General features: G+C 65.3%; 111 protein-coding genes, 1 tRNA gene and 2 pseudogenes (1 of these 114 only partly in view). 86 read left to right on the top strand and 28 right to left on the bottom strand.

Translation table 11 applies throughout. The annotated features are described in order from the left end of the window. The coding region (locus BM272_RS13700; protein WP_159432957.1) for a hypothetical protein at positions 1-763 on the bottom strand (763 nt) is incomplete at its 3' end. A gap of 583 nt (positions 764-1346) precedes the next feature. On the opposite strand from BM272_RS13700, the gene mobI reads away from it, so the two are divergent. From mobI to BM272_RS13425, 17 genes are all read left to right on the top strand, one after another. Then, positions 1347-1853, top strand: coding sequence for a conjugative transfer protein MobI(A/C) (gene mobI, locus BM272_RS00170; protein WP_093426739.1), 507 nt, complete (start codon positions 1347-1349; stop codon positions 1851-1853). A gap of 382 nt (positions 1854-2235) precedes the next feature. After that, the gene (locus tag BM272_RS13705) at positions 2236-2715 is read left to right on the top strand and encodes a PH domain-containing protein (RefSeq protein ID WP_159432958.1); all 480 of its coding nucleotides are present in this window, start codon (positions 2236-2238) and stop codon (positions 2713-2715) included. Further along, the gene (locus tag BM272_RS00180) at positions 2715-4451 is read left to right on the top strand and encodes an ATP-dependent helicase (protein WP_093426741.1); all 1737 of its coding nucleotides are present in this window, start codon (positions 2715-2717) and stop codon (positions 4449-4451) included. Before BM272_RS13705 ends, BM272_RS00180 begins: the two co-directional genes overlap by 1 nt. Positions 4452-4495: 44 nt before the next feature. Further along, entirely contained in the window at positions 4496-5182 is a 687-nt protein-coding gene (locus BM272_RS00185; protein ID WP_093426742.1) for a hypothetical protein, read from the top strand. Between the two features lie 198 nt (positions 5183-5380). Beyond that, positions 5381-6100, top strand: coding sequence for an EAL domain-containing protein (locus BM272_RS00190; protein WP_093426743.1), 720 nt, complete (start codon positions 5381-5383; stop codon positions 6098-6100). Between the two features lie 7 nt (positions 6101-6107). Continuing rightward, positions 6108-7034: a DsbC family protein gene (locus BM272_RS00195; RefSeq protein ID WP_093426744.1), complete on the top strand. Its 927-nt coding sequence runs from the start codon at positions 6108-6110 to the stop codon at positions 7032-7034. Between the two features lie 51 nt (positions 7035-7085). After that, the gene (locus BM272_RS00200; RefSeq protein ID WP_093426745.1) at positions 7086-7622 is read left to right on the top strand and encodes a hypothetical protein; all 537 of its coding nucleotides are present in this window, start codon (positions 7086-7088) and stop codon (positions 7620-7622) included. Then, positions 7622-8194, top strand: coding sequence for a hypothetical protein (locus tag BM272_RS00205; RefSeq protein WP_093426746.1), 573 nt, complete (start codon positions 7622-7624; stop codon positions 8192-8194). Before BM272_RS00200 ends, BM272_RS00205 begins: the two co-directional genes overlap by 1 nt. 92 nt (positions 8195-8286) lie before the next feature. Beyond that, positions 8287-8904, top strand: a complete 618-nt coding sequence (locus tag BM272_RS00210) for a hypothetical protein (protein WP_093426747.1) — start codon at positions 8287-8289, stop codon at positions 8902-8904. Positions 8905-8952: 48 nt separating this feature from the next. Further along, entirely contained in the window at positions 8953-9093 is a 141-nt protein-coding gene (locus tag BM272_RS13710; protein WP_159432959.1) for a hypothetical protein, read from the top strand. Then, positions 9093-9404, top strand: a complete 312-nt coding sequence (locus BM272_RS00215) for a hypothetical protein (RefSeq protein ID WP_093426748.1) — start codon at positions 9093-9095, stop codon at positions 9402-9404. Before BM272_RS13710 ends, BM272_RS00215 begins: the two co-directional genes overlap by 1 nt. Next, on the top strand, positions 9397-10053 hold the full coding sequence (locus BM272_RS00220) for a uracil-DNA glycosylase (RefSeq protein ID WP_093426749.1): 657 nt from the start codon (positions 9397-9399) through the stop codon (positions 10051-10053). The genes BM272_RS00215 and BM272_RS00220 overlap by 8 nt, the downstream gene beginning before the upstream one ends. A gap of 240 nt (positions 10054-10293) precedes the next feature. After that, positions 10294-10746: a hypothetical protein gene (locus tag BM272_RS00225; protein WP_093426750.1), complete on the top strand. Its 453-nt coding sequence runs from the start codon at positions 10294-10296 to the stop codon at positions 10744-10746. A 20-nt stretch (positions 10747-10766) separates the two neighbouring features. Then, positions 10767-11585 carry a Dam family site-specific DNA-(adenine-N6)-methyltransferase gene (locus BM272_RS00230; protein ID WP_240307960.1) on the top strand — a complete coding sequence of 273 codons (819 nt, stop codon included), beginning with the start codon at positions 10767-10769 and terminating at the stop codon, positions 11583-11585. 9 nt (positions 11586-11594) lie between these two features. Next, complete coding sequence (locus tag BM272_RS00235) at positions 11595-12029, top strand: hypothetical protein (RefSeq protein ID WP_093426752.1); 435 nt, start codon at positions 11595-11597, stop codon at positions 12027-12029. A gap of 588 nt (positions 12030-12617) precedes the next feature. Next, positions 12618-13214: a DUF1643 domain-containing protein gene (locus BM272_RS00240; protein ID WP_093426753.1), complete on the top strand. Its 597-nt coding sequence runs from the start codon at positions 12618-12620 to the stop codon at positions 13212-13214. A gap of 242 nt (positions 13215-13456) precedes the next feature. Then, the gene (locus BM272_RS13425; protein WP_143613060.1) at positions 13457-14050 is read left to right on the top strand and encodes a hypothetical protein; all 594 of its coding nucleotides are present in this window, start codon (positions 13457-13459) and stop codon (positions 14048-14050) included. A gap of 167 nt (positions 14051-14217) precedes the next feature. On the opposite strand, the gene BM272_RS00245 is transcribed toward BM272_RS13425, so the two are convergent. Continuing rightward, positions 14218-14871 carry an HNH endonuclease gene (locus BM272_RS00245; RefSeq protein WP_159432960.1) on the bottom strand — a complete coding sequence of 218 codons (654 nt, stop codon included), beginning with the start codon at positions 14869-14871 and terminating at the stop codon, positions 14218-14220. A 350-nt stretch (positions 14872-15221) separates the two neighbouring features. On the opposite strand from BM272_RS00245, the pseudogene BM272_RS14300 reads away from it, so the two are divergent. The 5 genes and pseudogenes from BM272_RS14300 to istB all read left to right on the top strand — a co-directional run. Then, positions 15222-15377: pseudogene (locus BM272_RS14300) on the top strand (IS481 family transposase); the annotation flags it as partial. Positions 15378-15463: 86 nt separating this feature from the next. Then, complete coding sequence (locus BM272_RS13430; protein WP_143613062.1) at positions 15464-16033, top strand: hypothetical protein; 570 nt, start codon at positions 15464-15466, stop codon at positions 16031-16033. Between the two features lie 545 nt (positions 16034-16578). Then, on the top strand, positions 16579-17259 hold the full coding sequence (locus tag BM272_RS00255; protein ID WP_093426756.1) for an SOS response-associated peptidase: 681 nt from the start codon (positions 16579-16581) through the stop codon (positions 17257-17259). 205 nt (positions 17260-17464) lie between these two features. Beyond that, a complete protein-coding gene (gene istA / locus BM272_RS00260; RefSeq protein ID WP_093426757.1) occupies positions 17465-18967 on the top strand; it encodes an IS21 family transposase in 1503 nt (500 codons plus the stop codon). Then, a complete protein-coding gene (gene istB, locus BM272_RS00265) occupies positions 18960-19718 on the top strand; it encodes an IS21-like element helper ATPase IstB (protein WP_093426758.1) in 759 nt (252 codons plus the stop codon). Before istA ends, istB begins: the two co-directional genes overlap by 8 nt. 7 nt (positions 19719-19725) lie before the next feature. Here istB and BM272_RS00270 read toward each other — a convergent pair whose 3' ends face one another. The 4 genes from BM272_RS00270 to BM272_RS00285 all read right to left on the bottom strand — a co-directional run bounded on the left by BM272_RS00270 (position 19726) and on the right by BM272_RS00285 (position 22028). Continuing rightward, positions 19726-20541: a hypothetical protein gene (locus tag BM272_RS00270; RefSeq protein WP_093426759.1), complete on the bottom strand. Its 816-nt coding sequence runs from the start codon at positions 20539-20541 to the stop codon at positions 19726-19728. A 53-nt stretch (positions 20542-20594) separates the two neighbouring features. Continuing rightward, positions 20595-20939 carry an H-NS histone family protein gene (locus BM272_RS00275; RefSeq protein WP_093426760.1) on the bottom strand — a complete coding sequence of 115 codons (345 nt, stop codon included), beginning with the start codon at positions 20937-20939 and terminating at the stop codon, positions 20595-20597. 167 nt (positions 20940-21106) lie between these two features. Further along, complete coding sequence (gene csrA, locus BM272_RS00280) at positions 21107-21271, bottom strand: carbon storage regulator CsrA (RefSeq protein ID WP_093426761.1); 165 nt, start codon at positions 21269-21271, stop codon at positions 21107-21109. Positions 21272-21347: 76 nt separating this feature from the next. Beyond that, positions 21348-22028, bottom strand: a complete 681-nt coding sequence (locus BM272_RS00285; protein WP_093426762.1) for a hypothetical protein — start codon at positions 22026-22028, stop codon at positions 21348-21350. A gap of 299 nt (positions 22029-22327) precedes the next feature. Between BM272_RS00285 and mobH the strand changes: the two genes are divergently transcribed. The 4 genes from mobH to BM272_RS00305 are packed head-to-tail and all read left to right on the top strand — an operon-like array spanning position 22328 to position 27737. Continuing rightward, complete coding sequence (gene mobH, locus BM272_RS00290) at positions 22328-24709, top strand: MobH family relaxase (RefSeq protein ID WP_159432961.1); 2382 nt, start codon at positions 22328-22330, stop codon at positions 24707-24709. A gap of 29 nt (positions 24710-24738) precedes the next feature. Then, entirely contained in the window at positions 24739-26616 is a 1878-nt protein-coding gene (gene traD, locus BM272_RS00295) for a conjugative transfer system coupling protein TraD (protein WP_143613066.1), read from the top strand. Next, the gene (locus BM272_RS00300) at positions 26598-27077 is read left to right on the top strand and encodes a hypothetical protein (protein WP_093426765.1); all 480 of its coding nucleotides are present in this window, start codon (positions 26598-26600) and stop codon (positions 27075-27077) included. Before traD ends, BM272_RS00300 begins: the two co-directional genes overlap by 19 nt. 3 nt (positions 27078-27080) lie before the next feature. Next, positions 27081-27737 (top strand): IncC plasmid conjugative DNA transfer DtrJ family protein, encoded by a 657-nt coding sequence (locus BM272_RS00305; protein ID WP_093426766.1) that lies wholly within the window; start codon positions 27081-27083, stop codon positions 27735-27737. A gap of 876 nt (positions 27738-28613) precedes the next feature. On the opposite strand, the gene BM272_RS13435 is transcribed toward BM272_RS00305, so the two are convergent. Further along, entirely contained in the window at positions 28614-28907 is a 294-nt protein-coding gene (locus tag BM272_RS13435; RefSeq protein ID WP_143613068.1) for a hypothetical protein, read from the bottom strand. Positions 28908-29199: 292 nt separating this feature from the next. Here BM272_RS13435 and BM272_RS00310 point away from each other — a divergent pair, with 292 nt between their 5' ends. From BM272_RS00310 to BM272_RS13715, 15 genes are all read left to right on the top strand, one after another. Further along, positions 29200-29490: a hypothetical protein gene (locus BM272_RS00310; RefSeq protein ID WP_093426767.1), complete on the top strand. Its 291-nt coding sequence runs from the start codon at positions 29200-29202 to the stop codon at positions 29488-29490. 125 nt (positions 29491-29615) lie between these two features. Beyond that, entirely contained in the window at positions 29616-30623 is a 1008-nt protein-coding gene (locus tag BM272_RS00315; protein WP_240307993.1) for a GGDEF domain-containing protein, read from the top strand. Between the two features lie 104 nt (positions 30624-30727). Beyond that, entirely contained in the window at positions 30728-31015 is a 288-nt protein-coding gene (locus BM272_RS00320) for a type IV conjugative transfer system protein TraL (RefSeq protein WP_143613070.1), read from the top strand. A gap of 10 nt (positions 31016-31025) precedes the next feature. After that, the gene (locus tag BM272_RS00325; RefSeq protein WP_093426770.1) at positions 31026-31613 is read left to right on the top strand and encodes a TraE/TraK family type IV conjugative transfer system protein; all 588 of its coding nucleotides are present in this window, start codon (positions 31026-31028) and stop codon (positions 31611-31613) included. Next, on the top strand, positions 31610-32656 hold the full coding sequence (locus BM272_RS00330) for a TraK domain-containing protein (RefSeq protein ID WP_093426771.1): 1047 nt from the start codon (positions 31610-31612) through the stop codon (positions 32654-32656). The genes BM272_RS00325 and BM272_RS00330 overlap by 4 nt, the downstream gene beginning before the upstream one ends. Next, complete coding sequence (locus tag BM272_RS00335; protein ID WP_093426772.1) at positions 32649-33977, top strand: TraB/TrbI/VirB10 family type IV secretion system protein; 1329 nt, start codon at positions 32649-32651, stop codon at positions 33975-33977. Before BM272_RS00330 ends, BM272_RS00335 begins: the two co-directional genes overlap by 8 nt. A 12-nt stretch (positions 33978-33989) precedes the next feature. Next, positions 33990-34574, top strand: coding sequence for a TraV family lipoprotein (locus tag BM272_RS00340; protein ID WP_093426773.1), 585 nt, complete (start codon positions 33990-33992; stop codon positions 34572-34574). A 73-nt stretch (positions 34575-34647) separates the two neighbouring features. Continuing rightward, a complete protein-coding gene (gene traA / locus BM272_RS00345; protein ID WP_205407712.1) occupies positions 34648-35022 on the top strand; it encodes a TraA family conjugative transfer protein in 375 nt (124 codons plus the stop codon). A gap of 18 nt (positions 35023-35040) precedes the next feature. Next, positions 35041-37509: a type IV secretion system protein TraC gene (gene traC / locus BM272_RS00350; RefSeq protein WP_093426774.1), complete on the top strand. Its 2469-nt coding sequence runs from the start codon at positions 35041-35043 to the stop codon at positions 37507-37509. After that, the gene (locus BM272_RS00355) at positions 37506-37832 is read left to right on the top strand and encodes a hypothetical protein (protein WP_093426775.1); all 327 of its coding nucleotides are present in this window, start codon (positions 37506-37508) and stop codon (positions 37830-37832) included. The genes traC and BM272_RS00355 overlap by 4 nt, the downstream gene beginning before the upstream one ends. Continuing rightward, the gene (locus BM272_RS00360) at positions 37832-38377 is read left to right on the top strand and encodes a S26 family signal peptidase (RefSeq protein ID WP_093426776.1); all 546 of its coding nucleotides are present in this window, start codon (positions 37832-37834) and stop codon (positions 38375-38377) included. Before BM272_RS00355 ends, BM272_RS00360 begins: the two co-directional genes overlap by 1 nt. Positions 38378-38397: 20 nt before the next feature. Then, positions 38398-38829 carry a hypothetical protein gene (locus BM272_RS00365; RefSeq protein ID WP_093426777.1) on the top strand — a complete coding sequence of 144 codons (432 nt, stop codon included), beginning with the start codon at positions 38398-38400 and terminating at the stop codon, positions 38827-38829. Positions 38830-39003: 174 nt separating this feature from the next. After that, positions 39004-41349: a TrbC family F-type conjugative pilus assembly protein gene (locus BM272_RS00370; protein ID WP_159432963.1), complete on the top strand. Its 2346-nt coding sequence runs from the start codon at positions 39004-39006 to the stop codon at positions 41347-41349. A 2-nt stretch (positions 41350-41351) separates the two neighbouring features. Beyond that, positions 41352-45857, top strand: coding sequence for a conjugal transfer protein TraN (gene traN / locus BM272_RS00375; protein ID WP_159432964.1), 4506 nt, complete (start codon positions 41352-41354; stop codon positions 45855-45857). A gap of 7 nt (positions 45858-45864) precedes the next feature. Further along, a complete protein-coding gene (locus BM272_RS13715; protein WP_275886917.1) occupies positions 45865-46302 on the top strand; it encodes a thioredoxin family protein in 438 nt (145 codons plus the stop codon). 6 nt (positions 46303-46308) lie between these two features. Here BM272_RS13715 and BM272_RS00385 read toward each other — a convergent pair whose 3' ends face one another. Together BM272_RS00385 and BM272_RS00390 are read right to left on the bottom strand one after the other, a co-directional pair. Beyond that, entirely contained in the window at positions 46309-47157 is an 849-nt protein-coding gene (locus tag BM272_RS00385) for a tyrosine-type recombinase/integrase (protein ID WP_205407713.1), read from the bottom strand. 566 nt (positions 47158-47723) lie between these two features. Next, positions 47724-48419 (bottom strand): hypothetical protein, encoded by a 696-nt coding sequence (locus tag BM272_RS00390; RefSeq protein ID WP_093426782.1) that lies wholly within the window; start codon positions 48417-48419, stop codon positions 47724-47726. Between the two features lie 730 nt (positions 48420-49149). On the opposite strand from BM272_RS00390, the gene BM272_RS13440 reads away from it, so the two are divergent. The 5 genes from BM272_RS13440 (at position 49150) to BM272_RS00405 (ending at position 55191) form a co-directional block, all read left to right on the top strand. After that, on the top strand, positions 49150-50901 hold the full coding sequence (locus tag BM272_RS13440; RefSeq protein ID WP_143613071.1) for a hypothetical protein: 1752 nt from the start codon (positions 49150-49152) through the stop codon (positions 50899-50901). Positions 50902-51150: 249 nt separating this feature from the next. Then, positions 51151-51429: a hypothetical protein gene (locus BM272_RS13445; protein ID WP_143613072.1), complete on the top strand. Its 279-nt coding sequence runs from the start codon at positions 51151-51153 to the stop codon at positions 51427-51429. 319 nt (positions 51430-51748) lie between these two features. Next, positions 51749-53398, top strand: coding sequence for an Eco57I restriction-modification methylase domain-containing protein (locus BM272_RS00395; protein WP_275886924.1), 1650 nt, complete (start codon positions 51749-51751; stop codon positions 53396-53398). Beyond that, positions 53388-54113 carry a PaeR7I family type II restriction endonuclease gene (locus BM272_RS00400; RefSeq protein WP_093426784.1) on the top strand — a complete coding sequence of 242 codons (726 nt, stop codon included), beginning with the start codon at positions 53388-53390 and terminating at the stop codon, positions 54111-54113. The genes BM272_RS00395 and BM272_RS00400 overlap by 11 nt, the downstream gene beginning before the upstream one ends. A 94-nt stretch (positions 54114-54207) precedes the next feature. Beyond that, positions 54208-55191, top strand: a complete 984-nt coding sequence (locus BM272_RS00405; RefSeq protein WP_093426785.1) for a restriction endonuclease — start codon at positions 54208-54210, stop codon at positions 55189-55191. Between the two features lie 34 nt (positions 55192-55225). Here the strand turns inward: BM272_RS00405 and BM272_RS00410 are convergent, their stop codons facing one another. From BM272_RS00410 to BM272_RS00425, 4 genes are all read right to left on the bottom strand, one after another. After that, positions 55226-57187, bottom strand: coding sequence for a helicase-related protein (locus tag BM272_RS00410; RefSeq protein WP_093426786.1), 1962 nt, complete (start codon positions 57185-57187; stop codon positions 55226-55228). Then, complete coding sequence (locus tag BM272_RS00415) at positions 57184-57696, bottom strand: metal-dependent hydrolase (RefSeq protein ID WP_093426787.1); 513 nt, start codon at positions 57694-57696, stop codon at positions 57184-57186. The genes BM272_RS00410 and BM272_RS00415 overlap by 4 nt, the downstream gene beginning before the upstream one ends. Continuing rightward, positions 57693-57974 carry a hypothetical protein gene (locus BM272_RS00420; RefSeq protein WP_093426788.1) on the bottom strand — a complete coding sequence of 94 codons (282 nt, stop codon included), beginning with the start codon at positions 57972-57974 and terminating at the stop codon, positions 57693-57695. Before BM272_RS00420 ends, BM272_RS00415 begins: the two co-directional genes overlap by 4 nt. Positions 57975-58127: 153 nt before the next feature. Continuing rightward, positions 58128-58790: an AcaB family transcriptional regulator gene (locus BM272_RS00425; protein WP_093426789.1), complete on the bottom strand. Its 663-nt coding sequence runs from the start codon at positions 58788-58790 to the stop codon at positions 58128-58130. Between the two features lie 361 nt (positions 58791-59151). Here BM272_RS00425 and ssb point away from each other — a divergent pair, with 361 nt between their 5' ends. The 14 genes and pseudogenes from ssb (at position 59152) to BM272_RS00490 (ending at position 69434) form a co-directional block, all read left to right on the top strand. Then, entirely contained in the window at positions 59152-59655 is a 504-nt protein-coding gene (gene ssb / locus BM272_RS00430) for a single-stranded DNA-binding protein (RefSeq protein WP_093427413.1), read from the top strand. A 192-nt stretch (positions 59656-59847) separates the two neighbouring features. Next, positions 59848-60036, top strand: coding sequence for a hypothetical protein (locus BM272_RS00435; protein WP_093426790.1), 189 nt, complete (start codon positions 59848-59850; stop codon positions 60034-60036). A 266-nt stretch (positions 60037-60302) separates the two neighbouring features. Continuing rightward, positions 60303-60524, top strand: a complete 222-nt coding sequence (locus tag BM272_RS00440) for a hypothetical protein (protein ID WP_093426791.1) — start codon at positions 60303-60305, stop codon at positions 60522-60524. Between the two features lie 110 nt (positions 60525-60634). After that, positions 60635-60946 (top strand): hypothetical protein, encoded by a 312-nt coding sequence (locus BM272_RS00445; protein ID WP_093426792.1) that lies wholly within the window; start codon positions 60635-60637, stop codon positions 60944-60946. A 60-nt stretch (positions 60947-61006) separates the two neighbouring features. Further along, positions 61007-61981, top strand: a complete 975-nt coding sequence (locus BM272_RS00450; protein WP_093426793.1) for a recombinase RecT — start codon at positions 61007-61009, stop codon at positions 61979-61981. Between the two features lie 98 nt (positions 61982-62079). Continuing rightward, positions 62080-62673 carry a hypothetical protein gene (locus BM272_RS00455; RefSeq protein WP_093426794.1) on the top strand — a complete coding sequence of 198 codons (594 nt, stop codon included), beginning with the start codon at positions 62080-62082 and terminating at the stop codon, positions 62671-62673. A gap of 17 nt (positions 62674-62690) precedes the next feature. Beyond that, positions 62691-63794 (top strand): lambda-exonuclease family protein, encoded by a 1104-nt coding sequence (locus BM272_RS00460; RefSeq protein WP_275886925.1) that lies wholly within the window; start codon positions 62691-62693, stop codon positions 63792-63794. Positions 63795-63868: 74 nt separating this feature from the next. Beyond that, entirely contained in the window at positions 63869-64039 is a 171-nt protein-coding gene (locus BM272_RS13720; protein ID WP_159432966.1) for a peptidase associated/transthyretin-like domain-containing protein, read from the top strand. Between the two features lie 625 nt (positions 64040-64664). After that, positions 64665-65087, top strand: coding sequence for a hypothetical protein (locus tag BM272_RS00465; RefSeq protein WP_093426796.1), 423 nt, complete (start codon positions 64665-64667; stop codon positions 65085-65087). A gap of 243 nt (positions 65088-65330) precedes the next feature. Further along, positions 65331-65675, top strand: a complete 345-nt coding sequence (locus tag BM272_RS00470) for a hypothetical protein (RefSeq protein ID WP_093426797.1) — start codon at positions 65331-65333, stop codon at positions 65673-65675. A gap of 11 nt (positions 65676-65686) precedes the next feature. Then, positions 65687-65872, top strand: coding sequence for a hypothetical protein (locus BM272_RS00475; RefSeq protein WP_093426798.1), 186 nt, complete (start codon positions 65687-65689; stop codon positions 65870-65872). 34 nt (positions 65873-65906) lie between these two features. Next, positions 65907-66098 carry a hypothetical protein gene (locus BM272_RS00480; protein ID WP_093426799.1) on the top strand — a complete coding sequence of 64 codons (192 nt, stop codon included), beginning with the start codon at positions 65907-65909 and terminating at the stop codon, positions 66096-66098. Positions 66099-66321: 223 nt separating this feature from the next. Further along, a pseudogene (locus tag BM272_RS00485) lies at positions 66322-67149 on the top strand (ribonucleoside-diphosphate reductase, adenosylcobalamin-dependent); the annotation flags it as partial. 269 nt (positions 67150-67418) lie between these two features. Continuing rightward, the gene (locus BM272_RS00490; protein ID WP_093426801.1) at positions 67419-69434 is read left to right on the top strand and encodes a hypothetical protein; all 2016 of its coding nucleotides are present in this window, start codon (positions 67419-67421) and stop codon (positions 69432-69434) included. A gap of 143 nt (positions 69435-69577) precedes the next feature. Here BM272_RS00490 and BM272_RS13450 read toward each other — a convergent pair whose 3' ends face one another. The 6 genes from BM272_RS13450 to BM272_RS13470 all read right to left on the bottom strand — a co-directional run bounded on the left by BM272_RS13450 (position 69578) and on the right by BM272_RS13470 (position 73668). Next, a complete protein-coding gene (locus tag BM272_RS13450; RefSeq protein ID WP_143613073.1) occupies positions 69578-69952 on the bottom strand; it encodes a plasmid fertility inhibition factor family protein in 375 nt (124 codons plus the stop codon). 49 nt (positions 69953-70001) lie between these two features. Further along, positions 70002-70634: a hypothetical protein gene (locus BM272_RS13455; protein WP_143613074.1), complete on the bottom strand. Its 633-nt coding sequence runs from the start codon at positions 70632-70634 to the stop codon at positions 70002-70004. Between the two features lie 19 nt (positions 70635-70653). Beyond that, entirely contained in the window at positions 70654-71166 is a 513-nt protein-coding gene (locus tag BM272_RS13460; RefSeq protein ID WP_143613075.1) for a hypothetical protein, read from the bottom strand. 63 nt (positions 71167-71229) lie between these two features. Beyond that, positions 71230-72255 carry an IS30 family transposase gene (locus BM272_RS00495; protein WP_093426802.1) on the bottom strand — a complete coding sequence of 342 codons (1026 nt, stop codon included), beginning with the start codon at positions 72253-72255 and terminating at the stop codon, positions 71230-71232. Between the two features lie 226 nt (positions 72256-72481). Next, positions 72482-72892, bottom strand: coding sequence for a hypothetical protein (locus tag BM272_RS13465; protein ID WP_143613076.1), 411 nt, complete (start codon positions 72890-72892; stop codon positions 72482-72484). A 32-nt stretch (positions 72893-72924) separates the two neighbouring features. After that, positions 72925-73668 carry a potassium channel family protein gene (locus BM272_RS13470; protein WP_143613077.1) on the bottom strand — a complete coding sequence of 248 codons (744 nt, stop codon included), beginning with the start codon at positions 73666-73668 and terminating at the stop codon, positions 72925-72927. 1330 nt (positions 73669-74998) lie between these two features. Here BM272_RS13470 and BM272_RS00505 point away from each other — a divergent pair. The 6 genes from BM272_RS00505 to BM272_RS00530 all read left to right on the top strand — a co-directional run bounded on the left by BM272_RS00505 (position 74999) and on the right by BM272_RS00530 (position 81008). Further along, positions 74999-75943, top strand: coding sequence for an AAA family ATPase (locus tag BM272_RS00505; protein WP_093426804.1), 945 nt, complete (start codon positions 74999-75001; stop codon positions 75941-75943). Between the two features lie 86 nt (positions 75944-76029). Beyond that, positions 76030-77073, top strand: a complete 1044-nt coding sequence (locus tag BM272_RS00510; RefSeq protein WP_093426805.1) for a DUF3150 domain-containing protein — start codon at positions 76030-76032, stop codon at positions 77071-77073. Between the two features lie 76 nt (positions 77074-77149). Next, a complete protein-coding gene (locus tag BM272_RS00515; protein ID WP_093426806.1) occupies positions 77150-79027 on the top strand; it encodes a vWA domain-containing protein in 1878 nt (625 codons plus the stop codon). A 78-nt stretch (positions 79028-79105) separates the two neighbouring features. Continuing rightward, positions 79106-79444, top strand: a complete 339-nt coding sequence (locus BM272_RS00520; protein ID WP_093426807.1) for a hypothetical protein — start codon at positions 79106-79108, stop codon at positions 79442-79444. A gap of 146 nt (positions 79445-79590) precedes the next feature. After that, the gene (locus BM272_RS00525) at positions 79591-80736 is read left to right on the top strand and encodes a DUF7146 domain-containing protein (protein ID WP_093426808.1); all 1146 of its coding nucleotides are present in this window, start codon (positions 79591-79593) and stop codon (positions 80734-80736) included. A gap of 11 nt (positions 80737-80747) precedes the next feature. Further along, positions 80748-81008: a hypothetical protein gene (locus BM272_RS00530; RefSeq protein ID WP_093426809.1), complete on the top strand. Its 261-nt coding sequence runs from the start codon at positions 80748-80750 to the stop codon at positions 81006-81008. A gap of 154 nt (positions 81009-81162) precedes the next feature. Here BM272_RS00530 and BM272_RS00535 read toward each other — a convergent pair whose 3' ends face one another. Then, the gene (locus tag BM272_RS00535; protein ID WP_093426810.1) at positions 81163-81987 is read right to left on the bottom strand and encodes a YceK/YidQ family lipoprotein; all 825 of its coding nucleotides are present in this window, start codon (positions 81985-81987) and stop codon (positions 81163-81165) included. A 456-nt stretch (positions 81988-82443) separates the two neighbouring features. Between BM272_RS00535 and BM272_RS00540 the strand changes: the two genes are divergently transcribed. Then, complete coding sequence (locus tag BM272_RS00540; protein WP_093426811.1) at positions 82444-82785, top strand: hypothetical protein; 342 nt, start codon at positions 82444-82446, stop codon at positions 82783-82785. Positions 82786-83115: 330 nt separating this feature from the next. Here the strand turns inward: BM272_RS00540 and dsbD are convergent, their stop codons facing one another. Genes dsbD through BM272_RS00555 form a run of 3 tightly spaced genes read right to left on the bottom strand, consistent with a single transcriptional unit; the run spans position 83116 to position 86129 of the window. Continuing rightward, the gene (dsbD, locus tag BM272_RS00545; RefSeq protein WP_093426812.1) at positions 83116-85152 is read right to left on the bottom strand and encodes a protein-disulfide reductase DsbD; all 2037 of its coding nucleotides are present in this window, start codon (positions 85150-85152) and stop codon (positions 83116-83118) included. Beyond that, positions 85043-85654, bottom strand: coding sequence for a thiol:disulfide interchange protein DsbG (gene dsbG / locus BM272_RS00550; RefSeq protein WP_159432968.1), 612 nt, complete (start codon positions 85652-85654; stop codon positions 85043-85045). The genes dsbD and dsbG overlap by 110 nt, the downstream gene beginning before the upstream one ends. Next, positions 85641-86129, bottom strand: a complete 489-nt coding sequence (locus BM272_RS00555; RefSeq protein ID WP_093426814.1) for a DsrE family protein — start codon at positions 86127-86129, stop codon at positions 85641-85643. The genes dsbG and BM272_RS00555 overlap by 14 nt, the downstream gene beginning before the upstream one ends. Positions 86130-86270: 141 nt before the next feature. On the opposite strand from BM272_RS00555, the gene BM272_RS00560 reads away from it, so the two are divergent. From BM272_RS00560 to hemN, 5 genes are all read left to right on the top strand, one after another. Next, positions 86271-86930 carry a response regulator gene (locus tag BM272_RS00560; protein ID WP_093426815.1) on the top strand — a complete coding sequence of 220 codons (660 nt, stop codon included), beginning with the start codon at positions 86271-86273 and terminating at the stop codon, positions 86928-86930. Between the two features lie 22 nt (positions 86931-86952). Next, positions 86953-88305: a sensor histidine kinase gene (locus BM272_RS00565; protein WP_275886919.1), complete on the top strand. Its 1353-nt coding sequence runs from the start codon at positions 86953-86955 to the stop codon at positions 88303-88305. 151 nt (positions 88306-88456) lie between these two features. Next, positions 88457-88897: a phosphate-starvation-inducible protein PsiE gene (locus tag BM272_RS00570; protein WP_093426817.1), complete on the top strand. Its 441-nt coding sequence runs from the start codon at positions 88457-88459 to the stop codon at positions 88895-88897. Further along, the gene (gene prmB / locus BM272_RS00575; protein WP_093426818.1) at positions 88884-89789 is read left to right on the top strand and encodes a 50S ribosomal protein L3 N(5)-glutamine methyltransferase; all 906 of its coding nucleotides are present in this window, start codon (positions 88884-88886) and stop codon (positions 89787-89789) included. Before BM272_RS00570 ends, prmB begins: the two co-directional genes overlap by 14 nt. A gap of 77 nt (positions 89790-89866) precedes the next feature. Then, the gene (gene hemN / locus BM272_RS00580; RefSeq protein WP_093426819.1) at positions 89867-91243 is read left to right on the top strand and encodes an oxygen-independent coproporphyrinogen III oxidase; all 1377 of its coding nucleotides are present in this window, start codon (positions 89867-89869) and stop codon (positions 91241-91243) included. A 3-nt stretch (positions 91244-91246) separates the two neighbouring features. On the opposite strand, the gene BM272_RS00585 is transcribed toward hemN, so the two are convergent. Then, positions 91247-92740 carry a phosphohexomutase domain-containing protein gene (locus BM272_RS00585; protein ID WP_093426820.1) on the bottom strand — a complete coding sequence of 498 codons (1494 nt, stop codon included), beginning with the start codon at positions 92738-92740 and terminating at the stop codon, positions 91247-91249. Positions 92741-92773: 33 nt separating this feature from the next. Continuing rightward, entirely contained in the window at positions 92774-93658 is an 885-nt protein-coding gene (gene galU, locus BM272_RS00590; protein ID WP_093426821.1) for a UTP--glucose-1-phosphate uridylyltransferase GalU, read from the bottom strand. Between the two features lie 281 nt (positions 93659-93939). On the opposite strand from galU, the gene BM272_RS00595 reads away from it, so the two are divergent. From BM272_RS00595 to BM272_RS00640, 10 genes are all read left to right on the top strand, one after another. Then, positions 93940-94263: a high-potential iron-sulfur protein gene (locus BM272_RS00595; protein WP_093426822.1), complete on the top strand. Its 324-nt coding sequence runs from the start codon at positions 93940-93942 to the stop codon at positions 94261-94263. A 170-nt stretch (positions 94264-94433) separates the two neighbouring features. Then, complete coding sequence (locus tag BM272_RS00600; RefSeq protein ID WP_093426823.1) at positions 94434-95093, top strand: cytochrome b/b6 domain-containing protein; 660 nt, start codon at positions 94434-94436, stop codon at positions 95091-95093. Continuing rightward, positions 95090-95437 carry a PepSY domain-containing protein gene (locus BM272_RS00605; protein ID WP_205407714.1) on the top strand — a complete coding sequence of 116 codons (348 nt, stop codon included), beginning with the start codon at positions 95090-95092 and terminating at the stop codon, positions 95435-95437. Before BM272_RS00600 ends, BM272_RS00605 begins: the two co-directional genes overlap by 4 nt. Continuing rightward, positions 95437-96099 (top strand): response regulator transcription factor, encoded by a 663-nt coding sequence (locus BM272_RS00610; RefSeq protein ID WP_093426824.1) that lies wholly within the window; start codon positions 95437-95439, stop codon positions 96097-96099. The genes BM272_RS00605 and BM272_RS00610 overlap by 1 nt, the downstream gene beginning before the upstream one ends. Beyond that, on the top strand, positions 96099-97457 hold the full coding sequence (locus BM272_RS00615; RefSeq protein WP_093426825.1) for a sensor histidine kinase: 1359 nt from the start codon (positions 96099-96101) through the stop codon (positions 97455-97457). Before BM272_RS00610 ends, BM272_RS00615 begins: the two co-directional genes overlap by 1 nt. 89 nt (positions 97458-97546) lie before the next feature. Then, complete coding sequence (locus BM272_RS00620; protein WP_159432970.1) at positions 97547-98866, top strand: TolC family protein; 1320 nt, start codon at positions 97547-97549, stop codon at positions 98864-98866. Beyond that, positions 98839-99939: an efflux RND transporter periplasmic adaptor subunit gene (locus BM272_RS00625; RefSeq protein ID WP_093426827.1), complete on the top strand. Its 1101-nt coding sequence runs from the start codon at positions 98839-98841 to the stop codon at positions 99937-99939. The genes BM272_RS00620 and BM272_RS00625 overlap by 28 nt, the downstream gene beginning before the upstream one ends. Continuing rightward, complete coding sequence (locus BM272_RS00630; RefSeq protein WP_093426828.1) at positions 99939-103025, top strand: efflux RND transporter permease subunit; 3087 nt, start codon at positions 99939-99941, stop codon at positions 103023-103025. Before BM272_RS00625 ends, BM272_RS00630 begins: the two co-directional genes overlap by 1 nt. Further along, entirely contained in the window at positions 103015-103317 is a 303-nt protein-coding gene (locus BM272_RS00635; RefSeq protein ID WP_159432971.1) for a DUF3240 family protein, read from the top strand. The genes BM272_RS00630 and BM272_RS00635 overlap by 11 nt, the downstream gene beginning before the upstream one ends. Positions 103318-103375: 58 nt before the next feature. Then, a complete protein-coding gene (locus BM272_RS00640; protein ID WP_093426830.1) occupies positions 103376-103867 on the top strand; it encodes a hypothetical protein in 492 nt (163 codons plus the stop codon). A gap of 141 nt (positions 103868-104008) precedes the next feature. Here the strand turns inward: BM272_RS00640 and BM272_RS00645 are convergent. From BM272_RS00645 to queF, 3 genes are all read right to left on the bottom strand, one after another. After that, positions 104009-104084: transfer RNA gene (locus tag BM272_RS00645), tRNA-Asn, on the bottom strand. A 43-nt stretch (positions 104085-104127) separates the two neighbouring features. After that, on the bottom strand, positions 104128-105396 hold the full coding sequence (locus BM272_RS00650) for an FGGY-family carbohydrate kinase (protein WP_093426831.1): 1269 nt from the start codon (positions 105394-105396) through the stop codon (positions 104128-104130). 2 nt (positions 105397-105398) lie between these two features. Continuing rightward, positions 105399-105797 (bottom strand): preQ(1) synthase, encoded by a 399-nt coding sequence (queF, locus tag BM272_RS00655; RefSeq protein WP_093426832.1) that lies wholly within the window; start codon positions 105795-105797, stop codon positions 105399-105401. Positions 105798-105903: 106 nt separating this feature from the next. On the opposite strand from queF, the gene smc reads away from it, so the two are divergent. The 4 genes from smc to BM272_RS00675 form a co-directional block, all read left to right on the top strand. After that, a complete protein-coding gene (gene smc, locus BM272_RS00660; RefSeq protein ID WP_093426833.1) occupies positions 105904-109410 on the top strand; it encodes a chromosome segregation protein SMC in 3507 nt (1168 codons plus the stop codon). 6 nt (positions 109411-109416) lie between these two features. Continuing rightward, positions 109417-110547, top strand: a complete 1131-nt coding sequence (zipA, locus tag BM272_RS00665) for a cell division protein ZipA (protein ID WP_093426834.1) — start codon at positions 109417-109419, stop codon at positions 110545-110547. Positions 110548-110619: 72 nt separating this feature from the next. Beyond that, positions 110620-112659 (top strand): NAD-dependent DNA ligase LigA, encoded by a 2040-nt coding sequence (gene ligA / locus BM272_RS00670; RefSeq protein WP_093426835.1) that lies wholly within the window; start codon positions 110620-110622, stop codon positions 112657-112659. A gap of 176 nt (positions 112660-112835) precedes the next feature. Beyond that, positions 112836-113139, top strand: the 5' end (the start) of a protein-coding gene (locus BM272_RS00675) for a type IV pilus twitching motility protein PilT (protein WP_093426836.1). 731 nt of this gene lie beyond the right edge of the window; the window shows 304 of its 1035 coding nt (coding positions 1-304); it begins with the start codon at positions 112836-112838; its stop codon lies off the right edge, out of view.

The raw sequence follows: 113139 nt of genomic DNA on the forward strand, positions 1-113139 counted from the left end.
GTTCCGCCGCCGGCTGTTCCATCGGCTCGGTGGGGTGTTCCATCTGTTCCGTCGCCGGCTGTTCCATCGGCTCGGCGGGGTGTTCCATCTGTTCCGCCGGCGGCTGTTCCATCGGCGTGGCGGGGTGTTCCATCCGTTCCGTCGGCGACTGTTCCATGGAACGCGCCCGCTGTTCCATGACCCGATCCCGGTGCCTGGATAGCCAGGTGATCCCGAGGATGGCCCCGATATGGAACAGGACCACCGCGACCACCTGGACGATGAGCAGCGCGGCCGTAAGCCAGAGGGTGTCGGCCTCATCCCGACGGCTCTGAAGATCGCGCAGCACCACCCGGTTTTCGGCGATCTCCTGCTGGGTGTCCCGGATGATGGGTAGCCAGCCGGTGCGCTCCTCGCTGTTCTGGCGGAACGTGGTCAGATCGTCCTCCAGCCGCTCGATGTCTCCCTTCAGTGCCTCGATCTGGGCCTGCCGGCTGTCCTCGTCGGACTGTGCATACTCCAGCGTCTCCAGGAGATCCGCGGAGATGGTGTAGACCGGCCCGGCCAGGAGAATCGTGGTTCCGATAACGCCGACCAGTTGATACCCCAGGCGGCGCTGGAACCAGAGCCAGAGGACGAGCATTTCAAGGCCGATGGCCCAGAGCCACCCGGTAATGTAGGCGGCGTGCTCGGACCAGAAGGTGATGGCGTGGAACTGCACGATGACCACGCAGATGAGCACGATGAGGGCCGTGTACAGCGCCCCCGGCGTCCAGAATCGCATCCCGAAGCCCTCCTTCGGCAACCTGCTTCATTGTCCGCTATCCCGGATCCCCAATCAGCACGGAAAAGTGACGTTTAAAGGTCGTCTTTGCGTGTTTACCCGGGTAGTTGGGCTGCTCTGTAATGAGTCTCTGCCTTCACCGAAGGGAAGCGTGATGTTTTTCCCTTCCCTAGGGGGTTGTCGCAATCGAACACCCACTTTCCTCACCGCGCTGAGGAAGCCGAGTCTCTGCGGATTGGGTCAGGGTATGACTACCAAGAATCAGTTGGTTACCCGTTCATGGAATCCGGTTTCCTCAGCGCGGTGGGGAAACCAGGTCCGCATGGTTTGGGTGGGTGTCGGGTTCAAAGAATCAGTAAGTTATGGCTTACGGCCATGCGGTTTCCTCACCGCGCTGGGGAGGGTTGCGGTAGTTTTATAACCGATTGATATATATGGGATGAGTTGGGTTTTAACCTGAGGCGGGAACCTGCCGATCCCGCCCGCTTCTGGTTAGGGGAAGGGGAGTCGTTTCCCTATTAGTTAGAAAGATAGGGAAAGCCCTGAATTACGGACATGCGTTGCTGAGTTCTTGGAGATGGAGATGGATGGAAGAGCGGAAGACTGGGTGGAGGCGGAGCTGGAGCGGGCGTACCGCGTGGCGCACCAGATCGCGCTGGATTACTACGAGGTGCTGGAGGGGGCGAACGACCGAGCGAAGGAGACGGGTGGGACCCTGAACAAGACCACCGTCCGCGTGCGACGGCGGCACAACTCCCTCTACATCGAGTGGGTGCGGATCTACTTCTACCGGAAGAGTGACGGGGGGCTGGGCCGGAGCTCGAAAACCATACGTAAGGGGCGGGGCACGCAGGAGTACGCCTTGGCGACGCTCTTGAAGTCCACGCCGGACCCCGAGGTGCAGCGGGCGATAGGCGAGGCGGAGGAGCAGTTCGCGGTGCTGCGGAGGCAGGCGCGCACGCTGGTGGAGACCCGGAAGTGGTTGCGGCGGGCGGAGGAGGCCCGGTCGGCCATCGCGGACCTGGCAGCGAGGCATGCCGTGGACCAGGAGGATAACGCGCTGGAGCTGGAGGACGAGGGCCATGGCTAACGACCAGGATTACCGTGGGGCCGACAGCGACACCGGGCCGAGGACCGGCGCCTACGCCGGCTGGGGGTCCGAGAGCGACGTTGTGACCACCAACGAGCCCGTGGTCGGAGAGGATGACGATCCGGCTGTCCGGATGCCGGGGGAGTGGCGCCAGGCCGCCGCGGAGGCTGGGTTCTTGCCGGCGTCGGGGGCTGACGAAGATGCGCCCGCTCCCGGGCACAGGGATGCGCCCGCCCCTGCGGCGACTGCGTCTCGTGCTGACGATGCGCTGACGGCCCAGGAGCCAGACAGCCGAGCGGAGGAGAGGGAGCCTCGTGACGGGCACTGGCTCCCCCATAGCCGGTATGTAAACCGGGACGGGATCCCCGCGGAGCGGCTGCGGGTGGCCTACCGGGCCTTCCTGGCGCTTTGGGCCGGCTTCGTGGTGGGGGCGTTGTGTGCCTTCTGGCCGACCTGGCCGTTCACCATGGACGCTTTGCTCGGCTACGGGGTTCTGGCGTCGCTGAGCGACGAGCATGCCGCTCTGCTGACCATGGCCGTGTTCGGGCTCGGGGGTATCGCCATGGCCTACGCGCTGACGGTCATCGGGTACCGCCGGCTGGCGAGCCGGTTCTACCTCATGCCGCAGGCCATTTCCGAGGAGCGCGGCCTCATTGCCCGCCGGGTCTCCCGGGTGGAGCTCGCCCACATCCGCACGGTCGATGTTCGGCAGTCCGTCCTCGACCGTGTACTGGGGATCGGGTCGATCCACTTCGCCTCCGCCGGCACCGGCGCGGACGACGTGACCTGGGATTCCGTGCTCGATCCGGTAGCGACTCAGCGTGCGGTCCTGCAGCGTCTTCGTCAGACGGAGGGCGACTGATGTCCGACGACGACATTGGGGCCCTGATGGCCGATTACGGCCTGACCGAGGAGCAGGCCGGGGCCGTGGCGGAGCAGGAGGATACCCTGCTGCTGGCCTGTCCTGGCTCGGGCAAGACCCGGACGCTGGTGGCGCGCGCGGTGGAGCGGGTCCGGGCTGAGCGCCGGGTGGTCCTGGTCACCTTCACCCGGGCGGCGGCCGGGGAGATGCAGGAACGGATCTGGCCTCAGCTCGACCGCGAGCAGCGGCGCTCGATTGCCGTGGGCACCTTCGATGGTCTGGTCGCACGGCAGGCGCGGCGCCACCTCCAGCCGGCCCGGCCGCCGAGCGTCATGGAGCGCAACCACCTCATCAACCAGACGCTGGCGGCCGAGGTGGCGAACGGGCTGACCTTCCGGGATGCCGAGAGCCTCATCGAGGAGGCCAACCGGCGACGGTTCCCGGCTCAAGCCGGGGACCAGGCGTCGCAGCTGTGGCAGGTGTACGCCGATCTCATGCGGGCCGAGGGCCTGATGGACTTCGCCGACACCGCCCGAGCCGTGCTCGATGCCATGTCCGAGGGGGCCATCCGGCCCTTCGGGGCTGACGAGCTACTGGTGGACGAGTTCCAGGACGCCGACACCCTCCAGCTGGATTGGGTGCGGGCGCACGCCCTCAACGGCACGACCGTCATGGCGGTGGGGGACGATGACCAGTCCATCTACGGCTGGCGCGCGGCGATGGGCGCCCCGGGCATGAAGGCCCTGGAGGACGACCTGGGGGCGCGGCGTCTGTGCCTGACCCAGTGCTATCGCTGTCCACCGGAGGTCCTGGAGCCGGCGGTGACCCTCGTGGACCGCAATCGGGACCGCTTGGACAAGGCCGTGGTGTCGCGCATGGACCCCGGCCGCGGGGAGGTGGCGGTGCGGTACGCCGGCAGCACCGAAGATGAGCTCTCGGTCCTCTCGGACGAGCTTCCACGACTGGTGGGTCCCGACGAGACGGTGGGGGTGCTTGCCCGCACCAACCGCATTGCCGACGACGCGGAGATGGCGCTGTCGGCCATGGGCTGGAAGCTCCGTCGGCTGGGTGGGCGGTCCATCTGGGAGACCGAGGGTGCGGGGCTGGTCACGGCCCTGGTGGAGGCCATCACCGGGGCGGAGGAGGTCGGGCTTCGCGGGCTCGGGACCGTGGGCCGCTGGCTCAACCTGCCGGGCAGTTCCATTGAGGCAGCGCGCCGGCGCCTGGCCGCGCCGGAGCGGGCCGGGGATGATCCGGCCAATGACCTCGAAGACCTCGTGGATGCCATCCGGGGGCGATGGCGACTCCAGGCTGCCGAGGAGCCCGACCGGGTCCTGCATGGACTCCGGGAGTGGCTGCAGCTGCAGTCCACCGGCTCCAAGGGCCCTTCCTACACCGTGGTTACCGCCCAGGGGCTGTTAGATGCCCTGCTGGGCAAGGAGGGCACGCTGCGGGCTCGATTCGACCGGGCCCAGCGCGCCGGCGCTCGGTCCGATCCGGACACCGACGAGGAGGGCGAGACGCGGCTGACGGTGGCCACCCTCCACAGCGCGAAGGGGCTGGAGTTCGACGTGGTCTGGATCTTCGCCGTCGATGCCGAGCGGGTCCCCCACAAGGACGCCGCGGACATCGAGGAGGAGCGCCGGCTGCTCTATGTCGGCATGACCCGGGCCCAGAGGGTTCTGCGTCTGTCTACCTCCGCCCCGTCGCCCTTCCTGCGCGAGACCGGCCTATAACGGCCGCCGGCGACCCTCTGCTCACCCGTAACCGGGAGTCGAACATGGACACCGACGACCACCGACCCACCTTGATGACGCGCCCCGGACCCGCGGCGTGGACCCTGGGCACGGCCGCTGCAGTGCTGTCCCTCTCTGCGTCCGCGGCGGACCTGGAGGGCGCCTACGACTGGATGGCGCGTACCGGCGAAAGCCCGACGGGCTACTGGGCCCCCGAGCTCACTATCACGGCGTCCCAACGCGACGACGAGCGCGGCGGCCAGGTGCGCCTGGAGCAGCTCAGCTCGCGCGCCTCACTGGAGACCACCGTGAGTCTGGCCAACGTCCCCTTGGCTGGGGGCAGTTGGCGGCACGGGCGAATGGGTGCGGCCCTGGGATTCGCGCCGACCTTCCGGCTCCACTGGCGGCCGGTGGCCGCGGGTGTGGTGGTCGAAAGCCGGGACCGGCCGCAGGCCATCGAGGTCGAGGGCGAGGCGATGACGCTGGAGGAGACCGGCAACGGGCTCTGGCTCGGCACCGAGGTCCGTTTCCGGGTCAATCAGCGACTCCGGGTGGATGGAGCTGTCCACCAGGTGGAGCTGGGTGCGCGTAGCGGGCTGATGGCCGAGACCGGAGTGTCGTTCGCCCTGTACCGGAACCGGGTGGCGCTCTGGGGCAGCCAGGTCCTGGCGGATGACGAGCTGGGACCGCTGGATGACACTACGCGCTTCGGCGTTCGCCTGCGCTTCTGAGCCCCACCACAGGGGAGCTGCCCCAGCACGAAAGCCGCCCGCCGCATTGCCAGGCATCAAGCGCGGCCCTGCCCGTGCCGATGCTGCCCGCTGGTGATCTTTGTCGGCAATACCCCGGAACGGACCCCTATTGCTGACAAACACGCGATAGGGGCGCTGGCACCGTAGGGGGCAGTTCACGACCCCCCGAGGTGCCAAGTGAGTGAGCACAGAGATGGTGGGCAGGGTCTCCTGTACCAGGTGGAGCCTATCCAGGGGCTCGGGGATCTGGAGGCGGCTACGTCCACTCCGGACCCCCAGGACCTGCGGCTCGGGCAGGAGCTCCTCTACCGCGGCCAGGGCCGCTACCCCGATGAGGCGCTCATCAAGGCGCTGGGCCAGGCCCATCTGCGTCTGGACGGGACGCTGCATATCAACCTGGATGCCGCCCGGGCCATGGCCATCAGCGACGAGCTCATCCAGCGCGCGGCCGAGCGCCATTCGCTGGTCGTCGAGTGGGTGGCGGCTGAGCAGTCCACCTCCTCCCGCATGACCAGCCTCATCGGCAGCCGCATGGATGCGTGGCGGCGATTCGGGGTCCGGATCGCTATCGACGACTGGGATGATTCGGCCGAGGGGGATGCCCGCTACCACGCCGTGGATAACGCCCCGGACATCGTGAAGGTTGATGGTCCGCTCTTCCGGCAGGCGCTGGAGGGGGACCGAGAGAAGCGACGGCGGCTCATCACCTTCCTGGACCGGGTGCGGCAGGAAGGCGAAGAGATCCTGCGGGTGGCCGAGTGGGTCGAGCAGGCGACGGAGCTGGAGGTGGCGCTGGCGATGGGGGCCAATGCGGCCCAGGGGTATGCCTTTCGCAGCGCCCGGATCTGGATTCCGGAGAACCGTAACCAAGAGAGCCGCAACGGCTCTGAGGAGTAGCTAGTCGATGAACAAGAAGCTCGTGCAAGGCGTGAGTCTGGGGCTGGTCGCCGGGGCCGTTGCAGGCGTGCTGGTGGCCAAGAATGCCGGGCCCATGGGGCAGTGGGTGCCCGCCTCCGGGGCGGGGACCGCGGACAGTGCGGCCTCGTCCCCAGCTCCCCAGGACGGCGCGGCCCCGACCAACCCCGGTGCGCTGCCTGCGGTCTTTGAGGGCGTCGATATCGGCAAGGACCAGGTCATCGCCGAGTTCGAGACTGCGGTCCCCCAGCTTCGCGGCTATATCCTCCAACGCGCCGAGAACCGGGTTCCCATGGCGGTCTACGTGACGCCGGATCGCAAGCACATGATCGCCGGCGCGATGATCGACGAAAACGGGGACTCGATGACCGCCCAGCATTATCAGCGGCACTCCGGGTACACGAAGGACGAGCTGGCCGCCCTGGCGAACAACCAAGGGTCGTCGGACAAGGGCGGCAGCCCGGCCGGGAGTACCGAGGAGGTGCTGGCCGGCCTGAAGGACGCCACGCTCGTCACCCAGGGGTCCGGCGGGGCCGAGATGTACGTCCTCATGGATGTCGATTGCCCCTACTGCAAACGGCTCTACCACACCGTGTCGTCGCTCCGGGACGAGGTGACCGTGAACTGGGTCATGGTGGGCTACCGCGGCCCGCGCGCGCAGCAGACGGCCGCGAAGATCCTCGGCCATGACGACCCGGCATCTGCCCTGGACCAGGTCATGGCGGATCGCCAGGCGCTGGCCGACTACGAGGGCGCGACGGCAATGGAGGCGGTCGAGGAGAACACGGAGGCCGCGCAAAAGCTGGGGCTTCGTGGGACGCCGCACGGTGTGGTGCTTCCTGCCGACGGTGGTGAGGCCCAGCGCCTGCGTGGCGCGGCGCCGGAATCCCGGCTGCGCCAGATGATGGGGCTGTAAGCCACAACCAGAGGGAGGCCTGGGTGCCCGGCGCCCGGGCGGGAGAACATCATGCTGTCGTCCCTTCCTGACACCCTCACCGCACCGGCGGCCGAGCTGCTTCGGTCGCCGGTTACTTATGCCGTGCTGGGTATGGCGTGGCTGACCCGGCGCCTGCGGCGAGGAACATTGAGCGCCTGGTTCTTCGGGCTGCCCGGCGTGGTCGCCCACGAGAGTGCGCATTGGCTCATGGCCTGGGCCACCGGGGCACGGCCGGCGTCCTTTCGACCCTGGCCGCACCGGCTGGATAAGGGGCGATGGGCCCTGGGTAGCGTGCAGGTCGCGCAGCTGTCCGCCTTCAACGCGGTACCGGTGGGACTGGCCCCGCTGCTCCTCCTGGTCGGGGGGGCGTGGGGCTGGTGGACCCTGGTCCAGCGCGACGTGGGCCCGCTGGAGCCGGTGTTCTGGTGGGGGAGTTACCTGGTGGCGCTGGCGGCGGCAGATGCCTGGCCATCGGGGGCCGACTGGCGGCTGGCGGCGAGCAGTGTGCCGGGCCTGCTGCTCTGGTCGGTCCTGGTGGTCGGGGCGGTTTACGGGGGATTGATGTGATGACGAACGAGCTGGAGGCGGTCTGGTTCCTTGGCGGCGAGGACGCAGAAGCCCTGCGTCCGGACGCGACCGTGGGGTATCTGGCACTCACCGATCCGGGGGATCGGCCGAGGGTACCCAGCCAGGGGTGGGGCGCCTTCGAGACGGTGAGCTTCGCCGACGGCGACTACGACGAGGAGGTCATCCGCCTTATGGGGGCGGAGGAGTTCGAGCGGTCCTTCCAGGACTACTTCGACGGGGCGCGGGCGCGGCAGATCCGGTCGTTCATTGAGGGCGTGGCGTCCCGGGCCGACGTGGAGGAGCTCTACATCCAGAGCCCGCATGGGCGCTCCCGGGCGCCGGCGGTGGCGCTATGGGCCGCGCGGACCTTCGCGGCGGCCCTGCGTCCCGATCTGACGGACATCCCGAACGAGCTCGTCCTGGCGCTTTTGGTGGATCCGGAGAAGTTCGAGGCCCGGCTGCGGGTCGCCAAGCGCCGGGCCCGGGAAAACTTCGTCCACCCCGAGGCGCCGGAGGCGACGCTCATGGGGTGGGCGCAGACCCGTGCCGAGGAATGGATCGTCGGTCGCTAGTTACTCTACAGGCGCCGCATGGAGCGGGCTTGCGCGATCAGAGAAATCCATACAATAGGGACTCGAAACCCACACGGAGCAGGAGGGAGCACATGCAGTACCAGCTCAAGGCCACCATCGCCGGGATGATGATGGCGGGGTTCGCGGCGGGGCCGGCGATGGCCGACTCGCCGGCGACCGTGAAGCCCAACGAGATCCAGTTGGGCATGGTCAGCCAGGACAGCGAGAGCGGCTATCGGGCCGAGGTATCCGTGGGCCGGAACGACACCTGGGAAGCGGGTAGTCCCACCAAGCACGGGCAGCTCCTGGAGCGGGACTGGGGTCCTAGTGGCGGCTCCTACAGCCGCATCCAGATCGGCGCGGGGTGGGGGTACGAGCCGGACGCGCAGACCCACTGGGAGCTGCTGGAGGTTGGCCTTCGGATTGATCGCTTCGCCCAGACCGTCGAGCACAACGGCTACGAGAGTCTGGATCAGGACGCCGACGCGAACTACTACGTCGCCAGTGACTACGAGACCTGGTGGGGCGATCTCGGCCTCCGTGGCCGGGTCCAGTATGCCGACGTGCACGATTCCGCCGGGATCGACCTGCGCGCGGAGGGGTTGTACCGGATCACCAACGGCTGGCAGCTCACCGCTTCCTACGAGATGGCCGACGCGGGCCTGCCGGAGGAGGACATCCTCGCCGCCGGGGTGCGCTTCGGCTGGTGACCACCCATCGGCGCGGCCTGCGGGCCGCGCCCCTACTGGAGAGTGCGGATGCTCAAGTTCTTGCTGGGAGTCGCCGTCGGCGGGGTGCTGGCCGTCACGGTCAGCCAGGCGGCGGACACGTTCGTGCAGCTCGCCGACTACCTCCCGGAGGAGGTCCGCTCGGCGCTGCTGGAGCTGGAGGAGGGGTGATGGCGAGTGCGAATACTGCGTCCACCTGGGACGAATGGCTGCGCAAGCAGCTCCCCCCTGGCGTGGGGTATTCGTGGGCTAACGACAACCTGGTCCTGGAGCTGGAGGACGAGTTCGGGCTGCTCATGGTCACCCTCTACTGGCGCGCGCGGTATCTGGAAATGGGCGCCAGTGGGGGTTCGGGGCCGGGACGCCGAGCCTGGATGCCACCCGGTATGGTCGGCCGCGGTTGGCGGGAGCGCCTACTGCAGGCGGCTGTAGACCGCCTGCGGGAGGCGAAGGCCGAGCTGGAGGAGGGACTCGATGCCTGACGCCAGCGATCCTCAGACCTGCCGGCGCTGCCGCCTGGCTGAAGGTCGGAGCCGGGTGGTCCTTCCGGACGGGGCCCGTGGTGGCGTGATGGCCGTCGGTGAGGCCCCGGGCGCGGAGGAAGATCAGCACGGCGTGGGCTTCTTCGGCCTGGCTGGCCGCAACCTGGACGCGGCCTTCGCCGAGGCGGGGGTGGCCCGCACCGGCTACGCCCGCGCCAATGTCGTGCGCTGCCGGCCACCGGAGAATCGATCACCCCGGGCCGACGAGGTCGCCGCTTGTTCGGAGTGGCTGCTGGAGGCCATCGAAGCCTTTGAACCCCGAGTGCTGCTGGCCGTGGGGCGCACGGCCGCCGACCACCTCCTGGGAATCGGGCGAGGCAAGTACCTGTGGGCCGTGGAGGACTCGGTGAGCCGGGTCGAGCGCGAGATCATGGGGGAGGGGGTCGGTGAGGTGGACCTGCACGGCCCTACCGGCCTGCCCGTGGTGATGATGCCGCACACCTCGCCGCTGGCCTGGAACCGGGCCTATGCCGACCGGCAGGGGCGCTGCCCGCGTATCCGGTCCCTGGGAGAGCGGGCGGTGCGGGCGGCGGTAGAGTTGGCCCACGAGTGCCGCGGTTACGAACGGCGGGAGGTTGAAAACGACTGATGGGAGCCGCGCGCGGTCAGGATGCCGATTCGGGTGAGCTGAGTGAGCCGCCGTCGAAATGCCTGCAGTGCGGCGCCCCGGCGACCGGGGTGACCAGGTTGCTGACCGGCGAATCGGTGTCCGTGTGCGACGACATTGTCTGTCGCCGGCAGCATGAGTACCTCGTCTTGGCGGACGAGCAACGGTTCGAGAAGATCGGCCTGACAGGGACCGTCGAGACCAATAAGGAGGAGGAACGACATGGAACATGTGACGCGAACCTGGACGGAGAGTGGGGAGGCGATCGACTGGTGGGTGGTCGAGGAAGCGGACGATGAGCCTTTGCTGAACCTGGGGCGTCGGGCCAAGGGATTCGGCTTTCAGCAAGCCGGTCAGGCGGGGGAGGGTTTTTGGATCGGGATCAACGGGGCACCGGTGATCAATCCCGATCTCATCGCCTTCTTGAACCGGAACTGTCGTTCCGGAACTTTCAGTGAGGCCGCCATTCCCCAGCTCCCGCCGGATGCCCCCTGCCCCGATGGCGCGGTACAGGGCCGGGTGGTGGGGGAGCTTACCCGGGGGGTTGAACGCGGCTCCGAGGAGAATCGGCGGCGCAAGGCGTGGCTCATTGCCCGGGTGACCGGTGGTGGTGAGCCGTCGGAAGGCCAGATCGAAGGCATGCTTACTGCCTTCCGGGCGGCAGCGACGCGGTGACCGGTTATCCGCGGCCCTTCTTGAAGTGGGCGGGCAACAAGCACCGCCTCCTGGACCGCATCCTGCCGCGGCTGCCGGCCGGCCATCGGCTTATCGAGCCCTTCGCCGGGGCGGCGGCGGTGACCCTGGCCGCCGACTACCCCGCCTACCGGCTGGTGGACAGCAACCCCGACCTCATCGGCCTGTTCCGGGCGGTACGCGACGGCGGCGAGGCCTTCATCGAGCAGGTCCGGGCCCTGTTTGCCGACGGCAACGACGCCGCCACCTACTACGCCCGGCGGGAGGCCTTCAACGCCGAGACCGACCCCGAGGCGCGGGCGGCGCTGTTCCTCTATCTCAACCGCCACGGCTACAACGGCCTCTGCCGCTACAACCGCGGCGGCGGCTTCAACGTCCCCTTCGGACGGTATGCCCGCCCCTACTTCCCCGAGACCGAGCTCCGGGGCTTCCTGCGTCTCGCCTGGACCCGGGGCATCGAGCTCGCGGTGAGTGATTTCGAGGCCGAGCTCGACGGCGCCCAGCCAGGGGATGTCGTCTACTGCGACCCGCCCTATGCACCCGCGGGCGAGGGGACGGGGTTCACCGACTACGGCCCCGACGGCTTCTGGCCGGCCGATCAGGTTCGCCTGGTCGCCGCGGCCCGGCGGGCGGCGGCGCGGGGTGTGCCGGTCCTGCTGTCCAACCACGACACCGAGCCTGTGCGGGCGAGCTGCGCCGGCGCGGCCATCGAGTCGTTCCCGGTGGCCCGGACCATCAGCCGGCAGGGCACCGGGCGCCGGCCGGTGGACGAGGTCCTGGTGCGGTTCGAGCCCGCTTCCCTGGCCAGGGCCGGGGTGTAAGGAGGCGGCATGGGCGTGAAGTCCGAGAGCGCGTTCTGGCAGGCCGTTGAGAAGTCCTCTGCTGCTTGTGCCCGGTGGCGCCGGCGCGACGCCTGGCAGAGCCTGCCGGCGCTGGAGACGGTGCTGCCGCACCCGGGGATACCCCATCCGGAAGGCGGGCTGCTGGATGCCGGCTCCCTCCATATGCGCTGCACCCGCTGCGGCGTGGGTGTCGAGGGCGTGGAAGCACGCGGCCTCGTCCGGGAGCGACCCGAAGGCCCGATGCTCGTCGTCATCTGGGGCTGCGGGTGCGGGAGGCTGAACGCCAACGGCTTCACGGAGGAGGGCGGCGACCTGGTCAGACACCTGATCCAGGCGAATCCCCCGGGTCTGGATCTCTCCCGCCGGGCGGCCGTTCGAGCAGTGAAAGGGGTGTTGTGGTTGCGCTATCTGCGGCCTGGATAGGCTGCAGCCCCCGCATGGCGCGGGCTTGCCCCAACTCAGAAATCCGTACAATGGACTCAGACGCGGCGGAAGGCCGCACCCGGATTCACCCGCCTCTGGGGGCATATACAGGGGGGCGTATAGCCAGGAGTGGCCGATAACCCTGGCAGCCAGTCACGGAGTTTTCCAGGGGCGACCCAACGCCCCGCACCTCCCTTCGGGGGCTGGCCGGTGGCACCGCCGAGAACGGGCAGAGGGAGAGCCCCGGGCCATTGGTCCGGGGCTTTTCTTTGGGCAGCAGAGGTAAAGGGCAAGAACGAAGGGCGCAACCCTGAGACCCGGCTGTTCGAGAGACTGAAGGCCGACTGACTGTTGGGCATGATGCCGTTGGAGGTCTCGGGTGGGGCCTGTGGGATTGGCTGGAGGCTGCCTCTGGTGTCTTTGGCCGTACAGTAAGTGGTTGATCTCCCTTCTTAGTGGGTAGGCGAGAGGGGCAGGGAGTCGGGAGATCCCAAAAGTGGCCCTTCGTGGGCGTGGTTTGCCGCAACAAATCATTGAGGGCTTGCGTACCGCTACGCCCTCAATGTCCCACGAACCCAAGAGGTCACCATGTCCAAGAAAACCGCATCCCCCTTCGCCCACGCCCGCAAGTTCGTGCTTCCAGCGTGCGTACATACGGCTGGCGCCGTGTGGAGTCCGGACGGAAGCCATCGCTACGCTCTCTGGCGGGTGTGGGGGAACCCGCACAGGGGCTCACTCCTTTGCGTCATCGCGATGAACCCAAGTAGCGCTGATGAGTGGTACGACGATGCCACGGTCCAGAGAGCGACCGGTATGGCGATGAGGAAAGGGTACGACGGCATACTCGTTCTCAACGTGTGGTCAATCCGGGGCAGCCGGCCGGCCGAGGCCTTGTACGGCCCTTGGGAGCCTAATGGCCCTGACAATGATGCGTGGCTCCGCTTCTTCGCCGAACGGGGTCTCCTCTTGCTGCCCGATGGACTGGAAGCCTTCATTGGCTGCTTTGTTCTGGCATGCGGAAACCGCGGTTCGAAGGATGGGCGGGCCGTTTACGTAGCCAACATGCTGGCCGAACACAGGGACGTTTACTGCTTCGGCACGACAAAGCGTGGTCTTCCGCGCCATCCAGGGCGGTTGGCGTATGCCACTCCCCTGATCCTCTACCAACCCGCCACGATCCTCTAAGGGGCTGCCCATGGCCGCTTGGCCCTGCTGAAGCGGCCATGGGTACTACGGCCATCCCCGCGGGAAGCTCAGAGCTGCTGCAATGCTTCATGTTGGGGATGTCCCCGAGCCGTTTCTTGCAGGGCACGAAGGTTCCCTGCGTTGGTGCACGCACCCGAAACACTGACGGATACGGAGGGTTTTATGCCATACGTATTTCTGGTAGAAACTTACTGAGGCAGTAAAAAGCAATGGGGCAGTAAATGAAAAGGACTAAAAAACAGCGTGTTGAGGCAAAATGCCTAAATTTGGTCGATGACAAGCTATGGGAGTGGTATGCCTTAGACAAAGTTTCATGGGGGAAGGTTAAGGAACTGGTGCGTTCTGCTCATCCCTGGATTCCGTATATCGACTTGCACGGTCTTAGGGAAGTCTCAGTTGTAGAGTATGACCGCAATGAAGAGGGGCGCTGGGTGGTTCTTAAGTTTTCTGAGGGCGATACCGTTCCCTTGTACCTTGAAAATGGCGATGAGCAGGCTTCTCTCCAGGCCGTCGCGACTCGCATGTCAAATGCAGGTGTTAGCCTTTCTTCCGAAGAGCGCGAGTCTCGGGATATAGTGCCGAGAGAATTGCGTGACAGTGCGAGAAGGAAATACGACGAAGGGCGACGTTTGTTGGAGGGGTGGCTGAGAAAAGGTTTGCTAGGTGTGGCTTTAGGGTCTCTAGGAGCTGCTTTTTATTTCGGCGTCCCAGACCTTGTTCAGTTTTTCTTGTTCGCTGGAGCGGTGTTGCTGTGGCTTGGATGTGGGAAGAAAATTTTTGATCCCGTTGGACGGTTGGTGTACCCGGATCCATAGACCGGTGATGCAACTTCTCCTTCTTGGTTGCTAAAAAATGGGGCTCTTCGTAGCCCCTTTTTTCTGCCGGTCACAAGGCGATCTTTTTTGGACGGATCCGTTCAGCCGGAAAGCCGTAATAGGTCCATCCATCTGTAGACTTTTACAGTATCGAACCCTAGGCCAGGTTACCGGCAGTCTGCGGCCTTGATGAACCGGCGCTCCTGGCGGTCCATATCCAGCTCCCATTCCTCCTTCACCTCGATCCACCGCGCCAGGTAGACGCATTCCCCGGTGTCCGGCATCCACTCGGCCGGCCCGCGGCTGCCCTTGGACATGTTCGCGCCGGCTTCCACGGCCAGGAGGTTGTCGGGGTCGTTGGCAAATTGGCGCTTCTTCTCTTCCGGCCAAGCGGCGGCGCCGGAGACATGGGCCTCTTTCAGTGGGACGACGTGGTCAATGTGCAGATTGCTGGGGTCCCGGAAGGTCCCGCCGGTGTAAGGCCCCTCCCAGCGTCCCGATACGACTTCACACCCTCGCGGACCTAGCTCCACGTCCTCGCCCTGGGCCAGCAGCACCTCGTCGCGAGTGTCTTGGCAGTCGCCGTCGAGGTCAGCCCAGTCGCCGTAGGCGTCGCGGTTGTACTCAGAGCGGGCGGAGCCGGGGGCGCTGGTCCCGCTGTTCTCGCCTTCAAGGGCAGCTGTGGCCGCCCCCTTGGAGGGGAAGATCTGTCCATCTAGCGGACCACGATGGCAGTGGTACTCGCCGGTTGCGGATTCGTTGTGGCAGCCACGGTCGTCTAGGCCGCCGCCGTGGGCGAGGGCGCCTGGGGATGCGGCCAAGGTCATTACAAGGAGGGATAGGGTGCGGAGAATGGGTCCTCGCATGCGGAACTCCTGTCGAGACTGGAAAGGTGGGCAGGATAGCGTGGGAGTGTCGTACATGGCTTGCTCCTTGAGTTGCGAGGATTTTGTATGGTCTTCAATGGAGAAGACCGGGCCGACGAAAGGTCCGAAGCAATTGGCCATGACAACAGCCGCAGGGAGGCAAAAAGTTTATGGCCCATAACAAAGGCTCCCCTGACCGCTGCCGCACTTCCAGAACGCTGGCGAACGGAGGTTCTGCGAGATGCCCACAAGGTATGAGTTGACGGGGTCCCCTGGCCTTGAACGACTATATGGAGTATATCCGTGAGGCTCGGATCTACTACAAACGGCTCTGCAATCACCACATCCCGCAGCGGGCCCTCGATCACCTCCCCCCGGTCAGGAACCTCAAGGACTGGCAGACCGAGCACCCAGAGTTGTTTCGGAAAAAGGTCTACGATCAGTCAGATCTGGACAGTTAAGGTTTGTCGATATGGCTTGATAGTGAAGCGATACGGGGGAGGGCAATAGAAGTTTGAGAATGGTGGAGGGGCATTGGGGGTGAGATATGGGCCAAAGGAAGAGACAAAGTAAGCCGAAAGAAATTCATACTTTCTTGGGGTTAAAGGTAAAAGATTACAAGCTCCAGGTCGTTTCATCCATAAACCATGCTCTTCGGGATCCCAAAGCCGGTTTTTATTCGATGGAAGAATCGGTTTACCAATTTGGCACTGAGCTGGAGATCCGAGGGGAGGCTATATATCCTGAGGAGCGGGAAGGGGAGGAGTATTCCGCTTGGGTCCGGGGAAACGAAATTAACCCGGGGGAATTCTCTCTTACCCTAAAGGATGTCCAGGCCAAGAACGGATATGGCGCCCCCAAATACCGGACCTACCATGGTAGGGAGATTCCCGTTTTCGAACACGCCTTCTCTCTAGGGTTTATTGAAAAGCCGACCAAAAGGAGGCCAACGGGTAGCATAAACGCTTGGGTGGCGCCCCAAGTGGCTTCCGACTATCTGACCCTCCTCAGCAGCTTTTCGGGACCTTTGTACCTGGATGTTCATGAGCTCAAGGTTGAACGGAGGCGACGGATTCTCAGTATTGGTCTCCAGACCAGTGATCCAGCGGAGGAGTAGGTAACCTTCCCGGTATCTGGAGCCGGAGGTTGGTGAACCTTTAGGGAACACTGACTTATTCGTCTCCAAGGCCGGCTTCTGCTTCCAGCCGTACGCGGGCCATGCGTTCTTGGGCGACATCGTGAGGATGCCTGCCTTAGAGCGCTGATGCAGATCAGATTTGCGGACCTGGAGTACGACCGAAAGAAGAAGGTGAACCGCCGGGACCGGTTGTTGACGGACACCTAGACTGTTCCACTACTGGCCACCAGAAGTGAACGACCTCCGACTGCCCTTTTCGCCGGAATCCGCTTTGCCCGTCCGGGCGGGGGTCCGCAGGCGTCCGGGCGTTTCTTGGAAGTTCCACAGGGCTCGGACAGGACGGATCTTGGTTGATGGATACTGCGAAGACCTTTCAAGGTCTTCTCCCTCCTCCTGTTCGTCAATTCGGTCGTGAAATGGCAATTGCGACGGTTGGGCTACTCGGCCCCTGTTTGGGACAGGTAATGGCTCGTAAGGTCGGCGGAATGCTACAAGAAGGCGTTGCTAGCCTGGAGGCGACGATCATGTGCGGACGCTATAGCCGTTCTCGGCCCCTGAAGGTCATCGCCCAGCTCTGGCTGCCCGAGGCCCTGCGGACGGTGCCTGCCAAGGATCCGGGCCCGCATTACAACATCCCCCCAGGCGTGGACATCCCCGTGTTCCGGTCGGACGAAGAAGGCCGGGCCGAGCTGGCGATGCCTAGGTGGGGATTCCGGCCACGGTGGGCCGATGAGTCCGCCCCCAAGCCCATCAATGCCCGCTCCGAGAAGGTGGCCACGTCCCCCTGGTTTCAGGAGGCGTTCGCCCACCGCCGCTGCCTGGTGCCGGCGGACGGCTGGTTCGAGTGGCGGGAGGGGCCAAGCAGCAAACAGCCGTACTACATCACGCTGGCCGAGGAGGATCCGGATCCCGGGATGCTCTTTGCGGGGATCTGGGAGCCCACGCCGGACGGCGAGCGGGCGGTATGTGCCATCCTCACCCAGCCTGCGCGGGGACCACTGACCCAGATCCATCCTCGCCAGCCGGTGGTACTAGACCCGGAGTCCCGCCGGGACTGGCTGGACCCGGAGCGAGTGGATCGGGAGGCAGTGCGAGAAGCGGCCCGGCCGCTGGATGTGGAACGCTTGCGCTCCTGGCCGGTCTCGACCCGGGTAAATCGGCCGGCACACGATGAGCCGGCCGTGAGGGAGGCGGTAGAGGTGTGACCGGGCTTCACGCTGTCGGAGAAAAGGTCCCCCGCAGCGCAGCCAGCACGCCGTGGCCATCCAGCCCGGGCTGGCCGGCCTGGATCCGGCGCAGGAGCAGCAGCGCCTATCCAGCGACAATTATTCTGGCCGGTCGACGACAACTATTTTGGCCGGTTGCCCGTAGACTCGATCCCATCTACCAGGACCCTCGCAGGAGGGCGAGATGGCGATCACTCGACAACAGGCCAGAATCTACATGGACGAGCGCAACAACGAGCAGAGCCAGAAGGTTGCCGCGGCGAAGGCCGGGATTTCCGAGCGCACCGCTCGCCGTCTTGAGCAGGAGGGCAAGAAGCAGCGTTCGCCCCGGCACTGGCGCACCCGTACGGACCCCTTCGAGGGGGTCTGGGACGAGGTTGTGGCCCGTCTGGGCAGTGAGCCCGACCTCCAGGCCCTGACCCTGCTGGAGTGGCTTCAGGAGCGATATCCCGGTGAATACCCTGACAAACTGCTGCGCACCCTGCAGCGACGGGTGAAGGCGTGGCGCCTGGAGCATGGGCCGGACAAGGAGGTGATGTTCCCCCAGCGCCATGCCGCCGGGGAGCTCGCCCTGTCCGACTTCACGCTCCTCAAGCAGACCACCATCACCATCGCCGGCGAGCCGCTGGCGCATCGGCTCTACCATTTCCGGCTGGCCTACAGCGGCTGGTGTCATGCGCGGGTGGTCCTCGGCGGGGAGAGCTACACGGCGCTGGCCGAGGGGCTGACCGAGGCGCTGGAGCGCCTCGGGGGCGTCCCCGCCGAGCACCGCACGGACAGCCTGTCGGCGGCCTACCGCAATCTCGATACTGCCGCCCAGAGCGATATCACGGCCCGGTATCAGGCGCTGTGCGCCCACTACGGGCTGCAGGCCAGCCGCAACAATCCCGGCCGAGGGCATGAGAACGGGGCCATCGAGTCGCCCCATGGCCATCTCAAGCGCCGTCTGCGCGAGCGCCTGAAGCTGCGGGGTAGCCATGATTTTGCCGATCTGACCGCCTACCGCGATTTCATCGACGAGGTGGTCGCGGGGATCAATCGCCGCAACGCCAAGGCCATTGCTGCCGAGCATCCGAGTCTGCGCCCGCTGCCGTGCCGGCGCGGCCAGGACTACACCGAGGCGGTGGTCCGGGTGACCAGCTCCAGCACCTTTGCCTACGCCAAGGTCCTCTACTCGGTCCCGGCCCGGCTCATCGGGGAACGGCTGCGCCTGCGGGCCTATGACGACCGACTGGTGCTGTTTCATGGCGGCCGGGAGCTTTTGACGCTCCAGCGACTGCACAGCGGCCCCGGCGACGCCCGCCGCCGGAACATCGATTACCGCCATGTCATCGACTGGCTCGCTCGCAAGCCCCGGGCGCTGGCCCGCCTGGCTTTCCGGGATGACCTGCTGCCCGACGACCACTGGCGGGCCATTTACCAGCGACTCAGCGGGACGGAGAGCCTGGAAGCGGCCTGCAAACGAGTGGTCGGGGCCCTGAAGCTGGCCGCGGCCGAAGACCGGGCCGCGGCCATCGGCCAGGACTGGCTCGCGGCGCTGGAGCGGGGCGAGAGCCCCTCGCTGACCGATTTGCAGGCCCGCTATGGACCCCCAGCAGGGCGGACGGCCGTGCCGCCCGTCCGTGGTCTCCAGCACACGCTGGCCGACTACGACCAACTGCTGCAGGCGGAGGTGTCCCATGGCTGACGCGGCGACCCTCCCGCTGCTGCTGCGGCAACTGCGGCTGGCCTCCATGGCCCGGCACGTCGACGACGTGCGGGAGCAAGCTACCCAGCAGGGCTGGGGGCTGGAGCAGACGCTGGCGACCCTCTGCGAGCATGAGCTCGCCGAACGCGAGCGTCGGCGGCTCGAGCGCCACCTCAAGGAGGCACGCCTGCCGCCGGGCAAGACCCTCGCGAGTTTCGATTGCGAGGTGCTGGACAAAGCTGTCCGCTCCCGGCTGACGGCCCTGGCCACCGACACCACCTGGGTGACGCAGGCCCACAACCTGCTGCTCTTTGGCCCCTCCGGCGTCGGGAAGAGCCACATGGCCGCTGCCATCGGCCACGCCCTCATCGAGCAGGGCCTGCGGGTGCGCCTTTATGCCGCCTCGACCCTGGTCCAGGAGCTGCAGAGTGCCAAACAGGAGCTACGGCTGAGCGAGGCCCTCGGCAAGCTGGACAAGTACGACCTGCTCGTCATCGACGACATCGGCTACGTCAAACGCTCCGAGGCCGAGACCTCCGTCCTCTTTGAACTCATCGCCCATCGGTACGAGGCGGGCAGCCTCCTCATCACGGCCAACCAGCCCTTTAGTGCCTGGGACACCATCTTCCCGGACGACATGATGGCCGTGGCTGCCATCGACCGGCTGGTTCATCACGCCCAGGTCATCGAACTAGGCGGCGAGAGCTACCGGAAACGACACCACACCCAGACCTACCAGGAGGGCTCCTGACCAATCGCTACCACCCCGCTGACCGGCCAAAGTAATTGACGCCGACCGGCCAGAGTAGTTGACGTCGGATAAGCGCCACCTGAAAGGCGTCCGTGGCGGACATGGGGACGGCCCGGATGGAGTTGCCGCCCTGGAAGACCCGCACGAAGAACCCCTGGTCCTGGCGCTCCACCGAGAAGCCCTTGTTGGCCTGCGGCCCGTGGCTGGCGAACTCCACCTTGTCGCTGTAGCCAAGCAGGACGGCGGCCACCGCCGGCAGCTCCCCGGTGGTCAGCTGCACGCGGATCTTGTTCCCCCAGTCGTACTGGCGCGGGGCCGTGGCCAGCGCGGCGTCCAGGGCGACCGTCGGCTCCTTGCGCCGGGTCACATCGGCCTCCCAGGTCAGGGCCGCCTTGCCGCCGAAGACCTTGTGCTGGTTCCGCGAGCGGTCCTCGCCGCTCTCCCGGCCAGGGGAAGCCGCCTGATCCAGCGGGAGGCTCTCCTGTGTCCCGGAAGGACGCTCGGGCTCGCGCGCCGACTGGGCCGCCGGCTCCTCCGTCGGCTCGGGGGCCGCGGAGGGAGAGGAGGCGGCGGCCCCGGTATTCGGGTCCGGGGAGGACGATGGCGTCGCGGCCGACGGGATTTCGGTGGGGCGGACCCCGGCCTTCTGCAGGACACGCTCGACCCAGCCGCGGGCGGCCTGATCGCTGTGCGCCCGGGCTGCGGCCCGCACGAAGGTGTCCTTGTCCACCAGTGCCCCGATCCGGCTGGCCGCCTCGGGGTCCAGGCGGACCCCGAAGCCGGCTCGCTGGAGGTGGAGCTGTACCTGGGCCAGTGATGCCACGATGCTTCCTCCCCTGAGCACCCCCGGGCGGGGGTGATGGTCCGTTACGCGCCCTAGATGCGCAGCTCCTCAATGTCCCGGCCGGAATCCATCCATTCCTGGACCCACTTCGGCTTGCGGCCACGGCCGGTCCAGGTCTTGCCGGTGTCGGGGTGGCGATACTTCGGCGGGACCTTGCCGCTACTACGGCCCTGACCGGAGCGACTGCCGCCACCCGTCAGCTCTTCGAGGGACATGCCGTACTTGGCCGCGGTCGCCTTGAGCTCTTCCTGGGCCTGCTTCTTGGCCTCCTTTTCCTTAGAGCGCATCACCTTTTCCAGCTCGCCGATGGCCTGCCGAATTTCGGTATAGGACATGTCCTCGGCGAGTTTCACGATTTCGTCGGTATGGTCGGTCATTATCGGTTTCTCCCTGCGTTGGATTCGGGAGTGATTATAGGGGTTGATTTAATTCATGCAAACCGGGAATCTCTTTTTCTTTATCGGGAAGGGAAGTCAAAAAAAGACCGCCCCACGACTGTGAGGCGGTCAAGGGCGGGTACAGCCCGCGGGAGTAAGGGGTCTCGCTACTCGGTGTCGGCGCCTTCTACCAACTCCTCGCGCATGATGGTTACGTCATCCGGGGCATCAATTCCGATCTTCACGGCGTTGCCGGATACCTCGGTGACGGTGACGCGGATATCGTCTCCAATATAGAGCATTTCGCCTTCCCGGCGCGTCAGGATCAGCATGTCGACTCCCTGAGAGGTTGGTTTTCGTGTGGAATACGATGAAACCGTATCACGGAATGCGGGGGATGCAACGGGATTATCGCCACGCTTTATCGGAGCAACCTCGCAGTTTCGACCGCAGCGGGTCCTCGATTCCGGGCCCGGGATCCTTGACCCAATCGGGGATCCCGTCGAAGCGACTGATGATGTCCCAGTCCTCGGCGGTCATGCCCTTGGGGTGGTCACAATAGGTCTCCCAGGCTCGGAGTTGGCGAGCGGTGATCTCGGCCGGAACGCCTTTGGCTGCTGGGGCCTCTCGGGTGGGTGATCCGCCGGCCCCCTCGTCGGATTCCCGCGGCTCCTCGAACTCCGCGTCCACGTTGGATGCGGCTTTCTCGCTCCCGATGTCCCGCGCCGCTGGGACAGCTGCCCCGTCCTCCGAGCCCTTGGGTGCTACGTCCGGGGTGGGCGCGCTGCCCGGCGTGGCTGCATTGCGACCGGCCTTCTCCTCGGCGGCCTCCGGCAGGTTCGCTTCCGTGAGGTCCTGGATGGGGTTTTCCTCGTCGGGCGCTGCGATCCCGTGGGCGCTGGTTCCATCGACGACCAGGAAGGTGCGTTGCGCCGGCACGGCCACGGTGTCGTTGGAGGCCAGGTGATACCCCTCGCGCACCGTGGCGTTGGCGTAGGGGGAGGGCTCCGGCGGCGGGGGCGGCGGATCACTGGCGCAGCCGGTGAGGGCGAGTAGATAGACGGCGGCGCCGGTGTAGCGATGGTGCATTCTCTCAGCTCCCTCTTAATGACCTGCCTGGCAGGGTACGCAGGCCGGCGACGGCTGTTTGTCAGCAATGGGCGGCAAATGACGCCCATTGCAAGCAAAGATTGCTCGCCCACACCGGCAGAATGACTCCCACGATTTGGTGAAACAGGAGAGCCGGCATGGGCGTGAGCGCCGCCATCCGACGGTTGTTCCAGGGAGGGAGGGGCAAGAGCGGCGACCCGATTCCGAACAAGCCCGGCGGGCTGTCACCGGAAGGCTCTGTCCCGCGTTACCCGCCCCTTGTGGAGGGCACTCCCGCGGTGGGCGTAGACGAGATCCTCGAAAGCCAGCACCGGCTCATAATCCGGGTGAAGGAGGAGGTCGGCCTGCCCCCGGCCAAGGGGGAAGCGTATGTCGATCCGGTGATCCGCACCTATGCCAACTACGTCCACCTCCTGCCGGCATCGGCGACCCACCACCATCGCGGTCCGGGCGGGCTTTTCCGTCATGGCCTGGAGACGGCCATGTGGGGGACGCAGGCCCTGCAGGGCAGGCTGATCGTGATGGGCCGGGACCTTTCCCCGGAGCAGCGATACCACGAGGAGCCGAAGTGGCGGTATGCCTGCCTCATCGCCTGCCTGTGCCACGACATCGGCAAGATCGTCACCGACATGCGGGTGGTGACCGAGGACCGCGAGATGACCTGGTCGCCGTACAAGGCACCTCTGGCGGAATGGCTGAAGCAGTCCCGGGTGAAACGCTACTGGGTGAACTGGGAGGAGGACCGGCACAAGGTCCACGAGGCCGTGGGGGTGGGGTTCATCGAGCGGCTGGTGCCCGAGTCCGCCTATGACTGGCTCCACGGGGAAAAGGGGCAATTCATCGCCCTGCTGCACCGGTATCTCTCCGGCTCCGAGCCGCGCGAGCGGGATCGCAACTTCTACGAGTGCATCCAGTGGGGGGATCGCACGAGCGTAAAGCGGGACCTGGAAGGACAGATGCTGGTCGCCGGCGACGAGCGTCAGGAGGTGCCGGTGGCGCAGTACGTCATGGACGCCATGCGTCGGCTGCTGGTGGACCGGCGCTGGACCATCAACGAGCCCGGTGCCCGGGTGTGGGTGGGGGAAGGGGGAGAAGACGAGGCGTACCTGCTCTGGCCCGAGGCCATCAACGAGGCGGTGGCGTTGCTGCGCCAGGACGAGATCCCGGGGATACCGGGGGACCCGCAGGTTGTCGCCAAGCTCCTCTGGGATCGGTTTGCCCTGGGGGATCTGGGTGAGGAGGACGAGGAGCTGCAACGGGGAATGGAAGAAGAGGCCCCGAAGAAGGCCTCCATCGCCCCGGAGATCCTGCGCCGGGACGATGGGGAGCTGACCTGGCTCTCGGTGGTGCAGCTCAACCCCTACGCGATTGGTGTTCCGGAGGACACGCCGGGCGTGCAGCTCCATCACCCGGCCAAGCCAGCTGCGTCCGGAACGGACGATGCGGAAGGGGGCCGCGAGGGTGTTCCGGGCGATCCGGGGGGCCTGGAACAGGCCATGGAACAGCCGATGGAACGCCCCGCCGAGCCGATGGAACACGGGGGTGTTCCATCCGGGGATCCCGGGGGCGGAACAGCCGAAAAAGCCGAGGGTAATCAGTCTGTTCCAATGGAACATCCGGATGGAACAGAGGCTGGGGGTGTTCCGGTTCCCGGTCGGGTGGAACACCAGGCCGACAACTCGGCGGATGCAGCATCCACGGCTGGCGATGGAACGGGTGGAACGCCGGCGGATGGAACGCCCGTCGGGTCTGGAACACCCCATGGAACAGCCGATGGAACAGGCCATGGAATAGCCCCCGATCTCTCTGACCTCGATGAGGTCAGCCGCACGCTGGTGGAGACCGCGGCCCGCACCGGATGGTCGGCCGGGCGCCGGGAGTGGGCCGTGCCCCTGGAGGCGTTGGCGTCCGAGCCGGACGAGAAGCCCCTGAAGATTGTCCAGCCCTACCAGGCGCTCCTGGAGCCCGATCCGGAGCGGCCGATGTCGGTGATCCGACGGGACGCCGAGTCCGGGAAGTACGTGGTGCTCCAGCGCCGGCTCGGCAAGCGCGCGGAGGAGCTGGCCGCGGCCTCGGTCTCCGGCGTGCCGGACGGGGTTTCCGCCCGGGAGGCCGGAGAGTCCACCGAGGAGCTCGGCCAACACGAGGCCCCTGCGTCTGCCGCGGACCCGGAGCTCGACCCGTCTGCCGAGGCCGTCTCAGAGGTCCATGAGACGGCGGCGCCAATGGACGCCGCCGAGGGTCCCGGGCCCGTGGAGGAAGGCCGTGGGTCCGGGCCCGATGAAGGCCGGGGGACTGAAGACCTCTCTTCCCCTGGCCGGGAGGTGGCGCGGGGTGATTCCGAGGAGGCGGCGCTCATTGAGGAGCTGGCAGAAGCCTTCCAGCAGTGGATCGAGGAACAGGCGTTTCTGGACTCGGATGAGAAGCCTTCGTGGGTCGTACCGGGGGCGCATGCGCACTGGGTGGACATCAACGAGGCGGGAGTCGCCTTTCATAAGGCCGAGTGGGAGTGGGTCTCCAAGCGGATCCGGTCTGCGCGCAAGATGATCCTGTTGCTGGAGAGGGCGCCGGTCGTGGAGGCCCCGGCTGCGATTCCTCCCGAGGTGAAGGCGAAGTTCAGTCGGCGGGATCGGATCCGGATGGTGCAGCGGAGGCATTGATGGCGAAGGGCCAGGACCGAGATGCGCGTATGGGGGCCGCGCAAGAGATGTACGAGATGCCCTTCCGCCCGGCCATCGAGCTCAAGACGGCCGGGATCTGGGGGCTGGGGGCCGTCTCGGCGGGTGTGATGAGTGCGTGGTCGGCGATGCCGACGGCGCCGTTCTACTGGATGGGCGCGGCGGCGGTGGCCATGGGCCTTCAGCAGGCCGCGCAGGGCTGGCAGCAGTACCGCAAGAATGCCGGCCTTTCGGGACGCAGCCTCTGGTTCTTCAAGCCGGAGGAGCTTCGCCAGCGCCTCCAGGAGGTGGACCGTCGGTACCAGCAGGAGCGGCTGTGGCTGGGCCGCGGCTTCGAGTGGGGCCAGAAGGAGGCGCAGCGGGTCTACGAGATCCGCAAGCGCGGCATCGACCAGGTCCTGCCGGACACCGGAGAGCCGGGATCCCCCTGGCTGCACGGCGTCAGTGAGTCCGAGGCGGACATCTCCATCGCCAAGGGCGAGGAGGCCGGGCACACCATCATCTACGGGACCACGGGGGCGGGGAAGACGCGGACCTTCGATCTGCTCATCAAGCAGAAGGTCCGGCGTGGGGAGTGCGTGTTCATCGTGGACCCCAAGGGGGACCAGGACCTGCGTGCTTCGGCGCAGAGCGCGTGCATCGAGGCCGGGGTCCCGGAGCGGTTCAAATACTTCCACCCGGCGCATGCCGACCGCTCGGTGCGCCTGGATGTCATGGCGAACTTCTCCCGGGTGACGGAGCTGGCGAGCCGCGTGGCCTCCCTCATGCCCTCCGAGGGCGGTGGGGACAGCTTCCAGGCGTTCTGCTGGATGGCGCTGAATCACGTCTGCCAGGCCCAGGTGGAGGCCGGCATGCGGGTGAGCCTCAAGACCCTGCGCCGGTACATCGAGGGTGGCCCGGACGAGCTGGTGGAGCAGGCGGTGGAGGTCCACCTGGACCGCCTGTCGAAGAGCTGGCGTCAGCGTCATGCGCACCGCCTGGAGAAGGCCAAGGACCGGGATAAGCGGATCAATGTACTTATCGGCCTCTACGAATCCCTGCCCGAGGGCCGGCGCTCAACGGCCGTGGACGGGATCATCTCCATGCACCGTCACGAGCGGACCCACTTCCAGAAGATGGTGGTGGGGCTGCTCCCGGTGCTGAACATGCTCACCTCCGAGCCTCTGGGGTCGCTGCTTTCGCCGGGCTACCAGGATGCCGGGGACATCCATGGGCGGCCGATCCTCAACTCCGCGAAGGCCGTGGAGCAGGGATATGTCGTCTACATCGGACTCGACAGCCTCACCGACGGGACCGTGGGATCGGCGATTGGCTCGATGATCCTCTCCGATCTCACCGCGGTGGCAGGGACCATCTACAACTACCAGAAGGGGGAAAACCCGCGGGTCAGCGTCTTCGTGGACGAGGCCGCCGAGGTCATCAACCGGCCCATGATCCAGCTGCTCAACAAGGGCCGCGGGGCCGGCTTCAAGCTGTACGTGGCCACCCAGACCTTCCCGGATCTCATCGAGCGCATGGGCTCCAAGGAGGCCGCCGCCCAGGTGGCGGGCAACTGCAACAACGTCATCGCCCTGCGGCTGGTGGACCAGGAGACCCAGCAGCTCATCTCCGACAAGCTGGGCAAGACCGTGATCCGCCAGATCATGCACACCCAGGGCACGACGGCCATGGGGTCCGACCGGGACGTGACGAACTGGTCGGGGAACTACGGGGAGCGGCTCATTGAGGCCGAGGCGGAGCTCTTCCCGCCGGAGCTCTTCGGCAAGCTGCCGAATCTCCAGTTCATTATGAACACCGCCGGCGGGCGAATGTACAAGGGCCGTGTGCCCATCATCACCAGCGATGTGCAACCGAAGATTGAGGACGTGACATGGCGAAGAATCCCCTGACCTTGGTGACCGCGCGGCGCGTGCCGGCCGATCAGCTGGTCAAACAGGCCATCGGGAGTGCCCGGGCGGGGCAGACGGTCCATCGGGTCGAGCGCATGTACCCGCGGATCCAGGCGCCCCTGGAGGGGGTGGCGGACGCCCTGCTGGATCACCTGGAGGTGGAGGAGGCCCGGGCCGTGCTGGGGGAAGGGCTCACCGGCCTACGCAACTACTGGGATGCCGACATGGGCGCCTGGCGGTCGGGGGAGCTCGATGCCATGGGGCTTCTGCGTCAGATCCTGACTCGGCTGTTCCAGCCGGCGGTCCAGCAACTGGGGGAGGCGACCCCGGAGGTCCTGCGCTTTCAGGCCGCACCCTCCGGGGAGCGGCTGGAGGGCAATCGCGTCTGGGCCGATCTGCGACTACGCCAGCTCGGTTTGTCCGGTGTGGACGACCAGGACGGGGACTGCGTGGAGGAGTAGGCCATGGCGAGCGGCGAAGGGGCCGGGCTGCCGAAATCGCGGCTGGTCTGGTTCGTGGTGTTCCTGCTGGTGCAGATGCTGGTAGTGGGGGTCCTGGTGCCCTCGGACTTCCTGGTTCGGCAGGTGCAGCTCGAACGAGAGCAGACCGCGCAGTGGTTCGGCGAGACCATGGCCGAGGAGTTGGTCGAGGCCACCAATGACCGCTTCAATCGGTGGTTCGTGGAGACCGGTATCGTCGAGGCGGTACGCTATCACCTGGTCCCCACCCAGGAGGAGCGGGCGGCCGAGCCCGAGATGGACGGGATCGCCGAGACCATCTTCCCCTTCGTCGAGACGCGACTGGAGGTCTTCTGGACGGTGCTCTACCAGTCCCTGCAGCGAGCGCAGCTCATCGCGATCTGGGCGCCCTACATGCTGCCCATCTGGTTGCCGGCCATCTGGCACGGCTTCGCGGTGCGCCGGGTGAAGCAGCTCAGCTACGGCTATGCCGCACCCAATCGGTTCCATGCCGCGGCTCTGGTGCTGGCCTTCCTGCTCACTCTGGTACCGGCGTATCTCATGGCGCCGCTGGCGATTCCGCCGAGTGTGGTGCCGCTGTGGGGGTTTGCTGTGGCCTGGGCGGGGGTGGTGATCGTGGCTAATCTGCAGAAGCAGCTGTAGGTGGGGCGATCAAAAAGGGGCAGTCGTTAGACTGCCCCTTTTGCTAAAACTGCAGACGGCTAAAAAAATCAGCCTTGATTACTGGCGAACAAAAAAGTTCGCAGACCCTATAAGTAGGCAAAGTTCAAAATCTATAGATGATAAAGGGAAAATATAAATAAAAAAGATAAGAAGAGATGGTATAAGTACACGCCTAAGACGTGGCTTATGGTTGTTCTCTTCTTGTTCCATGGTGCTTTCTTTTAAAGTCAACTCCCGGTAAGGGAGGGTGCTCAGCTATAAGAGAGCCATCTGCTTCGATGGCAAGACTGCTCGGTAGATACATAGGCATCTCCTAGTCACGGAATTGATATCCTTCCTTGGTGTAGAAGTCCTAGGACGAACAACTTCAAGGAGGTTGAACGCTTCCAAGAACGAGGTAAACATATCCCTCTGCCCCCTATAGTATAGCATCTCATGTTTTTGGGTCGAGGTCAATATGAGGAATCCTCTAGCGCCTCCAATGTGTATTCTAGGCTACTGAGTGATAGCTCTTGATATAGGGGTATTTATGAATACTTTAAGAAAAAGACGCTGGTAGGTAATCGCAGAGTTACAGGTGGAGTGACGATAAGTAGTTTCAAGAAAAAAAGCAGCGGTTATAGAAGCGGAGCAAGTTCCTTCAAAAGCCTCTTGGGGCCGGGACGCCAGCATCTTCCCGGTAGCCCTATTAGGGTTTTAGAGGAATGAGTTATGCCATTGAGCTTAGCCTGGGATTTTAGTCATTCAACTATATTGGCACCTTGTGAAGTCGGCGCTAACTTTCTGGTTAAGTCTGTGTTGTAATTTGAGACGATATACCCAGATTGAGAAAGATAATTTTACTTGTGTGAGATGCTATTTAGAAAGTGCTGACAGAATTATGGCTTCTCGGAATGGAGAAATTGTTTCTCCGGAGTGATTGGCTTCAAGATAAATTCTAAGTGTTTCTGTTGTGACGTTTTGGGCTACACAGGCAGGATTTTCCTGAATTTCCTCAACAATGTCGTTGATATACTGGATTGGAAAGCTTGCACCTTCTAGTTGGTCTTTGACCTCATTCAAGACGTTCTCCTGATAAGGTCCTTGCTCTGCAAGTTCTTTTGCGGCACCTATGATGGCTTCGGCTAGGTCCTCTTGTTGTCGAAGCATGGGTTTTGCTCCCTTGGTTTTTTGTATTGGTGTATGGAGGGAAGTGTAAGAACGATGTCGGTATATGAAAGGGTTGAAGGCTGGAGTGTATTCGGCGCTTAATGGTGTTTTATTTGAATTGGAGATTGGGTGATGTGATTCTTGCGGCAGCGTGGCGCGTAGTTGTTTGCGTGTACGCAACCCCCCTGTTTCGACCCCCCATTGCTGACAAAGAAGCGCCATCGGGGCCGGTACGCTGGGCCTGTGTCCTCCTGGAGGTCCCAGGTCTGACAACCCCAGCCGGAGAAACCCGATGCGCCTCGACCTACCTCGAACGCTGTCCAGCCAGGGCCTCCCCCGCGTCCTGATTGCCATCTCGCTCCTGATAACCACCTCCACGGCCACCGCTGAGGCTTCAACGCCCAAGTCCAACCCGGACGATGACCGCGGCCTCGCCTCCGTTATAGAAACCATCGTGGGCGGGGCGGCTTCCGGCGTCGAGGCCGCCCGGGAGTATGCGGCGCTGTTACTCGTCGGGGCCGCGCGGGACGGGCGCTTCGGTGAAGGCCGAGTCGGGGATCCGGAGGGGCCGGCAGACCGATGAAATACCTGCGTCGGACGTTCGTGGGGGCGGTCGGGCAAGCCTGGCGCGGACTGGCCGCCGAGCTGGCGCCGGCGGACCCGGTGTCGGGGTTCTCTCAATGGCGGGCCGGGCAGCTGTTGCGACGAGTGCGGCTACTGGCCGTGCTGCTGGCGGGTGTCGTCGCCGGTGGTGTGGTGCTGGATTGGCTGTTGCTGCCATCGGGCATCGCCGGCTGGACCGCCGTCCTTCGAGTCGGGACCGCCGGCCTGCTGCTGGCAATTGCCCGAGCGGCCTACCGCCACGAGGGGCTGCATACCGCACACGGCTTACTGGGCGCTGCCATCGGGGTGCCGCTGGTCGTGCACGTGATCGGGGTGGCCCTGGCTCTCGGGGTGGCGCCGACGGCCACCGTGCAACTCATCTACCTGCTCCCGCCCCTGGCGGTGCTCGCGGTCATCAGTCCGTTCCCGGTAACGCTCCGGGAGGGCCTGGCGCTCCAGGCCCCGATCCATCTCGCGCTCTGGATCGGGGCCGGCCTGGCCGCACCTGCGCTCGTGGTGCCGGTGTCGCTGGCGGGTCTGCTGGTCGGGGCTGCGGCGCTGTGGTCCCAGCACGTGCAGCTGCGCACCCTCCTTCACTACACGCGGGCCTTGTCCGTGGATCCGCTGACCCAGCTGGCGAATCGACGCCAGATCGACCGGCAGCTCCAGCAGACCCAACGGCCGCTGTCGGTACTTCTTATCGACATCGACTACTTCAAGTCCATCAACGACACCCACGGGCACGCGGTGGGGGACGAGGTTCTCCAGCACGTCGCGGACGTGCTGCGCACCGTGGTCCGGCATACCGATGCCGTGCACCCCTACTCGGCAGGAGGGTGCCCGCATGAGGTCGGGCGCTGGGGCGGGGAGGAGTTCATCGTCATTGCCGCCGATACCTCCCTGCCGGGGGCTTGCGCCATGGCCGAGCGTCTCCGCGAGACCGTGGAGCGGACCCTGGTCGCCAGCGAGGCCATCACGGTGTCCGTGACGGTCTCCATCGGGGTCGCCGAATGTGCTCCGGACGAGGAGGCACAGGCGACGATCTGCCGGGCGGATGCGGCCCTGTATCAGGCCAAGGACAGCGGGCGGAACCGAGTCGAGGCCGCGGCCTGAATCTTTGTCCGGAAACCCCCGGTTTCGACCCCCTATTACGGACAAACAGGCGTCAGGCCGCTGCGTAGCATGGCCTCCAGACCTGGTAATAGGGAGGCAGCACCGTGTCGCAAGACGCATTGCGGGTCCCGCGGGAAGTGGATGATCCCCCGGTGATGATGATGTGGAGCGGAGAGGAGCTGGGCCTGTTCAGCGTCTTCTTCGTGATCGGGTTCATGCTGGAGCAGCTGCTCATCCTCTGCCTCATCGGCGCGCTCGCGGTGAAGTACCTCCGCCGCTACCGGAACACCCGGCAGGAGGGCGCCATGATCCATCAGCTCTGGTGGCTCGGCTTCTGGCCCACCAAGGCGCGCTCGGTGGGCAACCCCTTCGAGCGGGACCACGTGGGCTGAGGGCGGCGGCATGGATCTGAAGGCACTCCTCAAGACCTGGGCCGGCACGCGGGCCGAGAACCAACTGGCCCGCTGGACGCTACCGGGGCTGTCGGTGGCGACGGCGCTGCTGGCCGGTCACGCCCTGACCCACGAGCCGACCGTGGTACTGGAGCCCCCGACGCCGCTGGAAGAGCGCACGGCCGTGTCCCGGACCGACGCGGGCGAGCCGTACATGCTGTCCTGGGGGCTCTACTTCGCGCAGCTGCTCGGCAATATCCACCGCGGCAACGCCGACACCCTGATGTCCTTCCTGGACCTCTACATCACCGCCCAGAGCGCGCCCGTCGTGCGCGACTCCATCGCCGATCAGATCGCCCGGATCCGGGATGAGGAGGCCACCGTCTCCTTCAGCCCGGAGAACCTGACCTATTTCGAGGACGAGGGCGTGGTGGCGGTGACCGGCACCCAGACGCTCACGCCCAAGCGCGGTGAGGTGAAGCGCATGGACTGGACCTACGAGTTCGAGATCGGGATCGAGCGGTACAAGCCGCAGCTGCTCGACCTGGATTCCTACCAGGGGCCGATCAAGGAGCGGAATCAGGAGCGAGATCAATGATGCGATGGCGACACTGCGCCGCGGCGGTGGCCGCGGTCATGGCCGCCCCCGGGGCACTGGCACAGGCCACCGGGGACCAGGGCGCGAGCAACGGGATCCCCGGCGTGCCGGTGTCCGTGACCGACCCTCGCAGCGGCTCGGCGGTTGCAGCCGACGCCGAGGGCGATACCGGTTCCGCGGCTCCCGCCGCCGAATCCGGTGGCCCGGAGGCCGATGGGGCTCCACCGCCGGCCGAGCAGGACCAGGCGGTGCAGGCAGCCCGGGCGTCCGGCCCGGACACGGAGGCCAGCGCCGCCAAGGACCGCCGGGAGCTCACGGTGGAGCCCGGGGCGAACCAGCTCATGGTGATCTCCCAGGGCCACCCCAACCGGATCATCGCCCCCTGGCCGGACCCCGAGGTCCGCAGCGCCCACGAGGCCGAGATCGAAGTGGTGGGGCGCGTCATCTACGTGACCACCGCGCAGTCGGCGCCCATCACCCTCTACGTGACCGATGGCCACAACGAGCAGCGGGCGCTGTCGCTCACGCTCGTTCCCCGTCGGGTCCCGCCGCGCGAGTACAGCGTCAGCATTGCGGGGATGGAGTCCATGGCGTCCATGGTGCAGCCGGACAAGGCCGGCACCTGGGAGCGGAGCAACCCGCTGCGCGCGAGCGTGACGAAGGCCCTCTCGCAGGCGGCCAAGGGCGAGCTGCCGGCCGGCTACGGGATGCAGGACGGGGTGTCCCCGGATGCCATGCCCATCCATTGCGACTGGGACGGCAGCGAGGACATCCAGATGGGGACGGGACAGCGCCTGGAGGGCCGCAACCTCATCGTCTGGGTGGCGCCGCTGCACAACGGATCCGACGAACCCATCGAGGTGCGGGGGCCGGAGTGCTACCACCGCGGGATCCTGGCCGTCTCCTCCTACCCCCGGGCGGCGCTGAAGCCTGGCGAGGAGACCGAGCTCTACCTCGTTGAGCGTCGAGCCGGGACTCCGAGCGGCAACGAGCGTCCGAGCGTGCTGGGCCGCGGCGCCCCGGAGGAGGGCGAGGATGATTGAGGCGGCCAAGCAGCGATTCCGCGCCCTCGATCCGAAGCTGCAGTGGCGGCTGGCCCTGGGCAGCCTGGCCGTGGTGGGGCTGGGGATCCTCTGGATCTTCGTCGCCAACGAGCCGACCGACCGCGGGCAGGAGGTCCGGGAGGAGCGCGAATCCGTCCAGCTGACCAGCGATGACTTCAGCGGCCTGGAGCTGGATGCCCTCGACAGCCGCGTGGATGGCCTGGAGGAAAACTCCCAGTCCATTGAGCAGCGCCTGGAAGAGTTGAGCCAGCAGCTGGAGCAGCAGCGCCGGGAGGAATCCCAGGCCGAAGATCCGCAGCCGGATCCGGAGGTCATGGAGCGGCTGAACAACCTGGAGGAGGCCACGCGCGCCATCGGCGAAATGGCGGCGGAAGGCCGGGATCCGGGCGGCAACCAGGCGGCCCCGGCGCCCCGGGAATCGCATGCGGGCGAGACGCAGGGCTCGGCTTCGGGGGGTTCCGAGCGGCCCGAGCCCGGCCAGGAAGTGGAGGTGGACGAGGGCCGGGTGTGGCAGGACCTGCCCGAGCCGGTGCGCCAGACGACGGGGGAGGGCGACGGGACGGCCGATGGCGAGGACGGCCAGTCGGTCCAGGTCGGTGCGCTGCAGACCTACGGCGGGACCTCCGCGTCCGAGCAGGACGAAGAAGAGGCGGCGTTCGCCCATCTGCCGGCGGGCTCCATCCTCTCCGGCGAGCTACTGGCCGGCCTGGATGCACCGACCAGCCAGGCGGCCCAGAGCGAACCCTTCCCGGCACTCATCCGGGTCAACAAGGACGCCATCCTGCCGAACCGGTACCGGGCGGACGTGCGTGAGTGCTTCATCATCGCCGAAGCCTACGGCGATCTCTCCTCCGAGCGGGCCTACATGCGCGGTAACACCATCAGCTGCGTGCGCCACGACAAGTCCGTGGTGGAGAAGCGGATGCCCCTGTACGTCGTCGGCGAGGACGGCAAGGCGGGCATGCGGGGTCGGCTGGTCTCCAAGCAGGGCCAGGTCCTGACCCGCGCCATGATGGCCGGCTTCCTGGAGGGCGTGGCCGGGGCCTTCAACGTCGAGCGCGTCCCCAGTCTCAACCTCGAAGGCGGCCAGGACAGCGCCGAGTGGGAGGACATGATGGGCAAGGAGGCCGCGCAGAGTGGCGTGGCCACCGGTGCCAGCCGGGCCATGGACCGCCTCGCCCAGTTCTACATCGACATGGCGCAGAGCATGTTCCCGGTCATCGAGATTGCCGCCGGCCGTCAGGTGGACCTGATCGTCACACGGGGCCAGACCCTGGAGCCGAGCGGCCAGGGCGAGTAGAGGAGACCACGAATGCAAGCACGACACGGAATCCGAGCCGGCCTCCCGGCGCTGGCGCTGCTGACCAGTGCGGCCGGGCTGAGTGGTTGCGGAACGATGGGCGCTTCCGAGTACAGCTGCGACGGCTTCCCCGAGGGCCAGACCTGCCAGTCGGTCCGCGAGGTGTACGAAGGCGACAACCAGGTGACCGAGGAGCATACCGAGGCCGTCGAGCAGGCCCAGGCCGCCCGGGATGAAGCCTGGAGCGGCCAGGTGCCGGCGGAGGTGCCGCGCCCCATCCGGACGCCGGCCCAGGTCATGCGGATCTGGCACGCCCCGATGGAGGACAGCCGCGGCGTTCTCAACATGGCGACCTACAGCTTCGTGGAGGTCGAGACCCGACGCTGGAGCGTCGGGGAGGCGTACCAGGAGGGCAGCGAAGGCCGTCGAATGATGCGCATGAGCCCGGGCCAGGCCCCGCAGACCGACGATCCGGTCGGTGTCTCCGGTGCTCAGGGCAGTGGGGAACAAGGGGAGGCAGCCAGCCGAGGAAGCGGGGGAAGCGGCGAAGTGGCCGAGACTCGCGAACGGCTGACGGACGATTTGCAGGGCCGCTAGGGCCCCGGACCGATTTCGCGGGCCGTTCCGGCGGCTCCGAAGGCACCAACCAAGCAACCAAGAGGGAAGCAGCATGCAGCTGAGCAAGTATCTTCGTGCATCGACTCCGGTTCTGGCCGTGACCGCGGTGGTCGGTCTGGCCCTGGCGCCGGATGCCGCATTCGCCGGCTCGGCCGGGTCCGGGGACTTCGACTCCATCTGGGAGACCCTGGTGGACTGGTCGCAGGGCACGCTGGGCCGGGTCATCGCCCTGGCCTTCATCCTGGTCGGGCTCATCCGCGGGATCGCCTCTCAGTCCATCATGGCCTTCGCCATCGGCGTCGGTGCCGGTCTTGGCCTCTACAACGCCGAGACCATCGTGGACAGCCTCTTCGGCGCGAGCGTGGAAGTGATGCACGGCATGGCGTCCCACCTGCCCGCCGGGGCCGGTATCGGTATCGGCCTGTAAGCCGGGAGGGGACGGGCGATGCTGGAGAAGTTGCTGAAGCCGTCGTCGAGCCGTTACCGGGAGGAAGCCCCTGCCGGTAGCCGGCCGGCTGCGGAGCTATTCCCGGAGCTGGCCTACAGCCCCCGGGACCGGCTCTTCTTCCTGGAGGATGGCCACCTGGCGTTCTCGTATCTCTGTGCGCCGCGCACCGGGGTGTCCGAGTCGGACGCGGAGAGCCTGCAGGGCCTGCTCAACCAGGACTGGCCGGCCGGCGGGATGATGCAGATCGTCCACTGGGCGTCGCCGGACATCGAGCCGCACCTTCAGGCCGCCCTGTCCCTGCGGGACGAAGCCACCGGCGTGCTTCGCGAGGTCATCGAACGCCGGGCCGATTTCCTGCGCGGCGGGTTGCACGAGGCCCTCGGGGACCCTTCGGCATCCAAGCTGCGCAACCACTACATCCTCGTCACGGGCAAGGTGCCCTGCGAGGCCGAGCCCTCGGATCCGGAGATCGACAACGTCGTCCGGCTGCGCCGGTCCGTGGGGCAGGCCCTGGCCAGTATCGACATGCACCCGATCCCCATGGACGCCGGCATGCACATCCGGCTGATGGGCTCGATCCTCAACTGGCAGGACGGGGCGCGCTGGAAGGAGAGCACCCCGTCCCAGCTCTATGACCGGAACGAGTGGATCCGGGATCAGCTGGTGGACATCGGCAACCGGATCACCGCCGACAAGGAGGGGCTGCGCCTGGGGGACCCGGAGAAGCCGGACGCGCACGTGCGCATGCTCAGCCCCAAGCAGTACCCCGAGCGCGTCGTGATGGGTCTGGCCGGCCTCTTCGTGGGCAAGACGGCCTACGGCACCCGGGGGCTGCACGAGCACTTCATGCTGACCATGAACCTCTACTTCCCCGACGCCGAGAACCACCGGGGGCAGATGGAGAAGCTGCGCAACTGGAACCTCCGGCAGGCCCAGGGGAAGATGATCAACTTCCTGCCGACCCTGGCCCGGCGCAAGTACGACTTCGACGCCCTGTTCGAGGCCCTGGATGACGGCGACCGGCCGGTGCGCATGACGATGTCGCTGGCGCTGTTCGACGAATCCGAAGAGCGCGTGGAGGCCGCGGTCTCCAACGCCCGCACCTACTACCGCGAGCTGGGCTTTCAGCTGATGGAGGACCGCTGGTTCCTGCGGCCCCTCTTTCTCAACGCCCTGCCGCTCGGGATGGATGGCGACGCCATCCAGATGCTGGGTCGCTACAAGACGATGGGCACCCGCCACGTCGTGCGGATGCTGCCCATCATCTCCGACTGGCGGGGCAGCGGCACCCAGACCATGCAGTTCGTCTCCCGGGGCGGGCAGCTGATGAATCTCTGCCTGTACGACTCGGACACCAACTACAACGCCTGCGTGGCTGCCCAGTCCGGCGCCGGCAAGAGCTTCTTCACCAACGAAGTGCTCTGCTCTTACCTCTCGCAGGGCGACCGGGCGTGGGTTATCGACGTGGGGCGCTCCTACGAGAAGACCGCGGACGTGCTCGGCGGGCAGTTCATGGTCTTCTCCGACGAGGCCGACATCCAGCTCAACCCCTTCCCGCTGGTCCAGGACTACAAGGACGAGGAGGACGCGCTGGTGGGCCTGCTCACGGCCATGGCCTCGGACCAGGAGATGCTCAGCGACATCCAGACCTCGGGGCTCAAGCGGGTCCTCGGGGGCGCCTGGAAGCAGCACGGTCAGGACCTGACGGTGGACCGGCTGGTGGAGCTGTTGCTGGCCGACGACGACACCCGGGTCCAGGACGTGGGCAAGCGGATGTTCGCGTTCACCTCGGACGGTGGCTACGGCCACTACTTCAACCGGGGCAACAACATCGACCTCTCCAACCCCTTCATGGTCCTGGAGCTGGAAGAGCTCAAGGGGCGCAAGCACCTCCAGCGGGTGGTGCTGCTCCAGCTCATCTACCAGATCCAGCAGGAGATGTACCTCTCCGAGAACCCGCAGCAGAAGAAGATCCTCATCATCGACGAGGCGTGGGACCTGCTCGCCGAGCCCTCGGTGGCCCGGTTCATCGAGGGCGGTTACCGGCGGTTCCGCAAGTACAACGGCGCCGCCATGGTCATCACGCAGTCCATCAACGACCTCTACAACTCGCCGACCGGCGTGGCCATCGCCGAGAACAGCGCCAACATGTTCCTGCTCAACCAGAAGGGGTCGAGCATCGACGCCATCAAGCGCGAGGGGCGGCTGCCGCTGTCGGACGCCGGCTACGACATCCTGAAGACCGTGCACACCCAGAAGGGGAAGTATTCGGAAATCTTCTTCCTCACCGAGACCAAGGGGGCCGGCATCGGGCGGCTCATCGGTAGCCGGTTCATCCAGCTCATGTACTCCACCGCGCCCGACGACAAGGCCGCCATCAGGAAGTACCAGAGCCGGGGCTACCGCTTCGAGGAGGCCATCAACTGCGTCATCGCGGAGGAAGAGCGGCAGAAGGAGGCGATATGAAGGCGCTGCTGAAGGATCCCTTTACCTGGGTAATGGCGGCGATGGTCGCCGGTGCCGTGGCCTGGATGGTCGCCGGTATGCCCGGCTGGCCCGGCCAGGAGGAGGCGAAGGGCGAGGCCCACGGGGAGATCGTCATCCTGGACCCCTCCCGGGTGATGGAGAAGATGCGCGAGGAGGCCGACGACCCCGACGCAGTGACCGCTGAGGCCGTGGCTCGGCGGCTGAAGGCCATCTCCGGGCAGCTCACCGAGAAGGGCTACATCGTCCTTGATGCCGGTGTCGTCTTCGATGCCCCGGAGGATGCCTTCGTGGAGATCGAGTAGTGGCCACGTCGGTGTCGATGCCGGACGCAGTCCCTCGTGAGGAGAGGAGGCGCCGGCGAGAGCCCTGGGGGCGGTTCGCCCTCAAGGCCGGCCTCACCCTGGCCGGGATCGTCGGCTTCTGGGCGTGGTTCATGGCGCACTTCACCGTCCACATCGACCCGCAGGAGACCCCCTCCATGGGGCACCGGCTCTGGCTGGTGGTCCACGAGGCCGACTACCGGCCGCAGCGAGGGGAGGTGGCGGCGTTCCGGTCCCGCGGGGCCAGCCCCTACTTCGAGGACGGGGTGGTGATGGGCAAGCGTGTGGTGGCCACCCCGGGCGACTGGGTCGGCCGGCTCGGTGACGTGGTGGTCCATGCCCGGCCCGGTGAGTCGGGCGACATCCTCGGGGTGCTCCACCACGCCAGCCGGGTAGAGCCCGGCGTCCGCCGACTACCGGACGGACACTGGTGGGTCATGGGGGAGTCCCCGTCCAGCTGGGACTCCCGGTACTGGGGCGCGGTCCAGGCCGATCAGTGGATCGGGCCGGCCCATCCGATTTTTTGAAGCGACGAGAGGAGTGACGCATGAGCGAAGTGACGATGAGCGACCACGAGCGGCTGACTCGGCTGGGCTGGGCTCAGCAGGCCATCAACAAGTACGACTGGCACTGCCTGGTGGTGAACGCCCTGGCGCTGCTGGTCACCGGCGGGGCCTTCCTGCTGCCGATGCTGGGGCACACGCCGGACAGCCTGGCCGGTGAGAGTGCGGAGACGGCCTCCACGCTGGGGGCGGTGGTGATCCTCTTCATCCTCTGGATCATCTCCGGCTACTACCAGCACCTCAAGAACCTCTACGTGGAGCGGTACAACGCCCTGGAGTCCGGCCACGCCAATGACGTGACGATGAAGGTGAAGCCGTCGGTGGCCACCGCCATCGGCTCGGCCATCTGGCAGCCGCCGGTGAGCTGGCTGTTCTACGGCATGATCCTCGGGGTGGCGCTGCGCACCTTCTTCTAGGCCCTGACCAGCCCCTCCCGCCTCATCGCCCCGGCCCAGACCGGGGCAATTTGCTTCTAATCCCCCTCATACGACCTTAGTTAGCGGCAAAAGCGCGCTCATGGCTTTCGTATCCTCGGGGAAGGCTATGGGCAGGGGAGTGCAACAATGCCGGTTGTCCGCGTAGGACTGCGAGTGCTGACCGCGGCGATGCTCGGGGGGCTGGCCGGGGGCGCATTTGCTGCCCCTGGCGGGGCCCAGGGTGGCACCTGTGGTGGAGAGGCGCTGGCAACGGGGGAATGCGAAGCGGCCAACCTGATTTCTCAGGAGGATTTCGACCGTGTCCACGCGATCCTGGAGCAGACCGATGCCGAGGGCGGCAATGTGCAGGAGCGTATTCGAGCCGAGCGGGAGGAAGCAGGGTCGCTCGCTGAATCGGCGCGAGGGGGCCTGGAAGAGCTCCGCATCAAGGACCTGCCTGGACGTATCGCCGAGTTCGCGGATCAGGGCGATCTAGAAGGGGGGAATTTGCCGTTTTCGCCGGTTGCGGAGGACGGAAAAGCCGGTGTGACGCACACGCTCCTGCTATCGGAGAGCATCCCTGCCAGTCAGCGCAAGACGCTGCTGAAAGAAGCGGCAAAGGCGCAGGAAGCGCGCCCCGACAGCGAGGTGGCGGTCTATTTCCAGGGCCCGCTGGTCGATAAGGACATCGACGAGACCGTTCGGCAGTTCTCGCGCTGGCTGAAGGAGGCCGACCTGGAGCACTCGGAAGTCGCGCTCGGGATCAACAACAAGGTATTCGACCGGCACGGCGTGGAGGCTGTCCCGACTTGGGTGTCCGAGCGCGGCGGCGAGCTGGTGGCGAAGGCGTCCGGTCTCGGGGATCTCGATTACGTTCTGGAGCAGGCCGAGGAGGCCGATGAGCCCGACATAGGCCGGAGAGGCAATGTTTGGTCGGTCGCCGAGCCCCATTTCGTTGAGGAGTACGTGAAGACCCGGATCCAGGACTGGATTGAGGAGCAGGGCGGAAAGGAAGCGATCATTGAACGGGGCCGCCAGGCTTTCTGGGAGCATCAGGAGTTCCACGAGTTCGAGTTGGAGCCGGCCGAGGCTCGCAACAGCTACGTCGTGGACCCGTCCGTCACGGTCACCGAGGACATCACGGTCCCCGGGAAGGACCGGTTAATCGCTCGCAAGGGGCAGCGCGTAAACCCCCTTTCTGCCGTCCCCTGGACAAGGCCCCTACTGATCTTCGATGGAAGCCGCCCCCAGGAAGTCGAATGGGCATCCGACTGGCTTGAAGAAAATCGCTCACAAAACCCGATACTGGTCACATCCCGGATCGATACAGTAGGCGATGGATGGGCCAATTACCGAGACCTAACGAACACCCTTGGCCACCACGTTTATCTTTTACCGAAAAACCTACGGACCCGCCTTGGCATTCAGAAAACGCCGAGCGTGATTCGCGGCACGGGTGATCGAAAACTTCGTGTTACTGAGTTTCCCGTAGAAAAGTCTCTCGGTGGATTTTTATTACCTGATTCTGTAACCGGATGGATGGGGCGCCTGTACGCCTCCTTTCCTTCTTTTATTTCCCCGGCAAATGCGCAAGTTTCGGATGCAGCTTGTCCGAATGGGAGCGTATTTTCGCGGATGTTTTCCGATGTTTGCTGGGACTGTCATATTCCCTTTTCGGTGGCGGGGCAGGATTTAGGTGGAGATGCGCCGAATGGGTTTAATCGGTCGCCGGTTTGTATGTGCGAACCGCCTTTCCCGGGCGTAACCATGGGCGCGTGGTTGCCATCAAGGTTGGTCGAGTTGGTCCGCACTCCGGGATGCTCGCCGACGATGTTTGGAAGCAGCCTGACTTTCGGGGGGCCGGGGATGGGAATGCAAGGGGGCAGCAGAGAGCGAGCATCCGACGGTAATTCGGGTGCCAAGACATTTTACCACTACCACTATTGGGCATTCCCGGCCGGAGAGATCCTGGGAACATTAACCGGATGCGTTTCTAAGACGAGTTTGGACATGATGTACGTATCCGAGATGGATCCTACCTGGAATGAAGATCAGATTTCTGTTCTTACGACCCCAGAAGCCGCCCTTTTTGCGAACCCGATTGCACAGTCCGCATGCGTGGGTGAGGCCATGGCAGTCGGAGCTGGCGTTGAGCCTATTGAAACATTGTATTGGTGTGCAGGCGCTTGGGGTTCCATGTATCCATTTACGGGTAACCTGGCTTACCAATCCAGCCCTATTTCCGACACCTCCCTGCTGGCAGTCCGGAGCCTGGCTGCGCTTCATAGGCGTGGATTGGCGCGGGACTTCAAGGGAAATCCCTGTGACGGGGTTTTTGAGCCCATGATCCCGAAAAACTCCTACCGGTGGTCTCAATACTACCCGGTTCCGGAAAGCAACAATACGCATTGGACCGGCCAGGCACCTGTGTATTGGGGGCCGCACCGAACAATTCCCGGTCGGGGTGAGGATTATATTCACATGCTCTGGCGATGGACGGACTGCTGCCTGGAGAGTTAAATATGAAGCGGTGGGGTGCTTTGGTTTTTCTCGTGGGGATGGTTGGCAGCGTGCTTGCGGCCGATTATCAGCAATTCAAGGATGAAGGCGAAGCCCTTAATGAGGACCTTCCGTTCAGTGTTTCAGAGGATGGGGTCTCGGTCGATAACATGGAGGGCTCCCTTGAAAGTGATTCCTTCGAGGACGCCGGGGGTGAGAACGACCAAGAGGCAAAAGAGCAGTTTGAGGAGGCCCATTCGGCGTTCGGCGACGATGATGCGCTTTTGAATTATGGTGACAATCAGGCTCAGATGATGCTCGAAGCCGAGGAAGGCGAGTCAGCGCAGTCGGATGCGTTTAAGACGATTTATAACACGACGGCCAAGCCCGGCGGGCAAATGGAGGTGGAGACGCTGGGGTGCGAGGTGGAGCGGAAACCCGAAGACCTGGAGCTGGAAACGTATTGCTTCACAAATGATACGATTGGTCACGTTCGATGGATCAATTCGCACTGGTGGTTCTATTGCACCGGTGGTGCAGATGGAACCGAAGTCCGCATTGAAGGCGGAGACGCGAACGGTCCCGGAACCGGCCCCAATGCTACTGGAAGAAAGGACTATCCCCAGGCACTCAATCGTGACCGTACCTTCCACTATAGCGAAGGGATGAAGCAGGCAGATAATCCGATTTTCGAGCAGGACTGCAACGGGGACAAGTGCACCGTAACCTGGACGAACCCTCCAAGCTCAGCTAAGAAGACCTCGTTTTCCTATTCGCCGCGTTATCGGATCGACCCGGATTCGGATGTCATCTATCGGGATGAGGAGTGCGAGGATGGGTTTGAGGGACCTCTGGGGTCTACATGCGAGGTGGATGACTCGACGTGGGAATGCGTGGATGCGGGCGCGAAGGAGATCAGCAGCGCCGGCGTGAGCGGCACCATCAATGCCGACCCGAGCATCGTGCAACGGGACCTCGACCCGCTCTATCCCGGCGATCCCCAGAACCCGGTGTGCTGGAAGGCGAATGCCGTAGCCGTTTGCCAGTTGGACGTGAATAACTGTGTCGAGGTCGAACAGAGTGCGGAGATGACCTATCAGTGCCCGGATGGCATGGAGGCTGATCCGGCGACAGAGAGCTGTAGGGAGCCGGCGAATGCAGATCGCTCGTGCCGGATGGGGTACGAGCTACATCAAGGGAGCTGCCGGAAGCAGGCGTACTACAAGCCGCAGTGCCCCGAGACCGCAGGGTATTCCGAGGACCTTGGGAATGCGGCCTTTGTCGCTGAGCGAGATGGGTACTGCCTCGCCGATACCGAGCAGTGGCCGGACCATGACGCCCTCTGCCCGGCGGGTGGCACCTACCAGGGGGAGTACGACGGCGCCGGTCAGTGCCATATCGAGCCGGACTGGCCCTCTGCGTGTCCCGACGGGACGAGCGAGAATGGCGCGGGGGAGTGCACCGGTGGTCTCCTGGAGGGGCAGGGCGATGTAAACGGCTTCGAGGCCCACTGCCCGGTGGGCGAGTACGACGGGAATGGCACCTGCCGGACGACGCCCGGCGCCAGCGCGCGCCTGACCCCCGAGGACGGCCTGGTGCACCTGGCCAGCCGGACCATCCCGGCGGCCGGGATCCAGCTCGCCCAGGCCAATGTGGACTACGAGTGTCCCGAGGGGACGCTGGAGGGGGACCAGTGTGTGCAGCCGGCGGGATCATCGACAGAGCAGGAGGAGATGCAAGGGGGCGTCCCAAGCCGCGTCGATTTTTGTGGACATGACCCGGATGGCGCGTGTGAGGGTGCTGGCTACGATAAAAGTATTGCCTGTGATGATTGGTATAACCCCTATACTGGCATTACCCAAATCGAACTGACTTGCGAGAAAACGACGTATTCCTGCCCCTCCGGCTGGAGCCTTTCCGGCACGCAGTGTGTGACCGATGCCGAGGAGGTTCAGCTCTGTCCCGATGGCACCTCGCCGGACGGGGATGGGGGCTGCGTCACGGATGTCGATGGCTACTCCCCCCTGTGTCCTGATGGGACGGAGTATGAGGGTGGCGGCGATCCCTATGCCGCTGATCCGGGCCACTGCGTTGCCACTCTGGATACCTCGAAGCTGTGCGAAGCGCCTGCGGCCTGGGATGCCGAGCAGCGAGCCTGCGTGTACGACGCCGACGAGGAGGCGCTGTGCCCGGACCAGACGAGCTATGACCCGGAGCGCGACGAGTGCACCGCTGAAGCGGACTTCGAGCCGCAGTGCCCGGAGGATGCCTCCTTCTTGAACGGCCACTGCCATATCGATCCGGCGGTCGAGTATAGCTGCGATCAGGGCAGCCTTGAGGGTGAGGACTGCACTGTGCCGGCCGAGGAGGACGCCTCGTGCCCGGCCGGCATGACCTACGACGGCCAGGGTGGATGCGGTTATCCGACCGGCGATTGCTCTCCCTCGGTCGATACCAGCATGACTGAGGAGGAGCTGCAGGAGCAGTTTGGGAATTGCAGTACGGTTCAGAAGGAAGAGGAGATTCGGCAAGAAGAGGTTGAGCCCTCAACCCAAGCCTGTATCAAGGACCAGCATCCCACCTGGCCGGGCTGCAGCATGCAGCGCAACGTCGAGATCGTAAGCGCGGTGGAAGACGGAAAGATCCTCGATGTCAGCCCCCACGATAACCACGGCACGATCATCGGGGATGTCCGTATCGACCAGGAGAGCGGGGTGAACTTCGGCGGGCCGGAGAGTTTCGTGGAGGCACCCGCCAATCCAGGGGGGGTCGAGGACTTCAGCGAGACGGGGATCACCGTGTCCACTTGGGTGAAGTGGGGCGGCCTGTCCGGCAACGTCTCGGGGATATGGGGTGGAACCGGGCCTAACAGTGCCAACAACCACTTCGAGTTTAACCGGCTTCAGCCTGGCGACCTGCGGGTTCGCTTCAACAAGTTCGGGGGCAAGAGCAGCGACAACTACTTCCTGGAGCCGGGCATCATGGAGGAGGGTGAGTGGGTACACGTAGCGGCGACCTACGACCCGGAAACCTGCACGGGAACACTCTACAAGAACGGCAAGGAGGTGAAATCTCGCCAGGAGTGCTCGGGTCCAATCGAGACGAGTAGCTGGCACCGGATTGGAAACTCGTCGGGGTCGGTTTCGGCGGACCGCGGATGGGATGGTCACCTGCATGATTTTACGCTGTGGAAGGATGATTTGAGCGAATCGGAGATTCAGGATGTCATGGACGGCGACATTGACAATTCGGATGATCGGTTAGTGGGTTTCTGGCTCTTTAATGACAAAAAGGTCATCGAAGATTCCTGGGATAATCCCGAGTGCATGCGCTACTTTGAGGAGCTGGAAGCCTACCCGCAGGGATGCAATATGGACTACGAGACGGATTACAGTGGTTCCGGGTGCGCCGTCATTGATGGCACTGAGGTTTGTCCTGGAGATGGCCTGTATTACCAGCTTCAACCGTTGCCAGGTGTCGGCCAGAGGCTGGCGACCAGCGCCTCTTTTGATGAAATGGTTTGCGATTATCAGGGGGAGTGCTCCACGGTTGAAGGGGAAGCGGTTTGCATGGGGGGGACAAACAACGATTGCGAGAAGTTTGAGGAAGACCCTTCGTGTGAGATCGTAAAAGAGCAGTGTAATTCTGAGGAGAGCCACGACCGGCTCCCGTCTTGGTGCTCATCCAAGGAAGTTGAATACGCCTGCGATAGCAACGAGGACTCGGAACCGGAGACCCGGACAACGGAAGTTCTGGAGTGTGAGGGGCAGGAGTATCAGTGCGCTGATGGGACCTGCTTCTCTCACGACGAGGAGAAGAACGAGGGCTTCGGTGAATGGGTGGCACACTCATCCGCGATGAAGGCTATGGAAGGCGATATGCAGTGCGAAGATGAGAATGACCCGTCCTCCTGCACGGTCTTTGAGGGCGAGGAGCGGACTTGCCGTCGAGCGGCCGGCGAAGCCTCTTCGCTTTGGGATTGCTGTGAGACCCCCAAGAAGGACAAGATTGATGCCGATAGTTTCTACGAAGGTCTGGTACAGGGAACTAAAGAGACAGTGCGCTCGATCATGGAGCAGGGTATCTTAGGGTATATCTCCTCAATAGAGAATATCATCAAGCTCGTTGCGCGCTGCAATGAAGACGAGAACATGCTTGCCATTGAGCGCCCGATGGATCAAACCCACAAGATCGGGCGCGAATGCGGTAAGCGCATTTCTGTGGTTTTTGGGAAAATGTGTGTCCGTCGGGATCATACCTACTGCTCGTTCAATAGCCCTGTATCTCGCATCATGCAGGAAGAGGCACGAAAGCAATTAGGGATTGGCTGGGGAAGTACCAGCAATCCGAATTGTCGCGGACTGACTATGGAAGAAATCCAAGAGGTTGATTGGTCGGAGATTGATACCTCGGAGTGGGAGAAGCTCATTAAGGAAAACAACGCGATGCCTACTGCGGATTCGGTGGATGTGCCTTCGGAGGAGTCGCTTAATCCGTCCGCGCCCAGTAGAACCGAAAACCGGGAGTAACGAGAGCATGGGGTTCCGGGTTTTATTGGTTCTGGTGGCGAGCCTTTTTTGGGCGGAGCTGAGTCATTCGAGCGCGCTGGAAGATGCGACTTACCTTGAACCGGAAGAAGACGCCAATGGTGAACTGACGTTGTACACCTTCTGGTCGGTCACCTGCCCCATCTGCCACCAGATGAAGAAGGACATGGCCGAGGTGGAGGGAATCGACTGGCGGATGATCCCGGTGGGGTTCTCGGACGAGGGGTGGCAGTGGGCGGTAGAGGCCGTCGGCCTTGATGCGGCGGGGGACAACCTGCGTCTGGCCCGGGAGCTTGAGATCCGCGGGACGCCCACATCGTTCATCCAGGACGGTGACACCCTCTACCGGATCCGGGGCGGCCGGCCGGCGTCCTTCTGGGAGGAGCTGCCGGATCGCTTCGAGCAGATGCAGTCGGGGGCCCAGTAGCCCCGTCTATCGAGCGCCCGGGTAGGGGGTGTGCCGCATCCCCGAGGCCCGCTTCTTTGCCCGCTCGCCCCGCCGGTCGTAGCCGGAGGTCGTGTCCGGCTTCGCGTGGCCCATGAGCTTCTGGACGGTGGCCAGGTCCGCGCCGGCGTCGAGGAGGTCCCCGCCGTAGGTGCGCCGCAGATCGTGCGGAGTGAAGGGTGGCGTGCCGGCTTCCTGCTGGCGCCGGCGGAGGATCTGGTAGATAGCCTGGTCCGTCAGGTGGCGACCGTGGACCAGGTTGCCGCTCTTGCGCACGGCCACCAGAAGCGGGCCCGAATCCCCACCGCGGATCGCGAGCCAGTCCTCGATGGCGGCGGCGGTGCCGTCGTCGGCGTACACCGTGCGCTCCTTGTTCCCCTTCCCGCGGACGATGATCCGCATCTCTTCCTGTTCCCAGTCCTCCACGGATAACCCGGCGATCTCCGCCCGGCGCAGCCCCAGCCCGTAGGCCAGGCCGAAGCAGGCGGCATCCCGGGCGCCGGCCGGCGAGGCGTCTTGGGCGCAGACCTCGAAGATCGCCCGGGCCTCGCCCACCGAGAGGGCCCGCCCCTTGGTGGCCCGGCTGCCGCGCACGGGCTCCAGGTCCACGGCGCGGTGGTAGGTCTCGCTGTCCACCAGGCCCAGCCGCCACGCCTCCTGCAGTACACCGCGGACGGCAGAGAGGTAGCGGTTGGCGGTCGCCGGACTGTAAAGCTCGGCGAAGTGCGTGCGTAGCGCCTGGGTATGCTCGTAGCGCAGTCGCTCCCAGGGCAGTGTCGCAGCGTCCACCTCGGACCCGGCCAGGAAGACGGCGGCGCGCTCCAGGGCCTGCTTCATCGAGCGCCGACTTCCGGGGGCGAGCCGGGCCAGGTAGACGGCGGCGGGATTCGACCCGGAGGCGGAGCCCGAATGGTGACTGATTCCCTTGTGGTTCGCGCGGGAATGGTGGGCCGGGGTCAAAGACCCTCCTCTCTGGGTGGGATTAGGTTCCGACTCCTCGATCATGGTGATGCCTCGATATTGCTTTTGGGAACGGCCATTCTCATAAGTAATTAAATAACACACCTATGGAGTGGTTATTCGTCCTTCTGCTTAGGGATTTGAAGTGGTGGCGCCCAATGCCTCCTGGAGATCGGAGGAGCTGGGAAGGTTGGTAGAAGCGGTGGACCTGGTACGAGTAAGTGCCCCACCGATGATGGCGGCAATCAGCAACGGCCTGCCACTCCAAGTCCGTCTTGCAGCACGAGAGGGCCCGGCGCAGCAGGTCCAGGTCTTCTGACCAGCCCTCTACCTCCTCCTGCTTGTCCAGCTCCGCATCAATCTTCTCTTTCCGACTGGCCATGCTTATCGACTCCGTGATCGGGGAGGGGCGCAGTCGGCCCCTCAATGGTTGAGTGGTCGTCTTAGCGTGCCGGCCGCGAGCCGATGTTCTCGTCATCATCGGCCGGCAGGGCTTCCTCGTAGTCCCCCATTTCCTTCGGCATCGGGGGCTCCTCCTGGCCGGATGACGGTTCCTGGTCGCCCTGGGACTGCCGGCGCTCTTCGAGCATCTGCATGGCCTCCTCGTGGGCCTGCTCGTCGAGGGCTGCCTCGACGTTGTCGTCCTCGATGGCGCTCTGGAGCATTTCGTCGAAGATCGCCTCATCGGCGCGCATGCGGTAGTAGGCGACGTACTGGCCGTCGCCGTCCTTGTAGAGCGCGGAGCGGTCGGGGCGAACGCCGTAGACTCGTTCGTCTACGAAGGTCTCGAAGGCGGCCCGGGCGGTCTCGGTGGCATCAGACCCCATGTCCGTGACACTCTCCTCCAGAAGACCGGCGGCCTCGGTAGCGATATAGCCAGCGATGGCACGGCGACCCTCGGCCTGGGCCGATTCGACGGCCAGCCGGCGGCTGTCGCTCTCGGCCATGCCGTAGCCGTAGAGGGCGCCCTCGCTGGCGTCCGCCGTCTTGGTGGCGTTGTACCAATCGGGCATCTTCACGGCGAACATGCCCTCCGGCGGCTCCTCAGCCTGGCCCTGCGCTGTCGGCTCCGACGAGGTGCCGCAGCCGGTGAGGAGGAGGGCGGTGACGGTAAGGGAGAATGCGATCTTGGAGTGCATTGGTCCTCTCCTGTTGGATGACTTCAATCAAAGCCTCTCACGGATCCGAGATGGCGCAAGCGACCAGGCTGCGGAGTCACCGAGAGGTCTGAGGGACAAAGAATTTGGAAAGAGCCGTCTGTGAAAGCACTTTTTAATAACCTCGGTGTGATCGCGGTAATGTTTTTGCCGTTAGTCAATATAGCTCTGTGCTCAATCATGTTGGCAGCAACGTTTTGGATAATACCCATATATTCGGTCCTTGTGGGCGATGAGGATGACGGGAGCCGGTCTAATTCACTGTTGCTGATGCCCGTTCATTTTTTGGCGATGTTGTCTGGACCTTTTTATGGCCTCGCAATCATGTCTAGGGATTGCATCGGAAAAATGACCAAGGAGCTTCAAATACTATCGCGGGACTTCCAGTAAGGTGTTCACGGTACCTGCGTGGGACACTGGCCTAACATGCATGGGGGTAACACACGCTAGCCGGCGTGCAACCTACGCAATTGCGACGGCGGGCCGGGTGTGTTCACTTTAGACCATGCCGTAGCAACAAATGGCGTACTCATTAGCCGTCGGACACCCTGACGACTGAGAGCGTAAGTAACTTACTAGGTGTCGATCTGGAGGCACCGAGGGGGCGGTTAGCCTGAATCAAATCGCAAAAAGGCGCAATTGATGGTATATCGAGAATGACCGACCTCTTTATTGCTGACCGCTTTATTGTCGGACCATACCCGGAACTGAAATGAACGAGTTTTTTGAATTTTCTAAATCGGATCTTACCCATCCGCGTTTTGCCTTGATAGGATGGCCCCCGATAATCGGATCTCTGACCGTCTGGTTAGAGCCGTACAGTAGTGCCCTTTTTTTTGTATCTTTTTACGGTTGGTGGCGTTTGTCTCAAGAGTATCCGCATGAAAAGAAATGGATAGAAAAAGCTCGCTCCCGTTATCATGCAATGGATTATTATTCAGCTGTAGGTGTCCTAAGAGCAAAGCCGAGATTAATGGGGTATAAGGCCCAATTTGATTCACAATCTTTGAATGTAAGGGCGCTTCTTCGTGCCGGCGAACATTTGAACGCACGCGAGGAAATTAATGCCATCAAGGAAGATGGCTTATTGAGAGACGAGAAAGATCATCTGACGGTTTTGCGAGCTGAATATTATCTGACAGTTGGCGATTTTGTATTGTTTAATAAAGAGGTTGAGCAGTGGCCGGAAAGGGAAATCACGCAAAGCACTGAAAAGACTATTTTGAAAGGAGTCTCTTTGCGAGAAAGTGAAAAACTTTCTGAAGCCCGGGAGATACTTGAGCAACGAATAAGCCGGGAAAGTTCTCCTGCTTTCCTGTCCAAGCTCTACAATGATCTGTCAAATACAGAGGGGTTGGCTGGCCGCCCGGGGAACCAGAAGTATCATTTGCAAGCAGCTTGGATATTTTGGTGCAGAGACCCTGACCTGGCACTGATTCCTGTCTTGCCGCATAACTATGCAATTTCTCTTGTTAAAAACGGCGATCTAGAAAAAGCAGAGACTTTGGTAAATGAAGTCTGGAAAGTGATAAATAAGGGAGAGAAGGCGCAAGTGCTTGCATGGCACAACTTCGCAGTCGAAGTAGGACGTGAGGCTGGCCGTAAAACATGGATTCAAAGTGCGTACAACGAGTTTGAGGAAGCATCTAAGGAGCTAACATTCAGCAAGTCGGAGAAAGTAACGCTTCGCGTAACGACCTTGCGGATGGAGTTTAATGATGACATTTTGGAAGATTTTAATGAGTACCCAGAAAGGGTTCGGGCGATTGCGCATGAAATAAAGGTATTGAGTGGTCCTGAGCAAGTCTCGGCACTGATTGAAGTCACGCAAGTTCTTCAGCAAATTCTTGGGCAACGGTGTGCCAACACGCGTGTCGAGCGTGAGTTAATCGAGCTTCTTGCTTGCTGCGAGAAATTGCTTCTGGAGCGAGAGAGTATAGTGGACTCTCAACTAACCAATCTACCGCCAGAATTAGTAAACAAGAAGCAAAAATGGCTTAGCTATCGCCATGAAATCGAGAAAATCCGCATAGACAAGAGCACGGAGTTTCCGGAGCTTTCATTTAAAAGGTTATTTCAAGGGCAGCGCGAGCGAGCCGAGCTTTACTATGAGAAAGGAAGTCATCGAGAAGCGTTGGACGCCTGGGTCATTATATGTGATGAATATGTCTCATACAAAATGCAAGTTCCGGAGCAATGGGGAAAGCGGCTCACGGAGCAGCACGAAGAACTGGCGCTGTACGCATTAGAACGTGCGGAGGAAATTCTGCATAAAAAGACTGTTATGGCGGGGGTCGAAGAAAAAATAATCGGCCTTGCCGAGTTTCAAATTAAACTGCGGGGTGATTATCAAGCCGCAGAAGAATGGCTTGGCCGATTCGATGCCACCGAGCACTCCCTTAATCACTCAGCTAAATGGTTGCGCGAAAAGTATAAAAAAATAAGCGCGCAGGTCACTGGGTGAGCCTGGCCAGCAAGTGGAAGGTTGTTATCGACGCTGAGTGATCATAACGGTCCTACGGAAATATTAATTTGTTTGGCCGCCACCCCGGTTTCTGCCTTCAAAAGGATCCGGCCTTGGAATGATGGCTCTCAATCGACCACCGGCCGGCCATCCGAGATGGAATCGGCCTTTTGTGAATTCGGAACTGGTTTGTTCAGCGGTTCCCTAAGTGATATAAAATGAAGACAGGTGACCGATAGGAGCCCACAGATGGAAATAGAAACTAGCGGTATGACTGCAAATGCTAATTCGGAGATGTACAGCTCTCTCGCAGTAGGGACCCCATTTATAGAGTGGACGGCAGAGCCGACTCAGGATGATTTAAAAGAAGTGATGATAAAGACTGACATCTACAGCGAGGAGGATAAGGCGTACTACGCCGTGCGGCTGAGGGACGGAAGCATATTTGTCCCTGATTTAGAAAGAGACAAGGTAGACCTATCTGTACGTCGAATTGTTTGCCATCTAGTGGTTACAGGAGTCGAGTAGCATTAAAGGTAAGGAAAGACAGATTTATTCGCCCCGGAGGCCGGCTTATGCTTCCAGCCGGATTCGGGCCATGCGATCATGGAAGGCATCGTGTGGCAGTCGACTTCTGCCGTAAGTTTCTGCCGCAAAGAAAGGAGACGCGCACGCGGTGTTCCCTATTCCTGGTGCCTCTCGGGAATTATTCGGAATTATGACCGCAGGTTTATGTTATATTGGGGAATCGTTCTTGGACTCATACTGCTAGAGAGAGCAAACCGTGAAACTCACGAATTCACCGGACAACTTTCCAGCCGACGCAGACCACGAGTCTGCGAGCGACGTGGATGTCTCCACACCGGGGAAGTCAATCCGCGAGTTACCAAGCTCCAATGGTCAGTCATCTGAGGAGCCGATGGGCGGATTCTTTACCCGCCGTTGGATTGTTGAATGGATGCTTGACCTCATCGGTTACACGCAAGATCAACCTCTCAATGACCGCGTTCTCCTTGAACCATGTTGCGGTGGCGGGGCTTTCTTGCTCCCCGCCCTGGAGCGGTTACTTGCGGCCTGCCGAAGATCACATTATCCGGTTGTCGACTGCGAGCATGCCTTCTGTGCCATGGATCTCCACGAGCCATCGGTGGAACTCACTCGTTTGTCCGTGATTAATAGGCTCCAAGAAGAGGGTCTCGACGAGAGGGAGGCTCAGCGCCTTGCAGCCAGCTGGATCGAGGTCGGCGACTTCTTGCTCGACGAGAGGTCCGCGTTTGCTGACTATGTCATCGGGAATCCACCGTATGTCCGGTTGGAAAATGTTCCCGAAGATTTGCAGAAGACGTATCGCGCGAAATTGAGAACAATGCGCGGACGTGCTGACCTTTACGTAGGATTTTACGAGCGCGCTTTAGAAGCGCTCAAACCCGAGGCTGACCTCGGATTTATTTGCGCGGACCGTTGGATGCGAAATAGTTATGGAGCGCAACTGAGGCGCATGATAACGGAAGGTCCGTACGCCGTTGATACAATCGTGAAGTTGCACGGCGTGGACTGTTTTGAGGTGGACGTATCGGCATATCCAGCGATTACCGTGATGCGGCACGGGGTGCAAGAGGGTGTTGCGGTTCTTGATGCGGAAGAAGGCTTCGGCGAACGTGATGTACCTAAAGCCATGCAGAGTCTCAAAACAGGAGTCGCATCGGGAAATTTCCGCTACGGTCATGTGGAACGATGGTTTGGGGATGATGTATGGCCGGAAGGGACTCCGGAGGAACTAGAGAGGATTCAGTTATACGAACAAAAGCACGAGCCTTTACAGGATGAAAGGGGCCGCACACGCGTCGGAATTGGTGTGGCAACAGGGGCTGACGGCATATTAGTGACCGACGATCCGAAGCTAGTTGAAGAGGAACGACTACTTCCATTGGTAATGCCGAGCCATATCGCCGATGGGACACTGCGCTGGGAGCCCAAAAAATATCTTGTGAATCCTTGGAATGACGACGGGTTGGTCGATCTGGATGAGTTCCCACGGTTCCGCCAATACGTGGAGGAGCACAAAAGACAGCTGGCGTCTCGACATATAGCAAAAAAAGCGCCGGACCGCTGGTATAAAACAATTGATCGAGTCCATCCATGGTTAGCGGCTACGCCTAAAATTCTTCTTGCCGACATGAAGGCGAAAGTGACGCCTGTCGTTGACCCTGGTGGGCTTTACCCTCATCACAACCTTTATTGGATAATTTCACAACAATGGGATCTCGACGCATTAGCCGGTTTGCTCCTCTCTGAGCAGGCAGAGTTATTCATTAGGTCCTATTGCGTCAAGATGAGAGGCGGAACTCTTCGGATGCAGGCGCAGTATCTAAGGCGTATTCGTGTACCGTCGAAAGAAAAACTTGGTCAGGAGGAAATAGAAGCCCTCCGAATGGCCTACCACACGTACGACAGAGAAGAAGCAACCAAAATTGCGAGGGAGCTTTATGAACAGTGAAATACCCAATTACGAGCCGCTAATGCAAGAGGCAGTGGAGGCTACTTGGGGGCTAAGGGACGAGCAAGCCGCGGCACAAGAGATTCGAGGTGTGAGCGATGCGGGTACCCGCGGGGCAGTGACTGGGGGAAAGCATCTTGGGCCCCTTGAAGCACTGGTTACGCGCGTTCTCATAGATGCCGGCCTTGACGAGTCTTGTATCTACACCAACAACAACAAAACGAAGCTCCCGGGATATTTCCGTGAGCTCAAGAACTGGGATGTGGTTGCCCTGAAAGGAGATACACTTGTTGCGGTTATCGAGCTAAAGTCGCAAAGTGGTTCGTTTGGGAATAATCTTAATAACCGGATCGAGGAAGCAGTCGGTCAGACCGTCGATTTCTGGCAGTCATTCGAGAAAGAAATAATATCGGGTCTTCGTCCTTGGTTCGGGTATCTGATGGTAGTTGAGGCAAGTAATGAGTCAACAAAACCAATCGGTACACCAAATTCAGTACTGAAGGCACCGGATAAATCGTTTCTAGGGAAGTCTTATATTGAGAGATACGCAATGGCGTTCGATCGTATGCATCGCGAAAGGCTGCTGGACTCCGTTTGTTTTACGGCGTCCGCGAAGGGGGGTGGTTCAATAGAGTATCCGATTCCTGCATTCTCATTTCAGCTATTTGCGGTAGCGCTCTTTAATAGGGTGCGACAAATTGAAGCGCTTTCCTAAATGTTAGGTCGTGGGCCATTTCATGGATTCCTGTGGATGGCGGGCTCGTTGCGGTGGCCAAGGAAAGAATAGGAGAACGATGAGTACCCGGAGAATGTGGATGGTGCGCGCGGGACAGGGCGGACGGCAGGCTGATGAGTTCGTAGAGAAAGGTCATGTCGGTATTGGCTGGGAAGAGGTCGGTGAGCTTGGGGCTTTCCCGGACAAGGCGGCTTTGGTGGAGCGTTATCGCCGGGCTTATCCTGACTGGTCGGAAGGTCGATTGAACACCGCCGCTAGTCAGTTGATTCGGTTCCGTGACGAGATGGGACCGGGGGATCGGGTGCTGACGTACGATTCGAGCCGTCGCATCTATCATATCGGCACCATTTCTGGCGAGTACCGTCACGACGCCGATTTGCTACCTCCTTCCGAGCATGTGCGTGCGGTGGATTGGCAGGATGAGCTGGATCGTGATCGTCTATCGCTGGATGCCCGAAACACCCTGGGTTCAGTCCTGACGTTGTTTCGGCTTTCCGAGCCAGTCAGAGCCGAAATCGAGGCCCTGTTGAGTGGCGAGAGTACGTCGCCCGCAGCTCCAGATGAAGCTGAAGAAGATGAAGAGGCTTTGCTGAAACGCTACCGCGAGGAGGCGGTAGAGATCATCAAGGACCGGGTAAGTCGTCTGGATGCCTGGGAAATGCAAAGTTTGGTTGCGGGCTTGCTTCGGGCCATGGGTTACAAGACGCGGGAGTCTTCCCCCGGACCGGACCGCGGGATAGATGTTATTGCATCACCCGATGGCTTCGGCTTCGAGTCACCACGCATCGTAGTGGAGGTGAAACATCGCCCGCATACCGCGATGGGCGCGCAGGAAGTGCGTAGTTTCCTCGGTGGTCGCCATGGCGAAGATAAGGGACTGTATGTGAGCACTGGGGGTTTTACTAAGGAGGCGCGCTACGAGGCTGATCGCGCCAAGATCCCGGTAATGCTTATGGATCTCAATGGGCTAGTGGCCGCGTTGACGGAGCATTACGACAACGCGGACTCGGAGACCCGGGCGCTGGTGCCGCTGACCCGGCTCTACTGGCCGGCCTGAAATTGGGCTTTATGCAGCGCTGTATGGGTCGGTATCAGCTTTCCGACGAGAGGGCTGGCGTTCGATAAGAGGTGAGTTCTGGCATGAACAACCACTCTGCCGCCGCCTCCGCACCCTCGGGTTCCACGGAGCGCCCCGGGAATGGCGACTCGATGGCCCCGGACTGGGCCTCCCCGGCCAGCGCGCCGAAGCCCCGCAGCCGGGTGTCCTCCCAGGCCACACGGGCGCCGTCCTGGTGCTCGACCAGGACGTTGAGTCGGGCCATGACATCCTCGTTGTCCGTCTTGGACGTGATGAGGCTCATGCGGCCCTCGCCGCCGCGGCGGGCGGCCCGGCCGCGGAGCTGATGTAGCTGGGCCAGGCCCAGGCGCTCGGCCTCCACCACCACGATGTGCTGCAGGGCGGGGAGGTCCACGCCGACCTCGATGACCGTGGTGGCTACCAGGACCTGGCTCTTGCCGTCCCGCATGGACGCCAGGGCGGCGGCCTTCTCGTCGGCCGGGGTCTTGCCGTGGACGAGCTCCACCTGGCCGGGCAGACGCTTCTGCCATGCCTCGGCCATCTCCACCGCGGAGGACCGCCCGCCGCTATCGGCATCCTCCTCCCGGCGGGGGTAGATGATGGCCGTCTGCCGGCCGGCCTGCGCGTCCGCGAGGATGCTCTCGAACAGGCTTCGGCGGGCCTCGGCGTCGTCCCGGGGCACGACGGTCGTGGCGATGTGCTTCTCCGTCCACGGCTTGAGGTGGGAGACCTCCATCCCGCCCAGGGCGAGCAGGGCCGCCGAGCGGGGCAGGGGCGTGGCGGAGACCTCCAGGAGGTTCGTTTCGTCGCCGATGAGCTGCTCGCGCTGCGCGCGGCTGAATCGCTGCTGCTCGTCCACCACGAACAGGGTGAAGGGCGTCTCCCACGCCCGGTGGAGCAGGGCGCTGGTCCCGAGCACGATGGGCGCCTCGATGTCGCCCTCCACGCCGTCCGCGGTGACGGTGGCCACCGACAACTCCGGCCACCAGGACCGGAACTCCTCGGCCACCTGGCGCACCAGGACCTCGCCGGGGAGCAGGACCGCCGACCGGCCGCCGGCCATGGCCACGCCGGCGGCGGCCATGCCGTAGACGAGGGTCTTGCCCGAGCCCACGTCGCCGGCGAGGAGCCGGCGCATGGGGTGGGGCGCGCAGAGGTCCTCATGGATGGCCCGCAGGGCGGCGCGCTGGCTCTCGGTGGGCTCCATGTTCGTACCGGACAACAGGGTGCGCCAGCACCCGCCGGAGACCTGCAGGCGGGCGGCCTCCGACGCCGGCGGCAGCAGGGCCCGCATCTGCGCGATGCGCAGGCGGGCGGCCACCCGGTCCAGCGCCCGGCAGGCGGCTTCGCCCTCGGCCACCGACCGCGGCTGGTGGGCGCGGAAGAACAGGGCGTCGATGTTGGACCCCAGCTCGCTGTGGCCCTCGGCCGCCAGGGTGACCAGGGCGGCCTCGTCCCAGTCCTCTCCGGCCTCCCGGAACCACGACCGTAGCCACTCGCCGGCGTTGGTGGCCAGCGCCGCGAGGCGCTCGCTGATGAGGTCCCGAACCCGCTCGCCGCCGAGCACGCCCTTCTTGGAGGGGTAGACCGGCATGATGCAGTTCACCCAGTCCGCCGGCGCCAGGGTGGCGTTGCCGAGCTGGTACTGCTCGCGCCAGACCTTCAGCGTGCCCTGGGCGACGTAGGTGGCCCCGGATTCGCGCCACGCCTCCTGGAGGGGGCGGACGTTGCCGAAGGCGACCAGGGTGACGGGGGTGCCCTCGGCATCGAGGCCGGGGGCGGTGATCCGTTTCGGCGGCCCGTCGTGGATGGTGGCCGGGCCGGCCACGGTCACCGAGAGCACCGCGTTGGTGTTGCCTTCCTCCCACGCCGACGCCGGCTGGGCGGTGAGATCGAGATACTTGCGCGGCAGCAGTAGGGCGGCCAGGTCGGCATGGGGCACGCCCATGTGGGTGATCCGCTGTTCGGTCTTCATAGAGAGCCCTCCTGCAGGAAGGTGGCGACCTCCCCGAAACCCCAGAAGCCGGAGATGGGTGCGGTCACCGCCAAGAACCCCAGCAGCAGCACGACCTCCCCGAGCCCGCCGACGGATACCGCCGGCGGCAGCCGGACCCGGTTACCTAGCGGCCAGAACAACGGGATCCCCGACTCGGTCACCGCATCGCCGAGCAGGTGGGCGAGGTAGCCCACGGCGAAGGCCATGACGAGCCCGGCGCCGAGCTGGGGCCACCAGACGATGGCGCTCACCGCCGCCGCCACGGCCAGCAGGGAGTGGGTGATCCCCCGGTGGCCGACGAGCCCGGCCAGGGGCCAGCTGATGAACGGCAGCCGCCGGCCGAGCCAGGAGCGGGGGTGGTCGATGTCCGGGGCGAGGCTGCCGAGAAAGGCCGCCCCCATGGTGGCCGGATCCATGGGCTGGCCGGTGGCGGTGGCCACGGTGCCCCACGAGGCGATGCCCATGAGCATGTGGGAGAAGGCCATCATGCCGGCGGTCCCTCCGGCTCAACCTGGCACTCCCTTAGCCCGGCCTCAATGGCCAGCGTCTGATGGGCCAGGCGCTGGGTACTGGGCAGGTTGGCCGGGTCCGGGAACTCCCGGAGCAGGGCGCGCAGGGCGTCCCGGGAGACGCTGACTTCCTCCACCGACCAGCGGGGCCCGAGCGGGTCCACTTGGTCGTCATCGTGGAGGATGGCGTAACTATCGAGGCCCTCGTCCAGGGCCCGCTGTTTCTGCTCGATGGCGTGGAGCTGACGGAATCGCATCTCGGTCTCCGCGTAATGGGCCTGGCTCTCAGGGTACGGATTTCTGAGCTGGCGCAACCCGGCCGGGATGGCCGGACAAAAAGAGGCCCGGCGCGAGGGAGACCGGGCCAAAAGGGCGCAGGGGAGAACACCAGAAAGTGTCTCGCGGGAGGGTTATGCCTGGGCGGCGGCCGGGGCCGACTCCTGATCGCTATCGTCGGTCTCGGACTCCTCCGCCTCGTCGTCGCTGGTGTCCGCCTCGGACTCGGCGAACCCGGACTGGGCCTCGGCCTCCTGGGTCGCTGTCCGGGACTCTTCGCTGTTCATGCGCTTGCGGGAGGCGTTCGCCGTGTGGCGGAACCGCTCGGCCACCTTGCGGATGCTCCGGCGCCAGTGCTGCATGAGCTGGACGCGGGCATCGTTGCCCACCTCGCCGTGAAGCCAGAGCGCGTCGATGATCTGGAGGACCTCGTCGAGCTCCTGGATGAGCCCGAAGAACTGCCCGGCCTGGGGTGACGTGATCCGCACCTCGAACTCCCGCGGGGCCGAGTAGGAGACGGCCGCAGTGTCGATGCCGGCGTCCTCCAGGGCGGTGATCAGCCGCTCCTTCTCGCCCTTGAGCTTCTCGCCGGCGTCCTTGAGCCAGCCGGCGAACTCCTCCTCCACCGTGGAAGCGATCTCGTGCTCGCCGCGCAGGCGGGCGACGATCCCGATGAAGATGAGGTTGTAGGCGGTGGTCGGGTAGTACCGGGTGAAGATGTCCTGGGCGCCCCGGGAGTAGAGGGTCACCGTCCGATGCAGCGCCGGGACACTGTTCGAGTGCTGCTGCTTGGCCATGATCGGGTCTCCTTGCTGAAGAGTCGTGCTCGATTCTACGGATCTTCAGTGACCCGATTTGCAGCTAACGGGCGCTAAAAATGGGTAGTTAGCGGCATTTCGAGGGGGCGAGGCCGGCCATCTTGCAATATCCGATAAGGGTCGCTAGCCTCGTAGGCAATACAAGGAACGAGCAGCGCATTCTCGGCTCGTCGCCTCCCTGGTGGGGGTCATGCGCACACCTACCTCATCAATCCCCAGCGCGGGAATCGCCATTCCCCGCTGGGGGTGCCCTGTGTCCAGGGTGCGATTCGTTCCTGCCCGTGCTGGGTTTTCCCCTTGTATCGACACCTCAGCAGGAGAGGTGTATCTGGAGGCAATCATGGCAGCACGTGGCGTGAACAAGGTCATCCTCGTCGGCAATCTGGGCGCTGACCCGGAGATCCGCTACACCCAGAACGGCTCTGCCGTCGCCAACCTGCGGCTGGCGACTTCCGAGCAGTGGCGGGACAAGCAGACCGGCGAGAACCAGGAGCGTACCGAGTGGCACCGAGTGGCCATGTTCGGGCGGCTTGGTGAGATCGCCGGGGAGTACCTGAAGAAGGGCTCCAAGGTCTACATCGAGGGCAAGCTGCAGACCCGCAAGTGGCAGGCCCAGGACGGCTCCGACCGCTACAGCACTGAGGTCATCGCCAACGAGATGCAGATGCTCGACGGCCGCAATAGCGGTGGTGAGCAGGGCGGCTTTGGCGGCGGCCAGCGGCAGGGTGGCTTCCAGAGCGGCCAGGGCCAGCAGCAGGGGGGCGGCGCCCCCCAGGGGCAGCCGGCTGCCGCTGCAGCGGGTGGTAGCACCTTCGACGACATGGACGACGATATTCCGTTCTAACTCGAACCGTCGTACAGCGCCTCTCTGACCGAGGGGCGTTCCAATCCACCCCATCGGGGCGTACTCCGCCCCGATGGGGCGTGGTGTGCCTCGATGGATCCCCCAATGCCCTCTCCGGGGCCTCCCACAGCGTCCCGGCCGGGCGTTGCGGGAGGCCCCGGTGCGGGGCGTTTTTCCATCTGGAGGTACACCATGAAGAGCAGCTTCGCTCCCGCACTCGCGGGGATTATCTCGACCCTTATCATCGCGGCGACCGGTGTAGCCGTCGCCAGCGCCTTCCCGGAGCCGGAGCAGATGGGCGCCCACCAGGTCATCCTCGACAACGAGGAGACCTGCGCCTTCGTCAAAGGTTTCCGCGGAGACGAGGGCATGAGCTGCTAGCTCGTGCCCGCACGACACCTCCTGTCGCACCGGTGTGCGACAGGGGGAGGCAAGGAGTCCGTCACGGACTCCTGTCTCCTGGTGGCGGACGGTCATCAGCAGACAGGGGTTCGCCCGTCCGGGCGCCACCGCTGGGCAACGATGAGACCTTCCTGCGCTTGCGAGGAAGGCCGGCCCCAGGCCGTAGCGCACACCATAAACCCGCCCGGGGTGTACCGCACCCCGCCGGGGCCGTGGTGCACCCCCGCAACCCGTGGAGGTTCACCATGGATCGAAAGCATCCCGCGATTTCCCTGCTTGCCGGGGAGATTGACCGGAAAAAGCAGCAGATCGGGCGCATGCGCGAGAGCTGGAAGTATTCGCCGTCCGCGGGCGGCGATGAGGGTCCCCCGGACCTGACCCGCTTCGAGGAGGAGTTGGAGGAGCTGAGACGCTCCCTGGCCTTCTTCCGCGAGCACTATCCGCTGGAGGAGGGCTGGATCGACTGATCCGGCCTTCCTCCTGCCCGCCGTCCATCCTGGACGGTATTTACCCACCTTGGGGTACATCGTGCCCCGGGTGGGGACTGGTGTGCCCCTGGAAAACCCGGAGGTACACCATGGCTGAGAACATCTCGGTCGAAACCGACGACTACGGCAACACCGTGGTCGATATGACCATTCAGTACGACGGCCACCGCCGCGAGGTGGTGGGGCTGTTCATGGCGGGCACGGACCTCTGCGAGGTTCGTGTCTACATTCGCTTCCCCAGTCGCCTCAACGGCCGGGAAGGGGTTTCCCATGGGAAACTCCTCCCCATGCCCGAGTCGGACGAGGATCTGGTGGCGTTCACCGAATCCCGGGCTACCTCGGTAGCCCGGGAGATGGATCGCACCCCGATCCTGGAAGCCGTGCCTCCGCTGGAGGCGTAACCACAACCCCAACGGGGGCGCATTGCCCCCTGGCGGGGGAGGTGCGCCCAAGGAGGAATCATGGCTCAACAGCAACAACAGCAGCTGGCGCCCTACGAGGGTGCCATCGAGGCCGCCCGCGAGCGGTTCCAGGAGCTGGCCAAATCTTCGGGTCTCGATGTCGAGGCCGAAGTAATGTTCGCCTACCAGGCGTTCAGCCAAAACGGGTTCCTGGCCAAGGTGGCCAACCAGAACCCGGCTTCGGCCCAAATGGCCGTCATCAACGTGGCGGCCGTGGGGCTGACGTTGAATCCCGCCCAGGGGTTGGCGTTCCTGGTCCCCCGGGATGGACAGGTCCTCCTGGACATCTCCTATCGAGGGCTCATCAAGCTCGCGATGGATGAGGGGGCCATCACGGCCGCCAAGGCGGAGCTGGTCTACGAGAAGGACCATTTCGCCTACAACGGGCCGTTCCAGGTCCCCGACCACCAGTGCAACCCCTTCTCGGATCAGCGAGGGGCGATGGTCGGGGCCTACTGCTCGGCCAAGCTCCCTGATGGGACGTGGCTCACCGAGACGATGTCCATGGCGGACATTGAGGCGGTGAAGGCCACCTCCCAGTCCGCCCAGAAGGGCAAGGGCCCCTGGGTGGAGTTCTTCGGGGAGATGGTGAAGAAGGCCATCACCAAGCGGGCCAGCAAGTGGTGGCAGAGCGCCAGCCACGAGCGGCTGGCCGAGGCCATCCGGCTCCTGAACGAGGGCAACGGTGAGGGGTTTGCGGCTTCGGCCGGGAGCGCCACCGGTGCCTCGTCCAGGCCGGACGCGGGTAGCGGCCAGACCTTCGAGCAACCGCCCGAAGAGACGGCCTATCCCGAGCAGGCCAGCGACTTCGCCCGGGCCAAAACGGCTCGGGTGATCGAACGGGCGCAGAAAACGGGCCAGTGGGCCGCCGCCGAGGAGTACGTCGGCGATCGGTTCCAGGGCCACGACCTGGTCTATGCCAAGCAGCAGCTGGCCCAGGCCAAGCCCGCCGAGTCCACCGCAGACTCGGAGTAACGTCACCGCCGGCTTCGGCCGGCATTCATCAACCCCACTGGGGGCATATCGCCCCCGGTGGGGGTGGTGTGCCCCCAGTTTTCGTAAGGAGGCACACCATGTCTGTTCTTTCCTACGTCACCACCGCCGCCGGGCGGTGCTACGAGTACCTTCTGCTCTCGGCCCTGGTCCTCACGGTCGCCCTCTTCGGGGCGGCCACCGAGGCCGAGGCCCGGGAAGTCACCGGCGAGTACGTCACCGAGGACTTCCACCTGGAGTGGCACGGGGACGACGGGGTCCGCGAGACCTTCGTCCGCGTGACCATGATCGGGGCTCGGCCCTTCAACCTCCTCCTGGAGGGGAAGCCGACCACCGATCCGGTGGAGGTCCGGGAGCGCGTCGAGGCGAAAATCGGCGGTGCTCTGGATGAACGGCCGCGGCAGGTCCGACTGGACGGCAAGAACGGTGTGGAGGTCACGCTTACCCAGATCGTGGGCTCGGACATCGTCCAGATCGCCGTCCAGCAGGGCCGGCGGAAGGTCTCCGCGGATCTCGATCCGTGGCAGCCCATCCCCTATGCGGTGCAGTCCCGCGTCCGTCGCATGGGCGTGGAGCTGGCCACCCAGGACGGCCAGGTTCTCGTGAAGGGTCGGGCCATGGGCCTGCCCGTGAACGCGAACCATCGGCTGCGTCTGGCGGGGATGCCGCAATGACGGCCGCAACCCAAGCCATGCGTGTCGCCAACGTCCAGCAACGGACACCGGATTGGCACGTCTGGCGGAGGCAAGGGGTGTCGGCCTCGATGGCCCCGGTGCTCACCGGGCGGTCGAAGCAGCGGTCCCCGTGGGACTACAACACCCCCTGGGGGTTGTGGGCCGCGGCCATCGGGCTGCTCCCCGAACCCGATCTCTCCGGGAACCCGAATATCCAGCGCGGCATCAAGCTGGAGCCCCAGGCCCGGGAGACGGTGGAGTGGGAGCTGAAGAACCCCGACAGCTCGATGTTCAGCGATGGGCTCCTCCTGGAGCCGGGGGAGCACGACCTACTCCCGGTCTGCGGGGAGTCCGTCGAGGAGCCCTTCATGCGGGCCAGCCTGGACGGCCTGGTCGGGGACATTCCCTTCGAGCTCAAGTGCCCGTCCCAGAACGTCTGGGACGATGTCGTCTTGAACCGCGAGCGGTCCGAGACGGTGAAGATGTACTGGGCTCAGCTCCAGCACCAGCTCTTCGTCACCGGTGGACTGCAGGGTGTCCTGTGCTTCTACCGGGACGCGATGCAGTACCGGCTGTTCGTGTTCGATCGGGATGACTCGTTCATCCAGAACGAGTTGCTCCCGGCGGCCCGCGACCTGTGGAAGAACATCCAGGACTGCACGGAGCCGGACAAGGATCCGGATCTGGATGTCTGGCACCCCGAGGGGGAGGACCTGTTTCGGTGGGCCGAGGTGTCCAACCGCTACAAGGTTCGCCGCCAACGGGTGAAGGAGCTGGAGCAGGAGCTCAAGGCCCTCAAGTCGTCCATGAAGGACGATGAGCAGGCGCTGGAAGAGCTCATGGGCTCGTGGGCCGCGGCGGAAGCCGATGGTCTGCGTGTCCGCCGCGGATACCGCCGAGGGTCCGTGGACTGGAAGGGGGTCGTCGAGGAGCTCCACCCCGACGGGGTGGAAGAAGAGCTCCAGGAGCGCCACCGCCGGCCTGGATCTCCCCAGGTCACGGTGACCGTTCAGGGCGACAAGACGAGTTCGGCAGCCGCCGGCCCCGCCGCCCCCCAGGTGTCCGGTCAGGACGCCAATGAAGAGCCCGAGGAGTCGTTCGACTTCGAGTGGTTCTTCTGACGGTGAACCCCCGCTGCCCCGGGGAGGTTGAACAGCACCTCCCGGGCAGGGGAGGTGCGTCTAGGAGGAAAAGCATGTTGAACGGTACTTTCTTGCTGGAAGGACTCCGTGACATGGGTAAACTGACCATAGTAGCCAGCTTTATTGGTTACTTCATCGAGGGAGCGAGGTTGGCTGGCTGCATGTTTGCCCTGATCTCTGGGGGTATCATCTGGCTGGTTGGCTGCATGGAGAAGGAGAGCTAGTATGGATACCATGAGCATCATTGATTACATGATCCACAGCGGTCTCTTCGTCGCTTTCGGTATTGGGGTGGCTCTGTATGTCCGCCACCAGGAACGAAAGAAGGGCGATAAGCAGGGATAAGCCGATGGAATGGTTTGAGATCCTGCAAGGTGTCATTTTTCTAGCGGTCGCCATCTGGGGCGGGTGGTACGCCCATCGCCAGAAGAAGCAGCGGCACCAATAATGCCGATGGAATGGTTGCCGATAATTCAAACCGTAATCTTGGTGGTAGTAGCCATCTGGGGCGGATGGTACGCCCATCGCCAGAAGCGGCAGCGGCGTCAGTAGTTCTACCGTGAGCCTCATGGGATACTACCTGCTTCACAACGGGCTTTTCGTTGCTATCGCCGTCATCATGGCGCTGGTGGTGCGAAGCCAGAGGAAGCGGCAGCGGCACCAATAATGCCGATGGAATGGTTGCCGATAATTCACGGTTTAGCTTTGCTGGCGCTCGGTGCCTGGGGCGCATGGTACGCCCATCGCCAGAAGCGGCAGCGGCGTAAGTAGAAGACACCACGACTAAACCCACCAAGGGGCTCTCTCCCTTGGTGGGGGGCGCCCCTGCGTACGCACAGGAGGTGCCCTATGCCTACCTTCACGGTATGGCGATTAGCCCCCGATGATCCCCTCATCGGGGAAGAGCCGGTCAGGCTCAATACGGCGTTGATCGATGGGAGAAGCACCGGCGCTGCCGGCCAGTACCATCGACGCCAGCCCCTGAAACTCCGCAATCCGGCCAACGGCCGTGGCGCCCTCGGCTATGCCATGGGTGGTCGCGTCGGCAGGCAGGACATCCGGATCGGCTACGAAACCCTGAATCAGCTCGCCCTCCAGGAGGGGGAGCCGGTCGAGGTTCGTCCGGCGACCTGGACGGAGATGCTGGGGCATTACCTGCGCCACCCCAAGGGCCACGTCCGTCTGTCCATGCAGCTCGCGCTGCTGGGCGTCGTGCTGGGTCTCATGGGGCTGGTGACCGGGATCCTCTCCCTGGTGGTCTCCTTGCTGTAGGCCGGGGAGGGGAGGGCGGTTGCCGCGGTTCGCCGCGGCGGCCTCCCTACTGCGTCTGCCCACGACGACGGGCGCAGCAGGAAGGCGGCCCGACCTCGGTCGGGCAACCGGGCAACGATGAGACTCTGCCGCGCCTGCGAGTAGAGCCAGCCTTCGGGCTGAGGCGCACATAATCCACCCACCACGGGGATGACCAATCCCCGGGTGGGGGCTGGTGCATCCCCTTCACGAAGGAGGTGCACCATGCTGGCACTGGGCAGCGTCATTTACTGCCGCTTCCCCTTCGATGAAGGGGGAAGCAAGAACCGGTACGGCCTCGTCATCGAGGTTGGGCCGGAGGAGCGGGTTGGCCGGTCGCGCTACGTGCGGGTGGCCTACGCCAGCTCCAAGGAGGTAACCCGTGGCGGTTGCCTCAAGGGTGAGTTTGTCCTGGACCAGCCCGGCGAGCTTCGCAAGGCCGGCCTCGACCGTCCCACCCGTTTCGATCTCGGACGTGTCCGCACCTTGTCCTACGATCAGGTGCTGGAAGTGACCGGGGAAATCAACCTTCGCCATCCGGAGATCATCCGGGCGGCGAAAAGCCTGTAGGAGGTGTCGCGATGGATGCTGTATGGGCAGAGAAACGGTCGCGGATGCTCAAGGCGATAGCCTCTGAGATGAACGTGACCGAGGAGAAGGCGGATTACATGGCCGTGAGCCGCATGCACCGGGACCTGTTCCCGGGAGATGACGGCGATCATGGCGGTACCCAGCCTCACGAGATCCTTGACGAGGATCTCGAATAGATAGCCGGCCTAGAGCCGGCACTTCGGAGGCGTTATGCAGACAGAGCGCGAAGAAGCAAAAAAGGCGATGGATCGAGTCTATCAGTGCCAGAGCTTCGCTGAGGCGAAGGCGCAGATGCTTGAGAACATCGCCTCACACCTGAAGCGGAGTACCGACGAGGCCGAGTACATGGCGGTGAGCCGCCTGCACTCGGATCTGTTCGTGCACCCGTTCCAGGACAACTAAGAGGAAGGCCCGGAGCTGTTGTCCGCTGAGGACGACACTCAGGCCACCTAGCCGGTAACAACCGGTTCATCGAAACCCCACCGGGGGCGCATCACGCCCCGGTGGGGGTGGTGTGCCCCTGGTGGATACCAACCACGCCCTGGCCGGGGCCTCCCAGAGCATCCCCGGGCGGGGTGCTGCGGGAGGTCCCGGTCGGGACGTTTTCCAGCGCAGGAGGTACACCATGCACATGCAGGATGTTTCCAACGAAATCTTCGCGGCGAAGTACGCGAAGGAAGGTGAGACTCGTAGCCAGGTCTTCAGCCGGGTCGTCCAGGGTCTGGCTCGGACCCCGGAGGAGGCCGCCCACTTCCAGTACGCACTGGAGAGCGGCGGGATCCTTGCCGGTCGCGTGATGAGCGCGGCCGGGTCTCAGCTGGAGACCACCCTCATCAACTGCTTCGTGCAGCCGGTGGGGGATTCGGTCACCGACATGGTGGATAGCAAGGCGTCCATCTACCAGGCCGTGGCCGAGGCCGCCGAGACCATGCGTCGTGGCGGTGGGGTCGGCTACGACTTCTCGAAGATCCGGCCGGCCGGGGCCCGGGTGCGGCGCACCCAGTCCCGCGCCAGCGGCCCGCTGTCCTACATGCGGGTCTTCGACCGGTCGTGCGAGACCGTGGAGTCGGCGGGAGCCCGGCGGGGTGCCCAGATGGGTGTCCTGCGAGTGGACCACCCCGACATCTTCGACTTCGTGGACGCGAAGAAGAACGGCGACTTCACCAACTTCAACCTCTCGGTGGGCGTCACGGACGCCTTCATGGAGGCCCTGGAGTGGGGAGAGCGGTTCGAGCTCGTCCACGACGCCGAGCCCTTCCCGGGCGACTTCCCCGAGGCGTACCAGCGGGACGATGGGCTGTGGGTCTACCGCACCATCGACCCGCAGGAGCTCTGGGATCGGATCATGGAGAACACCTACAACGGCGCCGAGCCGGGGGTGCTCTTCATCGACCGGATGAACGAGGAGAACAACCTCCACTACGTGGAGCGAATCGAGGCCACCAATCCGTTGCAACGCGGCCCGCCCTGGTAACAGGGCGCGGACACACCGGCTCTGATCGACGTGGAAGCCCCGGCGGGGGCGACACGGGGCAAGCAGGCGTCCCTCGCGGACGCTGGGCAGCCTGAACGACCAAGTGAGCCGGCCCCGGGACTCCCCGGGTGATGCGATGGTCTGAGCTCCCCCATGACGCGCCCGGCCTGGCCGGGAAGAAAGGGGAGAGGGTCGCGGAGACGCGGCCCCGCCAGGGGAAGGCCCTGGTCACAAGCCGCCAATGAGCGGTGAAGCAACAGCCTGGTGGTGAGCAGCCGCTCCCGGACTACGGGTGCTGCTGCCTGGGCTCGATTAACCTCGCTCGATTCATCCGGGAACCCTTCCAGGGAGGGGATGCGTCGGTGGATTACGACGGTCTGAAGAAGGTCGTCCCCACCATGGTGCGGATGCTCGACCGGGTCTTGGACACCACCTACTGGCCGCTGGAGCAGCAGCGGCAGGAGGCGATGAACAAGCGCCGGATCGGGCTCGGCATCACGGGCCTGGGCGATGCCCTGGCCATGCTGGGGGTGCGGTACGACTCCGATGACGGCCGTGCGCTGGCCGGCTCCATCCAGCGGTACATCACGGTGGAAGCCTACAAGGCGTCCGTCGAGATGGCCCGGGAGTACGGGGCGTTCCCGCTGTTCTCGCAGGAGTACCTGAAGTCGCCGTTCATCCAGCGGCTGCCGAAGGAGGTCCGGGAGGGGATCGCCGAGCACGGGATCCGCAACTCGCACCTCATCTCCATCGCGCCCACGGGCACGATCTCGCTGGCCTTCGGGGACAACGTCTCCAACGGCATCGAGCCGGCCTTCGCCTGGCACTACAACCGCAAGGTGCGCCAGGACGGCGGGTCGTGGGTGGACAACCGGGTCGAGGACTACGCCTTCCGGCTCTACCGGGAGATGTTCGGCGAGCCCGAGCGCCTGCCGGCGTCCTTCGTCTCCGCCCTGGAGATCAGTGCGGAGGACCACAAGGCCATGGTGGAAGCCGTGGCCCCGTGGGTGGACTCGTCGATCTCGAAGACGGTGAACGTGCCGGAAGACTATCCCTACGAGGACTTCAAGGACCTGTACGTCTCGGCGTACCGGGCCGGCCTCAAGGGGATCACCACCTTCCGGCCCAACGCCGTCACGGGATCGGTGCTGTCCACCTCGGACAGTGGGAGTGCGGAGACCAGCCCGGAGGACCTGGACCAGTCGAACCCGGATCGCCGGGTGCAGCTGGATCGGGTGCCGGAGCCGGCCCTGGCTTCCCTGCGGTGGCCCTCGCGGCCGGAAACGCCGGCGGGCAACCCGTCGCAGACCTACCTGGTCGATGACGGGGAAGCCGGGGTGAAGTTCGCGGCCGTGGTCGGCCACATCAAGAACGGGCGCAATCATCCGTTCGAGGTGTGGACCCTCGGCAACGAGCAGCCCCGGGTGCTCTCGGCGGTGGCCAAGCTGCTGTCCATGGACATGCGGTCCTCGGACAACGCCTGGCTGGCGTACAAGCTCGACGCCCTGGAGCGGGTTAATGGGCAGCCGATGCGGCTGGCCATGCCCCCGGAAGGGGAGCGGGTGCCGGTACGCAGTCCGGTGGCGGCGCTGGCCCGGCTCGTTCGCTATCGCTGCGAGGAGCTGGATGCCATGGCCACCGACGACCCCACGCCGGTGATGGACGCCCTGATGTCCCTGAAGGAGCCCAAAGCGGGTCCGGACGGGACGATGAGCTGGACCGTGGACGTGATGAACCCCGCGACCGGGGATGACTTCATCGTGGTCCTGAAGGAGCTGACGATGCCCGATGGGCAGCGTCGGCCCTACTCGGTCTGGGTCAGCGGGGAGTACCCGGCGGCCCTGGATGGCCTCTGCAAGGTCCTCTCCCTCGACATGCGGGTCATCGACCTCGCGTGGGTCGGGGAGAAGCTGCGGCAGCTGCGCGACTACCCGGAGCACCAGGGCGATTTCCTGGCGCGGATCCCCGGGAAGGAGAAGCAGCGGTCGTATCCCTCGACGGTGGCCTACATGGCCGAGCTGATCCTGCATCGGTTCGTCATGCTGGGCCTGCTCGACGAGGACGCCCGGCCGGTTGCCCCGATGGGGGTGGTCGAGTCGGTGTCCGAATCGGACGGCGAGGGCGATCAGGCCGAGGTCCGACAGGGTCAGGGCGGCGGCATTGTGGCCGGGAAGCAGTGCTCGCACTGCGGCCACTACGCCGTCATTCCGCGGGATGGGTGCGACTACTGTACCGCCTGCGGCGCCATCGGCCATTGCGGCTGATGGTTCATGCGGGGCGCTCCGGCGCCCCGGGTGGGAGTTCCTTCGGGACCCCTGCCTCGTGGAGATCCCTGGAAGGGGTATTCAGGAGGGAGGAGTCTTTCGTTTCCCAAGGCATGTCAAGCAATAATCACCGTTGCGATGGATTATGGGAGTTGCAGTTCATCATCCGCCCGGACCGTTCGGGCGAGAAGCCCTAGCTCATCCGCCAAGGCAATCTCCCCTTCCTCCAGCCCAACTGGAACCTCCTTTTTCCCGGCCTGGAGTAGCCATCTTGTTCGGTGGCGTCCATTAGTAAAAGAAATAGCATATCCGTGTGTATCCAGTTCGATGTTTAAATGCGGAACATAGAAGGCGACCCTTTCTTTTTTTGGACGGCTCCGCCGAAACCAAACGCTTTTAGGCTCGCCTTGCCATTGGCGAATGTACAACGCATCCTTCCGCCATAACTGCTCCAGTTTGGCAGAATAAACAAAGTATGGGATTAAATAATCTCGGGTTGCTTCTGCTTCTATCTTCATCGGACTCTGCATCTCCATACAACGAGCATGCTAGGCACTCTGGTTAGGTTTATATGCTATCCTCATTGGGTATCTGGAGAATAAAATTGTCGACGAGCTGGGGAAGTATGGTCTCTCTATATTCCGCGACCAGTCGCTCATAATTCTTGGCGATATCTTTTCTGGTCGTCGCTGAGCCCTCAATAGTTATCTCTCTTTCGGCTGGATAGCTTATGACCTCTTCCCCGTTCTCCATAAGCGACGCGGTGAGTGCAATGTTCATAACGAAAGTTCTTTCGCGGGCAGCCATAAACAAACCAACAAAGGGAAGGTTTTCAGCTTTGCTCTTTTTCCAGAATGCCTCGGCTCGCCGGAGTGTGATGATTATGGATTGGTCTGCGTTTTGGTTTATCGTTACCGTTTGTGCAAAAAGGAGCTCAAGATCAGATTCGACTGTATCACTTAGAGGTCTTTCTGGGTTGATCGGTATTTGCGTCGGGCCAAGGACGCCGTTGTCTCCGTCAGGAGGTGGCGCCCGGTTTATGATTGTGTGAGAAGTTATTTGGGGAGGTTGCTTTGTAACGGATGCAGTGGGTTTATATTCCGATCCCGAAATATCTACTTTAAGGGGCGGGGCGCAGCCAAACAATACAAGGGTAGCAACCCCAACAAGCAGGCCTTTCGCGTAACCAGCATATAACATGTGTGACCTCGGATATTTCCTATCTTCCTTTCACGGTTACCTTCATTTCGACTCTTGAATTGAATGGCTCGTGCTCAGGGTTAAGTGAGTCTATGGTAACTGTCAGTTCGTCGTTGCAAAGCTTGCTAAGCTCTTCAGAGAAGGCAGTTTCGATGTCGGTGAGCGGAATTGATTTGATTGATTCATATGGCTTTGTCGTTCTGAGATCGAAAGAAAAGAAGTCGTCATCGAAATTTGGCGAGTTGTTTTTCCGCGTCTCGCCCTCGGCTTTTCTTGCCTCTTCCTCTTTTGTCTTTTGTTCGTCAAGCTCTTTTTTTGTTTTCTCGATGAGTTCGCAATTTCTTTCAGAGAACTCCTTCACCAAGTCTTGATCTGCATAATGAGTGAGTGTGGATAAGATAGACTCAACGCTAGGGTATAATCGTTTTTGGACCTTTAACATTGCCGGCGTTACCGGCAGGCGGTCATCTTTCGATAGCTCTCTCAGAAGGTTGATTGCTTCGTCTTGTAGAGGATGAATGTCCTTGTTCATTTTTGACCTTATTTTTGACTGTCAGGAGCGATAAAAAGAGTATGGCTGCAAGGAGGGCTGGTCTCAAGAATCAAGTGCAACAGTTTTCGAGAACTGAGCCAGCTCCTCTTCCCAGGCCTCTTGGGGGGTCTGGAAGTCCAGCGCCTTGCGGGGTCGCTGGTTGAGGAGTCGTGCGATGTCATTGAGTTCGGTCTGGCTGGCTTCGCCGATATCGGTGCCCTTGGGCAGGAACTCGCGTAGCAGGCCGTTGGTGTTCTCGTTGCTGCCGTGCTGCCAAGGGGCATACGGGTCCGCGAACCAGATATCGAGCTTCAGGCGGCGCGCCAGCTCCGCATGCCGAGCCATCTCGCTGCCCCGGTCATAGGTCAGGCTCTGGCGCATCTGGGCCGGCACGTGTTTCATCTGGCGGGTGAAGCCCTCCAGGGCCGCCTCCGCCGAGCTGTCGCGCATCCGGCTGAGGACGACATAGCGAGTCTTGCGCTCGACGATGGTGCCCACGGCCGAGCGATTGCCGGCGCCCTTGATGAGGTCCCCCTCCCAGTGGCCGGGCAACAGGCGCGAGTCGATGTCCTCGGGCCGGTAGGCGATGCTCAGCTCCTCCGGCGCGATGGAGCCGCCCTTGGTGGCGCTGCGGCGCCGCCGCCCGCGGGTGGGCTTCTCCTGGCGCAGGGCCTCGGTCAGCGCCTTACGCAGCTCCCCCTTAGGGTGGGCATAGATGGCGGCATAGATGGTCTCGTGGCTCACGTGGCGACTCGGTTGCTCGGGATACCGTCGCCGCAGTCTGCCGGCTATCTGCTCCGGAGACCAATGGAACAAGCAGAGACGGTCCTGAACCCACTGGTGGAGCCAGGTGCCCGGCACCAGCTTGCGAGGCCGGCCAGTGCGACGACGCCCATGCCGGTAGGCCTCCGCAGCCCGGGTGGCACAATAGGAGCCGACCTCTTTCTGACCCCGCGCCAGCTCACGGCTCACCGTCGAGACATGGCGGCCGAGACTTCGGGCAATGGAGCGGGCGCTATGGCCTTCACCGGCCTGGATCATGATAGCGGCGCGTTCCTGATCACTGAGGTGCTGGTAGCTTCGTTCCATCGCAACATCCTACACGCTGGGTGGGGCCGGTGTTGCACTTGAAGATTGAGTCTAAGCTCCCGTGCCTAGGGTAGCGCCGGCATCATCAATCTCTGATAAAGTATTTGATGGCCCCTTCAAATCCGATGAGTCACCTTCTTATTTCGGCAGTTCTCTAGGCCGGGAAAGTTCAACTGCATCAGCTCGCTCGTTCGAACGATATCACGAGAAGAGGCCGGTTTCGGGTTCAGTTATTCCCAGATGGTGCATAGTTACTGACCTTTTCGGGAGGAAATCGGGAGCAAAAATACCGTTTTAGTTGGTCGCTCGTGAAGACTTCTTTTACGATTGACCTGTGGGTTTTCCACCGATTCAGAACCGGAAAGCCTTCCTTTACCGTGACTCTCACCCACTCCGTCTCCGATAGTAGTGAGTCCTCCTCGGTACCTTTTACGTCAACGACCTCAAATATGGGGTCGTATCCCTCAGACAGTAAAAGCGTGAGATAAACATTCAAATCGAAAGTTTTTGTCTTGGGCAAGGGCTTTCTTGCTAGCCGCAAGTGCATGTCTTTTCTTTGTTCGAAATCCCTTGATTGGCCAACATAAAATGGAACGCCATCTCTGGGATCTTGTAGGCGGTAAATGGTGTATTCCATGCGCGTCCTCGATGCCTTAAGAGTTATCTTTCCTAATCATTGCTATTTCGGTGTTCGTTAGAGGGAGACGAACCACGACCGGCATATATGGCGAAGCTTACTACTATCAGAGAAAATCCTGTTAAAACCTCATGTATTGTTAGCATCTGGGGAATCCAGTGAGAGGGTGAGAAATCTCCATAACCTGTTGTGGTTATGGTCGCACCGCTGAAATAAATGGCGTCAAGGATCGTATTGAATGAATCATCGCCAAACCACTCACGAGGTAGGATGAAGTAAATTAGGGCGTAATTTAGCATTAGCTCGATATAACTCAGCAAGGAGAGGCTTATTCTTTTTCGGTAGGTGAGATTGGTCTTGTGGGTGACGCCACCGTCTTCTGGTGAAGTTGTCTTCTCTAGAGCATCCAAAATAAACGCGAATAGTATTTCGTTGCACCGACTAAATGGTACCGCAAAGGCAAACAGATAAAATGCTACGGTGAGGCATATTGGAAACGTTTCGGCTGGATTGTTTTCAAGTAAGTATCCTAGTGAGGCGGTAAAGAATATCGCGCAAGCCAAGTAGAAATAGTTTCTTGCGATAATTCCCTTTGTTCTTGCGCCTCTGGAATCTTTCTTTTTTTCGTTCTCGGCAAGCCACCATGTAGGAGAAAGCAGACGAATGCTTAAGGCGACTACGAAATTAAAGGCGGGAGAGAGGTACTGGCTTGATCGATCGAAGATCAGTTGGTGGCCTGAATCCTCTTTTTTGGTGGCGGAATTTTCGGGTTCCAATGTCACCTCCCAAGTTGGTGTATAGTATAAAATCTTTGCAGGACGGAAGTTTTGGGCTCTGTTGGTTGTGGCTTAGGCAGTAAACTCCGGCCCCCTAAGTCGGATTGCAACGTTGGGTGAATATGCTTGGGAGTTTTGGTGCGGTGAGCCACTTTATGGTTGTCTAGATTATGTTGCTTTCGCGTTGAACTGTAAATTTTTTGGCTCGATTAATTATTACCCGCTGGTCTTGAGGTCCCAAAGGGAGGCGTGTGTAGTCCTTCCCCCAATCACAACGCGTACGTTGGCCGTTTGTTCTGAAATTCCAAAGGTTTCGCTGTGTGCTTTTAAGTATTTTCCGAACTGAGCATTCCAGGAGTCGCGGACTGGAACGCTCCTGTTAGAATGGAATCCTCCCATATATTCATTGATGATCTCGGTGGTCAGAGCTGTTTGCTTCCCCGTTTCGCGCATTCCGTCTAGTACCTGTTGGAGGCGGTCTCTGTTTATTCCGATTTCGTTGTCCATAGCTTAATCCAGAGTTATTGGTTGGGCTGGTGGGGGAGGCGCCTATTTAGAGGTTTCTGAAGGTGTATTGAGTGGTGAATTTTTTCTTTTTAGAAGGCATCTTGGCTGCGATCTTTTTTGGTTGGTGCATGAAGGGCTTGGTTGAGTCTCCGGCGAGAGTCACCGGGTAATGCTAGGGGACGGTATCTGTTTAAATGGGATCTCGCAATGGCTGTTGGACTGCATGTGATAACGGGGCTGGATGACCTATTTGCGTATGGGACGGGTTGTGAAGTCGGCTTCTTGGGGCAAAAAGCCGCGGATAGGTAAGGGTTAACGCGGTCGGGGAACCACGGCCCAATGTGCCCGGCCAGAGCGGGCCGGCGGAGGGGCGGCATCCGGACGGCCTCCATCAATGACGGTCAATCGAGAGCGCCGCGGGAGGCTGTCGTATAAGTCGTCCAGTGCTTGCTGGTTACGGCGGATCGCCTCCTGGACGATCCGGGACTCAATGGTGCGCATGAAGCTCTCCGGTTCGCAGTTCGGGGACAGGGTATCCCGGAACCCGGACAGGGCAAGTGAGCGCCAACGTGACGCCTTAGGGTCATCTTGGCGGAAGGCGCCGGCGGGAGGGCGTTTTTCGGTATGGGCGGGGGTTTACGGCCGCCGGAAGCTGCGCCAAGATTACGGGCAATGTTGAGATCCTGCTGCGCCTGCGAGCAGGGCCGTCCTTCGGGACGCGGCGCCTTTTCTCCAGCCTCTTCCGAGGCAACTACCAACCCACCAGGGGTGTACTTCTCCCCTGGTGGGGCGTGGTGCACCCCTTTTTCATGCGAGGTGCACCATGGCTGATTTCTTCATCCGCGAGACGTTCTCGGTAGACGTTCCCGAGGGGATGACCTTCCCCGGCAACGACACCCCGGGGCTCTACACCCCGGAAGCGGACCCTGGCTACCTGTTCCGAAAGGAGATCCTGAGCGATTTCCTGCTCGGACTCAGGAACCGCGAATCCGTGTACATCGCGGGCCCCACCGGGGCTGGCAAATCTTCCCTCGTTACCGAAACGGCGGCGCGCCTGAACCTCCAGGTTCAGGAGATCACCGCCAACGGGCAAATGGAGTTGGCTGACCTGATTGGGCAGCACGTTCTCCAGGAGGGAAGTCTGGTCTTTCAGGATGGCCCCCTGACCCGCGCCATGCGGGAGGGGCATATCTTCCTGCTCGACGAGATCGACTACCTCGATCCCGGGGTGGTCGCCGGCCTCAATGGCCTGCTCCAGGGGCAACCCCTGGTGCTTGCCGAGAAGGGCGGCGAGGTCGTGCCTCGCCACCCGGACTTCGTCTTCGTCGCCACCGGCAATACCGCCGGTGGCGGTGATGATACCGGGCTCTACCTGGGCACCCAGCGCCAGAATCTGGCGTTCATGGATCGCTTCTTCCTCATGGAGGTGGACTACCCCTCCCGGGATGAAGAGATCCAGCTGGTCACCCAGGCCATTCCCAATCTCCCGATGACCTATGCCGAGAAGCTCGTGGACTTCGCAGTCCACGTGCGACGGCTGTTCACCGGGGAGGAGATGGACGGTCCGCAGATGGACTTCACCATCTCCTCGCGTGTCCTGGTCCGCTGGGCCAAGTACACGCTGTTCTTCAAGGGCGTAAGCAAGCAGGGCAAGAGCCCCATGCACCACGCCTTTGATAGGGCGGTCGGCTTCCGGGCCGATCCGGCCACCCGCACCGCGCTGCATGAGCTTCTGCAGCGGGTCACCGGGGAAGGCGAGACCGTCTAACGGTCCCACCATCCCTTTTCTCCCCACCGGGGCACACATCGCCCCGGTGGGGGAGGTGTGTGCCCCTCCACCATCTGGAGGTACCCATGAGCCACACCTACAGCACCTACGAAGAGGTCCTGCAGGACGTTTCCTGCGTCATGCTCGATTCGGCCATCTGGTCGGGTCGGAAGAAGCTCCGCCCGGAGGATCTGCGGATCTCCGGCGGGGAGCTGCCCCCGGAAGAGGTCGCCAGCCTCGGGTCGAAGAAGACCATCGACCCGTCGCACCTGCGCCCCTTCCACCGCCTGCGCAAGCAGGCGGAGCGCAAGCTCTCGGAGTACGGCACCCGCTTTCTCGGCGGGTACGCCGTGCCCCGGGAGAAGGTCGATCAGCTCGCCGGCGAGCTGGAAGACATCAAGCGGGAGTTCGACGTGGCCAAGCATGACCTCATCGACAACTACGCCCGCCTGGTGGACGAGTGGGTGGCCGAGTATCCCGCATGGGAGCAGGCCATCCGTTCGGCCGTGGCGCCGGTGAGCGAGGTGGAACGCGGCATGTCGTTCCACTTCCGGGTGTTCAACATCCAGCCGGCCAGCGACGACGTGCATGCCACTGATGGCCTTCTGGAGGCCGTGCAGGGGCTCGATGGTGGGCTGCTGCAGGACGTGGCCCGCGAGGCCGATGACTGGTGGGAACGCTCTTTGAGCGGGAAGACCAGCGTCGGGCAGCGGGCTCTTCGGCCTCTGAAGGACATCCGCGAGAAGCTCTCCGGGTGGACCTTCGTGGCCGAGTGGCCGCAGCCGCTGGTGGATCAGATCGACGCGGTCCTGGAGCAGATGCCCAAGACCGGTTCCGTCGAGGATCCCCAGCTCTCCGAGCTCCACGGGCTGGCCCTGCTCTTGTCCCGGGCGGACAAGGCTAAGGCCCACGCCCAGGAGGTCTTGCGGTCCGGTCCGCAGTCCCTCGCCCCGTCCGGGTTCGACTACGGCGCCATGCTGGCGTCCGGATCGGACTTGGCCGACGAGGGTAACCCGGTGCCGGCTTCACAGCCGGACCCGGCTCCGCAGCCGGCCCCGGCCCCGGCCTCGGCGCCTGCGCCGGTGGCAGAGACCGTCGAAGAAGTCGAAGAGCTGGACTGGTTCTTCTGACCCATCATCCCCGCCGTCCCGGGGTGTCTGCTTTACGCAGCCCCGGACGGGGGGGCTGTGTGTCTGGAGGTGCATCATGCGCAGCGTCTTCGACGCCTTCCCCATTGTCGCCGCGGCGATGGGGGAACAACGGGGTGTCCGGATCACCCAGGACCCCGGCGGGGCCTGGACGACCGGGACCACCATCAACGTCCCCCCCATCAAGGACGAGGCCGATCCCGGCCTGGTCCGGAAGGCGTGGGGTTTTCTGGACCACGAGTCCGCCCACGTTTTGTTGACCGACTTTCCGGTCTACCAGCAGTGGGCCCGTAAGGTGGGGGCCTCCCTCATCAACATCGTCGAGGACATCCGGATCGAGGCCGCCCTGATAGGGCGGTATCCGGGGGCTCGACGGAACCTGGACCACCTGTGCCAGTGCAGTGTCGATGACGGCTCCTTCGAGGCGCCGTCGGCTGATCTGCCGGTCTCGTCCCTGGTTCTCGGGCACTGCCTCTACCGGGGGCGTTCCCGGGGGCTAGGGCAGTCCGCGCTCGATGGCTATGCCGCCGAGATCGAGCGGCTGCTCCGGCAGGCTGCCGGGGACGACCTGGTCGATAAGCTCAACGAGCAGATCGACCGGGCCCCGGCCGCGGCCACCACGGATGAAGCCGGTTGGATTGCTTTCGACATCTACCGGCTCCTCCAGGACACGGAAGAGCAGCAGGACCAGCCCTCCGGCGGGGACTCCTCGGACGCCCAGTCCGGCCAGCAGGCCGGGGAGGGTGAGCCCGGGGATGCTTCGTCCGAGTCCGACGAGGAGTCCGATTCGAGTGATGGTGCTGGCGACAGCGCCGGCGGCTCGGAAGAGGGCACCGAGGAGGATGCCCAGGAGGACACCCAAGGGGGGTCCGACGGGAGCTCGGAGGAGGGCAATGGCTCAGCGTCGGCTTCCGGCGACGAGCCCGGCCAGGAAGAGGATGCCGGCAACGGCGCCGCTTCTGGTTCGGGTGCGGACTCGCAGGATGACGACCAGGGCCAGGCCGACTCGTCGGCCGGCAGTGGTTCCGGTGGAGAGGTTTCCCTGGACGGGCTGCTGCAGGCCATCAAGGAGGCCGATCCGGACGCCGTGGACATCACCGCGGCCGTTCGGGAGGCACTCAATGCGGCAAAGGACGGGCACGACAACATGCTGCCCGAAATGGCCGAAGAAGGTCGGTATCTAGCGGTACCGGACTGGCTGAGTGCCGAGCTGAAGGCCGATGCCAAGACGGCCACTCTGGGCCTTCGCAAGCGCCTTCAGGGGCTTCTGGAGGCGCAGGCCCGGACGCGGAAGACCCATTCCCGTTCGGGGCGGCGGCTCGATGCCCGTCGTGTCCACCGGCTGAAGGTGGGTGATACCCGCCTGTTCGAGCGCAAGCGTTCCGAGCAGGGGGTCAACACCGCCATCAGCATCCTGGTGGATGCCTCGGGGTCCATGGCGGACGCGGTCGAAGGCAAGTTCCTGTCGTCCGGTGGTCCCGTGCAGCGGATCAATCTGGCCTGTCAGGGCGCCTGGTCGGTCACTGAGGCCCTCAAGGGGGCCAAGGGGGTCTCCACCGGCGTCATTGCCTTCGGCTCGCAGGCCCAGGAGCTCAAACCGCTGGGTCAGGATGGGAAGTACCGCCATGGACCGTTCGTGCTCCAGGGCGGATCGACCTGGACCGATAGCGGCGTCATGCGGGCCATGCGGCAGCTTCTCCCGGCCCGTGAGGACCGGAAGATCCTGCTCGTGCTCACGGACGGCGATCCGAATGATCCCTGGCAGGCGCGCGACGCATTCCGGCTGGCTCGCCAGTCCGGCGTCGAGACCCTGGTTCTGGGGATCGGCGAGCTGAGGCTCTCTCTGGGGGCCGACGAAGAGGCCATCCTCGATGACATCAGCCAGCTGCCCCAGACCATGCTCCGCATGCTGGAACGCCGGCTGAAGGCCGCTTAACCCAACCCACCGCCCCGGCGGGGATTCATTCCCCGCCGGGGGAGGGATCCCTCCGGGGCCTTAACCCTGGAGGTGACCATGGAGCAGTTGTCGCTGTTCTACGAGGCGGCACCCATGCCGCCGATGGCTCCGGACCCTCCGGAGCTCGATCCCGTCCTCGACATCGCGTCGTGGACGGACGAAGAGGTCGAACGGTTCGCGTGGGGTCTGCTGGAGCGGACCCTGGAGCAGCTGTTCGCACCGCAAGCTGGCCCGGCCACGCGCCGGGACATCCTCGAATGGGTCCAGGAGGAGGGAAGCCATGCGCTTTCCTTCGAGGGGCTCGTGCGGGGCCTGGGGCTCGACCCCGACGCCATGCGCGAGGCCATCTTCGAGGCCATCCATCTCGTCGATGACGGATGGGCGGCCTCGGCCTGACCCGAATCTTTCCACCCCACCGGGGGGAGTACACCTCCCCCGGTGGGGGTGTGCTCCCTCCATCTACCCATGCCCGGTCGGGGCACCCGAAAGCGCCTCGACGGGGCGTTTTCGGGTGTCCCGGCTGGACGAAGGAGGAGAGCACTATGAGCAATCGACCCCTCGACAAGAGCCAGGTCTTTGCAGCGGCTAACGGCCGCTGGGATGAGGTCTTCGCCCAGCTCGCACCCGAGCTGTCGGAGGCCATGGAGCGGGCAGGGCGGCATGTTGCCTGCCCCCACCCGGAACACGGTGGGGCAGATGACTTCCGCCTCTTCACCGACTTCAAGGACACCGGTGGCGGGATCTGCAACTGCGGCGGCGGCCGGGACGGCATTGCCGTTCTGCGCTGGCTCCACGGTTGGAGCTTCCCGGAAGCCATCGAGCAGGTGGGTCTGGCCCTGGGCCTGGAGCGGGAGCAGGGGTACGTGCGGGACGAGCGTGGCCGTTCGCGGCCGCGGTTTGCTCCGCAGGTCTCCACCCCTTCCCCTTCGTCGGTCAGCGACGAGGAGAACCTTCGCCGCCGGCGGAAGCTCAAGGAGGTCTGGCAGGGCGGGATCCCGGTGGACTCGGATGACGCGGAGCCGCTGCTTCGCTACTTCGAGCACCGTGGTCTCGACCCGCTCCAGGCCATCTTTGCGCTCGACCAGGAGGCCCGCTTCCACCCCTCGCTCCCCCTGTGGGAGAAGGGCGAGAAGCCGGGCGAGCCGCCCCAGAAGCTCGGGGACTTCCCCGCGCTCCTGACCCTGGTGCGGGATGCCGAAGGCCGTCCGGTCTCGGTGCATCGCACCTGGTTGGCCGAGGATGGCCAGGGCAAGGCGCCGGTGAGCAAACCCCGCAAGATGATGGCCTTCCCTTCCGACCGCAGTGTCGAGGGTGGCCATATTCGGCTGGGGGCCGTGCCTGAAGATGGGGTCATCGGCGTAGCCGAGGGCCTGGAGACGGCGCTGGCTGCCATGCAGGCCACCGGCATGCCGGTCTGGCCGTGTCTGGCGGAGCGGATCCTCCGGGGCTTCGAGCCTCCGGAGGGGGTCACCGGGGTCGTGGTCTTCTGTGACCGCGACACCAGTGGCATCGGGGCTGAAGCTGGCGAAGAGCTGGTCGGAAAGCTCCGGGAAGCCGGTCTTCAGGCGCGAGCCGTGGTGCCGCCGGCACCGTCCGAAGGGGACAAGGCCGACTGGCTGGACACCCTCAACGAGTACGGCGCGGACGCCTTTCCGAAGCGTCGTGCTCAGCGTCGCAGTGCGGCGTAAGGAGGGTGGCCATGCAGTCTGTCGGCCTGCTCCACCTGGCCCACGTGGACACCCGTCCGGGTGGCCACGGGCCCTTTGCTCCACCGTCTGACTGGTCCGGGGACGAGGCGGCATACCGCGTGCTGATGCGCGAGCGGTACTGCCACCCCGGCCTGAGCCAGCAGATGGTCGTCACTGCCCGGCGCTACCGGGACGAGGCGGCCATGGCGGAGCCCATCCGCTTCGAGGGACCGTGGGCCGACGAGGCCCGTCGGATCCTGGAGGCACTATGACCCACCACCCCCGGGTGCTCACTGCGGTGAGCCTCGGGGGTTTTTTATGCCCGCTTCTCAGAGGCCGCTGGCAAGGATTTCGGCAGGGCGGATGAGGCACTGGTCATCCCTGACCCAGAAATCGGCGGAGAGAGGCGCTGTGGCAGCGAGAGGGTTACTCGGGGCTTGCCTTGCGGCCGGTGATCTCGACCTCCACGACCACTCGGCCGTCCTCCCGGCGCATGTCGCTGTCGAGCATGGTGGTCTCGATCTCGGCGGCCGTCTCGCGAGTGATCTGGGTATCCGTGTCGCGCTCGGAGCCGGACGCCTGGGCCTGCACGGAGGAGACGCCGAGCTCCTCGGCCAGCTTGGCGGTTGCTGTATTGATGGCCGCTGCGCGGGCACGCCGTTCGGCCTTCTTCCAGCCGGGCGTATCCCGGGTCTCCGGCTCGGCAGACCCCCGGCCGGTGGCGGTGACCTCCCAGTCGTCGCCCATGAGGTCCTTCATGGCGAAGGCATCAGAGATGTGCTCGCTGATGGACTCGGAGCTGTCGCGGAGGCGCTGCATGTCGGTCCGGCGCAGGGACGCCTTCACGTAGGCGTCCAGGCCGCCGTCGTCCCGCTCCCGGATGGCCATGTCTCGAAGCTCCATGCTGCGCAGCTTGCCGTAGGCGGTCTGCTGGCTGAGTTCCACGATCCGACGGCGGTGCTCCTGGTCGCCGGCGTCCACCTCGGACTCGCGCAGGGAGGAGCCAAGCCGCACGCCGGCCTGGAGGAGGTACTGGTACTGGGCATCCTCGATGGCCGCGTCCCGGGCTTCGCGCCAGTCGCCGTCAGGGGAGCGGCCGTGGCCGACCACCTGGTAGTAGCCGTCCTCCTGGCCGGTATGGGTCTGGACCCAGCCGGGGGCTCCGGAGTCGGGCGAGGAGGCGCAGCCGGTGAGCAGGGTGCCTGCCAGGGCTGTCGCGGCAAGCAGTGTGCGAAGGCTGGTGGGGGTCATGGCACGCTCCTTCGTGGGCCTGGATCCATGAGACCACATTGCCGGAACGGGGCAAGCCTGTACGGTTCTGAACGGTCTGGTTGCACGAGGATGCACGGATCAAAACTCTTGTGTAACCTATTGATTAAACAGAGTCGGAAAGGGCCTTAAAGGGCCACCGACGGACGGCAAAAAATCGAGACAAATCAAGGCGGAAGGCGCTTCCTTGGGCCATTCTGGGGGTGTGGGGGTCGTAGGTTCAAATCCTGCCGTCCCGACCAGAATTATCAGGAAGTGCATCAAGAGAGCCGCTTTTCGAAGCGGCTTTTTTGATGGGTATCATGAATGCCCCATTGCGCCATGCCTGAGGACTTCTGACTGGAAAGGTGAGCGCGACCCCATCGGGCCTGCCGACGCAGTGTCATCCATCACCGCTTCGGCCGAGGCAGAAAGAGCAAGGGCTGGTTCGAGCCCAGCGTGACCAACATCGAGAACGAGATCATCGAGCGCAACCGCGATTTCGTCCGCTTTCTCCGTACCTTCCAGTCCAGCGACAATTGCCTGGTCGTCAATATAGAGCGCCCGGGGGCGCTAGACTTTGTGGCGGACCATTTGGGATTGAGCCGGCTCGAAATCGGGAATTCCCCCCGCCAGAACTGGCGGGAGAAGGACCTTGCAAAGATCGACCGGGCCTTTCAGGGCCTGGGCATCGGCGATAGCCGCGAAGAACCCCTTGTCATCGACTCCCTCCTGGATGAGGAAGAAAAGGCCTTGTCGCGACGTTTCCTGGAGGCGAACCATGAGCGGATCCGCCTCTGAACGGCGGATAGTCCGGCTCTCGCCAGGGTGTTTTCGGCGGGCGATCGAGAAGGAGCCGCAGCAGCATGGGTGCACCAACGGCAAGGGATGGCAGGAAATAGGACGCGGCAAGGCCGTGGGGACCCGCTCCAACGAGTAAGTGGAGTACGTCGGGTGGGCCATCATCGCCCATCAACTCGTGGAACGTTGGCCGAGCGGGGTGCGGCAGATGGCTGGCCACGCCGGCAGTATCTCGGGCCTCGGCAAATCCGTCGGAGAGCGCCCGTAGGGTCACGGTCAGCCGCCCCCTCCCCGAAAGGAGGGGACTGGCTGATGATGCAGGAGAGGGCGTTAGCCGTCGCCGAGGTGGTCTTTTACGTGCGTAGTGAAGGCCTCGGGCGCCTTGTATCCAGCGATACGGGCAGAGCAGATTTCCTCTCCTTCGGCGTTGAAGAAGGAGATGGAAGGTGGCCCGATAATGTTGAACCGGCTCTGAAGCTCCTTGTCGGCGTCACTCTGCTCGGTGACGTCGGCTTGCAGGAGCACGGCATCCTGGTTGGCCAACGCCTGGTGGACTCCGGGGTCCTCAAAGGTAGTGCGCTCGTAGCGCACACACTCGATACACCAATCGGCGTAGAAATCAAGCATTACCGGGCGTCCTGCCGCAGCGGCTTCGTCCAGGGCGGCCTGTAGCTCGCCTGGACCGTCGACCTTGCGGAAGTCCAGGTGCGTTCCCTCCGCACCCTCTGGGCTGGTAGCCAGCAGGCCGTCCAGGGGATCCAGGGGATCCTCGCCGCCGCTGAAGGCCCCCACGATCTGCAGGCTTCCGATGAGCACCAGGACCAGGCCGAGGCCCTTCCAGAGGCGTTGCCAGCCACCGTGTTCGGAGGACAGGCGGTCAAACGCACCGAGGTAGACGGCACTCACGATCAGCAGCAGGCCCCAGAGGAGAAGCGTGACGGCCCAGGGGACCACGCGCCCGAGCAGGAAGATGGCCATGCCCAGGAGGAGGACACCGAAGACGTACTTGACCGTGTTCATCCAGGCGCCCGCACGCGGCATTACCGAGCCGGCCGTGGTGCCGACCACCAGCAGGGGGATCCCCATGCCGAGGGACATGGCGAACAGGGAAGTACCGCCGAGGAGCATGTCGCCGCTCTGGCCGATATAGAGCAGGGCACCGGCCAGGGGCGGGGCCACACAGGGGCCGACGATAAGGGCGGAGAGCACGCCCATGACCCAGGTTCCAGCCAGACTGCCGCCCTTCATTCGCTGCTGGGACTGCTGCAGGCGGCTCTGCAGGGAGCTGGGAAGCTGCAGTTCGTAGAAGCCGAACATGGACAGGGCGAGGGCCACGAATAGGGCGGCGAAGGCACCGATGACCCAGGGGTTCTGCAGAGCGGCCTGGATGGCGGCCCCGGTGGCTCCGGCGATGACGCCGAGGAGGGCGTAGGTGATGGCGACGCCCAGAACATAGGCCAGGGAGAGGCTGAGGGCACGGGTCCTGCTCATCCCGGGTCCGCCCTCGCCACCGCCGGAGCCGACGATGATGCCGGACAGGATGGGCACCATGGGGAAGATGCACGGGGTAAAGGCGAGGCCGAGGCCGGCGAGGAAGAAGATTCCCAGGGCCAGTAGGCCGCCTGACTCCAGAGCGTCAGCAAACTGGCCCTGCTCGGAGGTGGAGCCGCCAGAGGTGGTGGTGCCCTCGCTGGTTTCACCGGCCGCACCACCGCCGTCACCGCTGCCGGTTCTCGACCCGCCCGCGGTGGTCGCCGGGGCATCGGTCAGGGAGACCGGGAACTCATGGGTCTGCGGTGGGTAGCACACCCCGGCGTCGGCGCAGCCCTGGTAGCGGGCCTCCACCACCACCTCGTCGGCGCCGTCGAGGCCGCTGAATTCGGCGGTGAGGGTGGCCTCGCCACGGAAGACCTCCATTACCTGGTCGAAGGTCTCGTCGTACTTCTCTTTGCCCGCGGGTACCTCAGTGGCGACTACTTCGGCCCCCTCCGGCTCGACCACGGAGAGGTCGAGCCTGTCGCGGTAGAGGTAGGTGTCATCGCCGATGTCCCAGGTGACCCGCACCGTGTCGGGTCCCACCGCCTCAGCGCTGGGCTGGAAGGCCTGCTCGGGCTGCGGGATGTTCTGGGCCTGGACGGGCATGCTGGCCAGAGTTCCCGTGAGCAGCACGAGAAGAAACAGCAGGAGCCCTGGTGAGGCAGGGCGGGGTACGAACTTACGCATCGGGGCAAACTCCTTGGGCGTCGGCGCGCCGGGGTCAGAGGTACTGCTGGAGGTCAGGATCCTCGATGGGCTGCTCCGGCAGTCGCAGGATGTCCGGTAGGGCCTCCAGCGGCGGCATCCCTGCAATACGCTGCACGGAACCATCACCGTCGCGGTAGAACAGGGTGGGGGTGGCCCGGGCACCAAGCTCCTGCATGAGCTGCCGGTTGGTTTCGAGCTGGGAGCGTGCCTCCGGATCGGGGTTGTCCGCGGGTTCGATGCCACCGTCCTCGTAATTGCGCTCGTGTTCGTTGAGCGTCCGGGCGGGGTCGTCGGCCCCCAGGATGGCGGCGGCCTTTCCGGGACTGCTGGGCCGCAGGATCCCCACCAGGATGTGGCGTACCTGTAGCCCTTCCTGGTAGTACGGCCGAGTAGCCTTCCAGAGGTCGTGGCAGTAGGGGCAGTTGGGATCGGAGAAGACGTAGATGATCCGTTCAGGATCCTCCGCGCCGGTGGCGACCCAGTGGGCCTTCTCTTCCAGCAGTGACCAGGTTTCCGGCTTCGCCTGGGCGTTCGCCGTCGCTGCGTAGAGGAGCACCGTCCCTGCCACGGCCAGAGCGGTAAACAGGGAACGCCGGCTGCTGGTCCGCGGTCTACCACGCCACATAGGAATATCCCTCCTGTTGCAGTTGGGCCATTTCCAGGACGCCGGCGGGCACGGGGGAGACACCATCCAGTAGCTCCTCGTCGGTGAGGCCCATGGCGTCCATGGTGTTGCGGCAGGCCCGGAAATCGGCGTCATACACCATCAGGCTGCGGATGCGGTCGCTGAGCTCGCCACTCACCGTTTCCGGCGGATCCTTGAGCAGCATCCGCAGGCCGGGGCCGAAACCCACTGCTACGAGCCGGGCCTGATTGTCCAGCTGGCGCAGTATCTCCCCCATGCTGAAAAGAATCTGGCCGTAATAGTCGGGATCGTCGCGGTTGATCTGGAAGACGATGCGCACCTCCGGATCCTCCCCGGGGAAGCTGGGGCGGTCCTCCGCCGCGCGGACGGTGGGGGTGAGGACAAGCGCGCCAGCGAGACCTCCCGCGCCGGCCAGGAACTGCCGACGGGTGGGGTCGTTCGAATCTTTCGCCATGGTTTCCTCCTGGTTGGATGCTGCGTGCAGTATGGCCGGGAAGGCTTAAGGCCCCATTAAGGCGATGGGGCCGATTCGAGGCATCCCTTAAGGCGCGTTTAAGGCGGCTGTGCCAGGCTCGTGCAAGAGGAGGACAGGGTCATGCGGGTCTTGATCGCCGAAGACGACGCCCTGCTCGGGGATGGCATCCAGGCCGGTCTGCGGGCGAAGGGATTTACCATCGACTGGGTAACGGACGGTGCGGCGGCGGAACATGCCATCCGGAGCGAGCCCTTTGACCTGGCAGTGATGGACTGGCGGTTACCCCAAAGGTCAGGAGTCGAGGTGATTCGGTCTGTCCGCAAGGCTGGTATCACGCTGCCAGTACTGCTGCTGACGGTCCGGGATGCCGTGGACGACCGGATCGAGGGCCTTGATGCCGGGGCCGACGACTATCTGACCAAGCCCTTTGACCTGGAAGAGCTGGCCGCCCGCCTGCGTGCGCTTGCTCGCCGGCGGGCGGCGCCGTTGGAAGAGCGACTGGTAGCGGCCGGGGTGGAGCTGGATCCGAACCGCCTCCAGGTCCGGGTCGACGGGGAGGAAAAGCCCCTGGGGCGACGCGAGGCGGCGGTTCTGGCCATGCTCATGGAGCGTGCGGAAGGCGTGGTACCCCGGGAGCATCTGGAGGACCGGCTGTACGGCTGGGACGAGGCGGTCGCCAGCAACGCCCTGGAGGTGCACATCCACCATTTGCGGCGCAAGCTGGGCAATCACCGTATCAAGACTGTGCGAGGGGTGGGGTATCGGTTTGCTGCGGGATAGGGCGCCTTCTCTGCGCCGGCGATTGTTCTGGATCATCGGGGGGACGCTGGCGCTGGTATGGACGGTGGCAGCTGCCTGGATCTTCGTGTCCCTTCGGGCCGAGGTGAACGAGGTGCTCGATACCAAGCTGGCGGAATCCGCCCACATGGTCCAGAACCTCTGGGAGGAGGGTGCCGCGGCACGGGACAGCCTGGCAGGCATTCTTGGAGCCCGGGAGGGCAAGGGCCTCGCGGGGCGCCGTTCCGAGGAGCTCGCGGAAGGTATGGCGTGCCAGGTCTGGTCCCTCGATGGCGAACTACTGTCGCGCTCGGACGGAGCGCCGGAAAGGCCCCTCGGTCAGTTATCGCGGGGCTTCGCCGACGTTTCAGCTCAGGGGACCGACTGGCGGATCTTTGCCGCTAAGGCAGAAGAGGGGGCGCCGCGTGTGCTGGTCGGAGAGCGGCAGGCCCTTCGAGACCGGCTGGCCAATCGCATCGCCGCAGGCCTGTCGATCCCGTTCCTGCTGGCGTTACCGGCGCTGGCCCTGGCCATCGGTTTTGCCGTGCGGCGGGGCCTGATCCCGTTGCGCGAGGCGACCGAACGGGTGGAATGCCTGGATACGGAGAGCCTGGAGAGCCTGGACGACAGCGGGCCGGCCCCGCGCGAGGTGGCTCCGTTGATGGGTGCCATCGATGGTCTTCTGGTACGGCTTCGCCATACCGTGGCCCGGGAGCGCCGCTTCCTGGCCGATGCCGCCCACCAGCTGCGAACGCCCCTGGCTGCCCTCAGGACCCAGGCGCAGGTGGCCCGGGAGGCGCCCGACAAGGAGACCCGGGAGCGTGCCCTGGATCAGGTGGTGCGTGGTACCGATCGGGCGGACCGGCTGATGCGCCAGCTGCTGACCCTGGCCCGGTTCGACGAGGATGCCGAGCATCCGGACCAGGACGTGGATCTGGGCAGTGTGGTGGCGGATGCGGTGGCTGCGGTGCGTCGGGAAAATGAACCGTTCGCAGGGGGTATCGAGCTCCACCCGCCCGATCATCCTGTCCGGATCCGCGGCGATGGGCCCGCCCTGGAAGAGATGGTGCGGAATCTTCTGGAGAACGCCGTGCAGTACGGCTCTTCGGAGCGGCCGATCTCGGTGCGGTTGGAGGCGAGCCCCCTGCGGGTCACCATCACCGACCACGGCCCCGGCCTTCCGCCGGAGGAGCGGAAGCGGGTCATGGAGCGCTTCTACCGTCCGGAGGGGAGTCCCGGTTCGGGCTCCGGGCTCGGGCTCCCTGTCGCCAACCGGATGGCCGCCCTGCACGGGGGGCGAGTCAGGCTGGAGGTCAATCCCGAGGGCCACGGTCTGATGGTGGTCGTGGATCTGGCCCCGGCGCCGTCCAAGGGCTAGGGGGTGACCACCCGGTCTGCCACCCACCCGGGTTCGCCGGCCGGATCCCGGACGGCAGACGCCCGGAGCAGGGGGTGGTCGGTACAGCCGGCTGGCGGCCAGGAGGGCACCAAAGTAGCATGGGGCCCATCGCAAGAAAGGGGAGCAGCCGATGAGGCGCGGCAAGGAACTGGGGATCCGCTCCATCGAGTGGGTGGAGTACGTCGGTCTGGCCATCATCGCCATCGCGACGGTGGTGGCCATCGGCCAGGAGGTCGAGGTGATGGTCCTGGCGCGCGAGGTGCGCCTGGGTGACCTCCTGCTGCTCTTCATCTACCTCGAGGTCCTCACCATGGTCGGGCTCTACGTGAAGTCCGGCCAGCTCCCCGTGCGCCTGCCCATGTACATCGCCATGGTGGCCCTGGCGCGCTATCTCATCCTGGACATGAAGGATCTGGAGAGCTGGCGGATGCTGGCGGTGGCGGCAGCGATCCTGTTTCTGGCCATCGCCGTGCTGGTGATCCGCTACGGCCACGTGCGCTACCCCTACGACGAACAGCTGGACGGGACGCCCCGCACCAGGGAACAGGAGGGGACCCATGGTCAACGGTGACGAGGAGGCGATGAGCCATCTCACCACGGCGCGGGACTGGATCCGCTGGGGGGCCAGCCGCTTCCGCGAGGCGGGGCTGCACTTCGGCCACGGGACCGCAGATGCGGTGGACGAGGCGGCCCAGCTGGTCCTCCACGGTCTGAACCTGGCGCCGGATACCCCCGATTTCTACCTCGCCGGCACGCTGACCCCGGCGGAGCGCGAGGTGGTCCACGAGCTGCTGGTCTCCCGGATCACCACCCGGCGGCCGGCCGCCTACCTCACCCACCAGGCCTGGTTCGCCGGCCTGGAGTTCTATACCGACGAGCGGGTGCTGGTGCCGCGCTCGCCCATCGCCGAACTCATCGAGGCGCGCTTCGAGCCCTGGCTGGATCCGGACGGCGTGGAGCGGGTGCTGGACCTGGGCACCGGGGGCGGCTGCATCGCCATCGCCTGTGCCTACGCCTTCCCCCAGGCGCTGGTGGACGCCAGCGACATCGATGCCGGCGCCCTGGAGGTGGCGGAGGAGAACATCCGCCGCCACGAGCTGGAGGGGCAGGTCCGGACCGTCCGGGCCGATGTCTTCCACGGCCTGGAGGGGGCGACCTACGACCTTATCGTCTCCAACCCGCCCTACGTGGATGCCGATGCCATGGCCGCGCTGCCCGAGGAGTTCCGCCACGAGCCGGAACACGCCCTGGCCGCCGGCCATGATGGCCTGGAGATCGTCGCCTGGATACTGGACGAGGCGGTGGAACACCTGAATCCCGGTGGCCTGCTGGTGGTGGAGGTCGGCGCCAGTGCCCCCGCCGTCGCCCGCCGCTGGCCCCATCTGCCGCTGACCTGGCTGGCCTTCGAGCGGGGCGGCGAGGGCGTCTTCGCCGTTACGCGGGAGGAGCTGGAGGCAGCGTAGTCGGCCCGCCTTGATCCGGGTCAGGGAAGACCGCCGGCCGGCGCGTCAGACTGCGCCCACATTCGCAGGAGGTTGCCATGACCGACGCCCTGTTCAACGAGGAGCTCATCCGCCGCTACGACACCTCCGGGCCGCGGTATACCTCCTATCCCACCGCGGTGCAGTTCCACGAGGGCTTCGGCGAGGCGGAGTATCGCGCCGCCGCCCGGGCGACCAACGCCGGCGGGGCGCCGCTCTCCCTCTACGTCCACATCCCCTTCTGCGACACCGTCTGCTTCTACTGCGCCTGCAACAAGGTGGTCACCAAGGACCGCAGCCGCGCCGGCGCCTACCTGGATCGGGTGGAGCGGGAGCTGGCCCTGCAGGGGGGACTCTTCGACGGCCAGCGGCCGGTGGACCAGATGCACTGGGGCGGCGGTACGCCGACCTTCCTCTCCCACGGCGAGATGGAGCGGCTCATCGAGGCCACCGCCCGCCACTTCCGCCTGCGCGATGACGACACCGGGGAGTACGCCCTGGAGATCGACCCGCGCGAGGTGGGGAAGGACACCCTCCACCTCCTGCGCCAGCTCGGCTTCAACCGGCTGAGCATCGGGATCCAGGACCTGGATCCCGAGGTCCAGAGAGCGGTGAACCGGGTCCAGCCCGATGCCGATACCTTCGGCGCCCTGGATACCGCCCGGGCCGAGGGCTTCCGCTCGGTGAGCGTGGACCTGATGTACGGCCTGCCCTTCCAGGACCGGCAGCGCTTCGCCCGGACGCTGGACCGGATCATCGAGGCGGCGCCGGACCGGATCGCCGTCTTCAACTACGCCCACATGCCGCACTACTTCAAGCCGCAGCGGCGGATCCGGGAGGAGGACCTGCCCAGCCCGCAGGAGAAGCTGGCCATCCTCCACGAGACCATCGACCGGCTCACCGGCGCCGGCTACGTCTACATCGGCATGGACCACTTCGCCCGGCCCGACGACGAACTGGCCCGCGCCCAGGCTGATGGGACTCTGCACCGCAACTTCCAGGGCTACTCCACCCATGCCACCTGCGATCTGGTCGCCATCGGCGCCACCGGCATCGGCCAGGTGGGGAATACCTACAGCCAGAACGTCCGCGAGCTGGACGACTACTACGCCGCCCTGGACGCCGGGCGCCTGCCGGTCTTCCGCGGCCTGGAGCTCACCTTCGACGACCGTCTGCGCCGGGCAGTGATCACCGACCTCATCTGCCACTTCCAGCTGGATACCGCCCGGGTCTCGGCCCAGTGGGGGATCGACTTCGACGACTACTTCGCCGCCGAGCGGGCGGCCCTGGAGCCCATGGCCGCCGACGGGCTGGTGGAGCGGGAGGGGGCGATCCTGCGGGTCCGCGAACCCGGCAAGCTCCTCATCCGCAACATCTGCATGGTCTTCGATGCCTACCTGGAGCGGGCCGAGGGGCGCCACTCCAGGGTGATCTGAGCGCTACGCGCTCCATGTTGCCGCCGCCCGGGCGGCGACGGCATCCCGCAGTTCCCGGGCCGCCTCGCGGCTGTCCGCCTCCACGTAGATTCGTAGCACCCGGGCATTGCCGGAGGCGCGCAGATGGACCACCGAGCCGTCCCCCAGTGTCGCCCGGATCCCGTCGTAGGTATCGATGGCGGTGACGGGGGCGGGCAGATCCAGGGCGGCCCCGAGCTGCTGGCGCGCCTCAGCGCTCCCCGACTTGAAGTCCTCGGCCAGCTCGGCCACCCACTCCCGGGTGAAGCCGGTGAGCTTGGTGCTGTCGGTATGGCGGTCCGGAAGCTCCCGGTCCAGGGCGGCCAGGGAACAGCCTCGCCTGGCGGCGGCCTGGAGCGCCAGCAGGGCGGGAAGAACGCCGTCGCGGCTGGGGAGCGGGGGGAGGGTGCGCCCCTCCATCGCCAGGGGGCTGGCCGTGAGCAGGCCGCCGTGGGCGGCGAAGCCCACCACGGCGTCGTCTCCCCGACCCGCCCGGGCCGCCTCCTGATGGAGCGCGGCCCCCAGTTCCGGGGAGGGCACCCGGGTACGGTGGACGACCTCGAACCACTCGCTGGCCTCGATGGCCGCGGTGCTGGTTACCGGGGTAACCACCGTGGATGCCCCGAGCTCCCGGGCCGCCAGGGCACCGATCCGGTCCCCGCGCAGCCAGGTTCCCTCGGCGGTGGCCAGCAGGGGGCGATCGCCGTCCGCGTCGGCGGAGATCAGCGCATCCAGGCCGTGCTTGCGGACCCACAGGGGCCCGGCCTCTTCCCAGGCCGAGGGCAGGTCCTCGGTATCCAGCGCAAGGAAGGTCTCGCGTCGCCCCAGGCGAGTGACCCCGGTGCCAAGGGCCTCGAGTAGCGCCACCAGCGGCTCCCGGGCGGTGGTGCTCTGTTCCACCACGCCGACCTTCCAGCCCGTCAGGCCCTCCGGGCGCAGGAAGGTCTTCAGCCGCTCGCGCCAGCCACTCTCGATGGTGCGGTCGGTCTCACCCAGCGGCACGCCCCCGTGCATGCGAGCCTGCTGGTCAAAGCGGTGCGAGGGGAGGACCACCGGCTGTCGGCGCAGGGCCGTCTCGTCGGCGCGGCCCGCATCCCCATCGGGGCGGAAGAACTTGAGCCCGTTACTCTCGCCGGACATGTGGCTACCGGTGACCAGTACGGCGGGCACGTGGTGGTGCAGGGCGTACCAGGCCAGTGCCGGGGCGGGCAGGCGGCCGGCATTCACGGGGAAGAGCCCGGAATCCGCGATGGCCGCCGCGGCTGCCCGCATGATGGCGGTGGAGGAGGGGCGGAGATCGCCCCCCACCGGGACCTGGCGGACCCGGTCCAGGTGGCCGGCCTGGCGGAGGTGGTCGAGAAAGGCGTGGGTGAAGGCGTAGACCACCGCGTCGCCGAGTTCCGTCGCCGGGGCCCGGATCCCGCCGTTGCCGAAGCCGACGCCGGTCCGGTGCATGAGGTCGGCGATGCTATGGGGCATGCGTTCTCTCCACCGGGTGGCGAAGGCCGTCGCTCAGAGGGCCATGTCCCGGAGATAGGCGCGGAAATCGTCGCCCAGTTCCGGGTGCTTCAGGGCGTAGCGCACCGTCGCCTCCAGGTAGCCGAGCTTGCTGCCGCAGTCGTAGCGGGTGCCGGCGAAGCGGTAGGAGAGGACCTGCTCCTCGCGCATGAGGGCGGCGATGGCGTCGGTGAGCTGGATCTCGCCGCCGGCGCCGGCGGGGGTCTGCTCCAGGCGGTCGAAGATCCGCGAGGAGAGGATGTAGCGCCCCACCACGCCGAGGTTGGTGGGGGCCTCCGCCGGGGCCGGTTTCTCGATGATGTCGTGGACCCGGCCCACGCGGTCGTCCACGGGGCTGGAGCTGACGATGCCGTACTTGTGGGTCTCCTCGGGCGGGACCTCCTCCACGCCCAGGACGCTGCCGCCGTGGTAGCGGTAGATATCGCTCATCTGCTTGAGGGTGGACTCGTTGCCCTCGGGGTCGATGAGGTCGTCGGCGAGGATGACGGCGAACGGGTTGTCGCCCACCAGCGGCTTGGCACAGAGGACGGCGTGGCCCAGGCCCAGTGCCTCCGGCTGGCGGACATAGACCGACGCGACCCCCTTGGGGACCATGCCCCGTACCATCTCCAGCAGCTCCGTCTTGCCCTTCTTCTCCAGCTCCGACTCCAGCTCGTGGTTCTTGTCGAAGTGGTCCTCGATGGCGCGCTTGGCGCTGGAGGTGACGAAGATGAGTTCCGTGATGCCGGCGGCCAGGGCCTCCTCCACGGCGTACTGGATGAGCGGCTTGTCCACTACCGGCAGCATCTCCTTGGGGTTGGCCTTGGTAGCGGGCAGAAAGCGCGTCCCCAGCCCGGCGACGGGGAAGACGGCCTTGGTCAGTCGACGTTGGTTCGGCATGGATCTCCAGTCCTTCGATGCGGGGTCCCGGGAACCATTATGGTGGTGCCGGGCAGCGGCTTAAAGTAACCGGGGCGGGTGGGCGGCGTGTGCCCGGGTTGACCGCGCTCAAGAACCAGTGGGGCGTTCGGGGCGACGCGCCCCGTACTGATGATCTAGAATGAGTACAAACCCCGGAAGGGGTTCGGGGGGTGGAAAGGTAACGACGCCACACCGGGCCAGAACAGCAAGGCCTTCGAGGCCGATAGCGGCCCACTGTCATGCAAACGGGAGAACCAACCATGTCCAACAACAGCAGCGATTTTTCGCGTCGTAAGTTCCTCAAGGCCGGCGCCGCCGCCGTGGCTGCTGCCCCGGTGGCTGCCCTGGTTGGCGGTGGTACCGCCTTCGCCGCCGAGCGGCTGACCAAGGACGACCCCCAGGCCAAGGCCATGAAGTACGTCCACGACGCCGCCAACTCCGACCAGGCCGGTGACGGCGAGAACTGCGCCAACTGCGCCCTCTATACCGGGGACCGCAGTGCCGACTGGGGCGGCTGCTCCATCTTCGGCGGCCGTGAGGTCAACACCAAGGGCTGGTGCACCGCCTGGGCTTCCGCCGGCTAACGACTGCGCGGTTCAGGTCGGTACAAGGGGCTGGGCCAGCAGGTCCAGCCCCTTTTTTGTGTGCCGGACCGGCCGCGGGGTAATGCGCCGTCAGGTGTGTCGATGTTCAGCCCTGTTTCAGGTGGCGCCGGTAGGGTGTTGTAAGACCCTGAAACCGGAAGGAGCCTGCCATGGTTGGTACAAGTAAGCACGCCGAATCGCAGACGCGAGTCTGGGACCCCTGGGTCCGGATCTCCCACTGGACCCTGGCAGCAGCCTTCTTCGGCGCCTACTTTATCGTGGAAGAACCGCTGGCCGTTCATGTCTGGCTGGGCTACCTGGTGGGAGCACTGCTCCTGATCCGAGTCATTTGGGGTGTGATCGGGCCGCGCCACGCCCGTTTCAGCCATTTTATCCCTTCGCCGCGAATTTTTCTGGACTATTCCGGCAAGCTGCTGCGGGGCCGGGCACCGCGCTATCTTGGCCACAACCCCGCCGGTGGAGCCATGATCGCCGCCCTGTTGCTGGCGCTGACGGGGACCGTGACTACCGGGCTCATGGTCTACGGGGCCAAGGAGAAGGCGGGGCCGCTGGCCGGCTGGTACGCTGCTGCCGAGCCGGGGCCCTCCCTGATCGCCCGGGCCGATGATGGTAGCGAGGCGGAGGATGGTGAGCATGAGGAGGCCGAGGTGCTGGAAGAACTGCACGAATTCTTTGCCAACCTGACCCTGATCCTGGTGGGCCTGCACGTCCTGGGCATCCTTGTTTCCAGCATCGCCCACCGAGAGAACCTGGTCCGGGCCATGGTCACCGGCCGCAAGCGGGCCAAGGGACCGGGGGACCGCTCATGAGCCGCAGGCAGGCCTTTTTCCTGGCCTGGGTCGCCCTGCTCCTCCTCTCCCTGGGGATCGTGCTTGGGGCCAACCAGGCCCGGGCCGGGGAGGGGCTGGAGGAGCTGCGCGAGCTCCACCAGGAGGGGGCGATCCAGTCCCTGGAGGTGGTTCTGGAACGGGCCCGGGAGCGGGTGCCCGGGGGGCGTCTGGTGGAGGCGGAACTCCACCGAGAGGGGGACCAGCTCCTGTACGAGGTGGAGTTCATCGATCAACAGGGCGTGTTGCGGGAGCTGTTCTTCGATGCCCGGGATGGCACCTATATCCCCGGCGAGCCGGTCCGGGAAGAGCAGGAGGACCACTGATGCGAGTCCTGGTGGTGGAAGATGACTCCGAGCTGGGCGCTCACCTCCGGGATGCCCTGCGCGAGGCCGGCTATGCCGCCGATATCACCACCGACGGTGAAGAGGCGGCCTACCTCGGGCGCGAGGAGCCCTACGATGCGGTGGTGCTGGATCTGGGCCTGCCGGGCCGCTCCGGGCTGCAGGTGCTCGAGGAGTGGCGGCAGGGCGGGGTGGAGCTGCCGGTGCTCATCCTCACCGCCCGCGATGCCTGGTACGAGCGGGTGGAGGGGTTCGAGGCCGGAGCCGATGATTACCTCGGCAAGCCGTTCCACACGGAAGAGCTGCTCGCCCGGTTGGCCGCCCTGCTTCGGCGCCATCACGGCCGGGCCGGGGGCCCCCTGGCGGTGGCCGGCCTGCGCCTGGACGAATCCCGTCAGGTGGTGGTGACCTCCGACGGTGCCGAGCACGAGCTGACCGGGACGGAGTTCCGGCTGCTGCGCTATCTCATGCTCAACCCCGGCCGCGTCCTGTCCAAGACCGCGCTTACCGAGCATGTCTACGAGTACGACGCCGAGCGCGACAGCAATGTGGTGGAGGTCTACATCCGCCGTCTGCGCTGCAAGGTGGGCAGTGATCGCATCCGTACCCGCCGCGGCCAGGGCTACGAACTGGTAGTGGACTAATGCTTTTCCCGTCCCTCTCCCTCAAGGTCCGCCTCTCCCTGGCCTTGTCCGTCAGCCTGCTCCTGCTGCTGGGGACGCAGTACTGGGTGGTCAGTGGGGCCATCCGCGCTACCGCCGAGGACTACGTGGCCAGCCGCCTGCGCCACGATACCGAGGGCCTGCTAGCCGCTCTGCAGTGGGAGGCTGACGGTCCGTTGTTGCGCGACATCGGCGATTCCATCTACCGTCGACCCTACTCGGGCCACTACTATCGCGTCCGGACCGACGGGCAGGACCTGCGCTCGCGCTCCCTGTGGGATGCCGAGCTGCCGCTGCCCGAGGTCTCGGTGGGCGAAACCCGCCGGCTCCATCGGGCGGGGCCCCAGGACCAGCCCCTGCTGGTGCGGGTGGCGGCCTTCCGCAAGGAAGGGCGCGCTGTTCGCATGGCGGTCGCCGAGGACCTTTCCCCGCTGCAGGCGGACCTGCGGACCTTCCAGTGGCACTACGGCCTGGTCTCCCTGGGAATAGGCCTGGGGCTGCTGGCCCTGCAATGGGGGGTGGTGGCCCTGGGGATGCGCCCGCTCCGGCGCCTGGGCACCCAGATCCAGCGACTGGAGGCGGGGGAGCAGGAGTCCCTTTCCGGGGACGTGCCCGGCGAGGTACGGCCCCTGGTGGGCGAGGTTAACCGGCTGATCGGGGTGCTCGGCGGCCGCCTTGAGCGCTCCCGCAATGCCCTGGGCAACCTGGCTCATGCCCTGAAGACTCCCCTGACCCAGTTGTTCCAGGCAGCCGAGGATCCGGGGACCGTCCCGGATCCCGAGCGGCGCCAGCGGATCCTGGAGCCCGCCGAGAACATACGGGGGCGTATCGAGCGGGAGTTGAAACGGGCCCGCCTGGCGGCTGGCGCTCCCGGCCAGCGCTTCCTGCCAGACCGGGAGATCCCCGCCCTGATCCGGGTCCTGAAGCGCACCCATGCCGACCGCGACCTGGACTTTACCTATGCCGGGCCGGCGGATGAGCGCCCCTTCGGTGACCGCGAGGACCTCCTGGAGCTGACCGGCAATCTCCTGGATAACGCCGCCAAATGGGCCCGCTCACGGGTCCGGGTCGGTGTCGACCAGGCGGCGGGCCTCGCCCTGACCGTGGAGGATGATGGCCCCGGCGTCCCCGCCGAACGGGCCGGGGAACTGACCCGCCGGGGAGCGCGGCTCGACGAGGAGCGGGAGGGTCATGGCCTGGGCCTGGCCATCGTCCGCGATATCGTCGATGCCTACGGTGGCGATCTCCACTTCGGCTCTTCCGAGCCCCTGGGTGGCCTGGCCGTTACCGTCTCGCTGCCCCAGCAGGAGGGGGATCCGAACCGGGTTGCCTCCCTGTAATACCCCTGGCAACCCGAACGCCCCGCCTTTTCAGCTTCGCTTCAGGGTCCTCCTTTAGGCTTCTCTCCATGCCTATTTCGGAGGGTTCCATGTCCCCGTTTCCTGTCACATCCCGACCCCGCCAACGGCCCCTTGCCGTCACCCTGGTGGCCCTCTGCCTCGCCTCCGGGCCGGTTTCTGCCGCTTCCTCCAACGGTGCGGGCGATGCCCGCTTCGACCCGCTCGCCAGCGATGCCGGCCTGAGCCTGGGCCAGGTGGTCCGGTGGGCGGCCGATCGTCATCCGGAGAAGGAGCAGTCCCGGGCTGGCCAGCGGGCGGCGTCCGCCCTGCGCGGGCGCGCCGACGCCTGGCTCTCCGGCAATCCGGCGGGCGTCCTGTCCCACTACAACGACGCGGGGGCTACCGCTGCCGGTAACCGCGAATGGGAAGCCGGGGTTGAACTCCCATTGTGGCACCTCGGCCAGCGCGCCGCTCGCCGGTCCCTGGCCGAGGCGGCGGAGGAGCAGGCCCGCTCGATCCCAGAGGCGGTGCGGCTCCAGGCCGCCGGCCGGGTGCGCGAGACCCTGTGGGCCATCGCCCTCCAGCGCAACCGGGTGGCCCTGGCGGAGACGGAGCGGGCCCATGCCCGTGCCCTGGCGGACAAGGTCCAACGGCGGCTGGAGCTCGGGGATCTGGCCCGGACCGCTCGGCTGCTGGCCCGGGAGCGGGTGGTGGAGAAAGAGACCGCGCTGGAGAGTGCGCGCTCCCGCCTCCGGGTCCTGCGCGCCGACTATCGCCGTATCACGGGCCTGGATCGGACGCCGTCGCAGTGGCGCGAAGACCGGGCCCGGACCCTGTCGGACCAGACCATTCCGGTGAAGGACCATCCCTTCCTGCGTCGGGCCGCCCTGAAAGTGGAGCAGCTGCGGGCGCGGCGCCGCCTGGCCGGTATCCAGGCCGCGGAACCGCCCTCCCTGGTCCTGGGGACCCGGCAGGAGCGGGCCGCCGATGGGTCCGCGGTGAACAGCCTGCACGCCTCCCTCCGTATCCCCTTCGGTATGGCGGAACAACGCGAGGGTAGGCGGGCCGCGGTGGGAGTGGAACTCGCGGCGGCCCGGAGTCGGCTGGACCGACAGCGTCGGGAGGTGCTCACCGCCCTGGATGAGGCCCGGCAAGGGATCGCCGTTGCCCGCCGTACCCTGCGCCAGGCCCGGCATCGCGAGGAGTTCGCGACGCAGAGCCGGACCCTGGCGCGCAAGGCCTTCGATGCCGGCGAGTACGGCCTCATGGACCTGATCCGGGTCCAGGACAAGTACGCCGCCGCCCGCCGCGATCGTGCCCAGCGTGAACTGAAGCTGGAGCGTGCCGTCGCTCGATTCAACCAAGCAGCCGGAGTAATCCCGTGGCCCCGTTCCGAATCCTCGCAATAGCCTGCCTGACGGCCTGGACGGTCTCCGCCCAGGCCGCCCACGAGATCACCTTCAGCCCCGCCCAGATGGAGCGCCTGGGGGTATCCACCGCAGAGGTCGCCCCCGGCAAGGAGGTCCAGACCGAGACCCTGCCGGCCCGGGTGGTCATTCCCCCCGAGCAGGAGCGGGTGGTGAGCGCTCCCCAGGGCGGCCTGGTCACCGCCCTGCACGCGGCCAGGGAGGAACCGGTCCGGGAGGGCGCGGTCCTGGCCGAGATCCGCAGCCCGGAACTGGTGAAGAACCAGCAGGAATTCCTGGGCGCCCGCTCGGCCAGGGATCTGGCAGCGGCGAGCCTGGAGCGGGACCGGCAGCTGTCCGACGACGGGGTCATCCCCCAGCGCCGGTACCAGGAAACCCGCAGCCGCTTCAAGCAGGCCCGGGCGGCCCTGGAGGCACGGCGTCAGGCCCTGGTGCTCGCCGGCATGAGCGAGGCCGGTGTGGAGCGCCTGGCGGAGACGGGTGAGCTGTCTGGCCGGCTCCGGGTACGGTCGCCCATGGACGGGGTGGTTCTGGAGAAGATGGTCCGCTCCGGGCAGCGCCTGCAACAGGCGACACCCTTGTACCGAATGGCCCGGCTCGATCCCCTGTGGCTGGAGATCCGGCTGCCCCTGGACCGCCTGCAGGGGGTGGCCGCGGGTGTCCCGGTGAGCGTGCCCTGCGCCGGCCTGGAGGCCACCGTCTCGCGGGTGGGGCGCACCGCCGAGGCCGAGAGCCAGACGGTGCTGGTCCGGGCCGAGGTGGCGGGCGGTGAGCCCTGCCTGCGGCCGGGGCAATACGTGGAGACCCGCCTGGAGGTGGGCGCCGGTGAGGGCCGCTTCCGGGTCCCGGAAGGGGCCGTGGTCCGCAACCAGGGCAAGCCGTGGGTGTTTGTGCGCCAGGCCAGCGGGTTCATGCCGGTGGCCGTCAGTGTGCACGGGCACCGGGAAGGGGACACCGCCGTGATCAGCGGCCCGCTCCAGGCCGGGCAATCCGTGGCGGTCAGCGGCCTGGCAGCCATCAAGGGCGCCTGGTCCGGCTACGGCGGGGGTGAATGATGCTCGGTCGATTGATCCAGTTTGCCCTGACCCAGCGGGTCTTCATGCTCCTGGCAGTGGTGGTGCTCGTGGGGGCGGGGGTGTCGGCCTTCCGCGGCCTGCCCATCGACGCCTTCCCGGACGTCTCTACCACCCAGGTGAAGGTCATCATCAAGGCCCCGGGCATGACCCCGGAGCAGGTGGACCAGCGCATCACGGCCCCGGTAAGCGTGGAGATGCGCGGTATCCCCCACCAGGAGGTCCTGCGCTCCGTGGCCAAGTACGGGGTCACCGTGATCACCGTGGACTTTGCCGAGGGCACGGACCTCTACTGGGCCCGCCAGCAGGTCTCGGAGCGGCTGTCCGGGCTGTGGGGGGACCTGCCGCCGGATGCCAGCGGGGGCATGGCGCCGGCCACCACCCCCCTGGGCGAGATGTTCATGTTCACCGTGGAAGGCGGCGACCTCTCCCTCGCGGAGCGGCGTACCCTGCTGGACTGGACCATCCGCCCGGCCCTGCGCTCGGTGGAGGGCGTGGCCGAGGTCAATGCCCTGGGGGGCAAGGTGGCCACCTACGAGGTGAGCCCGGACAACGCCCGCCTGAATGCCCGCGGCCTCTCCCTGGCCGAGCTGCGCCGGGCACTGATGACCAATAACCGCAACGACGGCGCCGGCCGCCTGGTGAGCGGCGAGGAGACCCTGCTGGTTCGAACCCGGGGCCAGGTAACCGGCCTGGCGGATCTGGGCAATATCGTGGTCCGCGAGACCGACGGCGTGACCGTGCGCGTGAAGGACGTGGCGGAGGTACGCACCGGGCACCTGACCCGGTACGGCGCCGTGACCGCCGACGGTCGGGGCGAGGCCGTGGAGGGCCTGATCCTGGGTCTGCGCGGGGCCAATGCCCGCAAGGTGGTCGAGGGAGTGAAGGCCAGGCTGGCAGCGATCCAGCCTACGCTCCCCGAGGGCGTCCACGTGGACGTATTCTACGACCGCAGCCACCTGGTGGACCGGGCGGTGGAGACCGTCTCCGGTGCCCTCATGGAGGCGGTGATCCTGGTGCTGGTGATGCTGGTTCTCATGCTGGGCAACCTGCGCGCCGCCCTCACGGTGGCCCTGGTCCTGCCCCTGGCGGCCCTGATGACCTTCCTGCTCATGGGCTGGTTCGCCCTGTCCGCCAATCTGATGAGCCTGGGTGGCCTGGCCATTGCCATCGGCATGCTGGTGGACGCGGCCGTGGTGGTGGTGGAGAACGTGGTCGCCCATCTGGAGGACCCGGGGTCCGGACGCCGGCGGCTGCCCCGTCTCCACCTGATCTATCGCGCCGTGCGCGAGGTGGCGGTGCCCGTGACCTCCGGAATCCTCATCATCGTCATCGTCTTCCTGCCCCTGCTCACCCTGCAGGGCCTGGAGGGCAAGCTGTTCATCCCGGTGGCGCTGACCATCGTCTTCGCCCTGACCGGCTCCCTGCTGCTCTCCCTGACCGTGATCCCGGTGCTGGCCAGCTTCCTTATCGGCAAGGTCAGCCACCAGGACCCCTGGCTGGTGCGCCAGCTCCATCGCCTCTACCAGCCCAGCCTCGACTGGAGCCTGCGCCACGGCGGCTGGGTGGCCGGGGGCGCGCTGGTGCTGCTGGCGGCCACGGTGGCGGTGTCCCCCTTCGTGGGCAAGACCTTCATGCCCACCATGCAGGAGGGGACGGTGGTGGTGCAGCTGGCCAAGCTGCCCTCCATCTCCCTGGAGGAATCCCTGGCCATCGACCGTCGCGTGGAACGGGCCCTCATCGAGGAGATCCCCGAGGTGACCGGGGCCGTGGCCCGCACTGGCTCGGACGAGCTGCGCATGGATCCCATGGGCCTGAACGAGACCGACATGTTCCTGGAGACCCGTCCCCGCTCCGAATGGGAGGTGGCGACCAAGGCGGCCCTGCTGGACAGGCTGCGCGCGGTCCTGAACGGCTTCCCGGGGGTAGCCTACGCCTTCACCCAGCCCATCGAGATGCGCGTCTCGGAGATGCTCACCGGCGTGCGCGGCGATGTAGCGGTGAAGCTATTTGGTCCGGAGCTTTCGGTCCTGAACGCGAAGTCGGCGGCCATCGCCGAGACCCTGAAGGGGATCCGCGGCAGCCAGGATGTCTACTACACCGACAACAGCGGCCTGCAGTACCTGGAGGTGGAGGTGGACCGCCAGGCCGCCGGCCGCTTCGGCCTCTCCGTGGCCGAACTGTCGGCCCGGCTCCGGGCCCAGCTGGAAGGGGCCGAGGTGGGTACGGTGTACGAGGGCCGGCGGCGGATCCCGCTGACGATCCGCGGCGGACCGGAGGTGCGCCGCTCACCGGCGGCGATCGGGAACCTGCGCCTCACCCTGTCGAGCGGCAAGCAGGTGCCCGTCTCCGCCTTGGCCGATGTGCGACGCACCGAGGGGCCGGTGAAGGTCAACCGGGAGGGCGGCTCACGCCTGTCCGTGGTCCGCTCCAACGTCTCCGGGCGGGATCTGGTCAGCTTCGTCCAGGAGGCTCGCCTGACCGTGTCCGAGCAGGTGGATCTGCCCCAGGGCTACCGCGTGGCCTGGGGCGGCGAGTTCGAGAACCAGCAGCGGGCGGCCCAGCGCCTGTCCATCGTGGTCCCGGTGGCCATCGGCCTGATCTTCGTGCTGCTGTTCACCACCTTCCGCTCGGTGCGCCAGGCGGTGCTGGTGCTGCTCAATGTCCCCTTCGCCCTCATCGGCGGCGTGTTCGCCCTTGGGGTGACGGGGGCCTACCTGTCGGTGCCGGCCTCGGTGGGCTTCATCGCCCTGCTGGGCATTGCCGTGCTCAACGGGGTAGTCATGGTGACCTACTTCAACCAGCTCCATGCCCTCGGCCTGCCCATGGCCCGCGTGGTGGAAGAGGGCGCCCGGCGCCGGCTGCGGCCGGTGATGATGACCGCCAGCATCGCCGCCCTCGGCCTGGTGCCCCTGCTGTTCGCCTCGGGGCCGGGGTCGTCGGTGCAGAAGCCGCTGGCCATCGTGGTCATCGGCGGGCTGGTAACCTCCACCCTGCTGACCCTGTTCCTGCTTCCCGTGCTCTACCGTCGCTATGGTCAGCCCAAGGAGGCCCGTCTTGTCGGATAATCAAATTCTCACCATCCTGATACCACCCGAGGTCCGGGAAGACCTGACCGATTGGCTGCTGGGCATCGACCCGGAGCTGACCTTCACCACACAAGTGGTGGAGTATCATGGGGCTGAACCCTCGGCCCTGAAGACCGCTGAGCAGGTCACGGGCCGTCAAGGCCGCTTGCGGGTCGAGGTCCAGGCTGGTAGTGAGCGGTTGAGTGCCATGCTGGAAAAACTGCGGGGGGATTTCCCGGCGTCTGGATGGCCCTACTGGATCCAGGACATTGCCGATCGGGGTCGACTGTAGAGCCGGCCAATCCACCACGAATAGTCACGGACACCCGACCCAACAAGAGGGCCTCTGCTTGCGCGACAGCCTCAAGACCGGACTGAACTTCGGCATGACCTCGGGCGTGATCACCACCCTGGGGCTGATGGTCGGCCTGAACTCGGGGACACACTCCGTGGCGGCCGTCATCAGCGGCATTCTCACCATCGCCGTCTCCGACTCCCTTTCCGATGCCATGGGCGTCCACGTCTCCAAGGAGGCCGAGGGAGGGCACAGCGATAGCTACCTCTGGCTGGTCATGGCCGCGACTTTTGTTACCAAGCTGGTGGTCGCATCAACGTTTGTGGTACCCGTCCTGCTGCTGGACCTGGGGTCCGCCATGGTCGCCGCCGTGGCCTGGGGTGCCGTTCTGATCACCGTCATGAGCTGGCGCATCGCCCGGGCGCAGGGCTCCGACCCCGGGAAGGCGATCCTGGAACACCTGTTCGTGGGCGGGGTGGTGGTGGTGGCCACCCACTACTCCGGGCAATGGATTGGCGGGTATTTCGGGGGCGGGGCCATCGCCTAGATACCCCTGGTGAGCCCCAAACGAAAAAGGCCACCCCGGGGAGGGGTGGCCTTTATGCTTTCGCTTCCCTCGCCCGATGGGACGAGATTGTGACTCGGGCCAGGGAGCGAGGAGGGGGCCGTTCGTAACCCCCTGATTGTTTGGCTCCCCGGGCCGGACTCGAACCAGCGACAAGGTGATTAACAGTCACCCGCTCTACCAACTGAGCTACCGGGGAATTGTTCTACAGCGGCGCATGATACCGGCAGCCCCCCGGGGGGTCAAATCCCCTCGGCCGGGGCCAGACGGGCGGTGCCAGCGGCGGGTTCGGCGGCCGGGCGGGTGGCGACGGGGACGCCCAGGGCCCGCTCCCGGATCCGGCTCCAGGCCGGATTCCGGGCCCCGCCGCCCAGGGTCATTACTCGCCGCGGGGTCGGCGCACCCAGCTCCCGCAGGCGGGTGTAGCCGGCGGCCTCGATGGCGGCCATGCCCTCCAGCAGCCCCTGGAGGAAGCGGGCATCGTCGTCCGGCCGGGGCGCCATGCGCGGCTCCTGTTCCGGGTCGTTGACCGGGAAGCGTTCGCCCCGGGCCGGCAGCGGGTAGTAGTCCAGGCCGGTGGGCATCTCCGGATCCAGGGACGGGGTCAGGGCGGCCAGCCGGTCGTCGTCGAAGAAGGCCCGGAGGGTCGAGCCGCCGCTGTTGGAGGCGCCGCCGGCCAGCCAGTACCGGCCGAAGGGCTGGCTGTAGACGCCGGTCTCGGCATCGGCCACCGGCTCGGCGCACACCACCTTGAGGACCAGGGTGGAGCCGAGCACGGTCACCGCGTCCCCCGGCTCGCTGGCGCCGGCGGCGAGGACGGCGGCGGTGCTGTCGGTGGTCCCGGCCCCCACGCGGGCGGTGGCCGGCAGGCCGAGATCGGCGGCTACCGCCGGGTCCAGCGGCCCGAGGTCGGCGCCGGCCGGGTGGACCGCCGGCAGCCGTTGCGCGTCCATTCCGGCCCGGGCCAGCCAGGCCGGCCATTCTCCGGCCACCGGGTCCCAACCCGTTTTCAGGGCATTGTTGGGATCGCTGTGGCCGAAGCGACCGGTGAGCCGGCCGGCGATCCAGTCGGCCTGGTGGAGCAGGTGGGCGGCCTCCGGGTGCCGGGCCAGCAGCCACAGCGCCCGGGCCAGGCCGCTGCCGGCGCCCCGGGCAGGGCTGTCCGGCGGCGCGACGGCGTCGATGGCCGCCCCCTCGGCGGTGGCGCGGGCGTCGTTGTAGAGCAGGGCGGGGGCCAGCGGTTCCCCTTCTGCATCGGTGACCAGTACCGTACCGGAGGTGCCGTCCACGGCGAGGCCGGTGATCGCCGCCGCGTCGATGCGGCCGGTGAGGCCGCGCACGGCGGCGCGGACCCCCTCCCACCAGCGGGCCGGGTCCTGTTCCACGGCGGCGCTGTCCCGGCGCGGCTCGGCTATGGCTACCCGCTCGCTGTCCACCGTCTCGCCGGCGGCGTCGATGGCGGCGGCGCGGCAGCCGGAGGTGCCGATGTCGATGCCCAGCCGCAGGCCCATGGCTACTCCCGGGGCGGCAGCTGCACCGGTGCCGCCGGCTGCCAGCCCTCGGCGCGGTGCTCGGTGGTGACGTCGGTGTAGATCCCGCCGCGGACGTTGAAGCGGCCGGTCACCCGCAGGAAGCGGGGAACGATGGCGGTGACGAGATCATCGGTGATCCGGTTGGTCACCGCCTCGTGGAAGGCGCCCTCGTCGCGGAAGCTCCACATGTAGAGCTTCAAGGACTTCAGTTCCACGCAGGTAGTCCCCGGGATGTAGTCGATGTAGAAGGTCGCGAAGTCCGGCTGACCGGTCTTGGGGCAGAGGCAGGTGAACTCCGGGATGACGAAGCGGACGGTGTAATCGCGCTCCGGCGTGGGGTTGGGGAAGGTCTCCAGATCCCGGCTGGGCTGGGTGGTCATGAACCGCTCTCCGGTTGGCTTGGAATGGGCCGCATTTTAACGCAAAATCGACCGATTCCGGGGATCCCGGCAGGCCCCTCACGGTACGGCAACGGCAGGCAGGCGCATGCGGCTGAGCAGGATCAAGCTGGCCGGGTTCAAGTCCTTCGTGGACCCCACGACCATCCCGCTCCCCGGCAACCGGGTGGGCGTGGTCGGCCCCAACGGCTGCGGCAAGTCCAACGTCATCGACGCCGTGCGCTGGGTTATGGGCGAGTCCTCCGCGCGCCACCTGCGCGGCGAGGCCATGTCGGACGTCATCTTCAACGGCTCCTCCTCGCGCAAGCCGGTGGGGCAGGCCTCCATCGAGATGGTCTTCGACAACAGCGAGGGCGGCCTCACCGGGCAGTACGCCCACTACAACGAGCTCGCCGTCCGCCGCACCGTCACCCGTGAGGGCCAGTCCACCTACTACCTCAACGGCACTCGCTGCCGCCGCCGGGACATCACCGACATCTTCCTCGGCACCGGTCTGGGGCCGCGCTCCTACGCCATCATCCAGCAGAACACCGTCTCCCGTCTCATCGAGGCGCGCCCCGACGAGATGCGGACCTACCTGGAGGAGGCCGCCGGGATCTCCAAGTACAAGGAGCGCCGGCGGGAGACCGAGAACCGGATCCGCCACACCCGGGAGAACCTGGAGCGGCTGGAGGACCTGCGCGAGGAGCTGGACCGCCACCTGGAGCACCTGGAGAAGCAGGCCCGCACCGCCGAGCGCTACAAGGAGTTGCGCGCCGAGGAGCACACCCTGCGCGGCCAGCTCCAGGCCCTGCGCTGGCGGATCCTGGATGCCGAGTGCGCCGCCCACGACCGCGCCGTCTCCGAGAAGGAGACCGCGCTGGAGGCGGAGATCGCCGGCCAGCGCCGCATCGAGGCGGAGATGGAGGAGCGCCGTTCCGAGCAGGCCGAGGCCTCGGATGCCTTCAGCGAGGTCCAGGAGCGCTACTACGCCGTGGGCGCCGACATCGCCCGGCTGGAGGAGGCCATCGAGCAGGCCCGGGCGCGTCGGCAGCAGCGCGAGGAGGAGCGCGAGCAGCTCGATACCGCCCTCGCCGAGACCGACCAGCGACTGGAGACCGATCGCGCCCGGCTGGCGGAGCTGGATGGCGCCCTGGCCGAGGGCGAGCCGGAGCTGGAGCGGCTGGAGGCCGCCGATACCGAGGCCGGTGAGGCCCTGGCCGCGGCCGAGGAGGCCCGGCGCCAGTGGCAGCAGGAGTGGGAGCGCCTGAACCAGGCCCTGGCCGACCCCACCCGGGAGGCGGAGGTCGCCCGGAACAACCTCACCAACCTCGAGCGGCGTGCCGACGATGCCGTCCGCCGCCGGGAGCGGCTGGAGCGCGAGCGCGCCGAGCTGGATCCCGACGCCGCCACCCGCGCCGCCGAGGAGGCGGAGACCGCCCTGGCCACTGCCGACGCGGATCGCCAGCACCGGGAGGCGGCCCTGGCTGAGCGCCAGCAGACCCTGGAGACCCAGCGCCAGGCGACCCGGACCGCCGCCGAGCGCCGGGATGCCGCCCGGGACGAACTCCAGCAGGCCCGCGGCCGCCATGCCTCCCTGGAGGCGCTGCAGCAGGCCGCCCTGGGCAAGGACGACGATAGCCGCAGCCAGTGGCTGGAGCGCCAGGGCCTGGCGGACGCCCACCGGCTGGCGGAGCTCATCGAGGCGGAGCCCGAATGGGCCCCGGCCGTGGAGGCCGTCCTGGGCGAGGCGCTTGAGGCGGTCCGGACCGACCGCCTCGACGACCCGGCGGCAGCGCTGGCCGACCTGGCCGGCGCCGACCTCACGCTTCTGGAGGCGCGGGCCGGCGGTTCGCCGGCGGCCGATTCCCTGGCCGCCCGGGTCCGCGCACCGGTGGACCTGGCCCCGCTACTGGCCGGCGTCTTCACCGCCCCGGATCGGACCACCGCCCTGGCGCGGCGCACGGAGCTGGGGCCCGGCGAATCCTGGGTCACCCCCGATGGGATCCAGGTCGGCACCAACTGGCTGCGCGTGCGCCGGGGCGACGACCAGGGGGAAGGCGCTGGCGTCCTGGCGCGCGAGGAGGAGATGCGGACCCTCGCCGAGCGCATTGCCGAGCTGGAGTCGGCGGCCGCCGAGGCGGAGGCCGAGGTCGAGACCGGCCGCAGCCGGGAGGCCGAGCTGGAGACCGAGCGCGAGGCCGATCAGCAGGCGGTGGCCGAGCTGCAGCAGCGCTGCACCGAGCTGGCCGGCGAGCGCGACCGCCAGCGCGCCCGGAGTGAGGAACTGGCCGGCCGACGCGAGGAGCTCTCCGAGCAGATCGCCGAGCTGGAAGAGGAGAGCGAGGCGGTGGCCGAGGAGCAGGAGACCGAGCGCGAGCGGCTGGCCGAGGCCCTGGAGCGCTCCGAGAGCCTGGCCGCCGAGCGCGATGACCACGCCACCCATCGCCAGGAGCGCGACGAGGCGGTGGAGGCCGCCCGCCAGGCCCAGCGCGAGGCGACCCGGGCCGTTCAGGACCACCGGCTGGCCCTGGAGCGCCAGCGTACCGAGCGCGCCTCCCTGCAGCAGGCCCTGGAGCGGCTGGAGCAGCAGCACGCCCAGTATGTCGAACGGCGCGACGCCCTGGCCGGGGAGCTGGCGGCCGAGGAGGATCCGGTGGCGACCCGTCAGGCCGAGCTGGAAGAGCGCCTGAACGAGCGGCGCGAGGTGGAGGCTGCCCTCGCCGCCGCGCGGGAGCGCTCCGAGGCGGTGGAGGCCGCCCTGCGCGAGCTGGATGGCCAGCGCGCCGAGGCCCGGACCAATGCCGAGCGCCTGCGCGAGGAGGCCGAGCGCGCCCGGGGCGATGCCCGGGAGCTGCGGGTCCGCCGGGAGACCCTGCGCGAGCAGATGGACGAGGCCGGCCACGACCGCGAGGCCCTGCTGGCCGAGCTGCCCGAGGAGGCCTCCGAGGAGGCCTGGCAGAAGCGGCTGGAAGAGGTGGAGGCGGCCATCAAGCGGCTGGGCGCCATCAACCTCGCCGCCATCGATGAGTACCAGCAGCAGTCCGAGCGCAAGGAGCACCTGGATCAGCAGCGCGAGGACCTGCTGGGCGCCCTGGAGACGCTGGAGGAGGCCATCGACCGTATCGACCGGGAGACCCGCAACCGCTTCCGGGAGACCTTCGACGCCGTCAACGCCGGTCTGGGAGAGCTCTTCCCGCGCCTGTTCAACGGCGGCCACTCCTACCTGCAGCTGGTGGGGGACGACCCCCTGGATGCCGGGATCGGCGTCATGGCGCGCCCCCCGGGCAAGCAGAACAGCTCCATCCACCTGCTCTCGGGGGGCGAGAAGGCGCTCACGGCCGTGGCCCTGGTCTTCGCCTTCTTCCAGCTCAACCCCTCGCCCTTCTGCCTGCTGGACGAGGTGGATGCCCCGCTGGACGACGCCAACGTCGGCCGCTTCTGCGAGCTGGTGCGGGAGATGTCGGAGAAGACCCAGTTTATTATCATTACCCACAACAAGGTGACCATGGAGATGGCCGACCAGTTGAACGGGATCACCATGAACGAGCCGGGCGTCTCCCGGCTGGTGACCGTCGACGTGGACGAGGCCGCCTCCCTGGCACGGACCGCGTGAGGGACGATGGACGCACTGCGCTGGATACTGCTCGCCCTTGGCATTGCCCTGCTGGCCGGGATCGCCTGGTGGGGCTATCGCCGTCGCCAGCAGGGGGATCTGGATGACCTGCTGGACGATACCGACTGGATGGAAGAGATCGCCCGCCAGACCCGGGCTCGCCGTGGTGAGGCCTCCGGCGAGCAGAGGGAGCCGGCGCCCGAGGAGCTCCAGGAGGCCTTCGAGGAGGCGCTGCATCGGGATGCCCCCCAGGAGCCGCCGCGGGTGGAGCCGGTAGCGCCCCCGGTGTCGGAGTCTCCCGAAGAGGATCTTACCGGGGCAGTGGCCGGCGAGGGCGCGTCCGAGCCCGCTCGCGGGGCCCGGCCCGAACCCGAACCACAGCCCGAACCGGCTCCCGAGCCGGCTCCGACCATAGAGACGGAACCCCTCTTCCCCGAGGAGCCCGAACCGGAGCCGGAACCAGAGCCCGCACCGGAACCGGAACCCGAACGTGCTCCGGAGCCCGAGCCGTCCCCGCGGCCGGAAGTGCGCACGGAGCCGCCGGGCCGGCCCGGGCCGGAGGGGGAGGACGAGACCCCCACCGGGATCCGTACCGAGCCCGTGGCCCCGCATCGACGGTCAGCGGCGCCCGAGCCGGAACCCGAATCAGAGCCCGAGCCCGAGCCGGAGGGCGAGCGCCCGCCCCGACCGCCGGGCGAGGATGACCTGATCCTGGCCCTGTTCGTCACTGCGCCGGAGGGGTCTGCCTTCCCCGGGTCGGCGCTGGCCACCGCGCTGGGCGAAGCGGGCCTGCGCTTCGGCTCCATGGAGATCTTCCACTGGTACCACGCCGGCGGTGGCGCCGGGGAGGAGCCGGTCTTCAGCGTGGCGAGCATGGTGGAACCCGGGACCCTGGAGAAGCTGGACGAGACGTTCGCGACACCGGGACTGGCCTTCTTCTGCCAGCTGCCGGGCCCGCGCCCGGGCATGGAATCCCTCGAGGCCATGCTCGCTGCCGCCCGCCGGGTCGCCTACGATCTCGGCGGCGAGCTGCTGGATGAGCGCCGCTCGACCCTGACCGATCAGACCGTCGGCCATCTCCGCGACCGGGTACGGGAGCACGAACTCCACCTGCGCACTGCGCGGGGTGGACAGTAGGGGGGAACCCCGAGAACAGACCCGTAGCCCCGGGAAGCCACGGAACCGAGCACACGAGGAGCCTGCCCAACGATGCCGCCGGAATCGACGCCATCCCACCGGGACGATCCGGCCGCGCGCGTTCGCGAACTCCGCGAGGCCATCGATTACCACAACTACCGCTACTACGTCCTCGACGATCCGGAGATTCCGGATGCCGAGTACGACCGGCTCCTGCGCGAGCTCCAGGAGCTGGAGGCGGCCCACCCGGAGCTGGTGACCGCCGACTCCCCCACCCAGCGGGTGGGGGCGGCGCCGGTCTCCGAACTGGGCGAGGTGGCCCACGAGATCCCCATGCTCTCCCTGGCCAACGCCTTCTCCGAGGAGGAGCTGGCCGCCTTCGACGAGCGCCTCCGCCGGGAGCTGGGGGTGGAGACCATCACCTACGCGGCCGAGCCCAAGCTCGACGGCCTGGCGGTGAGCCTGCTCTACGTCGACGGCGAGCTGGTGCGCGGTGCCACCCGGGGTGACGGCACCACCGGCGAGGATGTGACCCACAACGTCCGCACCATCGGCGCCATCCCCCTGCGCCTGCGGGGCGAGGACTGGCCGCGCCGCCTGGAGGTCCGCGGCGAGGTCTACATGTCCCACGCCGGCTTCCAGCAGCTCAACGAGGACCGCCGCGCCGCCGGCGAGGAGCCCTTCGTCAATCCGCGCAACGCCGCCGCCGGCAGCCTGCGCCAGCTCGATCCGCGGATCACTGCACGCCGGCCGCTGGCCTTCTACGCCTACGGCACCGGAGTGAGCGAGGGCGGGGAGATCGCCGACTCCCACCATGAGTCCCTCCAGCGCCTGCGCGACTGGGGCCTGCCGGTCTCCGACGAGGTGCAGCGGGCGGAGGGGATGGCCGCCTGTATCGACTATTTCCGCCGGATGGGTGAGCGGCGTGCGAGCCTGGCCTTCGACGTCGACGGCGTGGTCTTCAAGGTGGACGACCGCGCCCGGCGGGAGCGGCTGGGCTTCGTGGCCCGCTCGCCGCGCTGGGCCATCGCTGCCAAGTTCCCCCCCGAGGAGGAGCTGACCACCCTCAGGGCCGTGGAGTGGCAGGTGGGCCGCACCGGGGCACTGACCCCCGTCGCGCGGCTGGATCCCGTCTTCGTCGGTGGTGCAACCGTGACCAACGCCACCCTCCACAATGAGGACGAGATCCGGCGCAAGGATGTCCGCATCGGCGATACCGTTACCGTGCGTCGCGCAGGCGATGTGATCCCCGAGGTGGTGGGCGTGGTGGAATCGCGCCGGCCGGAGGGGGCGGAGGCGCCGCAGCGCCCGGACCACTGCCCCGTCTGCGGCTCCGAGGTGGTGCGCCTGGAGGGGGAGGCGGTGGCCCGCTGCACCGGCGGCCTCTACTGCCCGGCCCAGCGCCGCGCCGCCCTGGAGCACTTCGCGTCCCGCCGGGCCATGGACATCGACGGCCTGGGGGAGAAGGTCATCCAGCAGCTGGTGGAGCGCGAGCTGGTCCGTGACGTGGCCGACCTCTACCACCTGGATGCGGCGACCCTGGAGGGTCTGGACCGCATGGCGGAGAAGTCCGCCGCCAACCTCGTCGCTGCCCTGGAGGCCTCCCGGGAGACCACCCTGCCGCGCTTCCTCTTCGCCCTGGGGATCCGGGAGGTGGGCGAGGCCACCGCCGCCGGCCTGGCTCGCCACTTCGGCACCCTGGAGCGGCTCATGGCCGCCGACGAGGAGGAACTGCAGCAGGTGCCCGACGTCGGCCCCGTGGTGGCGGAGAGCGTGGCCACCTTCTTCCGCCAGCCTCACAACCGCGAGGTGATCCAGCACCTCATCGACGCCGGTGTTCACTGGCAGGAGGCGGAGCCGGATACCGGGCCGAAGCCGCTGGAAGGGCTCACGGTGGTCCTCACCGGCACCCTGGCCGAGCGCACCCGGGACGAGGCCGGGGCGGCGCTGGAGGCACTGGGGGCCAAGGTCACCAGTTCGGTGTCGAAGAAGACCGACTACGTGGTCGCCGGCGAGGCCGCCGGCTCCAAGCGGGAGAAGGCCGAGGAGCTGGGGATCACCATCCTCGACGACGCCGGCCTGGAACAGCTTCTGGCCGGTGAACGGCCCTGAAGGCCCGTAAAACGAGGGCGTCATTCCGGATGGCGCGCTAGCGCCAGTCCGGAACCTCGAGAACAGGCCGCGCTGCTCGGTTACGAAGTGGCCCCGTTCTCTGTTTCCCAAGCAAACCGGCAGGGAGCCGGTCTCCATCCGCCAGGGAGGGTCCATCCCGAACCGGGAGAGCCCGCATGGAGATCGCCGACCTCCTCGCCTTCGCCGTCCGCAACAACGCCTCGGACCTCCACCTCTCCGCCGGCCTGCCGCCCATGCTGCGCATCGACGGCGAGGTTCGCCGTACCAATCAGCCGGAGCTGGACGCCGAGACCGTTCAGGAGCTGGTCCAGGCGACCATGACCGAGGACCAGCGTCGGGAGTTCGAGGAGCGCTGGGAGATCGACTTCTCCTTCGAGCTGCCGGAGGTGGCGCGCTTCCGCGCCAACGTCTTCCAGCAGGGGCGGGGGCCCGGGGCGGCCTACCGCGTCATTCCCGCCG

This window comes from Thiohalospira halophila DSM 15071 (genome assembly GCF_900112605.1).
Classification (GTDB): Bacteria; Pseudomonadota; Gammaproteobacteria; order Thiohalospirales; family Thiohalospiraceae; genus Thiohalospira; species Thiohalospira halophila.

Excerpts from the sequence above, each read along its gene's own strand:
- mobI (WP_093426739.1), top strand. The coding sequence starts at position 1,347 with ATGGATGGAAGAGCGGAAGACTGGGTGGAGGCGGAGCTGGAGCGGGCG.
- BM272_RS00180 (WP_093426741.1), top strand. The coding sequence starts at position 2,715 with ATGTCCGACGACGACATTGGGGCCCTGATGGCCGATTACGGCCTGACC.
- BM272_RS00185 (WP_093426742.1), top strand. The coding sequence starts at position 4,496 with ATGGACACCGACGACCACCGACCCACCTTGATGACGCGCCCCGGACCC.
- BM272_RS00195 (WP_093426744.1), top strand. The coding sequence starts at position 6,108 with ATGAACAAGAAGCTCGTGCAAGGCGTGAGTCTGGGGCTGGTCGCCGGG.
- BM272_RS00200 (WP_093426745.1), top strand. The coding sequence starts at position 7,086 with ATGCTGTCGTCCCTTCCTGACACCCTCACCGCACCGGCGGCCGAGCTG.
- BM272_RS00205 (WP_093426746.1), top strand. The coding sequence starts at position 7,622 with ATGACGAACGAGCTGGAGGCGGTCTGGTTCCTTGGCGGCGAGGACGCA.
- BM272_RS00210 (WP_093426747.1), top strand. The coding sequence starts at position 8,287 with ATGCAGTACCAGCTCAAGGCCACCATCGCCGGGATGATGATGGCGGGG.
- BM272_RS13710 (WP_159432959.1), top strand. The coding sequence starts at position 8,953 with ATGCTCAAGTTCTTGCTGGGAGTCGCCGTCGGCGGGGTGCTGGCCGTC.
- BM272_RS00215 (WP_093426748.1), top strand. The coding sequence starts at position 9,093 with ATGGCGAGTGCGAATACTGCGTCCACCTGGGACGAATGGCTGCGCAAG.
- BM272_RS00220 (WP_093426749.1), top strand. The coding sequence starts at position 9,397 with ATGCCTGACGCCAGCGATCCTCAGACCTGCCGGCGCTGCCGCCTGGCT.
- BM272_RS00225 (WP_093426750.1), top strand. The coding sequence starts at position 10,294 with ATGGAACATGTGACGCGAACCTGGACGGAGAGTGGGGAGGCGATCGAC.
- BM272_RS00235 (WP_093426752.1), top strand. The coding sequence starts at position 11,595 with ATGGGCGTGAAGTCCGAGAGCGCGTTCTGGCAGGCCGTTGAGAAGTCC.
- BM272_RS00240 (WP_093426753.1), top strand. The coding sequence starts at position 12,618 with ATGTCCAAGAAAACCGCATCCCCCTTCGCCCACGCCCGCAAGTTCGTG.
- BM272_RS13425 (WP_143613060.1), top strand. The coding sequence starts at position 13,457 with ATGAAAAGGACTAAAAAACAGCGTGTTGAGGCAAAATGCCTAAATTTG.
- BM272_RS13430 (WP_143613062.1), top strand. The coding sequence starts at position 15,464 with ATGGGCCAAAGGAAGAGACAAAGTAAGCCGAAAGAAATTCATACTTTC.
- BM272_RS00255 (WP_093426756.1), top strand. The coding sequence starts at position 16,579 with ATGTGCGGACGCTATAGCCGTTCTCGGCCCCTGAAGGTCATCGCCCAG.
- istA (WP_093426757.1), top strand. The coding sequence starts at position 17,465 with ATGGCGATCACTCGACAACAGGCCAGAATCTACATGGACGAGCGCAAC.
- istB (WP_093426758.1), top strand. The coding sequence starts at position 18,960 with ATGGCTGACGCGGCGACCCTCCCGCTGCTGCTGCGGCAACTGCGGCTG.
- BM272_RS00275 (WP_093426760.1), bottom strand. The coding sequence starts at position 20,939 with ATGACCGACCATACCGACGAAATCGTGAAACTCGCCGAGGACATGTCC.
- csrA (WP_093426761.1), bottom strand. The coding sequence starts at position 21,271 with ATGCTGATCCTGACGCGCCGGGAAGGCGAAATGCTCTATATTGGAGAC.
- BM272_RS00285 (WP_093426762.1), bottom strand. The coding sequence starts at position 22,028 with ATGCACCATCGCTACACCGGCGCCGCCGTCTATCTACTCGCCCTCACC.
- traD (WP_143613066.1), top strand. The coding sequence starts at position 24,739 with ATGGGGGCCGCGCAAGAGATGTACGAGATGCCCTTCCGCCCGGCCATC.
- BM272_RS00300 (WP_093426765.1), top strand. The coding sequence starts at position 26,598 with ATGGCGAAGAATCCCCTGACCTTGGTGACCGCGCGGCGCGTGCCGGCC.
- BM272_RS00305 (WP_093426766.1), top strand. The coding sequence starts at position 27,081 with ATGGCGAGCGGCGAAGGGGCCGGGCTGCCGAAATCGCGGCTGGTCTGG.
- BM272_RS13435 (WP_143613068.1), bottom strand. The coding sequence starts at position 28,907 with ATGCTTCGACAACAAGAGGACCTAGCCGAAGCCATCATAGGTGCCGCA.
- BM272_RS00310 (WP_093426767.1), top strand. The coding sequence starts at position 29,200 with ATGCGCCTCGACCTACCTCGAACGCTGTCCAGCCAGGGCCTCCCCCGC.
- BM272_RS00325 (WP_093426770.1), top strand. The coding sequence starts at position 31,026 with ATGGATCTGAAGGCACTCCTCAAGACCTGGGCCGGCACGCGGGCCGAG.
- BM272_RS00330 (WP_093426771.1), top strand. The coding sequence starts at position 31,610 with ATGATGCGATGGCGACACTGCGCCGCGGCGGTGGCCGCGGTCATGGCC.
- BM272_RS00335 (WP_093426772.1), top strand. The coding sequence starts at position 32,649 with ATGATTGAGGCGGCCAAGCAGCGATTCCGCGCCCTCGATCCGAAGCTG.
- BM272_RS00340 (WP_093426773.1), top strand. The coding sequence starts at position 33,990 with ATGCAAGCACGACACGGAATCCGAGCCGGCCTCCCGGCGCTGGCGCTG.
- traA (WP_205407712.1), top strand. The coding sequence starts at position 34,648 with ATGCAGCTGAGCAAGTATCTTCGTGCATCGACTCCGGTTCTGGCCGTG.
- traC (WP_093426774.1), top strand. The coding sequence starts at position 35,041 with ATGCTGGAGAAGTTGCTGAAGCCGTCGTCGAGCCGTTACCGGGAGGAA.
- BM272_RS00355 (WP_093426775.1), top strand. The coding sequence starts at position 37,506 with ATGAAGGCGCTGCTGAAGGATCCCTTTACCTGGGTAATGGCGGCGATG.
- BM272_RS00365 (WP_093426777.1), top strand. The coding sequence starts at position 38,398 with ATGAGCGAAGTGACGATGAGCGACCACGAGCGGCTGACTCGGCTGGGC.
- traN (WP_159432964.1), top strand. The coding sequence starts at position 41,352 with ATGAAGCGGTGGGGTGCTTTGGTTTTTCTCGTGGGGATGGTTGGCAGC.
- BM272_RS13715 (WP_275886917.1), top strand. The coding sequence starts at position 45,865 with ATGGGGTTCCGGGTTTTATTGGTTCTGGTGGCGAGCCTTTTTTGGGCG.
- BM272_RS00385 (WP_205407713.1), bottom strand. The coding sequence starts at position 47,157 with ATGAAGCAGGCCCTGGAGCGCGCCGCCGTCTTCCTGGCCGGGTCCGAG.
- BM272_RS00390 (WP_093426782.1), bottom strand. The coding sequence starts at position 48,419 with ATGCACTCCAAGATCGCATTCTCCCTTACCGTCACCGCCCTCCTCCTC.
- BM272_RS13440 (WP_143613071.1), top strand. The coding sequence starts at position 49,150 with ATGAACGAGTTTTTTGAATTTTCTAAATCGGATCTTACCCATCCGCGT.
- BM272_RS13445 (WP_143613072.1), top strand. The coding sequence starts at position 51,151 with ATGGAAATAGAAACTAGCGGTATGACTGCAAATGCTAATTCGGAGATG.
- BM272_RS00400 (WP_093426784.1), top strand. The coding sequence starts at position 53,388 with ATGAACAGTGAAATACCCAATTACGAGCCGCTAATGCAAGAGGCAGTG.
- BM272_RS00405 (WP_093426785.1), top strand. The coding sequence starts at position 54,208 with ATGTGGATGGTGCGCGCGGGACAGGGCGGACGGCAGGCTGATGAGTTC.
- BM272_RS00410 (WP_093426786.1), bottom strand. The coding sequence starts at position 57,187 with ATGAAGACCGAACAGCGGATCACCCACATGGGCGTGCCCCATGCCGAC.
- BM272_RS00415 (WP_093426787.1), bottom strand. The coding sequence starts at position 57,696 with ATGATGGCCTTCTCCCACATGCTCATGGGCATCGCCTCGTGGGGCACC.
- BM272_RS00420 (WP_093426788.1), bottom strand. The coding sequence starts at position 57,974 with ATGCGATTCCGTCAGCTCCACGCCATCGAGCAGAAACAGCGGGCCCTG.
- BM272_RS00425 (WP_093426789.1), bottom strand. The coding sequence starts at position 58,790 with ATGGCCAAGCAGCAGCACTCGAACAGTGTCCCGGCGCTGCATCGGACG.
- ssb (WP_093427413.1), top strand. The coding sequence starts at position 59,152 with ATGGCAGCACGTGGCGTGAACAAGGTCATCCTCGTCGGCAATCTGGGC.
- BM272_RS00435 (WP_093426790.1), top strand. The coding sequence starts at position 59,848 with ATGAAGAGCAGCTTCGCTCCCGCACTCGCGGGGATTATCTCGACCCTT.
- BM272_RS00440 (WP_093426791.1), top strand. The coding sequence starts at position 60,303 with ATGGATCGAAAGCATCCCGCGATTTCCCTGCTTGCCGGGGAGATTGAC.
- BM272_RS00445 (WP_093426792.1), top strand. The coding sequence starts at position 60,635 with ATGGCTGAGAACATCTCGGTCGAAACCGACGACTACGGCAACACCGTG.
- BM272_RS00450 (WP_093426793.1), top strand. The coding sequence starts at position 61,007 with ATGGCTCAACAGCAACAACAGCAGCTGGCGCCCTACGAGGGTGCCATC.
- BM272_RS00455 (WP_093426794.1), top strand. The coding sequence starts at position 62,080 with ATGTCTGTTCTTTCCTACGTCACCACCGCCGCCGGGCGGTGCTACGAG.
- BM272_RS00460 (WP_275886925.1), top strand. The coding sequence starts at position 62,691 with ATGCGTGTCGCCAACGTCCAGCAACGGACACCGGATTGGCACGTCTGG.
- BM272_RS13720 (WP_159432966.1), top strand. The coding sequence starts at position 63,869 with ATGTTGAACGGTACTTTCTTGCTGGAAGGACTCCGTGACATGGGTAAA.
- BM272_RS00465 (WP_093426796.1), top strand. The coding sequence starts at position 64,665 with ATGCCTACCTTCACGGTATGGCGATTAGCCCCCGATGATCCCCTCATC.
- BM272_RS00470 (WP_093426797.1), top strand. The coding sequence starts at position 65,331 with ATGCTGGCACTGGGCAGCGTCATTTACTGCCGCTTCCCCTTCGATGAA.
- BM272_RS00475 (WP_093426798.1), top strand. The coding sequence starts at position 65,687 with ATGGATGCTGTATGGGCAGAGAAACGGTCGCGGATGCTCAAGGCGATA.
- BM272_RS00480 (WP_093426799.1), top strand. The coding sequence starts at position 65,907 with ATGCAGACAGAGCGCGAAGAAGCAAAAAAGGCGATGGATCGAGTCTAT.
- BM272_RS13450 (WP_143613073.1), bottom strand. The coding sequence starts at position 69,952 with ATGAAGATAGAAGCAGAAGCAACCCGAGATTATTTAATCCCATACTTT.
- BM272_RS13455 (WP_143613074.1), bottom strand. The coding sequence starts at position 70,634 with ATGTTATATGCTGGTTACGCGAAAGGCCTGCTTGTTGGGGTTGCTACC.
- BM272_RS13460 (WP_143613075.1), bottom strand. The coding sequence starts at position 71,166 with ATGAACAAGGACATTCATCCTCTACAAGACGAAGCAATCAACCTTCTG.
- BM272_RS00495 (WP_093426802.1), bottom strand. The coding sequence starts at position 72,255 with ATGGAACGAAGCTACCAGCACCTCAGTGATCAGGAACGCGCCGCTATC.
- BM272_RS13465 (WP_143613076.1), bottom strand. The coding sequence starts at position 72,892 with ATGGAATACACCATTTACCGCCTACAAGATCCCAGAGATGGCGTTCCA.
- BM272_RS00505 (WP_093426804.1), top strand. The coding sequence starts at position 74,999 with ATGGCTGATTTCTTCATCCGCGAGACGTTCTCGGTAGACGTTCCCGAG.
- BM272_RS00510 (WP_093426805.1), top strand. The coding sequence starts at position 76,030 with ATGAGCCACACCTACAGCACCTACGAAGAGGTCCTGCAGGACGTTTCC.
- BM272_RS00515 (WP_093426806.1), top strand. The coding sequence starts at position 77,150 with ATGCGCAGCGTCTTCGACGCCTTCCCCATTGTCGCCGCGGCGATGGGG.
- BM272_RS00520 (WP_093426807.1), top strand. The coding sequence starts at position 79,106 with ATGGAGCAGTTGTCGCTGTTCTACGAGGCGGCACCCATGCCGCCGATG.
- BM272_RS00525 (WP_093426808.1), top strand. The coding sequence starts at position 79,591 with ATGAGCAATCGACCCCTCGACAAGAGCCAGGTCTTTGCAGCGGCTAAC.
- BM272_RS00530 (WP_093426809.1), top strand. The coding sequence starts at position 80,748 with ATGCAGTCTGTCGGCCTGCTCCACCTGGCCCACGTGGACACCCGTCCG.
- BM272_RS00535 (WP_093426810.1), bottom strand. The coding sequence starts at position 81,987 with ATGACCCCCACCAGCCTTCGCACACTGCTTGCCGCGACAGCCCTGGCA.
- dsbD (WP_093426812.1), bottom strand. The coding sequence starts at position 85,152 with ATGGTTCCGTGCAGCGTATTGCAGGGATGCCGCCGCTGGAGGCCCTAC.
- dsbG (WP_159432968.1), bottom strand. The coding sequence starts at position 85,654 with ATGTGGCGTGGTAGACCGCGGACCAGCAGCCGGCGTTCCCTGTTTACC.
- BM272_RS00555 (WP_093426814.1), bottom strand. The coding sequence starts at position 86,129 with ATGGCGAAAGATTCGAACGACCCCACCCGTCGGCAGTTCCTGGCCGGC.
- BM272_RS00560 (WP_093426815.1), top strand. The coding sequence starts at position 86,271 with ATGCGGGTCTTGATCGCCGAAGACGACGCCCTGCTCGGGGATGGCATC.
- BM272_RS00570 (WP_093426817.1), top strand. The coding sequence starts at position 88,457 with ATGAGGCGCGGCAAGGAACTGGGGATCCGCTCCATCGAGTGGGTGGAG.
- prmB (WP_093426818.1), top strand. The coding sequence starts at position 88,884 with ATGGTCAACGGTGACGAGGAGGCGATGAGCCATCTCACCACGGCGCGG.
- hemN (WP_093426819.1), top strand. The coding sequence starts at position 89,867 with ATGACCGACGCCCTGTTCAACGAGGAGCTCATCCGCCGCTACGACACC.
- BM272_RS00585 (WP_093426820.1), bottom strand. The coding sequence starts at position 92,740 with ATGCCCCATAGCATCGCCGACCTCATGCACCGGACCGGCGTCGGCTTC.
- galU (WP_093426821.1), bottom strand. The coding sequence starts at position 93,658 with ATGCCGAACCAACGTCGACTGACCAAGGCCGTCTTCCCCGTCGCCGGG.
- BM272_RS00595 (WP_093426822.1), top strand. The coding sequence starts at position 93,940 with ATGTCCAACAACAGCAGCGATTTTTCGCGTCGTAAGTTCCTCAAGGCC.
- BM272_RS00600 (WP_093426823.1), top strand. The coding sequence starts at position 94,434 with ATGGTTGGTACAAGTAAGCACGCCGAATCGCAGACGCGAGTCTGGGAC.
- BM272_RS00605 (WP_205407714.1), top strand. The coding sequence starts at position 95,090 with ATGAGCCGCAGGCAGGCCTTTTTCCTGGCCTGGGTCGCCCTGCTCCTC.
- BM272_RS00610 (WP_093426824.1), top strand. The coding sequence starts at position 95,437 with ATGCGAGTCCTGGTGGTGGAAGATGACTCCGAGCTGGGCGCTCACCTC.
- BM272_RS00615 (WP_093426825.1), top strand. The coding sequence starts at position 96,099 with ATGCTTTTCCCGTCCCTCTCCCTCAAGGTCCGCCTCTCCCTGGCCTTG.
- BM272_RS00620 (WP_159432970.1), top strand. The coding sequence starts at position 97,547 with ATGTCCCCGTTTCCTGTCACATCCCGACCCCGCCAACGGCCCCTTGCC.
- BM272_RS00630 (WP_093426828.1), top strand. The coding sequence starts at position 99,939 with ATGCTCGGTCGATTGATCCAGTTTGCCCTGACCCAGCGGGTCTTCATG.
- BM272_RS00650 (WP_093426831.1), bottom strand. The coding sequence starts at position 105,396 with ATGGGCCTGCGGCTGGGCATCGACATCGGCACCTCCGGCTGCCGCGCC.
- queF (WP_093426832.1), bottom strand. The coding sequence starts at position 105,797 with ATGACCACCCAGCCCAGCCGGGATCTGGAGACCTTCCCCAACCCCACG.
- smc (WP_093426833.1), top strand. The coding sequence starts at position 105,904 with ATGCGGCTGAGCAGGATCAAGCTGGCCGGGTTCAAGTCCTTCGTGGAC.
- zipA (WP_093426834.1), top strand. The coding sequence starts at position 109,417 with ATGGACGCACTGCGCTGGATACTGCTCGCCCTTGGCATTGCCCTGCTG.
- ligA (WP_093426835.1), top strand. The coding sequence starts at position 110,620 with ATGCCGCCGGAATCGACGCCATCCCACCGGGACGATCCGGCCGCGCGC.